The sequence below is a fragment of the Streptomyces sp. NPDC103540 genome (assembly GCF_055584445.1).
Genome location: NZ_JBVJMA010000016.1, coordinates 113,612 through 224,820, shown reverse-complemented (window position 1 = coordinate 224,820; position 111,209 = coordinate 113,612). Strand labels below are relative to the sequence as shown.

General features: G+C 73.1%; 103 protein-coding genes (1 of these 103 cut by a window edge). 39 read left to right on the top strand and 64 right to left on the bottom strand.

Annotated features, from left to right (window positions below; all coding sequences use genetic code 11):
- From ACZ6ZI_RS32510 to ACZ6ZI_RS32485, 6 genes are all read right to left on the bottom strand, one after another.
- On the bottom strand, nt 1-217 hold the 5' portion of the coding sequence (locus ACZ6ZI_RS32510; RefSeq protein ID WP_469526919.1) for a hypothetical protein. Its footprint begins 59 nt before the window's first position; 217 of the gene's 276 nt are visible here — the first part of the coding sequence; it begins with the start codon at nt 215-217; its stop codon lies off the left edge, out of view.
- A 195-nt stretch (nt 218-412) separates the two neighbouring features.
- The gene (locus tag ACZ6ZI_RS32505; RefSeq protein WP_469526916.1) at nt 413-1,738 is read right to left on the bottom strand and encodes a hypothetical protein; all 1,326 of its coding nucleotides are present in this window, start codon (nt 1,736-1,738) and stop codon (nt 413-415) included.
- A complete protein-coding gene (locus tag ACZ6ZI_RS32500) occupies nt 1,735-2,331 on the bottom strand; it encodes an RNA polymerase sigma factor (RefSeq protein ID WP_469526914.1) in 597 nt (198 codons plus the stop codon). The genes ACZ6ZI_RS32505 and ACZ6ZI_RS32500 overlap by 4 nt, the downstream gene beginning before the upstream one ends.
- A 198-nt stretch (nt 2,332-2,529) precedes the next feature.
- Nucleotides 2,530-3,756, bottom strand: a complete 1,227-nt coding sequence (locus ACZ6ZI_RS32495) for a hypothetical protein (RefSeq protein WP_469526912.1) — start codon at nt 3,754-3,756, stop codon at nt 2,530-2,532.
- Between the two features lies 1 nt (nt 3,757).
- A complete protein-coding gene (locus tag ACZ6ZI_RS32490; protein ID WP_469526909.1) occupies nt 3,758-4,540 on the bottom strand; it encodes an AAA family ATPase in 783 nt (260 codons plus the stop codon).
- Nucleotides 4,541-4,543: 3 nt separating this feature from the next.
- On the bottom strand, nt 4,544-6,118 hold the full coding sequence (locus tag ACZ6ZI_RS32485; protein ID WP_469526930.1) for a Mu transposase C-terminal domain-containing protein: 1,575 nt from the start codon (nt 6,116-6,118) through the stop codon (nt 4,544-4,546).
- Between the two features lie 306 nt (nt 6,119-6,424).
- Here ACZ6ZI_RS32485 and ACZ6ZI_RS32480 point away from each other — a divergent pair, with 306 nt between their 5' ends.
- Nucleotides 6,425-7,144, top strand: a complete 720-nt coding sequence (locus ACZ6ZI_RS32480) for an adenylate/guanylate cyclase domain-containing protein (RefSeq protein WP_469526907.1) — start codon at nt 6,425-6,427, stop codon at nt 7,142-7,144.
- Nucleotides 7,141-7,641: a Pycsar system effector family protein gene (locus ACZ6ZI_RS32475; protein WP_469526905.1), complete on the top strand. Its 501-nt coding sequence runs from the start codon at nt 7,141-7,143 to the stop codon at nt 7,639-7,641. The genes ACZ6ZI_RS32480 and ACZ6ZI_RS32475 overlap by 4 nt, the downstream gene beginning before the upstream one ends.
- 202 nt (nt 7,642-7,843) lie before the next feature.
- On the opposite strand, the gene ACZ6ZI_RS32470 is transcribed toward ACZ6ZI_RS32475, so the two are convergent.
- Both ACZ6ZI_RS32470 and ACZ6ZI_RS32465 read right to left on the bottom strand, forming a co-directional pair.
- Nucleotides 7,844-8,086 carry a hypothetical protein gene (locus tag ACZ6ZI_RS32470; protein WP_363062782.1) on the bottom strand — a complete coding sequence of 81 codons (243 nt, stop codon included), beginning with the start codon at nt 8,084-8,086 and terminating at the stop codon, nt 7,844-7,846.
- Between the two features lie 153 nt (nt 8,087-8,239).
- Complete coding sequence (locus ACZ6ZI_RS32465) at nt 8,240-8,677, bottom strand: ankyrin repeat domain-containing protein (protein ID WP_469526901.1); 438 nt, start codon at nt 8,675-8,677, stop codon at nt 8,240-8,242.
- A 434-nt stretch (nt 8,678-9,111) separates the two neighbouring features.
- On the opposite strand from ACZ6ZI_RS32465, the gene ACZ6ZI_RS32460 reads away from it, so the two are divergent.
- Nucleotides 9,112-10,527, top strand: a complete 1,416-nt coding sequence (locus ACZ6ZI_RS32460) for a phospholipase A2 (protein WP_469526898.1) — start codon at nt 9,112-9,114, stop codon at nt 10,525-10,527.
- A gap of 79 nt (nt 10,528-10,606) precedes the next feature.
- Here ACZ6ZI_RS32460 and ACZ6ZI_RS32455 read toward each other — a convergent pair whose 3' ends face one another.
- From ACZ6ZI_RS32455 to ACZ6ZI_RS32390, 14 genes are all read right to left on the bottom strand, one after another.
- Nucleotides 10,607-10,948 carry a hypothetical protein gene (locus ACZ6ZI_RS32455; RefSeq protein WP_469526897.1) on the bottom strand — a complete coding sequence of 114 codons (342 nt, stop codon included), beginning with the start codon at nt 10,946-10,948 and terminating at the stop codon, nt 10,607-10,609.
- 24 nt (nt 10,949-10,972) lie between these two features.
- The gene (locus tag ACZ6ZI_RS32450) at nt 10,973-11,155 is read right to left on the bottom strand and encodes a hypothetical protein (RefSeq protein ID WP_469526896.1); all 183 of its coding nucleotides are present in this window, start codon (nt 11,153-11,155) and stop codon (nt 10,973-10,975) included.
- Between the two features lie 60 nt (nt 11,156-11,215).
- The gene (locus ACZ6ZI_RS32445; RefSeq protein ID WP_469526893.1) at nt 11,216-11,449 is read right to left on the bottom strand and encodes a hypothetical protein; all 234 of its coding nucleotides are present in this window, start codon (nt 11,447-11,449) and stop codon (nt 11,216-11,218) included.
- Between the two features lie 117 nt (nt 11,450-11,566).
- Nucleotides 11,567-11,770: a cold-shock protein gene (locus ACZ6ZI_RS32440; protein WP_356883022.1), complete on the bottom strand. Its 204-nt coding sequence runs from the start codon at nt 11,768-11,770 to the stop codon at nt 11,567-11,569.
- 16 nt (nt 11,771-11,786) lie between these two features.
- Nucleotides 11,787-12,356 (bottom strand): hypothetical protein, encoded by a 570-nt coding sequence (locus ACZ6ZI_RS32435; protein WP_469526890.1) that lies wholly within the window; start codon nt 12,354-12,356, stop codon nt 11,787-11,789.
- A gap of 18 nt (nt 12,357-12,374) precedes the next feature.
- Nucleotides 12,375-12,848: a MarR family transcriptional regulator gene (locus ACZ6ZI_RS32430; RefSeq protein ID WP_469526885.1), complete on the bottom strand. Its 474-nt coding sequence runs from the start codon at nt 12,846-12,848 to the stop codon at nt 12,375-12,377.
- Nucleotides 12,849-12,941: 93 nt separating this feature from the next.
- Nucleotides 12,942-14,282: a sensor histidine kinase gene (locus ACZ6ZI_RS32425; RefSeq protein ID WP_469526884.1), complete on the bottom strand. Its 1,341-nt coding sequence runs from the start codon at nt 14,280-14,282 to the stop codon at nt 12,942-12,944.
- Nucleotides 14,279-15,619, bottom strand: coding sequence for an FtsX-like permease family protein (locus tag ACZ6ZI_RS32420; RefSeq protein ID WP_469526883.1), 1,341 nt, complete (start codon nt 15,617-15,619; stop codon nt 14,279-14,281). The genes ACZ6ZI_RS32425 and ACZ6ZI_RS32420 overlap by 4 nt, the downstream gene beginning before the upstream one ends.
- A complete protein-coding gene (locus tag ACZ6ZI_RS32415) occupies nt 15,613-16,419 on the bottom strand; it encodes an ABC transporter ATP-binding protein (RefSeq protein WP_469526881.1) in 807 nt (268 codons plus the stop codon). The genes ACZ6ZI_RS32420 and ACZ6ZI_RS32415 overlap by 7 nt, the downstream gene beginning before the upstream one ends.
- Nucleotides 16,420-16,508: 89 nt before the next feature.
- Nucleotides 16,509-17,150 (bottom strand): response regulator transcription factor, encoded by a 642-nt coding sequence (locus ACZ6ZI_RS32410; RefSeq protein ID WP_363062858.1) that lies wholly within the window; start codon nt 17,148-17,150, stop codon nt 16,509-16,511.
- A 41-nt stretch (nt 17,151-17,191) separates the two neighbouring features.
- Nucleotides 17,192-18,973, bottom strand: a complete 1,782-nt coding sequence (locus ACZ6ZI_RS32405; RefSeq protein WP_469526879.1) for an alpha/beta fold hydrolase — start codon at nt 18,971-18,973, stop codon at nt 17,192-17,194.
- Nucleotides 18,974-19,107: 134 nt separating this feature from the next.
- Nucleotides 19,108-19,830: a CE1759 family FMN reductase gene (locus ACZ6ZI_RS32400; RefSeq protein ID WP_469526876.1), complete on the bottom strand. Its 723-nt coding sequence runs from the start codon at nt 19,828-19,830 to the stop codon at nt 19,108-19,110.
- Nucleotides 19,827-20,927 carry an LLM class flavin-dependent oxidoreductase gene (locus ACZ6ZI_RS32395; RefSeq protein WP_363062806.1) on the bottom strand — a complete coding sequence of 367 codons (1,101 nt, stop codon included), beginning with the start codon at nt 20,925-20,927 and terminating at the stop codon, nt 19,827-19,829. Before ACZ6ZI_RS32395 ends, ACZ6ZI_RS32400 begins: the two co-directional genes overlap by 4 nt.
- Before the next feature lie 164 nt (nt 20,928-21,091).
- Complete coding sequence (locus ACZ6ZI_RS32390) at nt 21,092-21,571, bottom strand: MarR family winged helix-turn-helix transcriptional regulator (protein WP_469526873.1); 480 nt, start codon at nt 21,569-21,571, stop codon at nt 21,092-21,094.
- A 356-nt stretch (nt 21,572-21,927) separates the two neighbouring features.
- Here ACZ6ZI_RS32390 and ACZ6ZI_RS32385 point away from each other — a divergent pair, with 356 nt between their 5' ends.
- A complete protein-coding gene (locus ACZ6ZI_RS32385; protein ID WP_469526925.1) occupies nt 21,928-23,283 on the top strand; it encodes an MFS transporter in 1,356 nt (451 codons plus the stop codon).
- Between the two features lie 103 nt (nt 23,284-23,386).
- Here the strand turns inward: ACZ6ZI_RS32385 and ACZ6ZI_RS32380 are convergent, their stop codons facing one another.
- On the bottom strand, nt 23,387-24,082 hold the full coding sequence (locus ACZ6ZI_RS32380; protein ID WP_469526870.1) for a DUF4097 family beta strand repeat-containing protein: 696 nt from the start codon (nt 24,080-24,082) through the stop codon (nt 23,387-23,389).
- Nucleotides 24,083-24,239: 157 nt separating this feature from the next.
- On the bottom strand, nt 24,240-25,820 hold the full coding sequence (locus tag ACZ6ZI_RS32375; RefSeq protein WP_469526868.1) for an MDR family MFS transporter: 1,581 nt from the start codon (nt 25,818-25,820) through the stop codon (nt 24,240-24,242).
- Nucleotides 25,821-25,966: 146 nt separating this feature from the next.
- Here ACZ6ZI_RS32375 and ACZ6ZI_RS32370 point away from each other — a divergent pair, with 146 nt between their 5' ends.
- A complete protein-coding gene (locus ACZ6ZI_RS32370) occupies nt 25,967-26,542 on the top strand; it encodes a TetR/AcrR family transcriptional regulator (protein WP_469526865.1) in 576 nt (191 codons plus the stop codon).
- Between the two features lie 362 nt (nt 26,543-26,904).
- Entirely contained in the window at nt 26,905-27,525 is a 621-nt protein-coding gene (locus ACZ6ZI_RS32365) for a ScbR family autoregulator-binding transcription factor (protein WP_469526862.1), read from the top strand.
- Between the two features lie 42 nt (nt 27,526-27,567).
- Here ACZ6ZI_RS32365 and ACZ6ZI_RS32360 read toward each other — a convergent pair whose 3' ends face one another.
- From ACZ6ZI_RS32360 to ACZ6ZI_RS32330, 7 genes are all read right to left on the bottom strand, one after another.
- Nucleotides 27,568-28,149: a TetR family transcriptional regulator gene (locus tag ACZ6ZI_RS32360; protein ID WP_469526860.1), complete on the bottom strand. Its 582-nt coding sequence runs from the start codon at nt 28,147-28,149 to the stop codon at nt 27,568-27,570.
- 294 nt (nt 28,150-28,443) lie between these two features.
- Nucleotides 28,444-30,021, bottom strand: a complete 1,578-nt coding sequence (locus ACZ6ZI_RS32355) for an ATP-binding protein (protein ID WP_469526858.1) — start codon at nt 30,019-30,021, stop codon at nt 28,444-28,446.
- 66 nt (nt 30,022-30,087) lie between these two features.
- Nucleotides 30,088-31,542 (bottom strand): SCO6880 family protein, encoded by a 1,455-nt coding sequence (locus tag ACZ6ZI_RS32350; protein ID WP_469526856.1) that lies wholly within the window; start codon nt 31,540-31,542, stop codon nt 30,088-30,090.
- Complete coding sequence (locus ACZ6ZI_RS32345; RefSeq protein WP_469526854.1) at nt 31,539-32,684, bottom strand: hypothetical protein; 1,146 nt, start codon at nt 32,682-32,684, stop codon at nt 31,539-31,541. Before ACZ6ZI_RS32345 ends, ACZ6ZI_RS32350 begins: the two co-directional genes overlap by 4 nt.
- A 185-nt stretch (nt 32,685-32,869) precedes the next feature.
- Nucleotides 32,870-33,361 carry a hypothetical protein gene (locus ACZ6ZI_RS32340; protein WP_469526851.1) on the bottom strand — a complete coding sequence of 164 codons (492 nt, stop codon included), beginning with the start codon at nt 33,359-33,361 and terminating at the stop codon, nt 32,870-32,872.
- Between the two features lie 278 nt (nt 33,362-33,639).
- Nucleotides 33,640-33,924, bottom strand: coding sequence for a hypothetical protein (locus ACZ6ZI_RS32335; protein WP_469526849.1), 285 nt, complete (start codon nt 33,922-33,924; stop codon nt 33,640-33,642).
- Nucleotides 33,921-34,376: a hypothetical protein gene (locus ACZ6ZI_RS32330; RefSeq protein WP_363062826.1), complete on the bottom strand. Its 456-nt coding sequence runs from the start codon at nt 34,374-34,376 to the stop codon at nt 33,921-33,923. Before ACZ6ZI_RS32330 ends, ACZ6ZI_RS32335 begins: the two co-directional genes overlap by 4 nt.
- 133 nt (nt 34,377-34,509) lie before the next feature.
- On the opposite strand from ACZ6ZI_RS32330, the gene ACZ6ZI_RS32325 reads away from it, so the two are divergent.
- The 3 genes from ACZ6ZI_RS32325 (at nt 34,510) to ACZ6ZI_RS32315 (ending at nt 37,970) form a co-directional block, all read left to right on the top strand.
- On the top strand, nt 34,510-35,610 hold the full coding sequence (locus ACZ6ZI_RS32325; protein WP_469526847.1) for a C40 family peptidase: 1,101 nt from the start codon (nt 34,510-34,512) through the stop codon (nt 35,608-35,610).
- Nucleotides 35,611-35,720: 110 nt separating this feature from the next.
- On the top strand, nt 35,721-36,926 hold the full coding sequence (locus ACZ6ZI_RS32320; protein WP_469526845.1) for an NAD(P)/FAD-dependent oxidoreductase: 1,206 nt from the start codon (nt 35,721-35,723) through the stop codon (nt 36,924-36,926).
- Between the two features lie 144 nt (nt 36,927-37,070).
- Nucleotides 37,071-37,970 carry an RNA polymerase sigma-70 factor gene (locus ACZ6ZI_RS32315; protein WP_469526843.1) on the top strand — a complete coding sequence of 300 codons (900 nt, stop codon included), beginning with the start codon at nt 37,071-37,073 and terminating at the stop codon, nt 37,968-37,970.
- A gap of 56 nt (nt 37,971-38,026) precedes the next feature.
- Here ACZ6ZI_RS32315 and ACZ6ZI_RS32310 read toward each other — a convergent pair whose 3' ends face one another.
- The 3 genes from ACZ6ZI_RS32310 to ACZ6ZI_RS32300 are packed head-to-tail and all read right to left on the bottom strand — an operon-like array spanning nt 38,027 to nt 40,694.
- Nucleotides 38,027-38,737, bottom strand: coding sequence for a 4'-phosphopantetheinyl transferase family protein (locus ACZ6ZI_RS32310; RefSeq protein WP_469526842.1), 711 nt, complete (start codon nt 38,735-38,737; stop codon nt 38,027-38,029).
- Nucleotides 38,734-39,030, bottom strand: a complete 297-nt coding sequence (locus tag ACZ6ZI_RS32305) for an antibiotic biosynthesis monooxygenase family protein (RefSeq protein WP_363062835.1) — start codon at nt 39,028-39,030, stop codon at nt 38,734-38,736. Before ACZ6ZI_RS32305 ends, ACZ6ZI_RS32310 begins: the two co-directional genes overlap by 4 nt.
- Before the next feature lie 47 nt (nt 39,031-39,077).
- Nucleotides 39,078-40,694, bottom strand: coding sequence for a class I adenylate-forming enzyme family protein (locus ACZ6ZI_RS32300; RefSeq protein ID WP_469526840.1), 1,617 nt, complete (start codon nt 40,692-40,694; stop codon nt 39,078-39,080).
- A 160-nt stretch (nt 40,695-40,854) separates the two neighbouring features.
- Between ACZ6ZI_RS32300 and ACZ6ZI_RS32295 the strand changes: the two genes are divergently transcribed.
- Together ACZ6ZI_RS32295 and ACZ6ZI_RS32290 are read left to right on the top strand one after the other, a co-directional pair.
- A complete protein-coding gene (locus tag ACZ6ZI_RS32295) occupies nt 40,855-42,540 on the top strand; it encodes an FAD-dependent oxidoreductase (protein WP_469526837.1) in 1,686 nt (561 codons plus the stop codon).
- 9 nt (nt 42,541-42,549) lie between these two features.
- Nucleotides 42,550-43,320, top strand: a complete 771-nt coding sequence (locus tag ACZ6ZI_RS32290; RefSeq protein WP_469526835.1) for a cyclase family protein — start codon at nt 42,550-42,552, stop codon at nt 43,318-43,320.
- 124 nt (nt 43,321-43,444) lie between these two features.
- Here ACZ6ZI_RS32290 and ACZ6ZI_RS32285 read toward each other — a convergent pair whose 3' ends face one another.
- From ACZ6ZI_RS32285 to ACZ6ZI_RS32275, 3 genes are all read right to left on the bottom strand, one after another.
- Nucleotides 43,445-43,765 (bottom strand): DMT family transporter, encoded by a 321-nt coding sequence (locus tag ACZ6ZI_RS32285; protein ID WP_363062843.1) that lies wholly within the window; start codon nt 43,763-43,765, stop codon nt 43,445-43,447.
- 50 nt (nt 43,766-43,815) lie between these two features.
- The gene (locus ACZ6ZI_RS32280; protein WP_469526831.1) at nt 43,816-44,178 is read right to left on the bottom strand and encodes a DMT family transporter; all 363 of its coding nucleotides are present in this window, start codon (nt 44,176-44,178) and stop codon (nt 43,816-43,818) included.
- A gap of 425 nt (nt 44,179-44,603) precedes the next feature.
- Nucleotides 44,604-45,047, bottom strand: a complete 444-nt coding sequence (locus ACZ6ZI_RS32275; protein WP_469526828.1) for a nuclear transport factor 2 family protein — start codon at nt 45,045-45,047, stop codon at nt 44,604-44,606.
- A 170-nt stretch (nt 45,048-45,217) separates the two neighbouring features.
- Between ACZ6ZI_RS32275 and ACZ6ZI_RS32270 the strand changes: the two genes are divergently transcribed.
- From ACZ6ZI_RS32270 to ACZ6ZI_RS32240, 7 genes are all read left to right on the top strand, one after another.
- Complete coding sequence (locus tag ACZ6ZI_RS32270; RefSeq protein WP_363062848.1) at nt 45,218-46,165, top strand: SRPBCC family protein; 948 nt, start codon at nt 45,218-45,220, stop codon at nt 46,163-46,165.
- Nucleotides 46,152-47,216 (top strand): acyltransferase domain-containing protein, encoded by a 1,065-nt coding sequence (locus ACZ6ZI_RS32265; protein WP_469526826.1) that lies wholly within the window; start codon nt 46,152-46,154, stop codon nt 47,214-47,216. The genes ACZ6ZI_RS32270 and ACZ6ZI_RS32265 overlap by 14 nt, the downstream gene beginning before the upstream one ends.
- 56 nt (nt 47,217-47,272) lie before the next feature.
- A complete protein-coding gene (rfbB, locus tag ACZ6ZI_RS32260) occupies nt 47,273-48,271 on the top strand; it encodes a dTDP-glucose 4,6-dehydratase (protein ID WP_469526824.1) in 999 nt (332 codons plus the stop codon).
- The gene (locus tag ACZ6ZI_RS32255; RefSeq protein ID WP_469526822.1) at nt 48,268-49,737 is read left to right on the top strand and encodes an NDP-hexose 2,3-dehydratase family protein; all 1,470 of its coding nucleotides are present in this window, start codon (nt 48,268-48,270) and stop codon (nt 49,735-49,737) included. Before rfbB ends, ACZ6ZI_RS32255 begins: the two co-directional genes overlap by 4 nt.
- A complete protein-coding gene (locus ACZ6ZI_RS32250) occupies nt 49,734-50,723 on the top strand; it encodes a Gfo/Idh/MocA family protein (RefSeq protein WP_469526821.1) in 990 nt (329 codons plus the stop codon). The genes ACZ6ZI_RS32255 and ACZ6ZI_RS32250 overlap by 4 nt, the downstream gene beginning before the upstream one ends.
- Nucleotides 50,724-50,992: 269 nt before the next feature.
- On the top strand, nt 50,993-51,763 hold the full coding sequence (locus ACZ6ZI_RS32245; protein WP_469526819.1) for an AfsR/SARP family transcriptional regulator: 771 nt from the start codon (nt 50,993-50,995) through the stop codon (nt 51,761-51,763).
- Nucleotides 51,764-51,891: 128 nt separating this feature from the next.
- Nucleotides 51,892-52,575 (top strand): response regulator transcription factor, encoded by a 684-nt coding sequence (locus ACZ6ZI_RS32240; RefSeq protein WP_469526816.1) that lies wholly within the window; start codon nt 51,892-51,894, stop codon nt 52,573-52,575.
- Here the strand turns inward: ACZ6ZI_RS32240 and rfbA are convergent.
- A complete protein-coding gene (gene rfbA, locus ACZ6ZI_RS32235) occupies nt 52,568-53,470 on the bottom strand; it encodes a glucose-1-phosphate thymidylyltransferase RfbA (RefSeq protein WP_469526815.1) in 903 nt (300 codons plus the stop codon). The two genes, ACZ6ZI_RS32240 and rfbA, sit on opposite strands and share 8 nt — an antisense overlap.
- A 193-nt stretch (nt 53,471-53,663) precedes the next feature.
- On the opposite strand from rfbA, the gene ACZ6ZI_RS32230 reads away from it, so the two are divergent.
- Nucleotides 53,664-54,800 (top strand): glycosyltransferase, encoded by a 1,137-nt coding sequence (locus tag ACZ6ZI_RS32230; protein ID WP_469526813.1) that lies wholly within the window; start codon nt 53,664-53,666, stop codon nt 54,798-54,800.
- A 155-nt stretch (nt 54,801-54,955) separates the two neighbouring features.
- Here the strand turns inward: ACZ6ZI_RS32230 and ACZ6ZI_RS32225 are convergent, their stop codons facing one another.
- Entirely contained in the window at nt 54,956-56,548 is a 1,593-nt protein-coding gene (locus ACZ6ZI_RS32225) for an MFS transporter (RefSeq protein WP_469526811.1), read from the bottom strand.
- Between the two features lie 202 nt (nt 56,549-56,750).
- On the opposite strand from ACZ6ZI_RS32225, the gene ACZ6ZI_RS32220 reads away from it, so the two are divergent.
- From ACZ6ZI_RS32220 to ACZ6ZI_RS32210, 3 genes are all read left to right on the top strand, one after another.
- Complete coding sequence (locus ACZ6ZI_RS32220) at nt 56,751-57,515, top strand: PadR family transcriptional regulator (RefSeq protein WP_469526809.1); 765 nt, start codon at nt 56,751-56,753, stop codon at nt 57,513-57,515.
- Nucleotides 57,516-57,659: 144 nt separating this feature from the next.
- Complete coding sequence (locus ACZ6ZI_RS32215; protein ID WP_469526806.1) at nt 57,660-58,823, top strand: nucleotide disphospho-sugar-binding domain-containing protein; 1,164 nt, start codon at nt 57,660-57,662, stop codon at nt 58,821-58,823.
- Nucleotides 58,824-58,826: 3 nt separating this feature from the next.
- On the top strand, nt 58,827-60,005 hold the full coding sequence (locus ACZ6ZI_RS32210) for a nucleotide disphospho-sugar-binding domain-containing protein (protein WP_469526802.1): 1,179 nt from the start codon (nt 58,827-58,829) through the stop codon (nt 60,003-60,005).
- Between the two features lie 53 nt (nt 60,006-60,058).
- Here ACZ6ZI_RS32210 and ACZ6ZI_RS32205 read toward each other — a convergent pair whose 3' ends face one another.
- The gene (locus ACZ6ZI_RS32205; RefSeq protein WP_469526800.1) at nt 60,059-63,319 is read right to left on the bottom strand and encodes an AfsR/SARP family transcriptional regulator; all 3,261 of its coding nucleotides are present in this window, start codon (nt 63,317-63,319) and stop codon (nt 60,059-60,061) included.
- Nucleotides 63,320-63,339: 20 nt separating this feature from the next.
- On the bottom strand, nt 63,340-63,945 hold the full coding sequence (locus ACZ6ZI_RS32200; RefSeq protein WP_469526797.1) for a dTDP-4-dehydrorhamnose 3,5-epimerase family protein: 606 nt from the start codon (nt 63,943-63,945) through the stop codon (nt 63,340-63,342).
- Between the two features lie 210 nt (nt 63,946-64,155).
- On the opposite strand from ACZ6ZI_RS32200, the gene ACZ6ZI_RS32195 reads away from it, so the two are divergent.
- Both ACZ6ZI_RS32195 and ACZ6ZI_RS32190 read left to right on the top strand, forming a co-directional pair.
- A complete protein-coding gene (locus ACZ6ZI_RS32195) occupies nt 64,156-65,136 on the top strand; it encodes an NAD-dependent epimerase/dehydratase family protein (RefSeq protein ID WP_469526795.1) in 981 nt (326 codons plus the stop codon).
- 158 nt (nt 65,137-65,294) lie between these two features.
- Nucleotides 65,295-66,512, top strand: a complete 1,218-nt coding sequence (locus ACZ6ZI_RS32190; protein WP_469526792.1) for a nucleotide disphospho-sugar-binding domain-containing protein — start codon at nt 65,295-65,297, stop codon at nt 66,510-66,512.
- 62 nt (nt 66,513-66,574) lie between these two features.
- Here the strand turns inward: ACZ6ZI_RS32190 and ACZ6ZI_RS32185 are convergent, their stop codons facing one another.
- From ACZ6ZI_RS32185 to ACZ6ZI_RS32175, 3 genes are read right to left on the bottom strand one after another with little or no spacing between them, the layout of a single operon-like run.
- Nucleotides 66,575-67,660, bottom strand: a complete 1,086-nt coding sequence (locus ACZ6ZI_RS32185) for a methyltransferase (RefSeq protein ID WP_469526789.1) — start codon at nt 67,658-67,660, stop codon at nt 66,575-66,577.
- Nucleotides 67,653-68,810, bottom strand: a complete 1,158-nt coding sequence (locus ACZ6ZI_RS32180; protein WP_469526788.1) for an acyl-CoA dehydrogenase family protein — start codon at nt 68,808-68,810, stop codon at nt 67,653-67,655. The genes ACZ6ZI_RS32185 and ACZ6ZI_RS32180 overlap by 8 nt, the downstream gene beginning before the upstream one ends.
- Entirely contained in the window at nt 68,807-70,081 is a 1,275-nt protein-coding gene (locus ACZ6ZI_RS32175) for a nucleotide disphospho-sugar-binding domain-containing protein (RefSeq protein WP_469526785.1), read from the bottom strand. The genes ACZ6ZI_RS32180 and ACZ6ZI_RS32175 overlap by 4 nt, the downstream gene beginning before the upstream one ends.
- Before the next feature lie 204 nt (nt 70,082-70,285).
- Here ACZ6ZI_RS32175 and ACZ6ZI_RS32170 point away from each other — a divergent pair, with 204 nt between their 5' ends.
- Nucleotides 70,286-71,047: an SDR family NAD(P)-dependent oxidoreductase gene (locus ACZ6ZI_RS32170; RefSeq protein WP_469526784.1), complete on the top strand. Its 762-nt coding sequence runs from the start codon at nt 70,286-70,288 to the stop codon at nt 71,045-71,047.
- 35 nt (nt 71,048-71,082) lie between these two features.
- Here ACZ6ZI_RS32170 and ACZ6ZI_RS32165 read toward each other — a convergent pair whose 3' ends face one another.
- A complete protein-coding gene (locus ACZ6ZI_RS32165; RefSeq protein WP_469526782.1) occupies nt 71,083-72,117 on the bottom strand; it encodes a ketoacyl-ACP synthase III family protein in 1,035 nt (344 codons plus the stop codon).
- Nucleotides 72,118-72,288: 171 nt separating this feature from the next.
- Here ACZ6ZI_RS32165 and rfbH point away from each other — a divergent pair, with 171 nt between their 5' ends.
- Entirely contained in the window at nt 72,289-73,596 is a 1,308-nt protein-coding gene (gene rfbH, locus ACZ6ZI_RS32160; RefSeq protein ID WP_363056287.1) for a lipopolysaccharide biosynthesis protein RfbH, read from the top strand.
- Nucleotides 73,597-73,710: 114 nt separating this feature from the next.
- Here rfbH and asnB read toward each other — a convergent pair whose 3' ends face one another.
- From asnB to ACZ6ZI_RS32140, 4 genes are all read right to left on the bottom strand, one after another.
- Nucleotides 73,711-75,570, bottom strand: coding sequence for an asparagine synthase (glutamine-hydrolyzing) (asnB, locus tag ACZ6ZI_RS32155; RefSeq protein WP_469526780.1), 1,860 nt, complete (start codon nt 75,568-75,570; stop codon nt 73,711-73,713).
- Nucleotides 75,571-75,618: 48 nt separating this feature from the next.
- Entirely contained in the window at nt 75,619-75,876 is a 258-nt protein-coding gene (locus ACZ6ZI_RS32150; protein ID WP_469526778.1) for an acyl carrier protein, read from the bottom strand.
- Between the two features lie 88 nt (nt 75,877-75,964).
- On the bottom strand, nt 75,965-77,188 hold the full coding sequence (locus ACZ6ZI_RS32145) for a ketosynthase chain-length factor (RefSeq protein WP_469526776.1): 1,224 nt from the start codon (nt 77,186-77,188) through the stop codon (nt 75,965-75,967).
- Nucleotides 77,185-78,465: a beta-ketoacyl-[acyl-carrier-protein] synthase family protein gene (locus ACZ6ZI_RS32140; RefSeq protein WP_469526773.1), complete on the bottom strand. Its 1,281-nt coding sequence runs from the start codon at nt 78,463-78,465 to the stop codon at nt 77,185-77,187. Before ACZ6ZI_RS32140 ends, ACZ6ZI_RS32145 begins: the two co-directional genes overlap by 4 nt.
- A gap of 406 nt (nt 78,466-78,871) precedes the next feature.
- On the opposite strand from ACZ6ZI_RS32140, the gene ACZ6ZI_RS32135 reads away from it, so the two are divergent.
- Nucleotides 78,872-79,582 (top strand): hypothetical protein, encoded by a 711-nt coding sequence (locus tag ACZ6ZI_RS32135; RefSeq protein ID WP_469526771.1) that lies wholly within the window; start codon nt 78,872-78,874, stop codon nt 79,580-79,582.
- Nucleotides 79,583-79,660: 78 nt separating this feature from the next.
- On the opposite strand, the gene ACZ6ZI_RS32130 is transcribed toward ACZ6ZI_RS32135, so the two are convergent.
- The 4 genes from ACZ6ZI_RS32130 to ACZ6ZI_RS32115 all read right to left on the bottom strand — a co-directional run bounded on the left by ACZ6ZI_RS32130 (nt 79,661) and on the right by ACZ6ZI_RS32115 (nt 81,471).
- The gene (locus tag ACZ6ZI_RS32130; RefSeq protein ID WP_469526768.1) at nt 79,661-80,194 is read right to left on the bottom strand and encodes a stress protein; all 534 of its coding nucleotides are present in this window, start codon (nt 80,192-80,194) and stop codon (nt 79,661-79,663) included.
- A 79-nt stretch (nt 80,195-80,273) separates the two neighbouring features.
- Nucleotides 80,274-80,798 carry a stress protein gene (locus tag ACZ6ZI_RS32125; RefSeq protein ID WP_469526767.1) on the bottom strand — a complete coding sequence of 175 codons (525 nt, stop codon included), beginning with the start codon at nt 80,796-80,798 and terminating at the stop codon, nt 80,274-80,276.
- Nucleotides 80,799-81,049: 251 nt separating this feature from the next.
- The gene (locus tag ACZ6ZI_RS32120; RefSeq protein WP_469526764.1) at nt 81,050-81,244 is read right to left on the bottom strand and encodes a hypothetical protein; all 195 of its coding nucleotides are present in this window, start codon (nt 81,242-81,244) and stop codon (nt 81,050-81,052) included.
- 41 nt (nt 81,245-81,285) lie between these two features.
- The gene (locus ACZ6ZI_RS32115; RefSeq protein ID WP_469526761.1) at nt 81,286-81,471 is read right to left on the bottom strand and encodes a hypothetical protein; all 186 of its coding nucleotides are present in this window, start codon (nt 81,469-81,471) and stop codon (nt 81,286-81,288) included.
- A gap of 208 nt (nt 81,472-81,679) precedes the next feature.
- Here ACZ6ZI_RS32115 and ACZ6ZI_RS32110 point away from each other — a divergent pair, with 208 nt between their 5' ends.
- Nucleotides 81,680-82,681, top strand: a complete 1,002-nt coding sequence (locus ACZ6ZI_RS32110; RefSeq protein ID WP_469526759.1) for a LuxR C-terminal-related transcriptional regulator — start codon at nt 81,680-81,682, stop codon at nt 82,679-82,681.
- A 26-nt stretch (nt 82,682-82,707) separates the two neighbouring features.
- On the opposite strand, the gene ACZ6ZI_RS32105 is transcribed toward ACZ6ZI_RS32110, so the two are convergent.
- Nucleotides 82,708-86,187: an AfsR/SARP family transcriptional regulator gene (locus ACZ6ZI_RS32105; protein WP_469526756.1), complete on the bottom strand. Its 3,480-nt coding sequence runs from the start codon at nt 86,185-86,187 to the stop codon at nt 82,708-82,710.
- Between the two features lie 154 nt (nt 86,188-86,341).
- Between ACZ6ZI_RS32105 and ACZ6ZI_RS32100 the strand changes: the two genes are divergently transcribed.
- The 5 genes from ACZ6ZI_RS32100 (at nt 86,342) to ACZ6ZI_RS32080 (ending at nt 90,218) form a co-directional block, all read left to right on the top strand.
- A complete protein-coding gene (locus ACZ6ZI_RS32100; protein ID WP_363056311.1) occupies nt 86,342-87,091 on the top strand; it encodes an SDR family oxidoreductase in 750 nt (249 codons plus the stop codon).
- Between the two features lie 223 nt (nt 87,092-87,314).
- A complete protein-coding gene (locus ACZ6ZI_RS32095; RefSeq protein WP_469526754.1) occupies nt 87,315-87,947 on the top strand; it encodes an NAD(P)H oxidoreductase in 633 nt (210 codons plus the stop codon).
- A gap of 300 nt (nt 87,948-88,247) precedes the next feature.
- The gene (locus ACZ6ZI_RS32090) at nt 88,248-88,865 is read left to right on the top strand and encodes a TetR/AcrR family transcriptional regulator (protein WP_469526752.1); all 618 of its coding nucleotides are present in this window, start codon (nt 88,248-88,250) and stop codon (nt 88,863-88,865) included.
- Nucleotides 88,862-89,785 carry an alpha/beta fold hydrolase gene (locus ACZ6ZI_RS32085; RefSeq protein WP_469526749.1) on the top strand — a complete coding sequence of 308 codons (924 nt, stop codon included), beginning with the start codon at nt 88,862-88,864 and terminating at the stop codon, nt 89,783-89,785. Before ACZ6ZI_RS32090 ends, ACZ6ZI_RS32085 begins: the two co-directional genes overlap by 4 nt.
- A gap of 94 nt (nt 89,786-89,879) precedes the next feature.
- Nucleotides 89,880-90,218, top strand: a complete 339-nt coding sequence (locus ACZ6ZI_RS32080; RefSeq protein WP_469526747.1) for a DoxX family protein — start codon at nt 89,880-89,882, stop codon at nt 90,216-90,218.
- Between the two features lie 90 nt (nt 90,219-90,308).
- Here the strand turns inward: ACZ6ZI_RS32080 and ACZ6ZI_RS32075 are convergent, their stop codons facing one another.
- The 3 genes from ACZ6ZI_RS32075 to ACZ6ZI_RS32065 form a co-directional block, all read right to left on the bottom strand.
- Nucleotides 90,309-91,853, bottom strand: a complete 1,545-nt coding sequence (locus ACZ6ZI_RS32075) for an MFS transporter (protein ID WP_363056317.1) — start codon at nt 91,851-91,853, stop codon at nt 90,309-90,311.
- Nucleotides 91,854-92,015: 162 nt separating this feature from the next.
- A complete protein-coding gene (locus tag ACZ6ZI_RS32070) occupies nt 92,016-92,996 on the bottom strand; it encodes a hypothetical protein (RefSeq protein ID WP_469526745.1) in 981 nt (326 codons plus the stop codon).
- Between the two features lie 313 nt (nt 92,997-93,309).
- Entirely contained in the window at nt 93,310-94,644 is a 1,335-nt protein-coding gene (locus ACZ6ZI_RS32065) for an MFS transporter (RefSeq protein ID WP_469526741.1), read from the bottom strand.
- A 234-nt stretch (nt 94,645-94,878) separates the two neighbouring features.
- Between ACZ6ZI_RS32065 and ACZ6ZI_RS32060 the strand changes: the two genes are divergently transcribed.
- Nucleotides 94,879-96,291, top strand: a complete 1,413-nt coding sequence (locus tag ACZ6ZI_RS32060) for a cation:proton antiporter (protein WP_469526739.1) — start codon at nt 94,879-94,881, stop codon at nt 96,289-96,291.
- 96 nt (nt 96,292-96,387) lie between these two features.
- Here ACZ6ZI_RS32060 and desII read toward each other — a convergent pair whose 3' ends face one another.
- From desII to ACZ6ZI_RS32045, 3 genes are read right to left on the bottom strand one after another with little or no spacing between them, the layout of a single operon-like run.
- Entirely contained in the window at nt 96,388-97,896 is a 1,509-nt protein-coding gene (gene desII / locus ACZ6ZI_RS32055) for a dTDP-4-amino-4,6-dideoxy-D-glucose ammonia-lyase (RefSeq protein WP_469526736.1), read from the bottom strand.
- Nucleotides 97,893-99,155 carry an aminotransferase class I/II-fold pyridoxal phosphate-dependent enzyme gene (locus tag ACZ6ZI_RS32050; protein ID WP_469526733.1) on the bottom strand — a complete coding sequence of 421 codons (1,263 nt, stop codon included), beginning with the start codon at nt 99,153-99,155 and terminating at the stop codon, nt 97,893-97,895. Before ACZ6ZI_RS32050 ends, desII begins: the two co-directional genes overlap by 4 nt.
- Nucleotides 99,152-99,868, bottom strand: coding sequence for a class I SAM-dependent methyltransferase (locus ACZ6ZI_RS32045; protein WP_469526731.1), 717 nt, complete (start codon nt 99,866-99,868; stop codon nt 99,152-99,154). The genes ACZ6ZI_RS32050 and ACZ6ZI_RS32045 overlap by 4 nt, the downstream gene beginning before the upstream one ends.
- Nucleotides 99,869-100,081: 213 nt before the next feature.
- Here ACZ6ZI_RS32045 and ACZ6ZI_RS32040 point away from each other — a divergent pair, with 213 nt between their 5' ends.
- The 3 genes from ACZ6ZI_RS32040 to ACZ6ZI_RS32030 all read left to right on the top strand — a co-directional run bounded on the left by ACZ6ZI_RS32040 (nt 100,082) and on the right by ACZ6ZI_RS32030 (nt 104,041).
- Nucleotides 100,082-100,606: a YybH family protein gene (locus ACZ6ZI_RS32040; protein ID WP_469526729.1), complete on the top strand. Its 525-nt coding sequence runs from the start codon at nt 100,082-100,084 to the stop codon at nt 100,604-100,606.
- A gap of 203 nt (nt 100,607-100,809) precedes the next feature.
- Nucleotides 100,810-103,185: a 5-histidylcysteine sulfoxide synthase gene (gene ovoA / locus ACZ6ZI_RS32035; RefSeq protein ID WP_469526727.1), complete on the top strand. Its 2,376-nt coding sequence runs from the start codon at nt 100,810-100,812 to the stop codon at nt 103,183-103,185.
- A gap of 121 nt (nt 103,186-103,306) precedes the next feature.
- Entirely contained in the window at nt 103,307-104,041 is a 735-nt protein-coding gene (locus ACZ6ZI_RS32030; RefSeq protein ID WP_469526726.1) for a class I SAM-dependent DNA methyltransferase, read from the top strand.
- 156 nt (nt 104,042-104,197) lie between these two features.
- Here the strand turns inward: ACZ6ZI_RS32030 and ACZ6ZI_RS32025 are convergent, their stop codons facing one another.
- Both ACZ6ZI_RS32025 and ACZ6ZI_RS32020 read right to left on the bottom strand, forming a co-directional pair.
- Nucleotides 104,198-105,295 carry a carboxymuconolactone decarboxylase family protein gene (locus tag ACZ6ZI_RS32025; protein WP_469526723.1) on the bottom strand — a complete coding sequence of 366 codons (1,098 nt, stop codon included), beginning with the start codon at nt 105,293-105,295 and terminating at the stop codon, nt 104,198-104,200.
- Between the two features lie 4 nt (nt 105,296-105,299).
- Nucleotides 105,300-105,686 carry a hypothetical protein gene (locus tag ACZ6ZI_RS32020; protein WP_469526721.1) on the bottom strand — a complete coding sequence of 129 codons (387 nt, stop codon included), beginning with the start codon at nt 105,684-105,686 and terminating at the stop codon, nt 105,300-105,302.
- Between the two features lie 652 nt (nt 105,687-106,338).
- On the opposite strand from ACZ6ZI_RS32020, the gene ACZ6ZI_RS32015 reads away from it, so the two are divergent.
- Entirely contained in the window at nt 106,339-107,142 is an 804-nt protein-coding gene (locus tag ACZ6ZI_RS32015; RefSeq protein ID WP_469526719.1) for a 4'-phosphopantetheinyl transferase family protein, read from the top strand.
- Here ACZ6ZI_RS32015 and ACZ6ZI_RS32010 read toward each other — a convergent pair.
- Both ACZ6ZI_RS32010 and ACZ6ZI_RS32005 read right to left on the bottom strand, forming a co-directional pair.
- Nucleotides 107,084-108,049 (bottom strand): proline dehydrogenase family protein, encoded by a 966-nt coding sequence (locus tag ACZ6ZI_RS32010; protein WP_469526716.1) that lies wholly within the window; start codon nt 108,047-108,049, stop codon nt 107,084-107,086. The two genes, ACZ6ZI_RS32015 and ACZ6ZI_RS32010, sit on opposite strands and share 59 nt — an antisense overlap.
- A 206-nt stretch (nt 108,050-108,255) precedes the next feature.
- Nucleotides 108,256-109,497, bottom strand: a complete 1,242-nt coding sequence (locus ACZ6ZI_RS32005) for a helix-turn-helix domain-containing protein (protein ID WP_469526713.1) — start codon at nt 109,495-109,497, stop codon at nt 108,256-108,258.
- A 332-nt stretch (nt 109,498-109,829) separates the two neighbouring features.
- On the opposite strand from ACZ6ZI_RS32005, the gene ACZ6ZI_RS32000 reads away from it, so the two are divergent.
- The gene (locus ACZ6ZI_RS32000) at nt 109,830-110,882 is read left to right on the top strand and encodes an acyl carrier protein (RefSeq protein ID WP_469526711.1); all 1,053 of its coding nucleotides are present in this window, start codon (nt 109,830-109,832) and stop codon (nt 110,880-110,882) included.
- The last annotated feature ends 327 nt before the right edge of the window (nt 110,883-111,209 follow it).

The following is a 111,209-nucleotide window of genomic DNA, read 5'->3' as shown; positions in this document are numbered from 1 at the left end:
ACCCTACCTGCAGGGGGTCGGCCCAGCTCGGGTCCATCCGAGCGAGGGCCACGGTGGCCGGCACGAACACCAATCCGACGGCCCCCAGCGCGGCCACCCGCCCTCGCTTCACCTGCAGCCGCCGCGGCGTCATCGGGAGCTCCGCCGAAACAGCCTCGGTGGGCTCGGCGGAAACCAGAGCCGGTCCGCCGGTGTGTTCCGGCATCTCAACAGCCATCAGAATTACCTCAGTTCATATGCGAGGCGCCCTCACCCCGTCGTAGGTAGTACGCAGACTTAGCCGCTCCCGTTACATCTCGATTCACATTGGCCCACGGCGATGTCACCACGCCGTGGCAGTCCAGTGGGCCGCGCCGGGACCGCGCATGGGGCCGCCGTCGCGCACCTTCGGTACGAACGCTACGGCGGCCCATCAGGCGGACGGCTCTTTCTGAGGCGATGCGGCAAAGCCGCTTCTGAGCACGCCACGGACGAAGCTCCGGATGCTGGTGAGGTCGCATTCCACTCCCAGGTCCCCCGGAAGCGCCAGCATCATCGCGGTGACTTGGTCAGGCCTGCCGACAGGCACCGCTCCTAGTCGGGAAATAGGCGGCGATGACGCAGGCTCGGCACCGGACATGACGACTGCGGCAACTACCTCAGGAGCCTGCTGCGCTTCAGTGAGGTGCCACCACAGCTGCAGTTCGTCCATTCGATCCACCACAAGCTGGTCACGTCCTTCCGCCCTTTCAACGCGTTCGGGCAGCACCAGCATCACCACGTGCAGACCAGCTTCATCAGTGAATGCCAGCCGATGGTCATCCATGCTTGGTGGATCGTGCACAGGTGATAGCCCGCGATTGCTTACGCGAGGCAACCCTCGTGGAACTGCCGCATGCCGCAACCAAACTCCCGTTCTCTCAGGTGCTGCCTCCCGCAGAACTCTCCGAGAGGGCGGTGCTGCCAATGGTGTTGCCTCTACCGAGAAGAGTCGACGCCCTGTCAGCTCATAGCCAGATGGAAGCGCCTCTGGCCCACTCCGTAGGTGTACTGGCGTGGGCACTGAGTCGTTGGCGGCCACGAACCAATGCTCTGTTGTTCTCTCCCCGTCCAATGCCATCGAGTCACGAATTAGCTCAAGCTCTCTCGACGACATCTCGACAGCCCGAAGCAACATCTCTGTTCGCGTCCCCTCGAACAGAGATGCCGCCAGAAGCAACCGAGCCGTCCTGGTCGCAGTGCTGGCTTCCCTTCCGCCTGCCTCGCGCAAGTCAAGCCTCCGATGCACCCACGCCCCCGCCGTGGTCGACTGGCGGTTCCGCTCCGCGGCCTGTCCGGAGAACCACTTCAGCAGCCGCGCCCACTGCCTCTGCCGTGCCTCGTCGCATGGCAGAGGCTGTCGCTCGCCCGCGTGGACCTGATCAAGAATGTCGTCTTGAACCACAAGCGGGAGAGCGGCAAACGCCGTCTCAGTCGTCTCTTCGCTGTCGTGAGGCTTAAAGTCCTCCGCCCGGAGCGCACCCTCGGAAGCGGTCACAGAGCAATCGGTGATCCGATCGAACCGCTCGCTCAGTTCCCCGTCCGTGTAGGTAGGAACCTCACCCCGTGCCACGAGCATGTCGTACTGAGCGAGGAACCCCTCGAAGGCATCATCGTGGTCTTCGACAAAATCGTCTGCGATCATCAGGATCTCGTTTTCTCCGGCCCGCTCCGGCATTGCGTCAACAGTGGTGTCGTAGTACTCCTCACCCGGCTTCATTCGATTCCCTCCGCACTCGCCATGGGGAACTGCGTCTCGTACCGTGCTCTGGCCCGGTGGCCCGCCGTCCGGGCCGCCCCGGGCTTCACCCCCAGGTACGCGGCCTGCTCAGTCGGGCTGAAGCCCAGGCCCTCCAGGGCCAGAACGATCCGATCCCGCGGGCTCATCTGCTGAAGGTTCACCCGTACCTCATCCGAGGTCTCGTTCCTCACCACGACATCGGCCGGATCGAGCGAGGCGCTGGTCCGGTCCCTCTCCTCCGGGATCTCGGCGCCCATCACCTCATGCTCGGCTACCTTGCGGTCATCGCCCCGCCGCCAGAGCACCTGCCGCCGCACGTAGGTCGTCCGCTCCGCCTCGGTCGCGTCCTGCCAACGCTGCGCCTCGACCGGCGTTCCGGACAGCTTCTGCCACACCGCCTCGTAAGCCGAGTGCACGATGTCCTCGGCCTTCGCCTGCGGAACATGGCAGTGCGTGGTCAAAAACCCGACGAGCTTGGGGAACCACTGCCGATAGTGCGCGCCAAGCGAGGTACGCAGCGCCGGGCACGGGCCACCCTGCTCCCCGGCCGACGCCACCAGGTCATCGCTCACAGATCCTCGGCTCCCCGCATCCATCCCGGCACCAGCCGGATCCCTACGCCCTCGAGCACCACCCACACGGCAGCCTCATCACGTAGTACGCAGAACCAGCCCCACCGTTACACCCCACCCATAGCTTTCTTCACCACCGAGAGCAGGTCCCGCAAGTGACGGCTCCCCAGTGACAACCGGCGGCGGAATCGTGGGCCTTCAGCGCAGATGCCGAAGCCCACGCAGTCCGTAGTCCGGCGGCAGCCACCCCTTCTTCCGCCTCTCGATGGTCTTTCGGGTATGGGGAGGCGGGTACGGGCAGCCCTGCATCCGATCAGGCTCATCCTGCACCCACCTGAGCCTGTGATGGGCGGTGCACACGGGCCAGATGGTCTTCGCCGGCTCCGCGGCGCCCGGTGGGGCCGCTCGCCGACTCCGGCGCAGCTTGGGGCGCGGTGGCTGGGGCGGGCGCAGTCTGCATTCCTCGGCGAATGCCATCAGGGACGGCAGCCCCAGAGTTCCCAGCGGATCGGTGAAGAGCGGACCGTTGGTCTTGGGCCCGGTCTGCCGCAGGAGAGCCGCCGCCCTCAGCAACGGGCGGGCCCACTCGGGAACAGGGTGGGCCATGCAGCCCTGGCGCAGTCCTTGGTCGTGCAGCGTGATGGTCGTGGCGTCTGCGGCGAGGTCGCGGACGTGGGCGGTGGCGAGCTGGGTGGTGGAGGCCGCGGTGAACGTGGCTGTGGCGAGCTGAGCCGCCAGGTACGGGTGTGCCGTCGCACGGTGAAGGCGCCACGCCACCTCCGCCTCGGTAGCCGGCGGCATCACCGGCGGGAAGAAGTCCCGGTCCGCTGCCAACGGCGCGGCACACCGGCACATGCCGGTCAGCTCGTCGAAGGCCTTGAGGGTGGTCAAGGCCGGCAGGCAGATCCAGCGGTTCGCCAACGGCCGCGCAGCTTGCGGGACCTGGCGGTCCAAGACGGCCTGCTCGGCCTCGGACAGCAGAGCCGAGGCATCTGCTACGACGTGGTCCACCTGGAGCAGTTCGCGCTCCAGGAACGCCCTCATCGACCGGCGGTGGCATACCAGGACCAGGCGGATGCCCGTGCGCCGGCGCAGGGTCATGAGGCCTTTGAAGCGGTGCGGGGTGAGCAGGTGGGCGCGCAGCAGGGTCAGGTGCGTGATGGGGGTCGCAAGAATCCAGGCCGCGGCGATCGACCAAACCGGGGCCGGGTCGAGATGGCGGTAGCCACCCAGAGGGACGGGCTTGCCCAAGGCGGCGAGGACGTCGTAGGCAAGCGCGACCGCGGCGTCGGTCCCCGGAGTCGGATGAACGGTGAGGCGACCGTGCTGCGGAGCATGGGAGGCCAGGGCCGCCCGGGTGTGGACCACGTCGTCGTACGGGTCCAGGACCACCGTGACCGGCGGCGGGTTCGGGCAGCTCAGCACCTCAGGCCACCACCGGACGCTTGGGCAGCTTGCTGTAGGCCCAGCGCAGCAGGTCCTCGTCCAGGATCCGCCCGGACTCCTTCATCCCGACGGTCAGGTGATGGGTGATCTTCGCCCAGGCCCGGAGGTTCCCGTGCGCGGCCTCGTCATCGCACATCGCGATCAGGTCCAGGTCCGCGTCCGCCCACACGGGATGGAAGGCCGGAATGACGGTGAGGACCTCCTCCAGCGGCATCGGCTCGATCTCCTGCCACGCGTACACCCGGGACTCCAGCATCGGCTCGCTCTGCAGCATCTCGAAACAGCCGTCGCCGCCCGTGAACACGATCGTCAGGTCCGAGCCGATGTCATCCCACAAATAGCGCAAGTACTCGAAACACATCTTCGACAGCCACTGCGCCTCGTCACAGACCAGGACGTGCGTCTCCTCCAGGGCGCCGCGCAGCATCCGGTCGAACTCAATCGGCTGCCCTGGCGGGCGGCCCTGCAGGCCGAGCGCGTGGAACAGCTCGTGGCGCAGGTCGCGGGTCGAGGGGCGGGAGCGGAACTGGATCCGGCGTGTCAGCTTCGGCGCGAGCTCGCGCAGCGAGGTGTTCACCGCCAGCGACTTACCCCGGCCCGCTTGGCCGTAGATGCAGATCATGGCTCTGGCCTCGATCGCGGCACGGATGTTCTCCCGGACCATGAGCAGCGCGCGCGTGGAGACGACCTGGGCGCCCGGCAGGCGCATGAAGTGGTCCTCCCGCTCACGCGGCAGCCGGCCCTGTCGCTCAGCAGTCACCATCGCTCAACGCTCCCCGCTGTCGTCACGGGCACCAGCCGCTCCAGGCGGCGCGCCGTCGGCTGCCTGCTCGACATCTGTTTGCGAGTCGGCCGCACGGCGCGGGCGGACAACCGGCCGGGCCCAGGAAGCCGGGGGCTCGCGGGGAGGAATCAGGTCCGGCAGCGCCCGGGCCGCCAGATCCGCGCCCCTGGCCCGGGCGATCTCCGCCTTGGCCTGAGAGGAAGTGACCGTGTGCCGCGGACGGGGCACGGCAGCCGTCGTCGTCGCCGTGTAGCGGACCTTGCGCAGCTTCTCCGCCGCCTTCAGATCCGCTTTCAGAGCGCGGGCCTTCTTCTCCCTGACCGAACTCAGCGCACGACGCTGCTCCAGCGTCGCCGCCTCCGCGAGATAGGCGCTGCCCAGGTGACGGCCCCACTCCTCGGTGGAGAACACCTCGATCCGCCCGTCGTAGTGCGGCAGATACCGCAGACGGACCCGCATGCCGACGTGCCCGGCCATCCACGGCGCGATGTAGGCACGGCGCCGCCAGCTGATCCCGTTCGTGGTGATCTTCCGCAGCCGGCCGTCGTCCTCCAACGCGAAAAACGCCAGCCGCTCCTCCGCGACGTCCTCGACCGGAGTGGGATCCGCCTCCCACGCCGCCAACGGCGTCAGGTTGGCATCCAAACCCGCAGGGTGGTGCTCGGTGTTCCACCACGCCACCCAGTCCAAGAGGACCTTCACGAAGTCCGGGTACGAGAGGAGATCCACCACAGGGTCCGGGTGGTACGCCTCCGCGGGGCGAGCACGGTGCGTATAGCCCGGCAGCGAGACCAGCAGCATCGCCTCGACCGCGCCGTTCAACGCCTCAATGGTGCCTTTCCGGTACGGCTTGTACGCCGGCAGATCATCCACGGGGACCGCGAAGGTGCCCAGAGCGCGCTCCACCGTCCGACACAGGAACTCCTTGCCCCGGTCGACGCGCACCACCCCGGGCAGACCACCGAACGGGCCGTACGGATCCTGCCGGCTGATCCCAGTGCGCAACGCGGCCAGAACCGCGTCCCGTGCTGGCTGATGCGGGGTAACCGCCACCCCCACGATCGCCTTCGTCGCGACATCGATGAACCACGTCACCCACGGACACACCGCAGAACCCTCAAGGTCCACCCGGACCGGAATCCGCTTGTGATCACCCTCCCAACACGCGTTCCGGTGCGTCCGCGGGCGCTTGCCATACACGTCATACCGGCGACGAGCAGCCTCACCGCCCTTCAGGCCCGCCCGCTCCCCCACCGACAAATCCCGCACGATCGCGCGCTGCAGCGTTGCCAGGGACGGCACCTGCTGCTCATCCCCGGCCTGGCGGACCTGGGTCAGGAGCTCGCGGTGCACGGCAGCCGCGTTCCCTCCCCACAAGGCCAAAAGCCCCCGCACGCGAGGAGTGAGCGTGAAATGCGGACGCGGCAAAGGCCCCGTCCGGCCCTCCCTACGGGCCGCCTCAACCCAACGGCGCACCGTACGGACCGAAACCCCGAGCCCCAACGCCACCAAACGCACATGAGCCGACGTCAGCTCGCCCCGGACATCCAACGCCATGAGACGGGCAACCGCACCCTCACGCCCCGCCCCGGATGGAAGCACCCCGCCCACCAGCACGTCGTCTTCCGGCAGCACAGCCACCGCACACCACCACCCCGACCCAACCCCGGCCAACAAAACGGCTCATCCCCATGACACCGCCGGAAAACGGGCCATAGACCCAAAAGGCGCGAACCGGAGACAACGGCCGGTGGCCTGCGGTACAAGCACCGCACGCAGAGATCGACCCGCACAAACCCCTGAGCGTTGTCAGTGCCCGCTGATAGGTTGCAGCCCCCAATTCATATGGAGATCGGATGACTTATGGGGCTTGCAGATGAGATCGAAGCAGCTGTCACGAGCGTGGTCTGCTCCGACTGGGATACCCGCAAGGGAACGGTCGTCCCTGCCACTGAGGACGTGAAGCTCAGCAACGGAGCCGTAGAAATCGACGCCGTCTACCTCTACGCAGACCTGGCCGACTCCACCGGCCTCGCCCGCGAATTCACCCGCACCACGGCCGCCAAAGTCATCCGCGCCTACCTGGACGCCACCTGCCGTGTCATCAAGGCGAAGGGCGGCCAGATCCGAAGCTTTGACGGCGATCGAGTCATGGCGATCTTCATGGGGGACAACAAGAACACCGATGCCGCACGATGCGCGCTGCAGATCAACCACGTTGTCCAAAAGATCGTGACCCCCAAAGTGGAGGCCAACCTGTCCTCCATCAGGAGCAAAGGCTTCGAGATCAAGCACTGTGTCGGGATCGACACAGGTACCGCCCTCGTCGTCCGTGGCGGCGTGCGAGGCAGCAACGACCTCGTCTCCATCGGCCGAGCCCCCAACGTGGCGGCCAAGCTCAGCGACATCAGAAACGGCAACTACCGCACGTACGTCACAGAAGCCGTATTCAAACGGATCGCCGAGCACACGAAATACAGCAGCGGCCAGGACAAGCCCCTCATGTGGGAAGGCCCCTACACGCGCGAGGTCGGTGGCGAAACCATCACCATCTACAAGTCCTCGTGGATGTCGAAGCCATGACCACCCAAGACCCTCGCGACACCGCATGGCGGATCCACCAGGCACTTGGTGAATGGACAGCACGGGTCGACGCCAAGGCATCGTTCGCACTCACCCTGGAGTCAGCCGCCCTCGCTGGCATCGTCGCGCTCTCCGACAAGGGCCACCTCTTCGACAACCTCACCGGCCTCCGCGTACGCGCCCCACTATGGATCGGCATCATCCTCATCATGGCCGGCGCCCTCTGCGCAATCACCGTCGTCGCTCCCCGCCTACGCAGCCGAAAGCAACTACAAGCCGAGGCAACCGACCACTTCATCTACTTCGGCCACCTGCAGTTCTGGGAACCGACAGCCCTCACCCAAAAGCTCGAACAACAGGACATGCTGCCGATCCTCAGCAACCAGCTCATCAACATGAGCAAGATCGCGTGGAAAAAGCACCGCCATGTCCAGCTCTCCTTCATTCTCGCTGGCCTCGGCGGGGCCCTCGTCCTCATCGCCGGATACCTGGCCTGAAGCCCCCGCAAGGCCATAGACACCGCACGTCGCTGTCCACCAGCAACGCACGCCGATGACACCCCACAGACCGCATCAAAATGTCACCGGAAGCCGACCAGAATCCCCTCACCAGCAACAACGCCACCAACCACCCCTGACAACACCCGCGGCACCCCGGTGACACTCACACGCGGCATCGCAAGCAGCCGGGTGGGGCAGGTCAGTAGCGGACCCAGAGGGTGGTGAGGTCCGGGCGGGCGGGGCCGAAGGGCTCGCAGAAGAAGACGGGGCCCCAGATGTTGTAGCCGGCCCGGCCGGCGGCCACGCATTCGGTGTACGAGGCGTGGTTGCTGCGCGCGTAGAAGCCGGTGCCGGGGACGGCCTCGGCGGTGCCCGCGGCGCCGAGCGCGAGGGCGCCGGCCGTGAGGGCGGTGGCGAGGGCGGCTGCTGTGCGGCGGTACATTGCATGTCCTCCTGAAAAATGCCGGGATGCCCGGCAGCGTGCCTGACGATGCGATGTGGTGCGGTAAGTGCGGGCTGCGCAGCCGGACATGAACGTACCGTCACGGACGAGGGCACACAATAGGTCTAGGCCAATCTGTCCCCCATCGCCACGTCAGCGTGGCGCTGCCCGAGTGGAGACCTGTGCGCCCGCGGCGCGGAGTGCGGCGATCGTTTCGGGGTGGGGGCCGGTCATCGCCCATTCGAGCGGGGTTCGGCCCGTGCCGTGGTCTTCGCGGAGGTTGGGGTCGGCGCCGTGGGCGAGCAGGGCCCGGACGGTCTCGGTGTGGCCCCAGCAGGCGGCCGCGCACAGGGGTGTGCCTTCCGTGCCGCGTCCGCTCTCGGTGTCGGGCGGGGCTCCGGCCGCCAGCAGGCGCAGGACGTTGTCGGTCGCTCCGTTGACCGATGCCGCGTAGAGGGGTGTGGTGCCTTCGGCGTCGGTGGTCCGCGGGCAGGCTCCGGACCGCAGCAGCTCGGTGACGCGGGTGGGATCGCCGAACATCGCCGCCTCGACGAGGCGCTTGGACAGTCTCTTCTGCCGTCGTCTGTTCACGGGCGCTCAGGCTAGTCGACGGGTGCCGGGCGCCGGTTCGGTCACGTGCCGGCCGTCGAGCGTGTGGGGGAGGCGCGATCGGGTCGGGTGTCCGCTGCGCCTGGTGGTGGTTGGCGATCAGCGTCAGCGCGACCAGGGCCGCGACCGCCACCCAGCAGGCGGGGGCGCTCCAGCGTCCGTGCGGACCGGGGCGGCGTACGAGGCCCGTGCGCGGTTCCGTGTGCCGTTCCGTGTGCATCCTGGCCTCCGTCCAGCGCCTACGCGTCTTCCGATCAGGTTCCCGGGGGCGCGGGAAGTTCGCTTACGTTCGCGGAAATTCGGCGTCTTTGATGCTCTGACCTGCATGGATGTGGAGGTGTCCCGGCGAACGAACGGTTCGGGGCGCAGCGTCTTCTCCGACCCGTACCGCCCTGACGTTCCGGAAAGGGATCACCATGAACACCCGTGCCACGCATCGGGCCGCCGCGTTCTGGAGGAGGCTGCACGGCGGCGTCCGCCTGTTGTGCCTGCTCATGATCGGTGTCCTCGCCCTCGGGGTCGCCGCCAACGCCGCACCCGCCTCCGGCTCCAGGCGGTCGGCCCATGACGCCTCGCCCGACCGCGTGGGGTCGCTGGTCTCGGCGGGGACCGAGGTGTACGCCCTGGCCCGCAACGGGACGGAGGTGTACAAGGCCACCCGGCAGGACTCCTGGGTGAAGATCAACGACGGTGTCCGGGAGATCCACGGCGGGCGCGCGGGGTTGTTCGCCGTACTGACCGGCAAGGGTGACGTCGCCCGGTACGACGGAGGCAAGTGGGAAACGATCGGCGCTGCGGGGGCCGACTTCGCCGTCACCGACGACGCGTTGTACGGGCTGTCCCTCGACCGGACCTCCCTGCACCGGTGGACCCCGCAAGGCGGCTGGTCGACCGTCCGGCTTCCCGTCGAGGGTCGTGTCGAGCGCATCCACGGCGGTGGGGCCGGGCTGTTCGCCGTGCTGCCGGGCGGGAAGGAGGTCGCCCGGTACGCGGACGGCGCCTGGCGGACGGTCGGCGGCAACGGGGTCGAGCTCGCCGTCACCGGCGGCGCGCTGTACCGGCTCTGGGCGGACGGGTCCGTCGCCGAGTGGACGCCCCGGGGCGGCTGGCAGAACATCGCCGACCGGATGCAGCACATCCACGGCGGTGGCGAGGCGTTGTTGGCGACCGCCCCGGGGAGCGGCGTCGTGAGCCGGTTCGACGCGGGCACGCGGAAGTGGAGTGTGGTCGGTGGAGCCGGCGAGTCCTTCGCCGGCACGTCCGACGGGTGGGTGTACGGAGTCTGGCCCGGTGGCGCCGGGGTGTCGCGCCGTGGCCTGCTCGGCGACTGGTTCGCCATGCCCAGGCTCACCGATCCCGCTCCGGCGCTGCCCGCCGAGCAGAAGGTGCGGCGGCTGAACGAGCTGACGGAGCCGGGTGACAAGGCCACGGCCGCCTGGATCTGGGCGCGGAGCAGTCACCTCGCCGGCGAGCCCGACCCGTACGCCTTCCGCTGGGAGAAGACCGAGTGCAATGTGATCGGGAACTCCCTGCATAGGTTCGGGATCGAGTTCGAGTCCGCGTGTGCCCGCCACGACATCGGCTACCGGGGCTACCGCGACGCACTGGGTGAGGAGGGCTTCCGCAACGGTGTCGCGGGGGTCACCGGGGTCGGCATCGCCGGCCCGAAGAACCGGGTGGACGAGGTGTTCAAGCAGGACCTGTACCGGGCGTGCGCCTACGGGCCCGAGCGCGGCGGTCGGTACGGCGGTCCGCCGAAGCCTCCGGGCTACGACTTCGCGTGCCGGCAGGCGGCCGACAAGGTGTGGTTCGCCGTGGTGGCCCTCGGCTGACCGACGGCGGGGGTGGGGGGCGGGGGTGGGGCGGACACGGGTCCGTCGCGCCCCCGCCGGCCGGTGTCGCGGGGGGGGGTCAGGGGGTGTTCCAGACGGTGGCCTCGAAGCGGACGGGGACCTTGGTGGTGCCGGGGGTGGCCGTGAGCACCCGGAGGTGGACGGTGCGGCCTTCGGTGGTCCTCAGGCAGAACCGGGCTCCCGTGACGGCCTCCGCCGTGTCCGTGCCGTTGCGTTCGAGGGCTTCCGCGCAGGATGCGGCGGTGGCGTCGGGGGCGCCGGCGGCCAGGGGGGCGATGGCCCCGGCCCAGAGGAGCGGTTTGCCCGTGGTCGCTCCGACCTTGAGGTCGGATCCCTTGAGGGTGCCGGCGACCAGGGGTGCGGTCGCGTCGAACTCCACGACCTGGCCGCCGCCGATCATGTCGCTCTCGAAGACGACGGGGCCTTAGCGGATGCCGGCGGAGGAGGGAGAGGGGGAGACGGCGCCGGGGCGGGGGTCCGGCGGGGGGTTCGCGTCCGGCCGGCTGTCGGGGGCCATCGAGACGGTCACCATGATGCCGACCAGGGGGATCACGATGCCGATCACCCACCACGCCCAGCGGGGTGCGGAGTGGTCGTCGGAACCCATGGGTGCCCCCTCGGTCGCCCGGTCGTCAACAGTGCCGATCGCCCGTGGGCCTTGGGGAGCCTACGGAGCGGGGGACTCCTCGATGTGTCGTTCCGGGCGCTCCTTCGCGGGGCGCGGATCGGCGAGGAGCCTGTGCGTGGTGCGGGCGACTTCCGCCGGCGCCGACGTGGCGATCAGCGCCGCGAGGATCCTGAGCGGCCGCCCTCCCTGCTCCGACGCCCCTGTGCCGCCGAGGGCGACCAACAGCCACCAGAGCGCGGTCTTCCTGACCCACAGCTCGATCCGGTCCCCCACGACGCGCCTTTCCACCACCCCGTCGTCCCGGTCTCGACGGGCACGGGAGCAACTCCAGGCCGCGGTTCGGCGGGGGTCGGACCGCCCCGGGTGGGCCGGGGCGGTCCTCGTGCGGTGTCAGAGGGGGCGGACCTGTTCGGCCTGCGGGCCCTTGGGGCCCTGCGAGGTGGAGAACTCCACCCGCTGGTTCTCGTCCAACGACCGGTAGCCGGTGGAGTCGATCGCGGAGAAGTGGACGAAGACGTCCGGTGTGCCGTCGTCCGGGGCGATGAATCCGAAGCCCTTCTCCGCGTTGAACCACTTCACAGTTCCCTGAGCCATACCCGGGCCTTCCCCGTCAGGAGCCGGCGTCTGCTCGCGCCGGTTCGCAGCGCTGATCCTCCCCCGCCCCCTCGGGGCCGAAACGGGCGGGCGGTGCGAGGGTCGTCGTGCCCCTGCCGGTGTCGTGGTCGCCCGTGCGCGCGTACGCGATGTCGGTGCGGGCGTTGTCCACGTGGAGGTGGAGGCGTCCGTCGTCCGGGCAGCGCAGGGCGACGGTGAGGGTCCGGGTGCGGTGGTCCTCGGTGAGGAGGCGGGCGATGGCGACCTCGAACACGCGGTGACCGTCGGGGCAGTGGGTGGAACCCGCGGGCCCGGTGGAGGGGTGGAGGGTCCAGGGGAACTGGCCCGGGAAGCCTTCCTGGACGCCGTCCGGTACGCCCATGGGGAGGCAGCAGCCGAAGCAGAAGACCTCGCCGTACGCCGCCTCGAACTCGTCGGCGTCACACCAGCGGCACACGAGGCGCAGGACGTCGAACGGGGCGTGGGGGGCGTCGGTGCGGGCCGCGCGTTCGGCCAGCGTCAGGAGGGCGGCCTGGCCCTCGGGCCCGGTCCGCGGTCCCGTGCTCCATGTGCCCGTGTCCCCCACGGTGCCGATCCTCGCACGTCAGGCCCGGACGTTGCGCATCATCCGTCGCAGGACCTTCAGGGTGGTGACGTAGTCGGCGTCGTCGATGCCCTCGTGGATGGCCTCGCGGATAGCGGGGCTGTGCCGGGAGAGGTCGACGCGGGCGCTCTCGCCCCGCTCGGTGATCGACAGCCTGCCTTCGGCGTCCCGGGTGAGCCAGCCGCGCTCCACGAGCGGCCCGGCCTCCGCCTCCAGGTCGTCCTCGGCCCTGAGGTAGGAGCTCATCGCCTCGTGGAGTTCGGCGACCGTCCTGCCCGCGCCGTGGGGGTGGAGGTCGTTCGGGGAGAGGTTGCGCAGCAGCCAGAACTGGGGCTGGGTGAAGCCGTGTTCGGCCTGGCGGGCTCGGGTGAAGGCGATCAGGGCCTCGTAGGCCATGCCGGTCCAGTAGGCGGCGGGCTGGGCGGCGAGCTGCGCGTCGGTCAGGGGCGCTTCGGTCAGGTGCGTGTTCGTCATGTGAGGTCTTCTCCCCCGGGCCGTTCTTCGTTGGTGGGATGAACGTATGACCTGGAGTTCGGTTGAGGTCAAGGGGGTGGGGCGGGGGCGGGGTCAGATGTGGGCGGGGAGTTCGATCAGCGCGGTGGTCGGGCCCGCGGGCGGGCTGTCGAGGGTCAGGGTGCCGTCGACGGCGGTGAGGCGTTCGCGCAGGCCCGCGAGGCCGGTGCCGGCTCCGACGCGGGCGCCGCCGACTCCGTCGTCGTGGACGCGCAGGCGCAGCCGGCCCGCGTCGAGTTCCGCGTGGACCGAGGCCCGGGTCGCGCCGCTGTGCTTGCTGATGTTCGTGAGGAGTTCGGCCACGCAGAAGTACGCCACGCGCTCGATCACCGCGTCGGGTCGTTCGGCGACGTCCACCTTCAGCGTGACCGGTACGCCGGCCTGGGACGTCAGGCGGGGCAGGGCGTCGGCGAGGCCCAGGTCGAGGGCGGCGGGGCTGATGCCGTCGATGAGGCGGCGCAGTTCGGCGATGGCCGCGTCGGTCTGGGTGCGGGCGCGGGCGACGAGTGCGCGGGTGCGGTCGGTGGGCGGGGCGTCGCCTTCGAGGGTGTCGGCGTCGAGGGTGTCGGCGGTCAGCGACAGGGTGATGGCGATGGCGACGAGTTGTGCCTGCGTGCCGTCGTGCAGGTCCCGTTCGACCTGGCGCAGGCTGCGGGCGCCTTCGGTGAGGGCGGTGCTGCGGGCCCGTTCGAGGGTGTGGACGCGTCGTTGGGCGGTGGTGGGGCCCAGCAGGGTGCGGGCGAGCCGGCGGTGGGCGTGCAGGACGACGCGGGCCGCGAACGGGGTGACGGGCAGGGCGATCAGGGCGGCCAGGATGCCGGCCGCGGCGGGACGGGGCCCGGGGTGGGTGGTCAGGACCCACACGAGGGACCAGACGGCGGCCACCGGCAGGCCGACGGTGGCGGCGAGGGCGAGGACGTCGAGCGGGAAGCGGAGCGTCAGGTACAGCACGGCGCGCCAGGCGGTCGCGTCGGTCAGGCTGTCGCGGATCCAGCGGATCCGGCGGTTCCCGCCCGGGACGGCCGGTGGGAGCGCGGGGGCTTCGACCGGCTCGTCGAGGAGGGCGCGGATCAGTCGGGCGTGGGCGCGGCCGAGGTGGCGGGCGCCCCGGAGGCCGACGGCGAGGAGGGGCAGTCCGATCAGGGTCAGCGAGAGCAGGCCGCCGACGTAGAGGACGGCCAGGACGTAGACGAGGCCGAGGAGGGACAGGGGCAGGCCGGCGAGGGCGTAGGCGAGCGTGGCGCGGCGCGGCGTGCGCCGGGCGGGGGTGGGTGAGGGGGCGGTGGCGGTGGCGGGTGGGGGTGCGAGGTCGGGTGCGGCCGCGGGGGCGGGCGCGGCGGCGAGGTCGGGTGCGGCGGCGGGTGGGGGTGCGGCGGCGGGTGGGGGTGTCGTCATGCGGCGGCCGCGGCCGAGACGGGGGGTGCGGAGGTGGCCTTCAGGCCGGTGAGGAGGATCGTGGCGGCGGTCAGCGCCATCACGCCCAGGACCAGGGTGGCGGAGGTTCCGGGGGCGACCGTGGGGAGGGCGCCGTCGGTGGCGGCCACCGCGAAGGCGACGGCGGGGGGTGCGGCGACCAGGAGCCCGAGGAGCACTCCCGCCAGGGCGGTCAGGGTGGCTTCCGCGCCGAGCATGCGCAGCAGTTGGCGTCGGGTGGCTCCGGTCAGGGTGAGCAGCGCGTACTCGCGGCGCCTGGCGGCGGTCAGCGAGACGAGGGTGTTGACGGTGGCGACGGTGCCGAAGCCGGCGAGCATGGCGAGTTCCACTCCGCGCAGCCAGACGTCGCTCTCGGCGTACGCCCCCGGCGGGGCGACCTCGCGCAGGGTTCCCGTGATGGCGGCGAACGTCGTCGAGAGCCCGACCAGCAGGGTGATCGGTACCACGGCGGAGGACAGCCGGTGGGCGTGGCCGCGCAGGTTGTCGGCGGCGAGCCGGCCACCGGCGTCGCCGCGGTGGCGGCTGCCCGTCAGCCGGAACGGCAGGCCGAGCAGGACCATCGCGAAGCGGGCCAGGAAGGGGCCGAGGAGTCCGACGGCGACCAGGAGGAGCAGCGAGGTGAGGAGGGCGGCCTGGGCGGCCTTGTCCAGGGGCTGTCGGGCGGTGAACGCGCACAGGAAGCCGGCGCCGGCGAGGACGAGCGCTCCCGCGACGGCGCGGAGCGGGCCCGATCGGCCCTGTTCGGCGGCCGTTTCGGCGGCGGCCTCGGAGGGCCTGCCGCGGACCGCGCGCCGGGCGGCGAGGCTCGCGGCGCCGACGGCGACGAGGAGGGTGGCCGCGGTGGCGATCAGCGCGGGGAGCGGCGAGGAGGGCAGGGCGGCGGTGGCGGGGGCCAGGCCGCGGACGGCGAGGGCGGTGAGGAAGGCGTCCGCTCCCTGGACGCCGAGGGCCCAGGCCGGTGGTGAGACGAGCAGGGTCATCAGGAGCACCTGGCACCTGACGAGCCGTTTGACCTGGGCAGGGGTGGCTCCGGTGGTCCGCAGGAGGGTCATGTCGCGGGCTTGCCGGCGCAGGGAGAAGCCGAGGGTGTTCACGACGACGAACAGGGTCATCAGCATCGCGATCTCGCCGAACGCCCCGCCGATCATCGCGAGGCGGGAGTCGCCGCCGCCGGCGATGGCCGTGGCGATGAGGGAGGCGAACAGGGTGATGACGGTGACGGAGAGCAGGAGGGCGGTGGCGGGGCCGGCGAACGACGCGGGCCGGGCGCGCAGGGTTCCCAGGGCGAGCCTCAGCATGCGAGCCCGCTCAGCTTGTCGGCGACCTGTGCGGCGGTGGGGCGCAGGAGTTCGTCGACGAGGAGGCCGTCGGCGAGGACGACGACGCGGTCGGCGAAGCTCGCCGCGAAGGGGTCGTGCGTCACCATCACGCAGGTACGGCCCTCGGCGTCCACGCGCTCGCGCAGCAGGCGCAGGACGTCCCTGCCGGTGGAGCGGTCGAGGGCGCCGGTCGGTTCGTCGGCGAAGAGGACGGGCGGACGGGCGTACAGGGCGCGGGCGACGGCCACGCGTTGTTGTTGCCCGCCGGAGAGGCGGCCGGGGCGCTCCCCGCCCCGGTCGGCCAGGCCGACCTGTGCGAGGGCGGCGGTGACGGCGGCCCGGTCGACGCGGGTGCCGGCGAGGCGGGCGGGGAGGGCGACGTTCTGCTCGACGGTCATGGCAGGCATCAGGTTGTACGACTGGAAGATGAACCCCGCTTCGGTACGCCGCAGGCGCGCGAGGCGTCGTTCGGGCAGGGCGGTGATGTCCGTCGTGCCCCAGTGGACGGTGCCGGTCGTGGGGCGGTCCATGCCGGCGACGCAGTGCAGCAGGGTCGACTTGCCCGAGCCGGAGGGGCCCATCACCGCGGTGAACGTGCCGGGGGCGAAGGTGATGTCCACGCCGCGCAGGGCGTGGACCGCGTCGCGGCCGCGGCCGTGGGTGCGGTGCAGGTTCCGGGCGTGGATGGCGGGGCCGGGTCGCGGGGCGCCGGCGTGGGGGGTGGTGCGGGGGGCCGCGTGGGGGGTGGTGCGGGTGGTGGCTTCGGTGCTCGGTGACATGCTTCGATTCTCGAAGGCGCGGTGGCGGCGGACCATCGTGCCACCGCCCGTCTTCGGGGTTCGGATATCCGCCCCCCTGGGGCTGGACGTCAGGGCCCGACCTCGCGCAGGTAGGCGACGACGGCCTTGACGCGGCGGTTGTCCGCGTCGGTCGGCGGCAGGTCGAACTTGGTGAACACGGACGCCGCGTGCTTCTCCACGGACCGCTCGGAGACGACGAGGAGCGCCGCGATGGAGCGGTTGGAGTGGCCCTGGGCCATCAGGTCCAGGACCTCGCGTTCGCGGGCGGTCAGTCGGTCGAGCGGGCGCGTACCGCTGTTCAGCATGCGGCTGACGATCTCCGGGTCGAGGGCCACGCCTCCGGCGGCCACCCGGCGCAGTGCGTCGAGGAAGTCGGCGGTGGCGGCGACGCGTTCCTTCAGGAGGTAGCCGATCCCGGAGGCGTCGCCGGCCAGGAGGCGGGCCGCCCAGGACGGTTCGGCGTGTTGGGAGAAGACGAGGACGCCCACGTCGGGTTGGTCGGCGCGGAGCCGGACCGCGGCGCGGATGCCCTCGTCGGTGTGGGTCGGCGGCATGCGGATGTCGACGACGGCGACGTCGGGGCGGTGTTCGGCGGCGGCGGCGAGCAGTTCGTCCGCGTCGCCCGCGGTGGCGAGGACCTCGCAGCCGCGGGCGGTCAGCAACTCCACCATGCCTTCACGGAGGATCACCGAATCCTCGGCGATGATCACTCTCACGACACGCTCCCCTGGTCACCGAACAGGTGATCCATTCAATCAGAGCGCGGAGCGGGGTTCGGGCTCGGGTTCAGGGTCGGGTTCAGGGTCGGGGTCGGGTTCCGGTTGGGGTTCGGGTTCGGGTTCGGGTTCGGCAGGGGATTGCCCGCGCAGGAGGCGTCGGCCGCGGGCAGGCGGCCCCGCAGGAGGTGGTCCTCGACGTACGCGTCCACGCACGCGTTGCCGTTCTGGTGGTTGCCGTGGTCGCCGCCTTCGACGGTGATCAGCCGCGACCCCGGCAGGGCGCGGTGCGCGCCCAGGGCGCTCTCGTAGTGGGTCGCGGGGTCGCGTCGGGAGTTCAGCAGGAGGACGGGCGGTGCTCCCGCGGGGCCGCGGCCGCCGGGCCCGGTGGCGGGGCGGGGCCGGGTGGGGTGGTGGTCGGCGGGGCGGGGCCAGGCGGCGCAGATCGACGCGAACGTCAGCTCGCGCGCCCCGACCAGGGGATGCGTACGGGTGTCGGCGGCGCTCTTGTCGATCCAGTGGCGGGTGTCTCGCGTCCAGGGGTCGTCCGCGCAGACGAAGGAGAAGAAGGCCGCGGCGAAGTCGGCCGCCATCGGGTGGCGGAGCTTGCCGGCGAGGGCCTTGCGGACGCCGGGGTCGGCGGTGTCCGGGTCCCTCAGGACGCCGAGGAGGAGGGCCAGGTCGGGGAAGCCCGCGCCGTTGTAGACGAGGCTCGCGGCCGCCGCGTCGAGGTGGTTGGCGGTGACGACGGTGCCGTCGAGGTCGAGCGGGTGGGCGCTGAGCGCCGCGCGGATCCGCTCGAAGGAGGCGCCCGTCTCGGCGGGGGTGCGGCCGTGGTGGTACGTGGCGTCGTGGGCGGCCAGCCACGGCAGGAAGTCCTGGTCGAAGCGGCGTTGGAAGCTGAGGGGCTGCCCCGGCTGTCCCGGCTGTCCCCCCGTCATGAACCGTTCCCAGGTGCCGGAGGGATCGATGACGCTGTCGAGGACGACGCGGTCCACGCGGTGCGGGAAGCGGTCGGCGTAGCGGGCGCCGAGCAGGCTCGCGTACGAGGGTCCGTAGTAGGAGATCCGGTCGACGCCGAGGAGGGAGCGGTAGAGGTCCAGGTCGCGCGCGGCCTGGTCGGTGGTGAGGTACGGCAGGAGTGCGCCGGAGGCGCGCCGGCAGTCCCGTACGAAGGCGTGGGCGCGGGCGACGGTGTCGCGTACGGCCCTCGGCGAGCGGTCGCGCAGGTCGCCGCTGGTGAACAGGGCGTCCACGGCGGCCTGGTCGGCGCAGGCCACGCGGGTGCTCGCGCCGATGCCGCGCTGGTCGAAGCCCGCGATGTCGTAGGCGGCGGCCAGGTGGGGTGCGTACGAGGCCAGGCCGGTGGGGCGGGCGAGGCCGGAGGCGCCGGGGCCGCCGGCCGCCACGACGAGGACGCCGCGTCGTGCGGCCGGGTCGGGGGCGCGCAGGCGGGACACGGCGAGGGTGAGGGAGGGACCGGAGGCGGGCCGGTTCCAGTCGCGGGGCACCGCCATGTCGGCGCATTCCAAGGCGGTGGTGGGTGGGGTGGTGGGTGGGGTGGTGGTGGGTGTGGTGGTGGGTGGGGCGGTGGTGGGCGGGCCGGGGGCGCAGGGGGCCCAGTGGAGGCGTTGGTGGGCGTAGCGGGCGGGGACGGGGTGCGCGGCGGCGGCCGGGTGCGTGGGGGTGGCGCTCGCGGGTGGGGTGGGGAGGGTGAGCAGGCCGATGAGGGCGAGCAGGGTGAGACGGGCGCGGAGGGTGAGACGGGCGGGCGGGGCGGGCGGGGTCGGTCGTGCGGGTTTGCTGAGGGCGTGCATGCGGAGTCGGCCTCCCCGTGGGAGCGGATGCGGTCGCTCCCAGCCTGTCGGCCGCGCCGGCCGACCACGATCCCCCTGGGGCCCGTCCGCGGGGTGGTGCCGGTGCCACCCCGGGGGCCCCGAGGGGGGTGCGGTCACTCCGTGCGCAGGGCGGCCAGGCGCTGCTCGAAGGGCACGATCTTAAAGCCGGCCGACGCGTCCACCGAGGTGATCGCGCCGGTCGTCGAGCGAGGGGCGATCGCGGCGGTGGTGTCCACGTCCGGGACGGTGTCCCGGGGGGTGGGGACCGCGACCGGGGTCGGGGTGGGCGCGGAGGCGGGGGCGGGGGCGGGGGCCGCGGGAGCGAGGAGGCGTGCCAGTTCCGCGCCCGCGCGGGAGATCCGTCGGTCCAGGCCCTCGTCGCCCCAGTCCTCCGAGGCCGCGTAGACGGCGGTCGGCGGTACGACCGCGCGCAGGTAGGTGAACAGCGGGCGCAGGGCGTGTTCGGTGACCAGGGAGTGGCGGGCCGTTCCGCCGGTCGCGCCGAGGAGCACCGGCTTGCCGGTGAGGGCGTCCTTGTCGATGACGTCGAAGAACGACTTGAACAGGCCGCTGTAGGACCCCGCGAACACCGGTGTCACGGCGATCAGGCCGTCCGCGGCGGCCACCGCGTCGAGCGCGGCGGCCAGCCGGTCGGAGGGGAATCCGGTGACGAAGTGCCGGGCGATCTCCGTGGCGAGGTCGCGCAGTTCGATCACCTCGGGCTCGGCGTCAGCGTCGACGTCGACGTGGTCGAGGGTCGCGGCGGCGAGGCGGTCGGCGAGCAGTCGGGTGGAGGAGGGCGAGCTCAGGCCCGCCGAGACGATGACGAGCTTCATGCCCGCGGCTCCCGCTTCGTGGTCTCCCGGGCCGCTTCCACGCGGGCCGAGTGGGTGGGCGCGTCCGGTACGCCGGCCGGGCGCAGGTTCGCGAACTCCTTGCGCAGGACCGGTACGACCTCTTCGCCGAGGAGGTCGAGCTGCTCCAGGACGGTCTTCAGGGGCAGGCCGGCGTGGTCGACGAGGAACAGCTGGCGCTGGTAGTCGCCTGCGTAGTCCCGGAAGGACAGGGTGCGCTCGATGACCTCCTGGGGCGAGCCGACGGTCAGGGGCGTCTGGGAGGTGAACTCCTCCAGGGAGGGGCCGTGCCCGTACACCGGCGCGTTGTCGAAGTAGGGGCGGAACTCGCGCACCGCGTCCTGGGAGTTGCGGCGCATGAACACCTGGCCGCCGAGGCCGACGATGGCCTGCTCGGGGGTGCCGTGTCCGTAGTGGGCGTAGCGCTCCCGGTAGAGGTTGACCATCTGTCGGGTGTGGGAGGCCGGCCAGAAGATGTTGTTGTGGAAGAAGCCGTCGCCGTAGTACGCGGCCTGCTCGGCGATCTCGGGGGAGCGGATGGAGCCGTGCCACACGAAGGGCGCGACGCCGTCCAGCGGGCGCGGGGTGGAGGTGAAGGACTGCAGCGGCGTGCGGAACTTGCCCTTCCAGCTGACGACGTCCTCGTCCCACAGGCGGCGCAGGAGGGCGTAGTTCTCGATGGCGAGGTCGATGCCGTCGCGGATGTCCTTGCCGAACCAGGGGTAGACCGGGCCGGTGTTGCCGCGGCCCATCATGACGTCGACGCGGCCGTCCGCGATGTGCTGGAGCATCGCGAAGTCCTCGGCGATCTTCACCGGGTCGTTGGTGGTGATCAGGGTGGTCGAGGTGGAGAGGATCAGCTTCTCGGTGCGGGCGGCGATGTAGCCGAGCATCGTGGTCGGCGAGGAGGGGACGAACGGCGGGTTGTGGTGCTCGCCGGTGGCGAAGACGTCGAGGCCGACCTCCTCGGCCTTCTGCGCGATGGCGAGCATCGCCTTGATGCGCTCGTGCTCGCCGGGTGTGCGTCCGGTCGTCGGATCGGGTGTGACGTCGCCGACGGTGAAGATTCCGAACTGCATGGCTCCCCATTCCCAAGATTGTTTACGATTCAACTATACCCCGGAACAGAAGAGCCGGACGACGTATTCCCCGCGCCGGGCCTGGAGGGGGGACGCGGCAGGCCCCCGTCCGGTCGGACGGGGGCCTGTCGGTCGAACGGGGGCCCGACACGGGCGGACGGGTCTCACTGGCGGGCGCGGCGGGCCGGGCGGGGGGCTTCGGCCGGTGCGTCCAGGGGGCCCTCGGCGAGGGAGGCCAGCACGCGCAGGAGGGTCTCGCGGTCGGCGGGGGCGAGGGAGGCCAGCGCCTCGGCGTGCACCTCATCGACGATGCGCCGGCTCGTGACGCTGAGGGCCGCCCCCTTCTCGGTGACCGAGATGATGCGGGCGCGGCGGTCCTTGGTGGAGGGGCGCCGTTCGGCCAGGCCCGCCTTCTCCAGGGCGTCGACCGTGACGACCATCGTCGTCTTGTCCATGTCGCCGATCTCGGCCAGTTGGATCTGGGTCCGCTCCTCCTCCTGCGCGTGAACGAGGACGCAGTGCATGCGGGCGGTGAGTCCGATCTCCCCCAGGGCCGCCGCCATGCGGGTGCGCAGGGCGCGGCTGGTGTGGTCCAGGAGGAAGGAGAGGTCGGGCTGGGTTCGGGTGGACGCCATAGCGGTCATGCGTCGAGTCTAACAATTCGATCCGTTGAATATCGTCTGCAACGAAACCATCTGCTACGGTCTCACTCAGTTGCCCGCCGACCGCTCTGGCGATGCCTCGAACGGAGAGTCCTGTGCCCGCTGTTGCCCCCACCTCCCCCGCGACCGGGGAAGTCCCCGCGACCGGGGAAGTCCCCGCGTCCTCACCCGCGCCCTCACCTGCGTCCTCATCCGCGTCCTCACCTGCGTCCTCACCTGCGTCCTCATCCGCGTCCTCGGCGATCCCTGTTGACGCCCGCGTCACAGCTCCCGGGGCCGGGGCCGGGGCCCGCGGGCTGCGCTCGCGCTGGACCGCCCTCGGCGTGCTCTCCACCGGCATGCTGATGACGGTCCTCGACGGCAGCATCGTCACCGTCGCGATGCCCGCCATGCAGGACGACCTCGGGTTCACGCCCGCCGGGTTGAGCTGGGTCGTCAACGCCTACCTGATCGCCTTCGGGAGCCTGTTGCTGCTGGCCGGCCGGCTGGGCGACCTCATCGGACGCAAGCGCGTGTTCCTGGCGGGGACGGTGGTGTTCACGGCCGCCTCGGTGCTCGCCGGGTTCGCCGGCTCCCCCGCCCTGCTGATCGCCGCCCGGTTCCTCCAGGGCATCGGCAGCGCGATGGCCTCCGCGGTCGGACTGGGCATCCTGATCACCCTGTTCACCGAAGCCCGCGAACGCGCCAGGGCCATCGCCGTCTTCTCCTTCACCGGCGCGGCCGGGGCCTCCCTGGGCCAGGTGTTCGGCGGTGTCCTCACCGACGGGCTCGGCTGGCACTGGATCTTCTTCATCAACCTCCCCATCGGGCTCGCCGCCCTGCTCCTCGCCCTGCCCGCGCTCCCCGCCGACCGGGGCCCGGCGAAGGGCGCCGGGGCCGACGTACTCGGTGCGCTGCTGGTCACCGCGGGGCTGATGCTCGGCATCTACACGGTGGTCGAGGTGGAGCGGTACGGCTGGGCCTCCGCGCACACCCTCGGCCTCGGGGTGCTCACCCTGGCCCTGCTGGCCGGCTTCGTCCTGCGCCAATCCCGGGCGCGCACCCCGCTGATGCCGCTGCGGATCCTGCGTTCGCGCACCGTCGTCGGCGCGAACCTGGTCCAGATGCTGATGGTGGCCGCGCTGTTCTCCTTCCAGGTGCTCGTGGCGCTCTACCTCCAGAAGGTCCTGGGCTACGGGGCCGCCGCGACGGGCCTGGCGATGCTGCCGGCCGCCGTGGTGATCGGCACGGTCTCGCTGGGCCTCTCCGCCCGCCTGGGCGCGCGGTTCGGTGACCGCAGGCTGCTCGTCGTCGGCCTCGCCCTGCTCGTCCTGGCACTCGGCCTGCTGACCCGGCTGCCGGTGCACGCCTCCTACGTCTCCGACCTGCTGCCGGTGATGCTGCTCGCCGCGGGCTTCGGCCTGGCCACGCCCGCGCTCACGAACCTGGCCATGTCCGACGCCGGGGAGGAGGACGCGGGGCTCGCCTCGGGCCTGTTCAACACCACCCAGCAGATCGGCATGGCGCTCGGCGTGGCCGTACTGTCCACCCTCGCCGCCTCCCGTACGCGGACCCTGGCCGCCACGGGCCGCGACGCGGCCGAGGCCCTCACCGGCGGCTACCACCTGGCGTTCGCCACGGGTACCGGCCTGCTGGTCGCCGCGATCGCCCTGACCGGGATCCTGCTGCGGGATCGGGGGCCGCGCGGTGCCTGACGGTGCGGGGCCGAGGTCGGGGCCCGGGTCGACCCGGGCCCGGGCCCGCGGCCCGCACCGTCGTTCCCGGGCCGTGGTCGATCCCGGGGTGGTGCCTGCGGGGTCACAGGGTGTGGGCGGTGATGTCGCCGTAGGCGGTGGTGGCGTGGATGTTCAGGGCCGCGCCGGAACCGGCGGTGTTGGTCAGGGCGTTGTGGACGCGGCCGTAGGAGGTGCCGGCGTCGAGGGTGGCCGAGACGCCCGCCGCGGCGCCGACGGTGATCGCACCGTGCTCGGTGCGCAGGTTGACCGTCCCGCGCACGGCCTCGGCGACGTGGAGGTCGCCGTGGCGGGTGGTGAGGGTGGCCGGGCCGTCGAGGCGACCGATCCGGATGTCACCGGCCTCCAGGCCCACCCGGGCCCCCGCCGTCTCTTCCAGGTCGACGCGGCCGTGGGCGGACTCCACGACGACCTCGCCGAGCCGGCCCACACCGCGCACCTCGGCGCTCGCCGTGCGGGCCTCGACGCGGGAGCCGGCCGGCAGGTGCACGGTCACCTCGACCTCGCCCGCCTCCTCGCCGAAGAGGCCCTTGCCCGACCTCTCGGCCCGGACGCTCAGGATCCCGTCCGCGTACTCGACGCCCACCCGCTCGGCCGCCTTCACGTCGCGCCCCTTCGACGCGTCGGCCGGCAGTACCTCGACCGAGACCTCGTCCCGCCCGACGGCCACGAACCGCACCCGACCCGCCGGAACCTCCAACACGGCGGTCACAACAGCGGCGGCAGCATCAGCGTCGACGGTGGTGGTGGTGAACTGCATGGTGACTTCCCCTTCTCCCGCGGCGGACACTCTCCGGCCCGCCGCTTTCCGATGAAGGAAAAGCTACGTTGCATTCAGAGATCCAGCAACACATTCATTGCGTTCGATCTAGATCGGCGCAGTTCAAAGCAGGTATTTTGTTGCAATCGGCCGAGAGCTAACGCAATGCACTTGCGTCAGTAGATTGCAATGAACTGCCAGTGAACGCTATCCGGTCGCTGCGAGGAGGTGGGGTTTCGGCGGCCGGCCGGGGCCGCGCCCTGATGAACCAGGCGCCGAGGAAGGCGGCTGCCGCGAGCGCCGTGGCGATCAGGAAGGCGGCGTGGGTTCCCTCGGCGACGGCTTCCTCGTAGGCGGAGCGGACCTGTTCGGGCAGGGCGGCCAGGCTTTCGGCGGACAGTTGCGCATGGCCTTCGCCGCCGGCGGCGCTCGGGGCCGCGCCCTGTACCCGGTCGGTGAAGACGATCCCGGCGAGGGAGACGCCGAAGGAGCCGCCGATGGTCCGGCTCAGGGTGACGGTCGAGGAGGCCACGCCCAGGTTCCTCATCTCCACGCTCTCCATCGCGACCGAGAGGGTGACCTGCATGAGCAGGCCCAGTCCGGCTCCGAAGACGGCCATGGAGAGGCCGGTGGTCAGGCGGCTCGTGGTGGTGTCCATCAGCGAGAGGAGGAAGGCCCCGGCGAGCAGGAGCGCGCCACCGATGACGGCGTACAGCCTGAAGTCGCCGCGTTCTGCGATGAGTCGGCCGGCGAAGGTGTTGACGCCGACCATGGCGAGCAGCAGGGGCAGCATCAGGATGCCGGCGCCGGCGGCGGACGCGCCCTGGACGGTCTGCTGGTAGATGGGCAGGAAGGTCATCGCGGCGACCATCACGAAGCCGAAGAGGAAGGCGACGACGTTGGCCCAGCTGAAGTTGGCGCTGCGGAAGACGTCCAGGGGCAGGATGGGCGCGGCGGCCTTGCGCTCCACGGCGAGGAAGGCGGCGGTGCCCGCCACGGCGACGACCGCCAACCCGATGACGACGGGCGAGGTCCGGTCGTAGCGGGTGCCGGCCCATGTGGTGATGAGGACCAGGGCGGTGATCACGGCGGTGAGCAGGGTCGCGCCGAGGTAGTCGACGGGGGCCTGTGAGCGCTTCTTCGGCAGGTGCAGACCCGTGGCGATGGAGAGGAAGGCGATCAGTCCGAGGGGCACGTTGAGGTAGAAGCACCAGCGCCAGCCGAAGTGGTCGGTGAGGAAGCCGCCCGCGAGCGGGCCGCCGACCATGGCGGCGCCCATGACCGTGGAGGCCATGGCCTGGAACCTGCCCCGCTCGGCCGGGGTGATCAGCTCGCCGATGAGGGCGAGCGCGCCGACCATGAGGCCGCCTCCGCCCAGGCCCTGGAGCACGCGGAAGCCGATGAGTTGTCCCATCGACTGGGCCAGGCCGGCGACCACGGAGCCGGCCAGGAAGAGGCCGATCGAGGTGAGGAAGACGGTCTTGCGACCGTACATGTCACCGAGCTTGCCCCAGACGGGGGTGGAGGCGGCGGTCGCGAGCATGTAGGCGGAGGCCACCCAGGAGAGGTGTTCCAGGCCGCCCAGCTCGGCGACGATCGTCGGCATCGCGGTGCCGAGGATGAGGCTGTCGAGTGCCGCGAGGAGCATCGCCACCACCACGGCGCTCATCACGAGCAGGTGGCGGGGACGCGGGGGCGTGCCGGCGGGCGGTCCGCCCCGGGCGGGGTCGTGCGCCATGGTGGGTTCCTTTCGGACGGGATCAGTGCCGCGCCACCCCTACTTACTGACCGGACGGTAAGTTGGGCAGGCGACTGGGAAGCTAGAACATTTACTGACCGGCCGTCAAGTAGAATCGCGACCCGGAGCCCGCACAGGAGGACCCCATGCCCGGCAGACCGACCGCCAGGACGAACACCCGCGAGAGGATCCAGGAGGTCGCCCTGGCGCTGTTCGTCGAGCGGGGTTACGAGAAGACCTCGATGCGCGAGATCGCGGAGGGCCTCGACATCACCAAGGCCGCCCTCTACTACCACTTCAAGGCCAAGGAGGAGATCCTGCTGTCGATCTCCCAGGGGCTGGGCGCGCCCGTGGACGAACTGATCGCGTGGGCCAGGACCCGCCCCCGGACCCTGGAGACCAAGCGCGAGGTCCTGCGCCGCTACAGCGAGGTGCTCAAGGACGCCACCCCGCTCTTTCGCATCATGCAGGAGAACCAGGCGGCGCTGCGGGCCCTGGGCATCGGGCAGACCCTCAACGACCGGGTGGCCGCGGTCGCGGAGCTGCTGTACGAGCACGGGGCGTCCGTACGCACCCAGGTGCGGCTCTCGGACGCCCTCGTGAGCGTCCACTTCGGCGCCTTCTCCCTGCACGCCCTGGCCGGCAGCCCCGAGGAGAAGCGCCTGGCCCTCCTGGAGTCGGCCCTGGAGACGCTGGAGTCGGTGTCGGAGGAGTGCGGCTGAGTCGGCGGCCCGCCCAGGCGCGCATCGACCGGCAACCGACGGGTTCCTCAAGGTCCGCCGCGATCCGCACGGACGCCGACAAGCACCCCGCCGTCGACGATCCGCAAGCGCAAAATACAGACAGGTCAGTTCGTTAAATTCCCCCCGATCACCACCGCCACAACACGTTGCGCGGCAGGCCCGGCTCCAACAAGTGGATCACGACGGCGCGGGGGCGGCTTCCGTCTCGGGCGCGCCTGACCTCGTACGGGGCGACGGTCCCTGCATCGGCGGCACCGGTTCCGGAACTCGTTTCGGTACAGACAAGTCTGTTAAATTTCGGGCTCACGATTCGGGCAAGAGAGTTAAGGGTCTGGTCTGCCATGGCTCAACAGGAGCGCGGGAAGCGTTCGAGGCGGTCGATCCTGGAAGCCGCCGCCCAGGTGTTCGACGAGTGCGGGTACGAAGCGGCCAGCACCAACGAGATCCTGTCGCGGACGGGCCTGACCCGCGGATCGCTGTACCACCACTTCCCTTCCAAGGAAGCGATCGCCATGGCGCTGGTGGAGGCCCACGGCCAGGCGCTCCAGCTGCCCGACCGACCCGTGAAGTTGCAGGCACTCATCGACCTGACCCTGAACTTCGCGCAGCAGCTCCAGCGCGACCCCGTCCTGCGGGCCGGCGTGCGCCTGGCCATGGAGCAGACGTCGCTGCCCTGTCCGCCGGAGACCGCCTTCGAGCAGTCGATGACCGCGGCCGTCGAGCTGCTGCGCCAAGGCGCGGAGCAGGGGGAGATCCTCCCGGGGGTGGACATCGAGGAGGCGGCTGCGACCATCGTCGGTTCGTTCGCCGGCCTCCAGACGATGTCCCAGGCGTACACGGGCCGAACGGATGTCCTCGAACGAATCGCGACCTTCTGGCGGTTCCTGCTGCCGGGCCTGGCCACACCGGGTTTGATCGGACGGCTGCGCCTGGAGCTGCCGCCCGAGCCCGCCAAGGCCTGATCCGCCCGGGGCCGTCACCGCGCGGGCTCAGGTCGGGTCGGGTCAGGCCAGTCGCGGATCCGGTTCCACCGACTCGAAGAGCGGACGCATGACCTCCCACAGCCGGGTCGAGGTCTTGCCCTCCCACCAGGCCGGGTCCGACCTGCCGAGGGACTCGATCCCCGCGGCCACCACCACGGCGAGGTCCGCCAGGTCACCCGCGTCACCCGTGGAGGCGTTCGCGTTCGCGTGCGTGGCGACGACGCGCTGACGCACCATGGCGAGCAGTTCGTCACGCAGGCACGGCCTGGCGTCCGAACCGTCGGACGCCAGCTGCATGCCCGCGCGCACCACCTTCTCGTTCCCCATGGCCGCGCCCAGGGCAGTGAAGAAGCGCTTCGGCGCGTCCGGCTCGGCGCCGTCGAAAGCCTCCTCCGTCAACGACCAGGCCCGAGTGCGGGCCTCTTCGTAGACGGCTGCCGCCAACGACGCGGTGGAGGGGAAGTGGTGGTAGAGGGCACCTCGGGTCACGCCCGCCCGGTCACAGATGTTCACCAGACCCGCGTCGGCGACCCGACCGTCGGCGATCAGTTCCGCCGTCGCACGCACGAGGGCCTGACGGGTCTGATGGGACCGTTGCGTCATGGGGTTGCACCCGCCGTCTCTCGCTCGATGTGTCGACTCTCCGACAACCCCACTACACGCCTCGGTTGACGGTGCAATTAAAATCATACAGGCATGCCTGTTTCGCTCTACCCCTTCAGGTGGCACTTCTCACTTTTTTCGCACCTAGCTTTCTGAATGGCGGGACATAGGTGGGTAGTTGGCTCATATCGAACCCTTCGCTCATCCTGCGAGACGGGTTTTGAATCAGACCGATCTGTTTGGTAGTGCCGGTCTCGGCCCTTCACCCCCGCATTCCCCGTCGAGGAGCCCGGCTCAGCGGCGGGTGCGGCGGCGGTGGTTGGCGTCGGTGCGGTAGAGGCGCTGTTCGGTGGCGGTCAGTTCCAGCGCCGCCGCGATGCCCGGCCGCGCACCGACCTTGATCAGGTACTTCCCCCGGCCCGGGTGGTGGCGGGCGCCGGCGCCTTCGGTGTCGATGGCTTCGGTGTCGGCGTCGGTCGGGGCGATGTCGAGGCCGGTGGAGGTGGCCGAGGACCAGGAGCCGATCATCATGCGCTCCTGCTCGGTGAGGGAGCGCTTGCCGGTGACGCGGCGCAGTTCCTCCTCCGAGGAGGCCCCGATGACCCAGGTGTCGCAGCGGTCCATCAGGCCGCGGGCCTTGGCCCGGTCGGCCTCGGTGGGCAGGGCCTCGACGTCGAGGAGCGAGTGGGTGACGTAGATCGTGACGTCGTCGGTGGTGCGGTTGAGGCGCGAGATCGCGTCCATCGCGTCGACCAGGCCCGGACCGGAGCGCAGGGCCCGCCACATCTCGTCCATGGGCAGGACGAGTTTGCGGTCCATCAGCCCGATGGAGCGGGCCGAGTCGATGGAACTGTACGTGTACGCCCAGGTGGCGATCATCCCGGCGGAGACCACGTCGTTGCCGCGGGCGCGCAGCGCGGAGATGTCCACGGACACGGCGGGCGCGTCGATGTCGAGGGGCGTGGTGGTCGGGCCGTCGAAGAGGCCCTTGAGCGGGCCGCCGATCAGGTTGTCGAGGCCCGCGACGACGGAGCGGGTCAGATCGCGGTAGCGCTCCCCGTCGGCGGCGAGTTTGCCGCGCAGTTCCTCGGGGGCGGCGCGCAGGACCTTGACGACGTCGGCGACCACGGGATCACTGCCGGGAGGTTGCGCGGCGGAGGCGACCTGCACGGCGGTGTCGAGGGCGGAGCGTTCGACCTCGTCGGGGGTGCGGCCGAGGCCGTGCTTGGTGGACAGGAGCGCGACGAGGGTCTCCAGGCGGCGGCCGTTGAGGACGTCGAGGAGGGCCCGGCGGCGGTCGGCGGGCAGGGTCCGGGCGCGGTCCTTGAGGGGGCCGGAGTCCAGGGGGTTGAGGCGGCCGATGCCGTCGCCGATCCGTACGACGGAGCCGCCGAGCTCGGCGATCAGGGTGGAGTACTCGCCCTTGACGTCGCCGGGGACGCACACCATGTGCCCGTACGCCGAGTAGACCAGGCAGACGCGTTTGACCAGCGCGGACTTCCCCGCGCCCGGCTGCGACATGACCCACATGCCGGGGTTGGTGGTCAGCTTGCCGGTCCAGCCCGACGGGTCGACGCAGACGAGTTCGCCCGTCAGGACGTCCCGGCCGACCGGGACCCCGCGCGGCGGCAGGCCCGAGCCGAGGAGGAACGGGTAGAGGCCGCCGGCCTGGGTGGTGGGACCGGTGTGGACGGTGCCGGCGTCCTCGACGGGAGCGCGCCCCCCGAACCGGCCGCCCCAGCCGAGGCGGGGCGCGAAGCGGCCCCGGAGCCTGCGCCGGTGGCGGCGTTCGTCTCGGCTCGGGAGGGTGTCGGCGGGCAGGAGCAGGCGCCGGGGGGTGCGCAGGACCGGCGGCTTCGGCTTGCGGGTCATCGGGGGGACAGAGGGAGTTGGGGGGACAGGGGGAATCGGGGTTCTTCGGCCTCGGTGTTCAGGGGGTCACCGGTCCTTGACGAGGGGGTGGTAGCCCAGGGGGATGCCGGCCGCGAAGACGGCGGCCTGGGCTCCGTACGCGGGGCGCATGCGGATGCCGCGCATCGCCTTCACCGCGCGTTCGAGTTCCTGGCGGGCGGCGGGCAGGTCGGCGGCGGCGCGTGCGGTGACGGTGACCATGAGGGTCCAGTCGACGACCTGCGCGCCGCCCGCCATCTGCGCGGCCGCCTGCTCGGCCCGCCGGGTGTCGGCCCGCTGCGTCCACTTCGCCCGACCCTTCACCTCCGCGGTCGCCTGGGCGCGTTGGTGGGCGTTGCTGATCTCCCGTTCGAGTACGGCCTCCCCCTCGTACGGGTCGAGAACCCGGTAGGCGAGGGTGACGCGGCGCTGGAAGCGGCCGGGGGCGAGGAGGGGGAGGAGGACGCTGTAGGCGAGGGGGCGGCGCGGCATCTCGCGCAGAACCCAGGAGGTGGAGACGGCGCCGTCGTGGGCGTACTCCTCCCAGCCGTCGTCGGCGGCCTGCGGACCGCACTCGCCCCAGGAAAGTCCCTCGAAGTCGGCGTCGCGGGCGTTGAAGACGGCGGGGTCGTAGGCGCTGCGCACCAGGCGTCGCAGGTCGATGTCGGTGGCGCGGCGTTCGATGTCGGTGCCCGTGCCGGACAGGTCGAGGGAATCGACGACCTTCAGCGCCTCGGCGACCTGTTCGGCGAGGTCGGTGGGCGGGTTCGCGGACGCGGTCGGGTCGACCGTGACCGACATCCAGGGCGCCACGGAGGCGGTGGCGTGCGGGGTGGTGCGGACGAGTTCGTCGATGATCCGCCGCGCGAGGAGGGGCGCGCCCGGGTCCTGACGGATCTTCACGTCGTCGGCCAGGGCCTCGCCGGCGCCGGGGGTGATCTGGATGGTGACCGAGGCGCCCTTGATCTGCTCGTCCGTGCTCATGGCGTCCAGGACGGACGCCCAGGTGCGCAGGTTTCCGCGGACGGTGGAGGTCGGGGCCATCAGGCTGCCGCCGGGTGCGAGGAGCGTGCTGACGGTCATCCGTCCGGTCGCCCGGTCGTGGACGACGCCGACCTTCCTGCCGGTCGTCGGGTCGTGCGCGCGGATGAGGGTGGAGGAGGCGCCGACGCCGGGCAGGTCCAGGGCGTAGGGGTGCGGCAGGAGGAGCCGCCGGTAGGCGGTGACGTCGAAGCGGGCGGCGCGGCGCCAGGCGAGGCGCGCCCAGTAGTAGGACAGCGCGGGCATGCCGTGGCGGCGGGCGGCCGCCAGCGCGAAGGCGGTCAGCGTGACCGGGAGGGTGAGCAGGAGGGTTGCCGGGGCGCGGGTGGCGATCAGCCCGTCCAGCAGCAGGACCAGGGCGGCGGTGATCGTCGCGCCCTTGGAGAGCCCGCCGAGGCCGAAGGAGCGGCGGGCGCGGAAGCCCTCGACCATGAGGGTGTCGGGCACCTCGTGGGTGGTCACCGGCGGAACCCTCCGATCGGTTCGTGGGCGGTGTCGTTGACGCCGTCCATCACCTCGATGCCGACCTGGTCGGGGATCCGGGCGGCGGCTTCGGTGCGGGAGGTCCGCGTGGGCGTCGTCGCGCCTTCCGGTGCGGGGGTCCGGGCGGTCCCGGTGGGCCGGTCGGCCATGCTCTGCTCGACGTAGCGGGCGTGCTGCACGGCGGTCGAGGGGGCGGCGCCCTCCGCGTCGGGTGCGGTGTCGACGCCCTTGCGGCGGGTGAGGTGGTCGGCGACCGCACCGAGCGCCCCGCCCGCGCCGCCGGTGGCCATGCCCTCGCCGACGGCGGTACCGAGCGGCGCGAACAGCCGCATGAGGGGGCCGGGCGCGAGGACCCCGAGGACGAGGGTGGCGCAGCCGCGGAGCCACTGCGCCAGGGTCTGGGCCGTGCCGAACTCGGTGAAGCCGATGCAGATGAGGACGGCCAGCAGGGGTTTGTAGGCGATGACGGCGAGGCCGGTCGTGACGAGGTTGGGCAGCCACCTGCGGGTGGCCGCGCCACCGGTGCGGCCGCCGCTCGCGAGGGGGAGCAGCAGGCAGATGACGGGGATGGCGCTCTGGCGCAGGTATACGAGGACGAGTTGGACGAAGCCGACGACGAGGATCACCTGGAGCAGGCCGAGGACGAGGACGGGGTTCACGACCCGGGCGGGGACCATCGTGGTCAGGACCCGGTCGAAGAGGTTCTCGCCCTTGAAGGCGGCGTTCACGAGGCCGACGGTGAGGGCGTCGCTGGCCTCGAGGAGCAGCCCGAACAGGCCGACGCCGCAGGCGGCCACGACGAGGTTCTCCACCCAGCCGAACAGGGACCGCCCGGCGTGGCGGGCCTGCCCGGTGAGCGCGGATCTGGCGAACTGCCAGACGACCCCGGCGGCGGCGAAGAGGAGCCCGAGCCAGGTCAACATGCCAGCGAGGGTGGCTCGCGGCCCGAAGAGGCCGGTCGCTTCGAGGTCGAGGGAGGGGCCGAAGAGGGTGAGGAAGAGCACCTTCTGGAGCATCCAGCGGGTTGCGTCCTGGGCGGACTCGATGATGTCGCCCAGGAGGGAGTTCTTGATGTTTTCCCAGCCTTTGTCCAACGGGGTTCCGACGACGTTGCCCACCAAGTCGCACGCCTGTGTCACATGTCCCCGGGTCGTGCTTGGGAGGACCTTCAGAACTGGCGCGACGGACAGTGTGCAGGCTGTCTCGAAACCGTTGGCAACGGTTCCGCCGTCATCGACTGCCATGGCGGGGTGCGGTGCAGAGAAGGTCAGCACCAGTGCCATGAGAAGCCCCGAAAGAAGCCACCTCATGAGGCCGTCCTGATCGCTGTCCAGCCAGCCGCATTGAACGCCGCGTCACCCGGGGCTCCCAGTCCGGGAGCAATTTGAGCCTCTGTGTCCTGCTGCGCCTGAACAGTGACGTCGCCCGACAACTTCCAGTCTTCTTCGTGCCAGTGGAGGCCCACGATGGTGCGGGTGTAAGTGCCCTCCTCCGTTGCCACCTCGCCGGACTTCTGGACCACGTGGGTCAGCACCCAAAGGCTGACGTCATCAATCGACTTGTTGACGATCTTGTATCCGACCACATGGCTACGCGAGTACGCGCCGCTCGGCAGAGGCTGGCCAGGGCTTACTCCGGCCCGGCGGGCAAGCGTCTCATCGGTCCGGGAAACGTCATCCCGTAGCCTGTCGACGCCTTCTGGCGACTGATCCCTCTTCGCAAGATACGAGTGATAGAGGCGTAACTGCTCATCCACCGCAGACCTTTCGCCTTCGACAGCAAGGCTGCTGGCGGCCACAGCTGCGGCCACCGCGCCTTCAGTCGTGTGGGGGAAGCCCACCTCGCTGCCTTGTTCATCCTTGTGAGTGCCGCGGGGTAGGGAGGCCCAGCGGGTGGGTTCGGTCCAGTCGGGGGGTGGGGTGTACGTCGGGACCGGGGTGGGGGGTGGGGCGGTGGCGGTGGCCGTGGGGGTGTGCTCGGCGGGGGTGAGCAGGGCGTAGGCCGTGAAGGCGAGGAGGGCCGCCAGGGCGGCGAGCGCCGGCCAGGTTCGCCTGGTCCGTGGCATCTTCGGTCCCCCTAGCCGCTGATGCCGTTGAGGATGCTGATCAGGGAGCCCGCCAGGAGGATCGCGAGGACGCCCCCGCCCATCCACTTGAACGCCTCCGATCCGGCGCCGCCGCGGCTCTTGTCGACGACCGCGAGCTTGTAGACGCCGAAGCCCGTGCCGCCCACGCCGGAGAGGACCAGCAGCCACAGCCCGTAGCCGAAGATCCGGCTCACGGTCGTGTCCAGGTGGGGGATCGCGGTCGGCTTCGCGCCCGGGATCAGGTCCCCCGCGAGCGTCAAGAGGTCCGTGCTCATCGCTTGTTTCCTTCCATCGCGTGCCGCAGCCTCTCGGCGGCGGCCCGTACGTCCTTGTGTTCCAGGGCCTCCGCGGGCCCCCGCACCGTTCGCAGGACCGGCAGGTACGGCACCCTCGCCACCCCGGCCAGGCGTCCCTCCAGGGCGCGGACCAGGTAGCGCGCGTCCGCGACGGGGCGGGCCGGGGCGTCGGCCACCAGCACCAGCCAGGGTTTGGGCAGGGAGCCCCAGCGCAGCAGGAGTTCCTCGACGCGGGTCGCGCCGTAGACGGTCGTCTCCGCGACCAGGACGGGCTGGGCTCCGTACGGGAGCGGTTCCGGTCCGGTGAGGACGCGGGCGCGGGCGCCGCCCGCGTCCCCGTCGAGCATCCGCGCGACGGTCACCACGGCGATCCCGTGGCCCTCCACTGGGATCAGCGCATACCGCAACGGTGCCTGCGAGTGCGTGGACACGCCCCAACTCCCCTCTACCCCCGGCGTTCGGTCACGCATTTGGCCTCACGCGATCACGAAGGGTAGCGTGCGGGGCCGGTCGGTCGACGCGGTCGTCACCCCATCGGGGAACGGGTCGAGGGAGGGGAACGGGATGAGGGCGCTCGTCGGAGCCGCGGTCGTGGCGCTGGGAGGTCTGCTGCTGCCCCTCGCGCTGTGCGTCGGGGTCGGCCTCCTGGACTCCGACGCCAGGGCGGCCGGCGCGGCGGGCGGGTCCGGCGGGTCCGGCGCGACGGGGTTGCGGAACGTGCCCGCCGCGTTCCGGTCGTGGATCCTGGCGGCCGACGCGGACTGTCCGCGGCCCGAGTTGACGCCGGCCCTGCTGGCCTCGCAGCTGTGGCGGGAGTCCCGCTTCGAGACGGGTCGGGCGCGGGCGACCTCGCGCGCCGGGGCGCAGGGGCCGGCCCAGTTCATGCCGGGTACGTGGAGCACGTGGGGCCGTGACGCCGATGGCAACGGGCGCGCTTCGCCCTGGGACGTGGGCGACGCCGTCACGGCGCAGGGGCGGATGATGTGTTCGCTGCTCGGGGACGCGAGGTCGAGCGGGTTCGGGGGTGATCCGCGGGCGTTGGCGTTGGCCGGGTACAACGCGGGGTGGGGGCGGGTCGTGGAGTTCCGCGGGGTTCCGCCGCGGTCGTTCGCGGGCGGTGAGACGTACGCGTACGTACGGGCGGTCCTCGCCGGCACCGTCCGGTTCGGGTTCGAGGGGCCGCGGGTGGCGAGGGTGTCCCGGGAGGCCGGGGCCGGGGCCGGGGCGGGTGTCGCGGCGCTGCGGCGGGCGGAGGCGTGGCGGGGGACGCCGTACGCGTGGGGCGGCGGCTCGCCGGCGGGTCCTTCGACGGGTTTCTGCGACGGGGTCAACGGATATCTGCGCGGCGCGTGTGTCGCGCGGTCGACGGTCGGCTTCGACTGTTCGAGCCTCGTGCAGTACGCGTACTGGCCGTCCCGGCGGCTGCCGCGGGTGGCCTCGGCGCAGTACGCGGCCACGTCCGGGCGGACGGTGTCGCGCGGGGAACTGCGTCCGGGTGACCTGGTGTTCTGGTCCAGGGGCGGGGCCGACGACATCTACCACGTGGCCTTGTACGCGGGGGACGGGAACGTGTTGCACGCGCCGCGTACGGGGCGCGAGGTCGACGTGGAGCCGCTGGCCTCCGCGATGCCGTCGGGCGACTGGTTCGGGGCCACCCGTCCCTGATGTCCGACACCGGCTCGAAGTGACCCGCGTCACATCGTGTCACGGTGCCGGGACGCGCGGTGTCTTGTGGCCGAACCCCCTTTGGAGGGGGTCGGAGCCGAGGAGACACCATGACTGAGAAGACGACCGTCGTAGTGATCGGTGGCGGGTACGCCGGGGTCATGGCGGCGAACCGGCTGACGGCGCGCGACGACGTGAGCGTGACGCTGGTCAACCCCCGCGCGGACTTCGTCCACCGCATCCGTCTGCACCAGCTCGCGGCCGGCAACGACGACGCGGTCGTCGCGTACCGGGACGTGCTGGCCGAGGGCGTACGGCTGGTCTTCGACCGCGTGACCCGGATCGACGCGGCCGGACGCGCCGTGGCCCTGGCGGGCGGTGACACGGTGGGCTACGACTACCTCGTCTACGCGGTGGGCAGCGGCAGCGCCGATCCGGGTGTGCCGGGGGCGGCGGAGTTCGCGTACCCGATCGCCGATCTGGAGGAGACGCTGCGGCTGCGGCCGGCCCTGGACGCGGCGCCCGCGACGGCCCCGATCACGGTGGTGGGGGCGGGTCCGACGGGTATCGAGACGGCCGCCGAGCTGGCGGAGGCGGGGCGTCGGGTGACGCTGGTGTGCGGTGGGGTGCTCGGGCCGTACCTGCACGCGCGGGGTCGGCGTTCGGTCGCCCGGCGGTTCGCGGCGCTCGGGGTGACCGTGCTGGAGGGCCCGGGGACGAAGGTGACGGCGGTGCGGCGCGAGGCCGTGGAGCTGGCCGACGGTCGTGAGGTGGAGAGCGCGCTGACGATCTGGACCGCCGGGTTCGGGGTGCCGGACCTGGCGGTGCGCAGCGGGCTGCGCACGGACGCCCTGGGCCGGCTGCTGACGGACGAGACGCTGACGAGCGTGGACGACGTACGCATCGTGGCGGCGGGCGACTCGGCGGCGCCGTCGGGGATGGCTCTGCGGATGAGCTGCCAGGCGGCGGTGCCGCTCGGCGCGCGGGCGGCCGACACGGTGGCCGACCGGATCGACGGGAAGGTGCCCGGGGAGCTGAACGAGAAGTTCGCCGGGCAGTGCATCAGCCTGGGTCGGGAGGCGGGCATCTTCCAGTTCGCCAAGCACGACGTCGCGGTGTGGTTCCACGTCGGGGGTCGCCCGGGGGCGAAGCTGAAGGAGAAGGTGTGCTCGGGGGTCGTGAAGCACCTGGCCGACGAGGCCGGCAAGCCCGGTTCGTACGGGCTGCACCGCATCAAGGGCAGCGCCCGGCGGCGGGAGCTGCTGGCCGCCCGCGGCGAGGGGGTCCCGGCCGGGAACGCCGAGCGGGTCGCGTAGGCGGGAGGGGCGACCGCCCCGGGGTGCCCGTAGTGGATCTTGCACGGGCACAATGGGCGGTCGCCAACGAGAGGGGATTGCCGTGGACGGGCGTTCGAGGGCCGTCGGAGACCGGGGCAGGGCACGGAGGGGGATGGTCGGGAGATGAACGACCACGTCACCTCCGATGCGGCGACCGAGGCGTTCGTCGCGCACCGGAACCTGTTGTTCACCGTCGCCTACGAGATGCTGGGATCGGCGGCGGACGCCGAGGACGTCCTCCAGGAGACCTGGCTGCGCTGGGCCGACGTCGATCAGGAGAAGGTGGAGGACCAGCGCGCCTACCTGGTGCGGATCACCACCCGGCAGTCCCTGAACCGGCTGCGCACGATGACGCGCCGCAAGGAGTCCTACGTCGGCCCCTGGCTGCCCGAGCCGCTGCTGACCACGCCTGACGTGGCCGAGGACTTCGAGCTCGCCGAGAGCGTGTCGATGGCGATGATGCTCGTCCTGGAGACGCTGTCGCCGACCGAACGCGCCGTCTTCGTGCTGCGCGAGGCGTTCGACGTCGGTTACGAGGACATCGCGGCCGCCGTCGACAAGACCCCGGCGGCCGTGCGGCAGATCGCGATGCGCGCCCGCCGGCACGTCGACGCCCGTCGCCCCCGGCAGGTGGTACCGCCGAGCGTGACCTCGGCGGCGATGGAGTCGTTCCGCCTCGCGATCGAGACGGGCGATCCGCAGGGGCTGTTGGACGTGCTGGCCCCGCAGGTGGTGCTGGTGAGCGACGGCGGGGGCGTCAAGCAGGCGGCGCTGCGGCCGATCTCCGGAGCCGACAAGGTGACCCGCTTCATGCTCGGTGGCCTGGGCAAGCACGAGAACGCGGTCACTTTCTCCCCCACCGAGGTCAACGGCGGTCCGGCGTTCCTGGTGCACGTGGACGGCGCGTTCGACGGGGTGCTGGCGGTCCGTCTGGAGGACGGGCTGATCAACGGCCTCTACTACGTGCGCAATCCCGAGAAGTTGGGCCGCGTCGCCTCGGGGGTCCCGCTCACCCGGCGGTGAGCGGTGCCCGACGCCCGCCGGGGCCGCCTTCGCCCGACCGGTTGCGTCGTCGGCCCTCACCCCGGTGGGAGGGTGCCTGCGGGCAGGGTCCGTACGGTCGGGCGGGGCGGGGTGGTGGAGCGCAGGGCGAGGGCGGTCGGCGCTCCCAGGCCCGGGAGGTCGTGGATGTGCCAGCCAGGGGGGTGGCCGGCGGGGTCGGCTCCGAGGTAGTCCGCGGCCGTTCCGCGCGCGAGACCGGTGCCGATGCCCTTGAGGTAGGCCTCCTTGCGCGCCCACAGGCGGGCGAAGGCCTCGGCGCGTCCGGGGTCGGGCACGGCGGCCAGTTCGTCGCGTTCCCCGGGGTGGAGCGCCGGGGCGCAGTGTGCGACCGTCCGGGCGGGCGGGACGTGCTGGACGTCTACGCCCACCGGGGCTCCGGCGACCGCGACGACGGCCAGGCCGCGGCTGTGCGAGAGGGAGAAGTGCGGTGCGCCGTCGACGCCGGTCAGGACGGGGCGGCCGTGCGGCCCGCCGCAGCCGGGGCAGGGGGCGCGGCCGAAGGTCAACGCCGCGGCGGGCAGGTCGACGTAAGCGGACAGGACGCGTCGTAGGGCGATGTGGGCCGCGACGTAGCGCGCGCGGTGGCGGGGATCGACGAACCGGGCGGCCCGGGCCCGCTCGGTGGCGTCGAGGGCCCGGGTGTCGTCGAGGACGTCGTCCCGGTCGGACGGGCGCGGTTCCCACACGTCGACCGCGCCGTCCCCGGGTGTGGGGTGCGCCCGGGTCACGGGGCCGCGGGATACGTGGAGAGCAGCTCGAAGGGGGCGGGGTCGGCGGTGGCGAGCTTGCGGAGCTCGGCCACCGGGCCCTGGAAGCCCTCGCCGGCGAGGGCCTGGCGGTGGGAGTCGGGGTCGGTCCATTCGGCGAGCTCGACGAACGTCCGCTCGTCGCGGCGGGAGCGGTAGAGGCGGTGGGAGTGGAAGCCGGGCTGGGCGCGCATGTGCGCGGAGAGCCGTCCGAGCAGGGTGCGGAACTCCTCAAGGTCGCCGGTGACGGTGTAGCGGTTGATGAAGACGTGCACGGTGGTGGCTCCTTAGATCGGTGAGGGTGGTGGGGTGGATGGGGTGGTCAGGGGCGATGGGTGGCGAGGTGGGCGAGGTGGGCGTCGCGCAGGGCTCGGCGTTGGACCTTGCCCGTGGCCGAGCGGGCGATGGCCTCGACGAGGGAGACGTGGTGCAGGTGCTCGTAGTAGGGCAGCCGGGAGTTGACGTGCTCGACGAGGTCCGCGACCGGGTGGTCGGGGTCGGTGGCGACGACGAGGGCGTGGGCGACGGCGCCCCTGGACTCGTGGGGGGCGTCGACGACGACGCAGTCGGCGACGGCGGGGTGGCGCAGCAGGACGCGTTCGATCTCCGTGGGTGACACCAGCCAGTTGTCGCACTTGAAGACGTCCTTGATCCGGTCCACGACGAAGAGGCTGCCGTCCGGGTCGGTGTAGCCGATGTCGCCGGTGGAGAACCAGCCGTCGGGGTCCACGTCGAGGGCGAGGTCGCGGCCGAGGTAGCCGAGCATCAGCTGGGGACCTCGAACCTGGATCTCCCCGCGTTCGCCGACGGGCAGGGTGGCTCGGGTCGTGGGGTCGACGACCCTGCTCTCGGCGCCGGGGACCAGGACGCCGGAGGATCCCGCGCGGGGTCGGTCGAGGTCGGACAGGTGGGTGGTGGGGGAGGTCTCGGCGAGTCCGTAGCCCTGGACGACGGGGACGCCGAAGTGTTGGCCGAGGACGCCGGCGGCGTCCGGGGAGAGGGCGGAGCCGCCGGACAGGACGGCCCGTAGGGCCGGGGCCTCCAGCTCGCCCAGGCGCGGGTCCGCCGCGAGTGCGGCCAGGCGTACGGGCAGGCTGTAGTAGTGCGTCGCCCGGTGGGCGTCGGCGGCGGTGACGGCGGCGGCGACGTCCGCGCCGCGCCACAGGACGTGGGTGGCGCCGGCGGTGGCGGCGACGGTGACGTGCATCAGGTGCAGGGTCGGCAGGTGGTTGAAGAGCACGGAGTGCTCGTCGACCTGGTGCATGTGGGCGGTCTGGGCGGCGTTGACGGTGAGGTTGCGGTGGCTGAGCCGGACGGCCTTGGGTGCTCCGGTGGTACCGCTGGTGAACTGGAGGCAGGCCACGTCGTCGGGGGCGGGCGGCGGGAGTTCGGTGAAGGCCGGTGCGTTCGCGGCGAGTTCCTCGACGGTCATGAGGTCGGCGGCGTCCGCGGGCATGTCGGGCTCGCGGTGGGTCAGCAGGATGTGTTCGAGGTCCGCCAGACGGTCTCGGACCGCCGTGATGACGGGCAGCATCGAGGGGCTGACGATCGCGACGCGGGCCCGGCAGGAACGCAGGACGTGGGTGATGCGCTCCTGCGGGAGCAGCGGGTTGACCAGGGCGCTGGTGTCGCCGGCGCGGGAGATTCCGAAGAAGGCCGTGACGAAGACCGGGTCGAGTACGGAGGCGAGGGCGACGACCTCGCCGGGGCCGCCGGTCAGGGCCCGCAGGGCCGCGGCGAAGGCGTCGACCTGGGCGTCCAGTTCGGCGTAGCCGATCTCGCCGGCCGGTGAGCGCAGGGCGGTGCGGGCGGGCCGTCGGGCGGCGGCGCGGCGCAGGACGTCGTCCACGCGAGGGCCCGCGATGAGGTGGGCGATGGTCGCGAGCGGCGGTCCGGCCATCTCCGAGCTGGTGGTGGTGACGGGATCGGTGGTCGTCATGGGCGCACTGTGCCGCCGGGGGTTCGAAGGCGGTTCGACACGGGTCGGAAGCGGCGCGCCGCGGGCGACGTGCCGCGTGTGGGGGCCTTGAACGAGGTTCCGAACAGCGTCCAAACGGGGCGGGCAGGGTGGCCCGGATCGCAGGGCGAAAGGAGAGCTGATGAGCGCGGGAACAACCGCTGGCGCCGAGGTGCTGATCGCCGGGGCCGGTCCGGTCGGGCTGACGACGGCCCATGAACTGGTCCGCAGGGGCGTACGGGTGCGGGTCGTGGACCGGGCCGCGGGGCCGGCGACGACGAGCCGTGCCACGGCGACGCACGCCCGGACGCTGGAGGTGTACCACCAGATGGGCGTCCTGCCCGATCTGCTGGCACTGGGGCAGAAGGTGGACAACTTCACGGTGCACCGGGCCGGGCGGGCGTTGACCACGCTGGGCACGGACTACTCGCGGCTCGTGACCCGCTTCCCGTTCACGTTGCAGGTCGACCAGGTGTTGACGGAGCGGGTCCTGCGCGAGCGTCTGCGGGCGGCCGGCGTGGACGTGGAGTGGGGGGTGGAGCTGGAGGGCCTGGACAACGGGGCCGACCGGGTCACGGCGCACCTGCGGCACGCCGACGGTCGGGTCGAGGAGTACGGGACGGACTGGCTGGTCGGCGCCGACGGGGCGCACAGTACGGTGCGCAAGCGGATCGGGGTCGAGCTCCTGGGCGATTCCTCGGAGCGCTGGATGGTGGCGGACGCCTTCATCGACACGGAGCTGCCGCGCGACAGCCTGCACTGGATGCACCTGTCGCGCGGGACGATCCTCATGGTGCCGTTCCCCGAGTCGGGCAAGTGGCGGCTGCTGGACACCGACGACGTCGGCGATGAGGACCCGCCGGAGGTGGTGCGGGCCCGTTTCGAGGCGAAGATGTCGGAGGGGCTCGGCAAGCCGGTGACGGTCAAGGAGCTGACCTGGACGTCGGTGTTCACGATCCGTCAGCGGATGGTGGAGAACATGCGCTCGGGCCGATGCTTCCTGGCCGGTGACGCGGCCCACGTGCACAGTCCGGCTTCCGGACAGGGCATGAACACGGGCATCCAGGACGGCCACAACCTGGCGTGGAAGCTGGCGGCCGTGGTGCGCGGGCAGGCCGACGAGGGTCTGCTGGACACGTACGGCGCGGAGCGGGTGCCGGTCGGGGAGATCCTGCTCGGTTCGACGCGGACCGCGACGAAGCTGATCGCGTTGCGCAACGCGGCGGCCCCGGTGGTGCTTCCGGTGGGGACGGCCCTGCTGAACCTGGTCGGGCCGCTCAAGCGGCGGCTCGAGCGGAAGATCCTGCGGGGGATGTCGGGGCTGGCGTTGCACTACCGGTCCAGTCCGCTGACCGTCGCGCCGTCGGCGGCCGCGGTCGCGGCGATGGGGTCCGGGTCCGGTTCCGGTTCCGAGGGAGTCCGGGCGGGCGACCGCGTGGCCTGTTCGGACCTGGAGCTGGGTCGCAGCGCGGGATGGCGGGCGGTGTGCGAGGAGCTGACCGACCCCCGGTGGACGCTGCTGGTCTTCCCCGGCGCCCAGGCCGTGCCGGACGTGGTGGGGCGGGTGTACGGCGCCTACGGCGCGGCCGTGTCCGTACGGGTGGTGCGCGGGGAGGAGTCGCCCGCGCCGGACGGGTCGCCCGCGCCCTTGCACGACCCGCGGGACCGGGTGCGGCGGGTGCTGGGACAGGGCGCGGGCCCGTCCTTCGCGCTGGTGCGGCCCGACGGATATCTGGCGGCCCTGGGTCCGCTCGACGAGGGTGCCGGGCTGGAGAACCTGCTTCGGCGTGTCCATGTGCTGCCCGCCCGTTCGGGCGCGGCGATCTGAGAGGGAGTCATGCGCATCATCGACCTGTCCACCCCCATCGATGCCGGGGTGTGGGAACCCAATCCCGTCGAGCACGTGGTCATGTCACCGGCCGAGGGCGGCCGGCACATGGCCGAGGGCATGCGGGAGAGGTACGGCCTGGAGTTCGACCCGGACGATCTGCCGGGCGGTGAACTCCTGTCGCTGGACACGGTGAAACTGACCACGCACACGGGGACGCACGTCGACGCGCCCTCGCACTACGGGTCCTCGGCGGCGTACGGGGAACCGCGCCACATCGACGCGATGCCCCTCGACTGGTTCGTGCGGCCCGGGATGGTGCTGGACCTGACGGACCAGCCGGTCGGCGCGGCGGGGGCCGACGTGCTGCGCCGCGAGTTCGAGCGGATCGGGCGCGAGCCGCGCCCGATGGACATCGTCATGCTGAACACGGGGGCGGACCGGATCGCGGGGACTCCGAAGTACTTCACCGACTTCGTGGGACTCAACGCGTCGGCGACGCACCTGCTGCTCGATCTGGGGGTGAAGGTGATCGGTACCGACGCCTTCAGTCTGGACGCGCCCTTCACCCACATGATCGAGGAGTTCCGGCGGACCCGTGACCGGTCCGTCCTGTGGCCCGCGCACTTCGTGGGGCGCGAGCGCGAGTACTGCCAGATCGAGCGGCTCGCGAACCTGGACGCGTTGCCCGCGGGCGGGGAGTTCACGGTGTCGTGCCTGCCGGTGAAGCTGGTGGGAGCGGGCGCGGGTTGGGCGCGGGCGGTCGCGTTCGTCGACTGACCGCGCGCGCGGGTGGCGCGTCCCCGAGGGCCGGGGCGGGCCGGCCGGCGCGCGGTCCGGCCGGCCGGCCGTCGGTGACGCGGGTGGTGGCGCGGGGCCGCGGCCGCTTCGCGGCGGCCGTCGGTCACATGGCGGCGGAGAACTTCAGCAACACCGCGCCGGCGATGATCGCGGCGAAGGCCGCGATCTTGGGCAGGGTGATCTTCTCCTTGTAGAGGACGGACGCCAGCACGACGGTGCCGACGGCCCCGACTCCGGTCCAGATGGTGTAGCCGACGGCGACGTCCAGGGTCCGTAGGGCGAGGCTCAGCGCGTACACGCCGCAGGCCGCCGCGAGGACGGTGAAGACGGAGGGCCAGAGTTTGGTGAAGCCCTGGGTGGCGTTCGTGCCGAGGGCGAAGGCGATCTCGAAGACGATCGCGATCGCGAGGAAGAGCCAGGCCATGATGGTGCTCCTTCGGGTCGGTGGCGCGAGGGGTTCGTGGTGAGCAGTCGTCAGACCGCCACCGGCTCGGGCTCGGCCGCCTTGCTCTCACCGGACTTCCGGTCGGCCAGCTTGAGCCCCAGGACACCGCCGATGATCAGGACGAAGGCGATGATCTTGCCCGCGTTCAGTTGCTCGTCGAAGATGATCGTGCCGAGCGTGACCGTGCCGACCGACCCGACTCCGGTCCAGATGGTGTAGCCGACGCTGACGTCCAGGGTGCGTAACGCCAGGCTCAGGAAGTAGACGCCGGCCGCGGCGGAGACGAGGGTGACGACCGACGGCCAGAATTTGGTGAAGCCCTCGGTGGCGTTCGTACCGAGGGCGAAGACCACCTCGAAGACCGAGGCGATGAGCAGGTGGATCCAGGCCATGGCGGGCCCTCCGTTGGGTGTGCGACGGTGTGCGGTGTCGATCCCCCGAAGAGGGCCCGTTCGGGCTCCGGGTGTGGGCGGCGCCGGTGCCCGGGGTGCGGGGCCGCGGCGTGTGGGTCCGACGCGTGTGCGCCCGGTTCCCGCACGCGCGCGGGTGGTCTTCGCCCCGTGCCGGCTTCGCGCGGCGGGGTGCGCGTCGGCCGCGCGGTGGTCCTTCCCGCGCGGCGGACGGGCGCTTCGTCACGCCGTCCCGGGCGCACGTCTCGTCCGGGCACGGCCCGTCATCCCGCCCTGGCTCCATGGGCCCTCCTCGTCGGGATCGGCTCATGGTAGGGAGCGGCTCGGGGGCCTGCCAATCACGTCCGGCGACTCAGCCAAGTCCGTTCTGTAGGAGGGGTGTTCGGCCGCCCGTGCCGCGCCGGCCCTCAGGCGGGCAGGTCGTCGCGGGTGACCTTGCGGGTACGGACCAGGAGGCGGCCGTCCTCACGCACCAGGACGTCCTCGCAGACGCAGACCCGGTGCAGCTCGGGCTGCCGTCCCAGGGTGGTGGAGAAGACCAGCGCGTAGCAGCGCACCCGCAGGGTGTCGTCCTCCTGCGGGAAGACGGCGACCATGCCGTGCCAGTGCCTGCGCCGGATCCCGGCTTCGGCCAGTTCCCTCGCGGTGCGGCGCAGCGACTCGCGCAGGGCCTCGCGCCCGCGCAGCGGTTCGGGAAGCGTCGGTACGTCGAAGACCGCGTCCTCGGTGAACGTCGCGGCCCAGGCGTCGACGGATCCGGCGTCGAGCAGTTGCATGTGCTCGGCGTAGAACTGCTGGACCCGGGCGTGGTCCTCGGCGGACACGTGCCCGCCCTCCTGCTGGATGGTCACTTCGGTCTCCTGTGCGTCGGCTGGCGTGAACGGTCACCGGCACCGTCCCCGACCGTTTTCGAGCGTGCTTGGAGCCCTCTCGTTTTGACGTGGCCTCGAAGGCGTCTCCAAGTCCGGCGGGCATCGTGCCGGCACAGATGACCTTCGGAACACGGATCAGAGGACGCCTCATGTCAGCAGGGAAGACGTACCAGGTCGAAGAGAAGGCGCTCGTGACCGCGCCCGTGGACGTCGTGCGCCGGATCGTCGTCGACGTGGAGGCCTGGACGCAGTTGCACGGCCCCGCGGTGCACGCCGAGGTGCTGGAGAGCGACGGGCGCGGCGAGTTGATCCGCCACTGGTCGGTGGTCGACGAGCACACGGTGCGCACGTGGGACGCTCGCCGCGAGGTGACCGACTCCGGTGACGTCCGGTTCGCGCACGAGCCGGCGAACGCCCCGTTCGCGGCGGTGAGCGGCGGCTTCGACTTCGAGGAGCAGCCGGGCGGCCGGACGCTGGTGCGCATGCACCACCGGTTCGAGCTGCTGGAGGACGACGAGTCCGTGGCGGCGGAGCGGGCGGAGTCGATGCGGCTCGGCAGCCGCGCGTACCTGAACACGCTGCAGTACGCGGCGGAGAACGCCGACGAGCTGGAGGAGCTGATCATCTCCTTCGAGGACCCGCTGTTCGTGGCCGGGTCGGTGGAGGACGCGTACGCGTACCTCTACGAGGCCGACAAGTGGCCCGAGCGCATTCCGCACGTGCTGGCGCTGGACCTGGAGGAGAACACGCCGAACATCCAGTTCTTCGACATGGACACGCGGTCCTCGGACGGATCGGAGCACACGACGCGTTCGGTGCGCATCTGCCTGCCGAACCACAAGATCGTGTACAAGCAGACGCGTCCGCCGAAGACGATGTTCGCGCACACGGGCCACTGGCTGTTCACCGAGACGCCCGAGGGCGTCGTCGTCAGCTCCCGTCACACCGCGACGATCCGTCCCGAGGGTCTGCACCTGCTGGGCGAGGGCATGACGGTGCAGGGCGCCCGCAAGTACCTGCGGCGCATCCTGAGCGCCAACAGCATGGGCAACCTGCGGCTGTCCAAGGAGTACGCGGAAGAGCGTGCCGGGCACTGAAGCCCCGGACGGGGCACGAACGGGCGCCCTCGTCCGGGCGGGCGCTCCTGTCAGGGTGGCGTTGCTGCTGCCCGGGCAGGGCGCCCAGTACCGGCGGATGGCGGTGGGCCTGTACGACGCCGAGCCGGTCTTCGCCGCGGCGATGGACGAGGTGTTCGAGGCCTTCGGCCCGGCGGGGCCGGGGCTGCGCGCGGCGTGGACGGACGACGACGCGCCGACGGAGACGGCCGCGTGGGCGCAGCCCCTGCTGTTCGCGGTGGACTACGCGCTGGGACGGCTCGTGGCGGGCTGGGGCGTCGCCCCGTCGGCGCTGCTGGGCCACAGCGTCGGAGAGATGGCGGCGGCGGCGCTCGCGGGGGTCTTCTCCGTGGGGGACGCCGCGCGGCTCGTGCTCGACCGGGTCGAACGGATCGCCGCCGCCCCCGCCGGGGGCATGCTCGCGGTGGCGGCAGGCGTCGCGGAGGTCGGACCGTACCTGGAGCCGGAGGTGGTCGTCGGGGCGGTGAACGCCCCGCGGCACACCGTGCTGGCCGGGCCGCGGGAGGCCCTCGGGCGGGTGGCGGAGCGGCTGGAGGCGGCGGGCCTGGTCACGCTGCCCGTCCCCTCGGACACCGCGTTCCACAGTCCGGTGCTCGCGCCCGCCCTGGCGGGTTCGCGGGCGGTGTTCGCGCGGGTGGCGCCGCTGCCCGCGGCGGTTCCGTTGTACTCGGGCGTCACGGCGGCGGTACTGGCCCCGCACGAGGCCGTGGACCCGGGGTTCTGGGCCGATCAGCCGGTGCGGCCGGTGCTGTTCCGGGCCGCGTTGGACGCCCTGTTGTCCGACGGCCCGTACCTGCTGGTGGAGGCGGGCCCGGGCGGCGGGCTCGCCGGCATCGCCCGCCGGCACCCCGCGGTGCGGCGTGCGGGCGGTGCGGTCGTCCCGCTGCTTCCGTCACGGCCCGGTGGCGACGCGGCGGACCGTACGGCGCTGGCGCGCGCGGCCGAGGTCCTGCGGTCGCGGGGGCTGCCCGTGCCGCCCTCCGGTGCGGCGGTCCGCGCCGGAGGTTCCTGAATTTCGTTTCCGTGGCGCGCCAGGGGCGGGCCACCGACTGCTCTGGGGGTTTCACCTTGCGGATCCTGGTCACGGGCGGGGCCGGTTTCATCGGCTCCTGCTACGTCCGCGGACTGCTCGACGGCGTCCATCCCGGCTACGAGGACGCGCGGGTGACCGTCGTCGACAAGCTCACCTACGCGGGCAACCGCGCCAACCTGCCGGAGCGCCACGAGCGGATGCGGTTCGTGCGGGGGGACATCACCGACGCGGAGTTCATGCGCGAACAGGTCGCGGGCCACGACGAGGTGGTGCACTTCGCCGCCGAGTCCCACGTGGACCGGTCGCTGCACGCGGCGTCCGAGTTCGTCCGCACCAATGTGGAGGGCACGCAGAGCCTCCTGGAGGCCTGTCTGCGAGCGGAGGTGGGCCGGGTGGTCCACGTGTCCACCGACGAGGTGTACGGCTCGATCGACGAGGGCTCGTGGTCGGAGACCCGGCCGCTGCTGCCCAACTCCCCGTACTCCGCCTCCAAGGCGGGGGGCGACCTGATCGCCCGCGCGTACTGGCGCAGCCACGGGTTGGACGTGCGCGTGACGCGGTGCAGCAACAACTACGGGCCGTACCAGCACGTCGAGAAGCTGATCCCGCTGTTCGTCACGAACCTGCTGAACGGGCTGGACGTGCCGTTGTACGGGGACGGGCTCAACGTGCGGGAGTGGGTGCACGTCGAGGACCACTGCCGGGCGGTCCAGGCGGTGCTCACCGGCGGTGAGGCGGGCGGGATCTACAACATCGGCGGTACGGCCCTGTCCAACCGGGACATCACCGACCGGCTGCTGGACCTGTGCGGGGCCGATCGCGGCCGGGTGCGTCACGTCGAGGACCGCAAGGGCCACGACCTGCGGTACGCGGTCGACGACTCGAAGATCCGGACCCTGCTCGGCTACCGTCCGCGGATCTCCTTCGAGGAGGGCCTGGCCTCCGTCGTGGACTGGTACCGGGACAACCCGGGGTGGTGGAAGCCTCTGCTGCCGGCCCCGTCGGCTCCCGGCGGGGAAGGGGCGGGCGCGTGACGGCCGGCCTGGAGACGCCGCCCGTCGGCGCGTCCGTGGGCGCGTCGGTCCTGGCACTGCGGCTCACCGAATCCGCGGCGGCGACCGACAGCCCCGTCTGTCCGAACGCCTCCTTCGACACCTGGTTCGCCCGGCACCGCGAGGCCAACCGCTTCACGGTCACCCGGATCCCGTTCGCGGAGCTGTCGGGCTGGTCCTTCCGGGAGTCCGACGGAAATCTGGTGCACACGAGCGGAGGGTTCTTCTCGGTCGTGGGGCTGGAGGTGAATACCGACTGGCAGGGCCGGGGCACGTGGGCCCAACCGATTCTCGACCAGCCGGAAGTCGGCGTTCTGGGCATCCTCGTCAAGGAGTTCGACGGGGTATTGCACTGCCTGATGCAAGCCAAGATGGAACCCGGAAACCCCGATACCGTCCAGCTGTCACCGACCGTACAAGCGACCCGGAGCAACTACACGGGGGTGCACGGCGGACGTCGGACGACCTTTCTCGAGTACTTCACCGACCCCGACCGCAGCACCCTCGTCGATTCCCTCCAGTCGGAACAGGGCTCGTGGTTTCTGCGGAAGCGGAACCGGAACATGGTCGTCGAAGTGACGGGTGAGGTACCGGACCACGAGAATTTCCGCTGGCTCACTCTCGGGCAGATACACCGCCTCCTCGGCGATGACAACGTAGTCAACATGGATACCCGTTCTGTTGTCGCGTGCATGCCCTTCACGGCGCCCGCCGGGCCCCGCCGCCTCGACGCGGGCGCCGACTCCGGACCCGCGGCCGCCTCGCGGTACCGCGAGGCACTGGGGCTCTCCCTTTCGGGGCGCGGCGGGGCCCTGCACGACATGGAGGGGATCCTGGGGTGGCTGACCGAGGCGAAGGCCCGCCGGGAGTTCTCCCGGCGCCTGCTGCCGCTGTCGGGGGTGTACGGCTGGCACCGCTCCGATACGGAGATCTCCCATGCGGAGGGCAGGCACTTCACGGTGGTGGCCGTCGACGTACGGGCCGAGACGCGTGAGGTCACCGACTGGAGCCAGCCCCTGATCGCCCCGGTGGAACAGGGGGTGGCGGCCTTCGTGGTCCGCCCGATCGACGGGGTGCTGCACGTCCTGATGCACGCCAAGGTCGAGGCGGGGCTGCTGGACGTGTGCGAGCTGGCGCCGACCGTCCAGTGCCTGCCCGTCAACTACGCGGACCTGCCGCCGGAGCGCAGGCCCGCGCACCTGGAGACCGTCCTGCGGGCGCCGGCCGAGGCGGTGCGCTTCGACGCGGTGCTCTCGGAGGAGGGGGGCCGCTTCCACCACGCCGACAACCGCTACCTGGTGGTCGAGGTGGGCGAGGACTTCCCGGTGGAGCAGGGTCCCGACCACCGCTGGATGACGGTCCACCAGCTCATGGACCTGGTCCGGCACAGCCGCTACCTGAACGTGCAGGCCCGGAGTCTGCTGGCCTGCCTGCGGACGACGTGGTGAGTGGCGCCGCGACATCGGGGCCGCTGCGCCTGGGGGTGTTGGGCTGCGCGGACATCGCCGCCCGCCGGACGCTGCCCGCCGTGGTGCGCCGGCCCTCGGTGGAGCTGGTGGCGGTCGCCGGACGCGACGGCGACCGGACGCGCGCCTTCGCCGAGCGCTTCGGCTGCGAGGCGGTGGTGGGCTACGACCGGCTGCTGGCCCGACCGGACATCGACGCGGTGTACATCCCCCTGCCCACCCGGATACATGCCGAATGGTCGGTACGGGCCCTGCACGCGGGCAAGCACGTCCTGTGCGAGAAGCCGGCAGCGACCGGCTCGCGGGAGGCGGCGCGGATGGTGGCGGCGGCCCGCGCCGGGGGGCTGTTGTTGATGGAGAACTTCATGTTCCTGCGCCACGGGCAGCACACCCGGGTGCGGGAGCTGTTGCGGGAGGGGGCCATCGGGCGGCTGCGCGAGGTGTCGGCCGACTTCGGCATCCCGGCCCCTCCGGCGGGCGCCGCCGAAGGGGCCCTGAGCAGCCTCTCGGAGACGGGCGTCTACACCCTCCGGGCGGCGCGCCTGTTCGCCGGGGAGGACCTGGCCGTCGTGGGGGCCACCCTCACGACGGCGTCCGCGGGCGGACCCGACACCGCCGGCGCGGTGCTCCTGCGTTCCCCCTCGGGGGTCACCGCTCGGCTCGGATTCGGCTGGGACCGCGCCTACCGCTGCGCGTACGAGCTGTGGGGCAGCGAGGGTCGACTGTCCCTGGACCGGGCCTTCACCACCCCCGACGACCACTCGCCGGTCCTGCGCCTGGAACGGCCCGAAGGTACAAGGGAGTTGACCCTACCGGCGGAGGCCCACTTCGAGAACGCCGTCGACGCGTTCGCCGCGACGGTGCTGCGCCGGGCGGACTTCGAGCCGCACCACGAGGACGTGTTGCGCCAGGCGGCGCTCGTCGACGCCGTCCGCGCGAGCGCCGTGACCGCGCGGGAACGGGCCTGACGGACACCCGCCCGGGGACGCGGACCCGCCTCCCGTACGGGGGGCGGGTCCGCGGCGTACCCGGGGACGCGCCGCGGACGGGGTGACATGCCGGTGGCGGGACATGCCACTTGCGACGTATCACCCTTGAGGACCGCTCGAATGCCGGGCTAGGGTTTTGGCATTGCACGACGGAGTGGATCGGCTCGGGGGTCCGGCAAGAGGCCGGAAAATGCGCCGTCCCTCCCGGAAAGGACATCAGGAAAATGCGGTTCAATATCCTTGGCCCGATGGAAGTCCTGCACGAAGACGGACACCACACACCGACCGCGCCCAAGGCCCGAAACACCCTGGCTTTGCTTCTTTCGCGAGCCAATCAAGTGGTGGAAATTCCGGCATTGATCGATGAATTGTGGATCGATCACCCGCCGCGGAGTGCCGTCACCACCGCGCAGACTTACATCTACCAATTGCGGAAGATGTTCCAGACGGCGGTCGGAAGCGAAGCCGCCGGCAAAATGCTCGTCACCAAGGCACCCGGATACAGCCTGCGGGTCGACGCCCGGGAGATCGACGCCCAGCTTTTCGAACAGCGAGCGGCCGAAGGCAAGAGGCTGCTGGCCGCGGGGCGCGCGGAGGAGGCCTCGCGGCGGCTGCGGGAGGCTCTGGCGCTGTGGCGCGGACCCGCTCTGGCGGACGTCAACGCAGGTAGGATCCTTGAAGCCCATGTCGTACAGCTGGAGGAGAGCCGACTGGGGGCGCTTCAGCTGCGCGTCGAGGCGGACCTGCGGCTGCGCCGGTACCGGGAGCTCGTGCCCGAGCTGCGCTCGCTCGTCGCGACGCACCCGCTCAACGAATGGCTGCACGCCCAACTCATTACGTGCCTGAGGTATTCCGGGCGCCGCGGAGAAGCACTCCAGGCCTACCAGGCACTTCGGCGCCTGCTCGACGACGAGCTGGGGCTGCGGCCTTCGCTCCCCCTCCAGCGACTGGAGCAATACCTGTTGACGGATCCCGTACGGGAGGACGTGGCCCCGGTCACGCTGCCCGTTTCGGCCTGAAAACCAAACGAAGGGAAACCCTTTAGTAGCCCTTTGCCAGGGCCCCGTACCCCCCGGTTGCCTGCCGTCGATCTTGATGCTAGCGTCGAAGGCTGATTCAGCCTACATCTACACGGGGGAGACGGTAGATGAAATCGAGAGGCGATCTCGATCGACCAATGGTCGGAATAAAGCCGATCAGTGTATTCATCGCCGATGTGAACACGATTTTCCGTGAGGGCCTGCGCACCATCGTCGACCGCGACGAGGGGCTTTCGGTGGTCGGCCACAGCCCGAGCGGGACGGATGACCTCCTGGAGAGGGTCATCGCGGCACGGCCGGATGTCGTCCTGTTGGGGCTCGACCACATCACCGCGGACCACGTGGACCACGTCGCCGGCATCGTCCGGGCCGCACCGCACGCGGACACCATCGTCCTCGCCTGGTCGGTGGACGGCGGATTACTCCAGCGACTGATGGCCTTGGGGGTGCGGGCGTACCTCCCCAAGGACGCACCGCACCGCTACCTTCTCTCGGCCATCTACATGAGCCGCTTCGACGTCAGCGGGCACGGGGAAAGTCGCATGGCCTTCCTCCAGCCCCGGGGGGACAAGACACACAGACCACCGACCAATGTGCTGTCCACCCGGGAGCGGGAAGTCGTCGAACTGGTCGGCAAGGCGATGACCAACGCCCAGATCGGCCGTCAGCTCAGCATCTCCGAAGGAACGGTGAAACGGCACCTGCACAACGTCTTCGTGAAACTGCAGGCGGTGTCGCGGCTGGACGCGGTCAACAAGGCCGTCGCCCTCTGCCTGATCATGATCAACTGACCGCCCCGGCGACGACGGGGGCCGGAGCCCAGGCGCGGGCCACCTCCATCACGTAGCGCCCGTAGTCCGAATTGGCCAGGCGCGCCCCGAGTCGGTGGCACGCGTCCGCGTCGATGAAGCCCATGCGCAGGGCGATCTCCTCCAGGCAGGCGATCCTGACGCGCTGTCGGCTCTCCATGATCCCGACGAACTGGCTCGCGGCCAGGAGCGCCTGCGGCGTGCCGGTGTCCAGCCAGGTGTACCCGCGGCGCAGGTCGACGAGGCGGGCGCGGCCCTCGGCCAGGTAGGCGAGGTTCACATCGGTGATCTCCAGCTCGCCCCGCGACGACGGGCGGACGTTCCCCGCGACGTCGACCACGTCGTTGCTGTAGAAGTACAGGCCGGTGACGGCCCGGTTCGACCGGGGCGTCACCGGCTTCTCCTCTATGGACAGCAGCCGGCCGCTGCCGTCGACCTCGCCGACTCCGTAGCGCTCGGGGTCGCTGACCTGGTAGCCGAACAGGACGCAGCCGTCGACGTCGCGGGCGTTCTTCTGCAGCAGCGGCGAGAGGCCGGGGCCGTGGAAGACGTTGTCGCCGAGGACGAGGGCCACCGAGTCGTCGCCGATGTGGTCGGCGCCGATGAGGAAGGCCTCGGCGAGACCCTTGGGCTCCGGCTGTTCGGCGTAGGTGAAGCGCACGCCCAACTCGGCTCCGTCGCCGAGCAGTCTGCGGAACTGCGGCAGGTCGGCGGGTGAGGAGATGATGAGGATGTCGGTGATGCCGGAGAGCATGAGCACCGAGATCGGGTAGTACACCGTCGGTTTGTCGTAGATCGGCATGAGCTGCTTGGACACCGCGAGCGTCGTGGGGTGGAGGCGGGTCCCGCTGCCTCCCGCGAGCACGATCCCTTTCACGTCCTGTGTTCTCCGTCCGTGGCCTGGGGCCCGTTCCCGGAAGGTGGGTGGCCCGGATCCGAGCACACCACCGGGGTTTCGCGGCGTTGTGGTGCCCCGATCCAGCCCGCGGCGGGCGGTTCGAGCCGTCGTCGAAGGTCCGTTGCGAGGGTGTGCCCCTTCCCCCCTTCGACGCGCGGCGACAGGAGAACCCATGCGCGTACTCGTCATGACCAGCCCCGTTCCGACCCATCTGACGCCCGTCGTACCGCTCGCCTGGGCGCTGCTCGCGGCGGGTCACGAGGTGCTCGTGGCCGGCGGGCCCGAGGTGGAGGCGACCGCCCGGCGGGCCGGCTTGTCCGTCGCGGTCGTGGTGGCGACGCGGGAGGCCCCGGCGGATCCGCCGGGGCCCGGGCCGCTGCCGACGGCCGGTGACGACGGCCCGCCCTGGGCGAGGCTGGGGGCCGGGTGGCGCCGTAGGACGGCGCGGGTGCTGGGGCCCGCCGCGGCCGTGGCGAAGCGGTGGCGTCCGGACCTGATCGTGGCGGATCCGCTGGAGTTCGCGGCGCCGTTCGTCGCCGCCGAGTCGCGGGTCCCCTACGTCCACCATCGTTGGGGGGTGGACCGGTTCGGCGACGAGCGGTGGCTACAGGCGGCGCACGCGCTGTCGTACCAGGCGGCGGAGCGGGGGCTCGGGCGGCTTCCGGAGCCGGCTCTGGTCCTCGACCCGTGTCCGCCCCGCCTCCAGGAGCCGGGGCTGAGCGCCGGCGGCGGGATCCGTTTCGGCGCGTACAACGGGAGCGGCGGGCTGCCCCGGCGGGGGCCGGAGCGCGGCGCGCCCGTCTGCGTCACCTTCGGCACCCGGACGGTGGCCCTCGACGGGGCCGATCCGCTTCGGCGGGCGCTGTGGGCGCTCGACGGCGCCGGGCCCGTCGTGGTGGCCGCGGCGGGCGGGACGCGCGCGTTGCTCGGGGAGCTGCCGGCGGACGTGGAGCTGCTGGAGGAGGTGCCGTTGAACCTGATCCTCGGGCGCTGCCGGATGGTGGTGCACCACGGCGGTGGCGGCACGGCGCTCACGGCGGCCTCGTTCGGGCTGCCCCAGCTGGTGTTGCCGCAGGCCCCGTACCTGGTGGAGCACGGCGAACGACTGGCTGCCCGCGGGGCGGGCACGGTGCTGACGGGCGCGGACCAGGACGTGGCGGGGATCCGGGAGGCGACCCGGCGGCTCTCGGCTTCGGCGTCGGCCGCGCGGGCGGCGCGGGAACTGGCGGCGGAGATGGCCACGATGACGGCGCCGGCCGGCTGGGTGGCACCCCTGGAGGAACTGGCGGGGCACGGCCGGGGCCGATGAACGCGGACGGCCGGGCGGAGCGGCCCGTGCTCTCACACGGGGCGCGCTCCGCCCGGCCTGGGATGCGGGACGACACCGTTCGGGGGTTGCCGGTGCCGGACCGCGGTCTGTGGGCCCGGTGGGGGCCTGTGGGCCCGGTGGGGCCGGATGGGACGCTATTCCCGCCCCGGGGTGCCCGCCGAGGGCGGCGCCCCGGCGGGGGCGGTCTCGACCCAGCCGGGCCGGGCGCTGTCCATGTTCTCCTTGACGAGGAAGGACAGCGCGACCGCGACCAGCGAGACGGCCGCGGCGGTGAGGTAGAGGACGTGGTTGGCGGAGACGAAGGCGTCGACGACGCTCTCGCGCACCGCGGCCGGCAGGTGTTCGACGGAGCCGAGGTTGGCCACGTTGCCGTCGATCTGCGCCCGGACCTCCGGCGGCAGCCCGGACTCGAAGGACGCGTTGAGCAGGACGCCGAGCAGGGCGGTGCCCAGTGCCTGACCCATGCGGCCGAGGAAGCGGACGGAGGTCGTGGCCACGCCGAGTTGGTGGGGGGCGACGGCGTTCTGCACGGCCAGGACCGAGACCTGCATCAGGCCGCCGAGCCCCGAGCCCAGGACGAAGAGGTCGACGGCGATCACCCACGGGGGTGTGTCCGCGCCGAGCAGTCCCAGCAGGACCAGGGCGGCGGTGCACAGCAGGTTGCCGAGGATCAGGACCATCCGGAAGCGGCCGGAGCGCGAGATCCACAGGCCTCCGGAGGTGGAGAACAGCACCAGTCCGGCGGCGAGGGGGACGGTGAACAGGGCGGAGCTGGTGGGGGTCTGGGACCGCGCGATCTGCATGTACGTGGCCAGGTAGACGGGCGCCGACATGACCGCGAGGCCGGTGACGATCTGGAGCGGGGTGACCGTGCGGTACACCGGGTTGCGGAACAGCGTCAGGGGCAGGATGGGGGCGGTCACCCGCAGCTCCCACCGGATGAAGAAGGCGATGACGAGGACCGCGCTCGCGCCCATCGCGAGGATCACCGGGGAGGTCCAGTCGTAGCGCGTGCCGCCCCAGTCGGTAACCAGCAGGACCAGGCTCGCGCCGGCGGCGATCAGGACCGCGCCGAGGATGTCGACGGGTTCGCGGCGGCGGGTTCCGACGGGCAGGCGCAGCGCGTACAGCATGATCGCGAGGGCGGCGATGCCGAGGGGGACGTTGATGAAGAACAGCCAGCGCCAGCCGAGGTGTTCGCTGACGACGCCGCCGAGGAGCGGGCCGGCGACGCTGCCGCCTCCGATGATGGCGCCGCCGAGCCCGGAGCGCCGGGCCCGGTCCTTGGGCGGTGAGATCATCGCGACGATCACCAGGGTGACGCCGACGAGGCCGCCGGCGCCGAGGCCCTGGAGGGTGCGGTAGGCAATGAGCTCCGGCATGCTGCCGGCCGTTCCGCAGAGCATCGAGCCGATCAGGAACAGGCTGATGGCGGCGAGGAAGACCTTCTTGGGGCCGAAGATGTCGCTGAGCTTGCCGTACAGCGGCTGGGTGGCGGTGGACGCCAGCAGGTAGACCGTGAAGAGCCAGGGCAGCAGGCCGAGTCCGTCGCGGGGGGCGAGGTCCCTGGCGATGGTCCACGCGGCGCTGCCGACGATGGTCTGGTCGAGGCTGGCGAGCAGCAGGGTGCCCAGGGCGCTCACCGAGATCCACTTGATCATGTTCGGCGACATGGGTTTCGGCCCCTCGGGCGCGGGCTTCGCCGCGGTGGCGGTCGCTTCGCTCATTTCCGTGTGACTCCTGTCCGGTGGTCGCGGCACCGGTGGGGCCGCTCGTACGGAGTCACGTTGAGCGGTGGTGCTGAGCGCGACCTGTCAGCGGCCTGAGCCGGCAGAACACCGCCTTGTTCTCCGGAAGTTCTGGTTATAGCGTGATCACCACGAGCTTTGCTCTATAGAAGTTCTACAGAACTCAAGGGATGGAGACCCCATGTCCGAAGCAGAGATCCCGCCCGCCGTCGAGCCGTTCTCCGTACGCGCCGTCCCGCCGGTGATCCCCCGGGCGGAAGCGGCACTGGCCCCCGCGACCGCGCCGGGCGAAGCGGCCGTCACTCCCTTCGCCGCCCAGGGCGAAGCGGCCCGGGCCCCCTTCACCGCCCAGGGCGAAGCGGCTCTGGCCCCCTTCACCGCACCGGGTGAGCCGGGGTTCGCGCCCGCCGCCGCACGGCCGGGGGCTTCCACGGCCCTCCCCGCCTCCCGGCCCCCCGCGGAGGTGACGGCGCAGGGCCACCGGCCCGGTCGCGGGGACATCCGGACGGCGGCCCTGTCCCTGCTGTCCGAAACGGACCGACTGGGCGGATACCGGATCGTCCAGCTCATCGCGGAACGCAGCTCCGGCGTGTGGCAGCCCAGCGCCGGCGCCGTCTACCCCGCCCTGCGGGCGCTGGAGGCGGAGGCACTGGTCGAACAGGTCGAGGGCGGCGCCCGCAAGGGCTACCGGCTCACCGACGCCGGCCGGGCGCACGCGGCCGAACACCGGACGGAGGCCGAGGCCCTGTGGCAGGGCGTGGCATCGGCCGTCGACCCGCGCGCGCGGGAGATCGACGTCCTGTGCGACCAGGTGGTGGCCGCCGTACGGCTCGCCCTGCACGACGCCGACGACGAGCGCTACGCCGGCACCCGCCGGGTGCTGTCGGACGCGCGCCGCTCCCTGTACCGGATGCTCGCCGAGGAGCCGGACCACAGCCGCGGGTGACGACGCCGTGGCGGCGGCACTGACATGACCGGGGGCGGACCGTGCGGGCGGTCCGCCTCCAACGCGTTCCGAAGCGCTCTGGACGGGCCCCGCCCACCATGGGCGCCGCCAACGCCCCACGTCAGTCGGTCAGGGAGAGCCTCGATGCGCGTGCTGTTCATGAGTACCCCGGTGTCCACCCACTTCGCCCCCTCCATACCGTTGGGATGGGCGCTGCGGGCGGCGGGACACGAGGTGCTGGTCGCCGGGCAGCCGGACATCATCGGCACGGCCCACGGCGCGGGCCTCAACACAGCCGTGGTGGGCGAGTACTTCGACGCCCTGGAACCCCTGACCTCCGGGCTGCCCGACGGCAAGCGACCCATCGAGGTGGGCCACACCCGAGTCAAGGACGGCCACTGGGAGGCCGTCAACAAGATCTGGCTCATCCACTGCCGCTACATGGTCTCCCAGTACCTCGCCCTCGCCCGCGAGTGGAAGCCCGACCTGATCGTCGCCGACCCCCTGGAGTTCAGCTCCCTGATCGTCGGCGGCATGCTCGGCATCCCGACGGTCAACCGCCGGTGGGGCGTGGACCCCGCGGGCTTCCCCGGCCAGGAGATGGCCCGCCGCACCATGGGCACCATGCTCGGCCGGCTCGGCCTCGACGGACTGCCCGAGCCGGCGCTCGTCCTGGACCCCTGCCCGCCGAGCCTCCAGGTGCCGGAGGCGCCGCCGAGCCGGAGCATGCGCTACGTGCCGTTCAACGGCTCCGGATCGTTGCCGGACTGGGTCGACGACAAGCCCCGGGGCAGGCGCCGGGTGTGCGTGACCTTCGGCCGGCTCACCGCCGCGCTCAACGGGCTCCCGCTCATCCGCACGGTCGCCGAGGCCGCGGGCGCGCTGGAGGACGTGGAAACGGTCCTGACCCTGGAGCCCGAGTTCCACGACGCGCTGGGCCCCGTGGCGGCGAACGTCCGGGTCGTCGAGCCGGCCCCGCTCAACCTGTTCCTCGACACCTGCGACGCCGTCGTCCACCACGGCGGTGCCGGATCCACCCTCACCACCGCCGCGTTCGGGCTGCCGCAGCTCGTCCTGCCCGGCATCACCGACACCTTCGTCGTCGCCGACCGCGTCGAGGCCGTCGGCGCGGGCCGCAAGCTGGACGAGGCCGACACGCAGAACGACCCGGCGCGGGTCCGCGACGCGCTGCGCGCCGTCCTCGACGACCCGGCCCTCGCCGAGGGGGCGGCCCGGCTGCGCGCGGAGATGGCCGGCATGCCGACGCCCGCGCAGCTGGTCCCCGTACTCGAAGAGCTGGTGGGCTGAGCCGTGCGGGTCCTGTTCACGTCCATCTCCGTACCCAGCCACCTGCTGCCGATGGTCCCGCTCGCGGGCGCCCTGCGCGCGGCCGGTCACGAGGTGCTGCTGGCCGGGGCACCGGACCTGGTGCCGCACGCCGAGGCGGCCGGGTTGGTCACCGCCCGCGTCGGCACCGAGGCCTTCGAGGCCGACCGGCGCCGCCGGATGGCGCAGGTGGCGCGGCAGCAGGCGGCGGCGCCCGGCGGGACCTGGCGCCCGACGTGGGAGCAACTCGCCGCCCGGTGGCGCGAGCGGGTCGACGCCGTCATCGACGACCTGATCTCGCTGGGGCGGTGGTGGCGGCCCGATCTGATCGTGGCCGACCCCCTGGAGTTCGGGGCCCGGGTGTTGGGCGGTGTCCTCGACGTCCCCGTCGTCGTGCACCGCTTCGGCCCCGAGACCCTTTCGACGGAGTCCGCCGCGCACGTACGCGAGGCCCTCGCCGGGGTGTGCGCCCGCGTCGACGCGCCGGCGGGGCTGCCCGAGCCGGCGCTGGTCCTCGATCCGTGCCCCCCGGGCCTGCAGTTCCCCTCCGCTTCGCCGGCGCTGCCCGTACGGCACGTCCCCTTCAACGGATCGGGCTCGGTGCCGGCGTGGGCCCGCGAGGACACCGGGGGGCGGCGGGTGTGCGTCTCGCTCGGAAGCGTGCCGGGTGACCTCGGCGGCGAGGGCCTGCTGCGTTCGCTCGTGGCGGCGCTCTCGGACCGCGACGGCGTCGAACTCCTCGTCCCCCTCGACGCGAAGCTGCGCGGGACGATCGACGCACCGCCCGACTTCGTACGGGTGGTCGAGCCCGCGCCGCTGGGCCTGTTCCTCGACACCTGCGCCGCCGTCGTGCACCACGGGGGTTCGGGGACGGCGCTGACCGCGATCGGCCACGGGCTGCCGCAGCTGGTGCTCCCCCAATTCAACCCGGCGCTGGCGATGTGCGCCGAACGGGTGGCGGCCGTCGGGGCCGGGGTGCAGGTCCCCGCCGCCGAACAGGGCGACGCGGGGCGGATCGCCGAGGGTCTGCGGACCGTGCTGCGCGACCCGCGCCCGCGCGAGCGCGCCGAAGCCCTGCGTGCCGCGATGGCGGGCCAACCCACCCCGGCGGACCTCGTCGCCCGGCTGGAGTCGCTCGCCCTCACCGGGGCGCGGGCCGCGTAGCGCCGGCCCGACCGGCGGACCGCCCGCTCCCGACGCCCCGCGCCCCGTGCCCGTCAGGGTGCGGGGCGCCCGGTCGTCTCGGCCCGCAGCAGCGCGACGGCGGCGCGGTGACCCGTACCGGTTCCCCTGCGGTACGCGGCGAGGCGCTCCTCACGCGGCAGCGCGGCCCGGACGGCCGCTGCGACGCGGGCCGAGTCCGGACCGGACGCCGCGTCGTGCGGGGTGCCGCGCAGGGCGTCCGCCGCGCCCAGGAAACGGGCCGCGCGCAGCGGGCGACCCCCGGCGGCCTCCATGTCGGCGAGGAGTTCGAGGAGTCGGGCGACGATGCCGGGCTCGGGGGTGGGCGGCAGTTGCCCGACCGCCTCGACGAACCGTTCGCGGGCCGTGTCGGGGTGTCCGTCGGCGAGCTCGACCGAGCCGAGGGAGGCCAACAGCAGGGCGTGCACCTGGTCGATGCCCTGCCCGGTGGCCTCGAATTCGCCGCGTGCCCGCTCCAGCCACCCACGGGCCCGGTCGGTGGATCCGGCCCAGCGCGCGACGTCCCCCATGGCCTGGAGGGCCGGCACGCGCTGATCGCGCGCGCCCAGTTCGTCGGCGAGTTCCAGGGCGGCGCGCAGCTCGTCCTGGGCCCGCGCCAGGTCCCCGTCGTAGGCCCGCTCGGTGGCCAGCCGCACCCTGAGCAGGGGCTGGTCCTCCCGGTCGCCGAGTTCGTCGATGAGCCGCAGGGCCTCTTCGAGCGCCCCGATGGCCGCTCGTCGTTCCCCGCGCGAACTCTGTGCCTCCGCGCCGGCGACGAGCACCTGCGCGGTGCCCCAGCGTTCGCCGATGCCCCGGAAGAGCTCCGCCGCGAGGTCGTAGTCCGCCGCTCCCCTGCGCGTCTCGCCGAGCGTCGTCTCGATCTGGCCCCGGTGCAGGTGGGCGAGGCCGCGCACCCAGGGGTCGGCGTCGCGGGAGCGGCGGCGGATCGACTCCAGCAGGAAGCCGTCGCCGCTGAGCATGTTCGCGATGGGTTCGAACAGGCCGAGCGCCGGGTGGGAGAACGGTTCACCGTCGCGCTCCATCCCGTCGAGCAGCGCCCGGACCTCGGCGATCCGCGCCCGGTAGCCCTCGGGGTCCGATCCCTCGCCGACGAGTCGGGGCAGGGCCGTGACCAGGGCGAGGGCCCGCGCGGCGGGCGGTACGGGCTTCTGGTCGAGGGACAGGGCGCGTTCGGCCCACTGGGCGGCCTCCTGACGGAAGCCCCGCAGGAACCAGTACCAGCCCAGGGCGGCGACCAGCCGGACCGCGATCGCGCTCTCGCCGTGTTCGGTGGCCCAGGCGAGCGCGGCCGTGAACTCGTCGTGCTCCAGGGTCAGTCGCCTCAGCCAGGTGAGCTGGTCGTGGCGGCGCAGCCGGGGTTCGGCGCGTTCGGCGAGGTCCAGGAAGTACCGGGCGTGCCGGCGCCGCGGGTGTTCGCCCCCGCCGCCCGCGTCCAGTTTGGCCAGCGCGAAGGCGCGTACCGTCTGGAGCATGTGGTAGCGGGTCTCGCCGTCGCTTTCCGTGACGGTGAGGAAGGACTTGTCGACGAGTCCCGAGAGCAGGCCGAGGACCTCCTCGCGGCGCAACGGCCCGTCCTCCGATCCGGTGGCGCCGGCGGTGACGCGCTCGACCGCGTCGAGGAAGGCGCCGCTGCGGAACACGCAGAATCGGACGGCGAGTTCGCGTTCGTCGGCGCTGAGGAGCTCCCAGCTCCAGTCGACGACGGCGTGCAGGGTCTGTTGGCGCGGCAGCGCGGTGCGGCTGCCCGCGGTGAGCAGGGCGAAGCGGTCGTCGAGCCGCGCGCGGACCTGTTCGGGGGACATGGAGCGCAGCCGGGTCGCGGCGAGTTCGATGGCCAGGGGCAGGCCGTCGAGGGCGCGGCAGATGTCCAGGACGACGGCCACGTTCGCGGGGGTGACGCGGAAGGAGGGCCGGGCGGCCGTGGCCCGTTCGCTGAAGAGGCGTACGACGGGACTGCGGAGCGCGAGTTCGGCGGGGGTCACCGCCTCCGGTACGGGCAGCGGATCGACGTGGATCAGCCGCTCGCCGGTGATGCCGAGGGGTTCCCGGCTGGTCGCGAGGACCCGCAGCTGTGGGCAGTGGGCGAGCAGGTGGTCGACGAGCGCGGCGGCCGCGTCGACGACCTGCTCGCAGTTGTCGACGACCAGCAGGAGCCGCTTGTCGCGCAGGGCCTGGGTCAGTCGTTCCCGGGGGCCGGGGGTGTTGGCGGCCTGCGCGATCAGGCCGTCGGCGCGCAGGCCCAGCACGGAGACCAGGGCCCGGGGTACGTCGGCGGGGTCGGTGACGGAGGCGAGCTCGACCATCCACACGCCGTCGGGCAGTGCGTCGACCAGGCGGGCGCCGCACTCCGAGGCGAGCCGGGTCTTGCCGGCGCCCCCCGGGCCGACGAGGGTCAGCAGGCGGGCCTCCTCCAGCAGTCGTTCGACCTCGGCGACCTCCCGCTCGCGTCCGACGAAGTGGGTGAGCTGGGCCCGCACGTTGGTCCGGGGGCGGGGCGCGGTACCGGCCGGCCCGCGGGCCGGTCGTGGTGCGGCCTCTCCGCGCAGGACGGCCATCTGGGCACGGGCCAGTTCGGGCCCGGGGTCGACGCCGAGCTCGTGCGCGAGCCGGCGGCGGGCGTCCTCGTAGGCGGCGAGGGCGTCGGCCCGGCGGCCGGCGGCGGACAGGGCGCGCACCAGTTGGGCACGCGGTCGTTCGCGCAGCGGGTGCGCGGCGACGAGCGCCTCCAGCTCGGGGACGAGGTCGGCCCCGCCGCCCAGGGCGAGGTCGGCCCCGACGCGGTCCTCCACGGCGGCGAGCCGCAGTTCTTCCAGGCGGTCGCGTTGCGCGCGCACGAACCCGGCGTCGTCGAGGTCCGCGAGGGCGGGCCCGCGCCACAGGGCGAGGGCGGCACGCAGAGCGTCGGCGGCGGCGGCGTCGTCGGTGCCGGCCAGGGCGCGGCCTCGGCTCACGAGCCCCTCGAAGCGGACGGCGTCGACGGATTCGGGATCCAGGGCGAGGCGGTAGGCGCGCGGCCTTGATTCGACGAGGCCCGGGGGCAGGGTGCGGCGCAGGCGGGAGACGAGCACCTGGAGGGCGTTGACGGCCCCGGCGGGGCGTTCGTCCTCGTCCCACAGCTCCTCGACGATCCGTTCGCTGGGAACGGGCCGGCCTCCTGCCAGCGCGAGGAGGGCGACGAGTGCGCGCAGCCGGCTCCCGGGTACGGCGACGGGGGTGTCGTCCTCGGTGCGGACTTCGAGCTCACCCAGTATGTCGACGCGTACGGCACTCACCACCCGTCCATTGTGCCGGGCGTTCACCCGGCGGCGCGCAGTCGCTCCTCCATGGCCAGGCATTCCTCGTACGAGGGGAGCAGCCCGGCCGCGGCGGCCTCGGCGAGGGTCATGGCGGCGGCGTCCTTCTCGGACATCAGGGGCGTGCCGGTGAGGCCCCAGTCGATGCCGAGGGCCGGGTCGAGGGCGTTGATGTCGACCTGGCTGCCGGGGACGAACTCGGAGGTGCACAGGTAACAGACGGTCGCGTCGTCGGTCAGGGCGAGGAAGCCGTGTCCGAGGCCTTCGGAGAGGTAGACGGCGGTGCCCGACTCGGCGTCCAGGCGCGTCGTGTCGTACCGGCCGAAGGTCGGGGACCCGAGGCGCGTGTCGACGACCACGTCGAGCACGGCGCCGCGCACGCAGGTGACCACCTTCGCCTGGCCCGGCGGGGTGAGGGTGCCGTGGATGCCGCGCAGGGTCCCGCGCCGCGAGCTGGAGAAGTTCACCTGCGCCACCTGGAAGGGGCGGCCGGTCGCCTCGATCACCTGGCTGTGCCGGTGCAGCTCGAAGAAGGTCCCACGGGGGTCGGAGTGCTGTTCCGGGGTGAGCCGCCAGGCGCGCGGCACCGCAAGTTCTGAGACGTCCATAGTGCGCGCACCGTAGGGCGCACGCTTCGATTCTCGTTCCAGGGGGCGTGGGGCGCGCGGCCGTGCGCGGCTCGGTCCGGGCGGTGCGGGGGCCTACCACCGAGCGTGGACGGAGGCTTGAAGCGGGGGCTGAACCATGTCGGCCGTGCCGCCGCCGGCCGCCGCTCGGCGGGCGGGCGGCGGCGTACTGACAGCGGGTGCGGAGGTCCCATGTTCGGCAGCGCCAAAGAGAAGTACGTCATCCCCGACGGCGGATCCACCAGGGTGGTCGTACTGGGCGGGACCGGGTTCGTCGGACGGCACGTGTGTGCCGCGTTCGTCGCGGAGGGCCGGGAGGTGGTCTCCGTGTCGCGGCGGGCCGAACCCGCCGGTCCGGGGGTGCGCCCCCTCGCGCTCGACCTGTGCGCGGCGGAACCCGCCGCGTTGGCCCGGACCCTGACGGACGGCCGTCCGACGCTGGTGGTCAACGCCGCCGGGGCGGTGTGGGCCGCCTCCGAGCAGGCGATGGAAACGGCCAATACCGAGCTGGTGCGGCGGTTGGTCGACGGTCTGCGCCGGGCACGGCCGCGCGTGCGGCTGATCCACCTGGGTTCGGTCAACGAGTACGCGCCCACCCCGCGCGGCCTGCCGGTCGACGAGTCGGCTCCGACGCTCCCCACGACGGCGTACGGGCGCACCAAACTGCGCGGCACCGAACTGGTCCTGGAAGCGGCGCGGCGCGGCGACCTGAACGCGCTCGTGCTGCGCATGGCGAACGTCGCCGGGCCGGGGTCGCCGCCCGCGAGCCTGCTGGGGCGGGTGGCGCACGAACTGCGCCTGGCGCGGGGCCGGGGCGGGACGGCGGAGATCCGGCTGGCGCCACTGCGCGCGGAGCGGGACTTCGTGGACGCCTCGGACGCGGTGGACGCGGTGACCTCGGCGGCCCGGTCCTCGGTCGGCGGGCGGGTGCTGAACATCGGCAGCGGGGAGGCGGTGTCCGTACGGGCCCTGGTCGACCTGCTGATCCGGGTCAGCGGGGTGCCCGCGCGGATCGTCGAGTCGCCGGCGCCCGCGGGTCCGTCCGCGGCGCGGCCCGAGTGGCTGGAGGTGGACATCCGCTCGGCCCGGGAGCTGTTGGGGTGGGCGCCGCGACGCCGACTGGCGGACGCGGTGGCCGACCTGTGGCGGGAGCAGGCGGACCCCGTCGCATGAGCCCGCACGGGCCGGCCCGTACCGGCGGGTTCCCCGTCGGCGGGCGCCGCCCGCACCGCACCGGGTTCACCCCGACCGACGTTCGGCGCCGACCGACGTTCCGCACCGAGTTCCGCACCGACCGGTGCCCCGCACCGGACCGACACGAAAGAGGGCACATGCGCGTACTGTTCGCGACCTGGACGGGATCCTCCCACCTGTTCCCCATGGTTCCGCTCGCCTGGGCCGCCCGGGCGGCCGGGCACGAGGTCCGGGTGGCGGTGCCGCCGTCGCACGCCGGGGCCGTGACCGGCGCCGGTCTCGCGGTGGTGCCGGTGGGCCGGGACGTGTCGCGCGAGGAGATGGCCCGGCGCACCGAGGGTCTCGGGGCCTGGCTGGGCGAGGGCACTCCCTGGCCCCGGGACTGGGCGCGTTCGCCGGAGACCCTGGGCGGTGACGTGCGGGGGGTGTACCGGATGCTGGCGGAGAAGCAGTTCGTGGTGGCGGACGCGATGGTCGACGACCTGCTCGCCTTCGCCCGGGTCTGGCGTCCCGACGTGATCGTCCACGACACCGTCTGTTACGCGGCGACGGTGGTCGGGGCCGTTCTGGGTGTCCCGGCCTTCAGCCACATGTTCGGCTCGCCGATGATCACCCGCAACGAGCTGGAGGACATGACGGGTGACCCGCTGCCGGGCTACAGCGCCCTGTTCGAGCGGTTCGGGGCCAGGCCCCCGCGAGGGCCGGCCGGGTGGATCGACCCGTGCCCGCCGGAGCTGCGCTGGCCGGCCCGGGTGGAGCGCACGGACGTGCGCTTCGTGCCGTACAACGGCGCCGGCGGGGTGGAACCCGACTGGCTGCACGCCCCCCGCGAGCGGCCCAGGGTCTGTCTGACCTGGGGGGTGACGGCGGCCGAGGTGCGGCCGGAGCGGATGCCGGAGGCCTTCGAGCGGTCGCTGAAGGTGTTGACGGCGCTGGACGTGGACGTGGTGCTGGCGGTGACGGCGGCCCACCGCGGACTGCTGGGCGATCTGCCGCCCCGGGTGCGGGTGGTGGAATCGGTGCCGTTCACCCAGCTGTTGCCGGCCTGCGACGCCCTGGTCCACCACGGCGGTACGGGGACGGGCCTGACCGCCGTGTCGGCCGGTGTGCCGCAGCTGATGTTCCCGCTGGCGCCGGTGCTCGCCGCGTTCGCGGAACGGGTGGACGCGGCGGGCGCGGGCGTGATGCTCGACCCGAGGGAGAGCAGCGACGTGCCGCGCATCGAGGCGGCCCTGCGCACCCTGCTCGACCGGCCGGGGCGGGCCCGTACCTCGGCGGTGCGCACCGCGATGAACGCGCTCCCGGCGCCCTCCGAGGTGTTGACGCTGCTGCGGGCGGCGGCCGACGCCCGCTGAACCGCGCGCGCGGCCCGGCCGTTTCCCGGTGGTGTCCGGGGCGGCCGGGCCGCGCCGCGTCGTCACACCGGGCGGCATTCCAGTACGGTCCACTCCCCCGCCGGCGGTTCGCCGACGAGGCGGAAGCCCGACGCCCCCAGCAGGGCGTGCCATTCGGCCAGGTTGCGTTCGCGGCCGCCCATCACGACCATCATGTCGAGGTCGAGGAGCTTCGCCGGGTCCCAGACGTTCAGGGGTGCCACGACCTGTTCGAGGATCAGGACGCGCGCCGCGGTGTCGTCGCCGATGGCGGTGCGGATCCGGCGCAGGATGGTCCTCGCCTGCTCGTCGGGCCAGTCGTGCAGGACGGTCTTGAGGACGTACGTGTCGCACCCGGTGGGGAGTTCGTCGGTGAGGAAGTCGCCGCCGACGGTCTCGGCCCGGTCGGCGACGCCCCGCTCCGCCAACAGCCTCCGTGCCTCGGCCGCGACGGGGGGCCGGTCGAAGAGGACGCCGGTGGCCTCGGGGTGGCGTTCGAGGAGCGAGGCGAGGAACCAGCCGCGTCCGCCGCCGATGTCGGCGATGCGCGCCGGACTCCCGAAGTCGTGGCGCTCCAGGTAGAGGGTTCCCAGTCGGCGGCTGATGCCGGTCATGGCCGCGTCGAAGGTGTCCCCGGCCTCCTTGTCGCGGGTCAGGTGGTCCCAGAACGACAGCCCGTGGACGTGGTCGAAGCCCGGCTGCCCGGTGCGGACGCTGTGGGCGAGACCGGTGAAGGCCCGGTTGAAGCGCTCCGAACCGTCGAGGAGCACGGCGTCGCGCACGTTGTCGGGGAGGTCGGCGCGCAGGCCCTCGGCCAGTTCGGTCAGCGCGAAGACCTCCGGCTCCACCTCGGTGAACAGGCCGATCAGGGCCGCGAAGCGCAGCACCCGATAGAGCCGGCCGGCGTCGCACCCCGCCCGCTCGGCGATCACGTCCACCGGGAGCGGTCCTTCGGCAAGCAGGCCGGCGACGTCGAGTTCGGCCAGGGTGTGGACGACGGCGGTGAAGCGCTGTCCGTTGGCGAGGAGCATCAGCTTCAGGCGTGGGGACAGTGGGCCGTCCGGGGTGACGAGGTCCAGCGGGGCCTGCGCGGCCTGCGCGGCACCGGCCGCGGGAATCGGTTCAGGCATGGTGGTGCGCTCCGTCCATGAGGTGGGTGCTGTAGGTCGCGACGGTCGATCCGAACTGCAGGACGGCGTGTCCCGCGGCGCAGTGGACGTCCCGCCAGGCCCGCTGGACCGGGTCGGCCACGTGCTGGCCCCGGGCGCCGCCGGTGCGGAAGAGCAGGTTGACGGCGTCGGCGAGGAGTTCGGCCGCGTAGGCGAAGTCCCGGGGCGCCCTGGCGCGGGCCGTCGCGTCCGGCGCGCCGGCGTCGGCGACGGCCGCCGCCCGCTCCAGGAGGAGCTGCGCGGCGTCGATCCGCGCGCCGGCGCGGGTCAGGGCGTCCTGCACGACGGGGTTGGCGCGGGCCCGTCCTCCGGTGACCTCGGTCCTGTTCGCGGCGCGCTCCGCGCAGGCGCGCAGCGCGGAGCGGGCCGCGCCGAGTACGGGGGCGACGAAGGTGAGGCCGTTGACGGTCTTGAACGGGACCCGGTCCGGGCCCGCCCCGACGGTTCCGCGCATCAGGTCCGCCTGGGCACAGGTGCGGTGGTCGGGGACGGCCACGTCGTCGAGGGTGACGGAGTGGCTGCCGGTGCCGGCGAGACCGACGTTGTCCCAGGTGTCCCCGATCCGGTAGTGGTCTCGGGGGACCAGGAAGAAGCGGTACTCGCGTTCGGGGGTCAGGGCCCCGAGCAGGGTCCAGGCCGCGTGGTCCACTCCGCTGGCGAAGGGCCAGGTTCCGGAGAGCCGGTAACCGTCCCGGGTGCGACCGACCTGCCCGGAGGGGGCTATGGACGCGGCGAGCAGTTCGTCCGCGCCGGCCGCGCCGCCCCAGAGCTCCGCGAGCCCCCGCTCGGGCAGGTGGGAGACCATGCGGCCGACGATGGCGTACACGGCGGCGTTCCACGCGGTGGAGGCGCAGCTCTCGCCGATCTCGGCGACCGCGTGCAGGAGCGCGGTGTGGGAGCCGTCGGCGCCACCCCAGCGGGTGGGCACCAGGTGACGGGCGAAGCCAGCGTCCCGCAGGGCGTCGACGACGGGGTCGGGCAGCCGGCGGGCGGCCTCGGTGCGTCCGGCGTGTTCGGCCGCGACCGCGCCCAGGACGGTGGTGCGGGGCCCGTCGACGGGCGGGGTGCGCGGTGCGGTGCCGGACGTGGTGCCGGGTGCTTCGGTGTTCAACTCGCCACCTTCGCAAGCGGGCGCGGGCCCTGGGGCGGACGGGGGGTGCCGGAGGCGGCGAGGGCCTCCAGGTGGGGCAGGAGCGCGACCGGGTCGGGCAGGTCGAGCACGTCGGCGCGCAGCAGGGCCGCGGCCCGGGCGTGGGACTCGTCGTCGAGGAGGTCGCGCAGGGCCGCGCGCAGGCGCTCGGTCGCCCCCTCGGGGTCGGCGGCCAGTTCTCCGCGTACGAGGTGGCGGGCCGCGCCGAGGCCCTCCAGGCGGTCGCCGGTCATCATCTGCTCGGGTCGCGGCGAGACGATCAGCTGCGGGGTGCCGGCGTGGAGGGCGGTCATCGTCGTTCCGCCGCCGCCCTGGTGGACGACGGCGGCGCAGGACGGCAGCAAGAGGTGCAGCGGGAGGGACTCGGCGACGCGGATCCGCTCGGGCAGGGCGCCGAGGGCGGTGCGTCCCTCCGTGGAGACGGCGAGGACGACCTCGACGTCGAGTCCGTCCACGGCTTCGAGGACCCGGTCGAGGACGTCGGGTGTGCCCGCCTTCCCGATGCGGCCGGAGGTGATCCCCCAGGTGACGCAGACCCGCGGCAGATCGGTGGGTTCGCGCAGCCAGTCCGGGGCGCCGCCGGGACCGTTGTAGGGGATGTAGCGGTGGGAGAGGCGGGGTTCGGGCGAGGGCAGGCCCATCCGCGGCGGGCAGGGGTCCAGCCACAGGTCGGGCCCGGGTTTGGGGGGGACGCCGAAGCGCGCGAAGAGGGCCGTGAAGTCGGGCGCGAGTTCGCCGGTGAGCAGGTCCCGCTGGTGTCGCGGGAACGCGATGGCGCCCCAGAGGGTGGCGACGGTCGGTACGCCGAGCACCGCGCCGGCCACCAGACCGGCGAAGGTCACGGCGTCGTGCACGACCAGGTCGGGACGCCAATCGCGGGCGAAGTCCACCACGCCGTCGACCATCGAGGCGGCCATGGCGGTCTGTTTGTGCCCGAGCGCGGCGTACATCCGGCGTTGGTCGACGCTGAGCCGTTCGGGCCGTCCGTACCAGTCGGCGGGCCACCGTTCCTGACGGTGCCAGGACTTGAGCGCGGGCGCCGTGGACAGGCCCACGAGGTCGACGTCGTCCCTGACGACCACCGGGGTCAGTCCGGAGGCGGTCACGGCGTCGGCCAGGGAGGGGCCGACGGCGACGCGCACCTCGTGGCCGGCGGCCTGGAGGGCCCAGCCGAGCGGGACCATCGGGTACAGGTGCGACGGCCATGCCCACGTGGTGAGCAGTACTCGCAAGATCATCACCTCGAGAGGGGTCGGACGGTGTTGTCGGCGATGTTCCGGCCGCGGCTTCGACGCGGGGCCGAGGAGCCGTCGAAGCCAGCCCCCGGCCGACGGTCCGCGGGGCCCCGTCTTCGAAACGTCCTCGATCCCCGGTGGCGATGCTGCGCGCACACGCGCCGCGCCGCGGGGCGGGACGACACGGGAGGAACGGGCGCCATGGACATGGGACTGCGCGATCGGACAGTGCTGGTGACCGGCGGGAGCAGGGGGATCGGGCTCGCCGTGGCGAGGGCGTTCTCCGCCGAGGGGGCCCGGGTGGCGCTCACCTACCGCTCGGACGCGGCCGCGGCCGAGCGGGCCGCCGCGGAACTGGGCGCCGACGAGGACCGGGCCTGCCACGTGCGCTACGCCCTGGACGAGCCCGGCTCGCCGGAGGCGGCACTGGCACGGGTTCGGGAGCGGTGGGGCGGGATCGACGTGCTGGTGGCCAACGCCCTGGTGCGACCGCGCCGCCGGGGACCGGACGAGCGGTTCGAGGACCTGCCGCCCGAGGAGTGGGAGCCGCTGCTCCACGGCAACGTCGGCGGTACCGTGCGCACGGCCCAGTTGGCGCTGGCCGACATGCGCGAACGGGGTTGGGGCCGGGTGGTGTTCGTCTCCTCGCACGTGGCGGTGGACGGCAAGCCGCGTCAGGAGATCTACGGTGCCGCGAAGATGGCGCTGCACGGGCTGACCCGCAGCCTGGCCTGGGACGCGGGCTCCGACGGGGTCCTGGTGAACGTCGTCAGTCCCGGCCTGACGCTGACCGACGGGGTGCGTACGATGCTGCCCGAACGGGTCCGGACGGAGGAGCTCGCCCTGACGCCGACGGGCCGGCTCAGCCTGCCCGAGGAGGTGGCGAACGCGGTGCTCTTCCTCGGTTCGGCCGCCAACGGCAACGTCTCCGGCCAGGTCCTCACGGTGGCGGGCGGCCGGTAGGCCGGCGGGCGGCGGGCGGGCCGCCGCCCGTGGGGTCAAAGGGCGGGAGGCTCCAGGATCTCCACGACCGCCGCGGTGCAGGTGTACCCCGCGCCGCCGCCGAAGAGCAGCACCCGGTCGCCGGGGCGGGCCCGCTCGGTGCGGGTGAGGTGGGCCAGGCCGGCGAACTGGTCGCCCGCGCCGAGGTGGCCGGTGGTGCGTCCGTACGCCCAGGAGGTCCGCTCGTCGGGGACGCCCAGCAGGTCGTGGAGTTCGTGGCCGCTCCCGCGCCGCGACACGGGTATGACGGCCCAGGCCAGGTCGTCGACGGAGGTGTCGGAGTCGTCCAGTACCCGGGTCTTGGCCGCGACGAGCAGGTCGATGTAGCGGTGGGCGAGGTCGGGGAAGCCGGCGGCCGTCGCACCGCGCACGGTGCGCTCCCCGAGGTCGGCCGTGGTCGAGGGCTCGACGGGGTGCGCCGTGAAGGGCTCGTCGCCGCGGGCGAGCACCTCCAGCGAGTTGTCGGCCGCCGTGGCGGTCGCCAGGACGCGGGCGAAGCCGCCCCGGGTGGACAGTACGAGGGCGGTGGCACCGTCGCCGTACATGGTGACGTCGACGCTGTTCCAGCGGTCGATGCGGGGCTCGGCGAAGCGGTCGGCGGTCGTCAGGAGGGCCGCGTGGCCGACGCCGGCACCGGCCGTCAGGTAGGAGGCGGCGAGTTCGACGGAGCCCATGCCGCCGTTGCAGCGCTGGGCGAGCCCGAAGGCGGGAACGTCGCGCCCGACGGCCTCGTGGGCGATGTGGCTGGCGGCGGGCCACAGGTCGATGCCCTGGAACCACAGCGAGCTGTGCAGCACCAGCGCCACGTCGGCGGGGTCGGTGGCGCCGCGGGCCAGGGCCTCCCGGGCGGCGCGGACCGCCATCCGCGGGGGCGCGTCCTCCTCGTGCGGGGAGGCGACCGTGACGGATTCGATGCCGCGCAGCCGCCCGCGTTCGGCGGTCACGACGCCCGACGAGACGACGTCCTCGGTCGCGACCACGGGCGGCAGCCAGGTGGCCACACCGGACACGAAGAGTTGTTCCCAGCGCATGGCGGATCTTCTCCCTTTCGGGGCAGGGGGTCGGGGACTGGTCCGCACCCTGCCGGCCGTGTTTGGAGCGTGCTTCGAGCACGGGACCCGGGGTGCCCTCTGATGCGGCTTGAAGCGGCATCGAAGCGCGTCGGTGAGGGTGGCACCCATCCTGACCTGGAGGTTGTGACCATGGCCGGCGAATCCAAGCGGCTCATTCTCGAATCCGTTGCGAAGTATCACCAGGAGGTCGCCGGGGAGCGGGAGTTCGTCCCCGGGATCACTCCCGTCCTGCCGTCCGGGGCGGTGCTCACCGCGGAGGACCGGGTGGCCCTGGTCGAGGCTTCCCTGGACATGCGGATCGCGGCGGGACACAGCTCCCGCACGTTCGAGCGGAGGTTCGCGAAGACACTGGGCCTGCGCAAGGCCCACCTGACGAACTCGGGTTCGTCGGCGAACCTGCTGGCGCTGTCGTCGCTGACCTCCCCGCAGCTGGGCGACCGCCGCCTGAGGCCGGGCGACGAGGTCATCACCGTCGCCGCCGGCTTCCCCACCACCGTCAACCCGATCTACCAGAACGGCATGACACCGGTCTACGTCGACGTGGAGCTGGGCACCTACAACGCCTCCGCGGAGCGGGTGGCGGCGGCGATCGGGCCGAAGACCAAGGCCATCATGCTGGCCCACGCGCTCGGCAACCCGTACGAGGTCGCCGAGCTGGCCGCCCTCGCCGAGGAGCACGGGCTGTTCCTGATCGAGGACAACTGCGACGCCGTGGGCTCCCTCTACCGGGGCAAGCCGACGGGCACCTTCGGCGATCTGGCCACCACGAGCTTCTACCCGGCCCACCACATCACCACGGGTGAGGGCGGCTGCGTGCTCACCGACAACCTGATCCTCGCCCGGATCGTCGAGTCGATGCGGGACTGGGGCCGGGACTGCTGGTGCGAGCCGGGCGAGGACGACACCTGCCACAAGCGGTTCCTCTACCGGCTGGGCGACCTGCCGGAGAGCTACGACCACAAGTACACGTTCTCCCACGTCGGCTACAACCTGAAGGCCACCGACATCCAGGCGGCGCTGGGCCTGAGCCAGCTGGAACGGCTGGAGGAGTTCGGCGCGGCGCGGCGCCGCAACTGGCAGCGGCTGCGCGACGGCCTGGAGGGCCTGCCGCAGTACCTCCTGCCCCGGGCCACCGCGGACAGCGACCCCAGCTGGTTCGGCTTCGCGATCACGTTGACCGACGGGGCGGGCTTCGACCGCTACGAACTGCTGCGCTTCCTCGGCGACCGCAACATCGGCACCCGGCTGCTGTTCGCCGGGAACCTGACCCGTCACCCCGGCTACCTGGACCGCGACTACCGGGTGGTGGGCGACCTCGCCAACAGCGACGTCATCCTGGAGCGCACCTTCTGGGTGGGTGTGTACCCGGGCCTGACCACGGAGATGATCGACTACGTGGCGGCCTCCCTGAGGGAGTTCGCGGAGAAGCCCCGCTGATCGGGCCGCCCGGCGACCCCGCCGGGCGGCGTACGACTCCGGCCTCCGGGACCTTCATGGTCCCGGAGGCCGGAGTCGTCGGGGGTGGGGCGAAGGGGGATCCGCCCCACCGGCTCAGATGTCGACGGTGACGTCGTAGGAGCGCAGCCAAGCGTCGAGCCACAGGGCCATCTCGATGCCGCCCCGGGAGTAGGAGCGGCTGACGTCGCCGGGCCGGCGGCCGAGGGTCCCGCGTACCCGTTCGAGGTCGAGGAAGGGTCGTACGGGCGCGTTCGGATCGGAGAGCAGGGTGTCGAGGCGCCCGCGCAGGGCCCGTTCGTAGCCGGGGTCCTGCGTCGCCGGGTAGGGGGTCTTGACGCGTTGGACCACCGAGGCGGGCAGCAGGTCCGCCGTGGCGGCGCGCAGCAGGCTCTTCTCCCGCCCGTCGAAGGTCTTCATGGCCCAAGGGACGTTGAAGACGTACTCGACGAGCCGGTGGTCGCAGAACGGCACCCGGACCTCCAGGCCGACGGCCATGCTCATGCGGTCCTTGCGGTCCAGGAGGGTCTGGACGAAGCGGGTGAGGTTGAGGTGGGTGATCTCGCGCATGCGGCGTTCGCCGGCCTCCTCCCCCGCGAGGACCGGGACCTCGGCGAGGGCCTCGCGGTAGCGGCCGGCGCGGTAGCCGGGGATGTCCAGCTTGTCGAGCAGACCGCGGTCCAGCAGACCGAGCCCGCCGAAGTAGCGGGCGGATCCGGAGGTGAGCCAGGGGAAGGTGTCGGCGGCGATGGCGTTGGGGTTGCGGAACCACATGTAGCCGCCGAACAGCTCGTCGGCCGACTCGCCCGACAGCGCGACCGTCGAGCTCTGCCGGACGGCCCGGAACAGCAGGTAGAGGGAGGGCCACATGTCCCCCCAGAAGGCCGGGGGCAGGTCCGTGGCCCGTAGTACGGCCTCCCGTACGCGCGGGTCGACGAGTTCGGCGCTGTCCAGCAGCACCTCCGTGTGCTCGGCACCGACGTGCCTGGCCACCTCGCGGGCGAAGGGGGTGTCCGCGGCCTCCCGTACGGCGTCGGGGGAGAAGCCCGCCGCCGGGTTCGCGAAGTCCACGGAGAAGGACCGCACCGGCCCCTCGCCGCGTTCGGCCATGGTCCGTGCGGCCAGGGCCGTCACCGCCGAGGAGTCCAGTCCGCCCGACAGCAGGGAGCACAAGGGGACGTCGGCGACCATCTGGCGCGAGACGATGTCCTCCAGCAGGCCCCGTACGGTGGCGATGGTGGTGGGCAGGTCGTCGGTGTGCTCGCGGGCCTCCAGCCGCCAGTAGCGGCGGCGGGTGACGCCTTGGCGGCGCACGCGCAGGAGCTGGCCGGGGCGGACCTCGCGCAGGCCCGTGAAGACCGCGTGCTCCGGGGTCTTCACCATGTCCAGTGCCTCGCACAGCCCTTCGGCGTCCACCCGGCGCGGGACGCCCGGGTGAGCGAAGAGGGCCTTGGGTTCCGAGCCGAAGACGACGCCGTGCGGGGTCTCGAACCAGTACAGGGGCTTGACGCCCATGCGGTCGCGCACCAGGAGGAGTTCCTCGGTGCGGGCGTCCCACACGGCGAAGGCGTACATGCCGTTGAGGCGGTCGACGAGGCCCTCGCCCCACTCCAGGTAGGCGTGCAGGACGACTTCGGTGTCGCTGCGGGTGCGGAAGGTGTGGCCACGCGAGATCAGCTCCGCGCGCAGTTCCCGGTGGTTGTAGACCTCGCCGCAGAAGGTCAGCGTGGCGACGGCGGATCCCCCCTCCGCGTACCGCATGGGCTGGACGCCGCCCTCCAGGTCGATGATGGACAGCCTTCGGTGTCCGAGCACGGCCCGGCGGGCGGCGAGGACACCCTCGGCGTCGGGCCCCCGGCAGGCGAGGGTGTCCGTCATCGCCCGGGCGACGGAGAGAGCGGAGGGGTCGGTGTCGAGGTCGCGCTCGTAGTCGACCCACCCGACGATTCCACACATCTGCTGTGAACCTTGCCTTCCCTGTCGCTGTTCGAATCGCCGTGACGGTCAGGCGGCCTGGGCGACGGCCTTGCCGACCTCGTCGAGGAGGCCCCGCGGGGTGGCGGTGACGCTGATCGCTTCGTCGGGCAGTTCGATGCCCAGTTCGCGTTCGATGGTGCGGACGGTGTTGAAGAGGGCGAGCGAGTCGTATCCGAGCGACTCGAAGTCGACGTCGAGGATGTCGCCCTCCAGGTTGATCTCCTCGTCCTCGCCGGCGCTCTCGCGCAGCGCGTCCACCAGTTCCTTGACGCCGAAGGCGCTCATGTCCACTCCTGTTTGTTCGTCGGTTGTCGTGTGCGTACGCCGTGTGCGTACGTGTGTGGGACGGACGCGCGGGGGCGCGCTCGTCGGGTCAGCGCGCGTCCGCGCGGCTGACGACCATCGCGGAGTTGAAGCCCCCGTACCCCCGGGCCAGGACCAGCGCATGGTCGAGCGGGGTCTCGCGGGCTTCGTCGAGGACCAGGTCGAGGAGGTCCGCGTGGGCCGGGCGGGTGACGCCCACCGTGGGGGGTAGCACCCGGTCGCGCAGGGACAGCAGGGCCGTCGCCAGGTCGAGGGAGGCTCCTCCGGCGAGCAGCCGGCCCGTCATGCTCTTCGGTGCGGTGACGGGGACACCGCGCGGGCCGAACACCTCCGCCAGGACCCGCGCCTCCACCCGGTCGAGTTCCGGTACTCCGCAGGCGTCGGCGAAGACCACGCCGACCTGCTCGGGGGTGAGGTGCGCCTGGTCCAGCGCCGCCTCGACGGCGCGGCGCAGGCCGGGCGGTCGCCCGGATCCGGGCCTGGGGTCGAACGTGGAGGCGTGACCGGTGATCCGGCCGTAGCGCTTTCGCGCGCCGCGCCGGTCGGCGACCCGGGGGTCCTCCATGACGAGGAGGGCGCCGCCCTCGCCCGGTACGTACCCGGAGGCCTCGGTGTCGAAGGGCAGGTAGGCACGCGTCGGGTCGTCGACGGTGGAGACGCGGCCCGAGCGGGACATGCACAGCCAGCCCCAGGGGCACAGGGCGCTGTCGACGCCGCCCGCCAACATCTGGGGGGTGCCCTGGTGGATGTGGCGGCGGGCCTTGGCGACGGCGTCGAGGCCGCCGGCCTGTTCGGTGACGAGGGCGGAGGCGGCGCCGCGCATGCCGTGCCGGATGGAGATCTGGCCGGTGTTGACGGGATAGAACCAGGCGAAGGCCTGGTAGGAGCTGACGTAGGCGCCGCCCTTGCTCCACAGCGCCTGCATCTCCCGCTGCCCGAACTCCATGCCGCCGCCCGAGGCGGCGGTGACCACGCCGACCGAGAAGTCCGGCATGGCGCGCGGGTCGAGGTCGGCGTCGGCCAACGCGTGTTCGGCCGCGACGAGCGCGAGGCGGGTCATGTGGTCGGTCTGGGGCAGGAGCCGACTCGGCAGGTGCCGCGCCGCGTCGAAGTCCTTGACCTCGCCGCCCACTCCCGAGCGATGGCCGTCGGTCTCGAAGCGGGTGATCGCGGCGATACCGCTCTCGCCACGCAGCGTCGCCTCCCAGTAGGGCTCGGTTCCCAGGCCGTTGGGCGCGACGATGCCCAGACCGGTCACGACGGGGGCGTTCATGCCGCCACCCGGTGCGGTGCGGTGAGCACGATCGCGCTCTGGAAGCCGCCGAAGCCGCTGGCCACGCTGAGGACGGCGTCGGACTTCCGCTCCCGGGCCGTCAGCGGTACGTAGTCCAGGTCGCATTCGGGGTCGGGCTCGTTCAGGTTGGCCGTCGGGGGGATGAGCCGGTGCTCGATCGCGAGGATGGAGGCGGCCACCTCCAGCGAGCAGATCGCCCCGAGGGAGTGCCCGATCATCGACTTGATGGAGCTGATGGGGGTCGTGTAGGCGTGGCGGCCGAGGCTGTGCTTGTAGGCCATGGTCTCGTGCAGGTCGTTCTGCTTCGTCGACGAACCATGGGCGTTGACGTAGTCGATGTCCTGCGGGTTCAGGCGGGCGCGGTCGAGGGCGTTGGTGATGGCCTCGGACAGTTCCCGTCCGTCGGGGCGCAGCCCGGTCATGCTGAAGGCGTTGGCGCGGGTGGCGTGTCCGGCGATCTCCGCGTAGACGTGGGCGCCGCGCCGCACGGCGTGCTCGTACTCCTCCAGGACGAGGATGGCCGAGCCCTCGCCGAGGGCGAAGCCGTTGCGGGTGCGGTCGAAGGGCCGCGAGGCGGTCGCCGGATCGTCGTTGCGCGGCGTGGTCGCCCGGATGGCGTCGAAGCAGGCGACGGTGATGGGCGAGATGGCCGCGTCGGAGGCGCCGCTGATCATGACGTCGGCGGAGCCCTCCGCGATCAGGTCGGCGGCGTGGCCCAGGACGTCGATCCCCGAGGTGCAGCCGGTCGACAGGACCCCGACGGGGCCTTCGGCCTCGGCGATCCAGGCGAGTTCGGCGGCCATGGAGGAGGGCGTGAAGTAGTCGTAGAGGTAGGGCGATCCGTGGGCCTCGTCGACCTGCGGGCCACGGCCTTCGTCGCTGACGATGGAGTACTCGTGGTCCAGGCTCTGGGTCATGCCGCAGGCGGTGCCGACCATGACGCCGGTGCGGTGCGGCTGCGCCGTGTCGAGGACCCCGCTGTCGGCGAGGGCCTCGCGCGCGGCGACCACCGCGAACTGCGTGGTGCGGTCCCAGGCCCGTATCTGACGCCGGCTGAGCCCCGAGGCGACGGGGTCGAAATCGCATTCCGCCGCGACGCGGGAGCGGAAGGCGCTCGCGTCGAACTGGGTGATCGTGCGCGTGGCGGTCCGGCCCTCGCTGAGCAGTTCCCAGAACTGCTTCGTCCCGATACCTCCGGGAGCGATCACACCGATCCCGGTCACCACGACGCGCCGGGCACCGTGTGGTCCTGGCATCGTTTCCCCTCTCCGCACCCGCTGTGCGACCCGCTTCGAATCCAGGGCGACAGTGTCGACCGGTGTCTTCAAGCCGGTTTGGAGGTGGGGCCGAGGCGGTCGTGCCCGGGACGGACTCGGTGCCGCGTCCCGGGCCCGGGCATGCGGAAGGCCCCGGTCTCCTTGAGGAGGCCGGGGCCTTCGATCGAGCGCTGGGCAGGCCTTGCACCTGCATCCCCCCACAGGAAGTGGGGTGCCTTTCCTTGGACCACCAACGCGCGGCCCGCTTCGTCGCTTGCGCGGGGCGGCGGGCTCAAGATCGACTATAGCACGGCTCGAACGCGGTCCCCAAGCCCGGCGGTGGGGTGCGCGGAGGCGCGTGTGACCATGGCCCCTTCGTGTTTCCGCACTTCACGGGGGATCCACCATGCGCGCCCGCACCACCTCCGCCGCGACCGCAGCGTGTTCCGCGCTCGTGGCGCTGCTCGTCCTGACCGGCTGCACCGGTGCGCCGGACGAGGGGCGGCCCGCCGCGTCCGCCGCGGCTCCCGCCGCCCCGGGCCCCGGGTCGGCCGGGGGCTTCGAGGGGCCGCGGCCCCAGGACCAGAACCTGTTGGCGTGGACGGGCGACCCGAACGACGCCGGGCACGTGACGGCCCAGTCGGCCGCGGGGGTGGGCGGACGGGTGACCCTGGTGCGGATCGTCCTGCGCGAGCGGATCACCTGGTCGAACATCTGGCTGGGCCTGGCCGGGATCGACCCGGCCGCCCAGCTGTCGAACTGCTACCTCGGGGTGTACGACGAGCGCGGGGCGCTGGTGGCCTCCACCGCGGACGTCTCGCCGATGCTGATGACGGACCCGATCGCGAAGCCGTTCCCGCTGGCGAAGCCCTTCACCGCCGAGCCCGGCACGTACTTCATCGCCCTGCTGCTGAACGGGAACTGGGCGACCAACGCCCTGACGCTGAAGTCCACCGGCGCCGGGATCTCCGTCAACGCCGGTCTGACGCCGCCGAAGCTGCGCTACAGCACCCTGCTGACGGGGCAGACCTCGTTGCCGGCCTCGGTGAACCTGGCGGAGCAGTCCACGTCGACCATCAACACCGGCTGGGCCAGCCAGTGGTACGCCGTCTCGTAGGCCACGCGCGGGGCCACGCGCGGCGGGCCCGCCTCGGGGAAGAGTCCGAAGCGGGCCCGGCCGGGATGCGCGCGGGGGTTACCAGGAGCGGTGGAACTTGACGTCGCCGCCGTTGCGGTCGAACCAGCCCATCATCCCCCAGTTGATCCAGCCGCCGTCGCCGCCGTTGTTGAAGGTGCCGGACTCGAAGATCCACAGGCCGTAGTGGACGTTGCCCCACTTGACGTTGGCGTAGACGCGGGTGCCCTGGAAGCGGTCGTCGTAGTTCTGGGACAGGTTGAACAGCATCACGTTGTGCCGGCCGCCGGAGGCGTTGAAGGCGGCCTCGACGGCCTGCTCGACGAACTTGCCGCGGTCGGAGGTCTTCACGCCGCGCACCGCCTCGACGAGCTTGCCGGCCACGCCGAGCTGGTCCATGGAGACGGTGACGACGGGGGTCTTCTCGTCGGCGGTGGCCCCGAGGTCACCGGCCTCGGCGGTGGTCGAGGCGGGCGTGGTGACGGCGTGGGCGGGGCGTTCCGCGGCCTGGGCGGGGGCGACGGCCCCCACGGTGACGGCGGCGGCGAGGGCGAGGCCCGCGAGGGCGGTGGTGCGGATCGGCTTGCGGTTCATGACGGTGCTCCCGGTACGTCGAGGAAGGGCGATGGGGGAAGGGGGAGGGGGAGGGGCGTGGGCGTGGCGGCGGGCGGGGTCAGGAGAACTTGCGGAAGGTGACGTGACCGCCGTCGCGGTCGAAGACCCCGCGGAAGGCCCAGTTGATCCAGCCGCCGTCGCCCTTGTTCCAGAACTGGCCGGAGTCGAAGACCAGGACGCGGTAGCGGCCGTGGATGCCGCTGACCTTGGCGTCGTAGACGATGTTGTGGAGCTCGCCGTAGTACTCGATCTCGTCGTTGATGACCATGACGTTGTAGCGCTGGCCGGACTCGTAGAAGGAGCCCTCCATCAGGCTCTTGACGTAGCCCGAGCGGTTCTGGCCGCGCTCGATGGCGTCGTTGACGATGTTGATGATCTTGTTCGTGATGTCGAGGGCCGCGGAGGCCACGTCGACCTTGGCGCCCATCGCGCCGACCTCGCCGGCCGGCTGGTGCGCCGCGGAGGAGGAGACGGGGACCGGCTGCGAGGGCGCGGCCTGGGCGGCGGACGCGGGGAGGGCGACCGCCGCGAGGGCGGCGGTGGTGGCGATCAGCAGGGCGGCGCGGTTGCGGAAGACGCTCATGTTCGTTTCTCCTTTTCGGGTGCACGGAAATTCGATCCGGGGGGTTTTCGGGCACACGGGTCCCCGGAGTCGTTGTTTCGAGGAAGTTCACGGTGGAATACGCGAGGATGCTCGCGCCGATGTCCGCAGATGTTTCCCCGGCGATTTCCGGGGTGTTCGCGGAGGATTTCGGGGGGATTCCCCGGGGATTCACACGGGTCGTACGGGGCCCGCGGGCCGCGCGGACGGCGCCTCGGGCCGGCGCCCCACCCTCACCAGGAGGTGACGAGGTGGTCGGCCAGGGCCTCCTCCGCGCGGGGGGCGACCGGCGGGGCGGCCGGCGCGGCCCCGCGCGGTCGGGCGGCGCGGGGGCGGCCGGTCGACAGCCGCCGTACGGCGAGGAACAGCAGGATCAGCAGGGCGGGCAGTGCCAGGGCCGCCGCGCGGCGGCGCCTTCGACTCCTCACGTCTCACCTCTCGTGTCGGGCGTCTCGCCCCGCCCGGTGGTTCAGCGGGGCGGTTCGCAGTCGGGGGTCTCGCAACCCCATTCAGTGTCACGGGACCCGTCGACGGTGGTCGAGTGGGCCGGCGGGGCGGACCGGTCGGGGCCGGGAGCGGCGGAGGCCACATTGACCCCCAGGCCGAAGGTCGCGGCGGTGAAGACCACGGCGGTGATGACCTTGGACAGTTTCATCGAATTCTCCCGGCGCTCGTTTTCCCCTGGTTTCGCTTCGCTTTCGCGAGGCCTTCCGGGCGGTTTCTCTTCCTCCCCCCGGCTCTCCTCAAGCATCAGGCGGAACCTCGACCCCGGTCCAGCGGTCTTTCCTGCCAGTAAGGTGCATGTCCCCTTGATGAGGCGGGATGTTATGACCATATACGGGCAAAGAGACGCGGCCGGCCCCTTGGCGGACCTCGATATCCAGGCGTACCGCCATGTGCTGGAGCACGGCTCCACCTCGCCCGAAGCGCTCGCCCTCGCGCTCGGCGTCTCGACGGGCGAGGCCGAGACCGCCGTCGCCAACCTGCTGCGCGACCGGCTCCTCGCCCCGGTCCCGGGCAGCGACGGGCTCCTCACCGCCGTCAGCCCGCGCACGGCCGCCGCCGAGCTCGTCGGCGAGGAGGAGGACGCGCTGCGCCGCAGGTTGGCGGAACTCGACCGTACGCGGGCCCGGTTGACGGCCCTGAACCCGCTGTACGAGGCGGCCGGGCAGCGGCGCGGCGAGCTCGGCGGGATCGACGTCGTCGACTCCCGGGAGCGGGTGATGACCCTCATCTCCGACGCCGCCGGCCGCTGCGCCCACGAATGCCTGACCGTCCAGCCGGGCGGAGGGCGTCCCGCCGGGCACCTGGAGCGGGCCCTGCCCCGCGACCTCGCCCTGATCTCCCGGGGCGTGCGGATGCGCACCCTCTACCAGCACACCGCCCGCTACAGCCCGCCCACGCAGGAGTACGCGGCGAAGGTGACCGCCGCCGGCGGGGAGATCCGTACGCTGGGCGAACTGTTCGGCAAGATGGTCATCTTCGACCGCGAGACGGCCTTCCTCCCCGTGTGGGACAACCCGCACGCCGGGGTGGTGCTGCGCGAGCCCTCGGCCGTCGCCTTCCTGTGCAGCGTCTTCAACACGGCCTGGAGCCTGGCCGAACCCTTCGCCACCTCCTACAGCAGCCTCACGGCCAACGCGCTGCGCACGACGATCGCCAAGATGCTGGCGGACGGCAGCAAGGACGAGGTCATCGCCCGCAAGCTCGGCATGTCCCTGCGGACCTGCCGCCGCCACATCTCCGAGATGATGGAGGAACTCGGCGCCACCAGCCGCTTCCAGGCCGGTTACCTGCTCTCCGCCTGCTCCCCGGCCGCGGCGCCGGTCGAACCGCCGCCGACCCGGGCGGCGACGGGACCGTAGGGCGGCGGCGTACGGGGGGGTGTCCGTCAGGCCGGGGTGACCAGGTCGGGGTAGGCGCTGTGGGCGGGGACGGCGGCGCCCCGGGCGAAGGCCCGCGCGAAGGCGTCCGGGCCGAGGGCGGCGCGGGCGCCGGCGGTGATCCGGTCGACGTCGGCGCGTTCCGCCGGGGGCAGGGGTGCTCCCGCGGAACGCCGGGCGGCGTCGGCGGCGCCGAGCAGGGCGGCCGCGCCGGCGGGGTCGCCGGCCAGGGCGCGGGCGCCGGAGAGTCCTTCGAGGGCCAGGGCCAGGGCGCGCGGGTCGCCGGTGGTACGGGCCATGGCGAGCCCCTCCTCCTGGAGGGCGAGGGCGGCTTCGGCGTCGCCGCGCAGTTCGGCGGCGTAGCCGAGTTCGGCCAGGACCAGGGCGTTGGCCCCGTCGAGGCCGACGGAGCGGTGCCAGTCGAGGACCCGCCGCATGTGGGCCTCGGCCTCGTCGAGGTCGCCGGCGCGACGGGCGCCCAGTCCCAGGCCCAGGACGGCGTTGATCTCCCCGGCCTGGAAGCCCTGTTCGGCGGCGAGCCTGCGGGAGCGTTCGTGCAGGTCGCGGGCCTCCTCGAGATCGCCGGTGAGGAGGGCGCCGCGGCCCAGGCCCGACAGCAGGTCGGCGGCCTGGGTGGTCAGGCCGAGGCCCTCGGCGGTGTCGAGGCCCTCGCGGCGCAGCCGGGTGGCCCCGGGGTAGTCGCCGTGGATCTCGGCGAGCATGGCCAGGGGGTACACGGACCACAGGCGGGCGGCGCCGTCGCCGAGTTCCGCGAAGAGGGCGGCGCTGCGCTCGCCGTCGCGGGCGGCGCCGTCGAGGTCGCCGCCGAGGAGGCGCTGGGCCGAGCGGTCGGCGAGGGCGGCGGCCGTGCCCCAGTCGTCGTGGGCGGCGGCGAAACCCTCCAGGGCGCGTTCGGTGAGTTCGCGGCCGGAGGAGAGGTCGCCGGTGCCGCACAGGGCGTGGCCCAGGAACCAGCGGGCGTGGGCGAGGTCGTGGGCGGTGCCGATGCCCTGGTCCTCGTAGGGGCGCAGGGAGCGGTGGATGCGTTCGGCGCGGTCGGCGCCCTCGCCGGCCATGATGGCGAAGCCGGTGCGCAGGACCTCGACGTGGGCGCGCAGGGCGGGTGTGGCGCCGCCCGGGGCGGCGAGGGCGGCCTCCAGGGAACGGCGTCCCTCGCCGAGCCGGCCGCGCAGGACCCAGTACCAGGACAGGGCGCGGACGAGCCGCAGGGCGGCGTCCGCGGGCGGCTCGGCGGGGGGCTCCTCGAACCCGGCGGCGTTAACGGCGTTAACGCCGTTAACGGTGCCGGGGGTTGTCGGGGCGCCCGCGAGGGTGAGGGCGTGGGCGAGGGCGGCGCGCAGGTTGGCGGCCTCGGTGTCGAGGTGTTCCAGCCGGTCGCGCTGGCCGGCGGCGAGCAGGGCGGGTGCGGAGCGTTCGGCGAGGGCCAGGTGGTGGGCGAGGTGGCGGGAGCGGACGGCGCGTTCCTCGCCGGTCTCGGTGAGGCGTTCGGCGCAGTAGGCGGCCACCGATTCCAGCAGCCGGTAGCGGGGGCCGGCCGGGGTGGGCGTGAGGGCCAGCAGGGAGCGGTCCACGAGGCGGGCCAGCAGGTCGAGCACGTCCGCGGGGTCGAGGTCCTCGCCCGCGCACACCTCCTCGGCGGCCTCCAGGGTGCAGCCCTCGGCGTGTACGGCGAGGCGGCGCAGCACGGCCCGTTCGGGGGCGCCGAGCAGTTCCCAGCTCCAGTCGATGACGGCGCGCAGGGTCTGTTGGCGGGCGGGGGCGCCCCGGCGGCCCGAGTTCAGCAGGCGGAAGCGGTCGTCGAGGCGGTCCAGGACGCCGCGTACGCCGAGGGCGCGCACGCGGGTCGCGGCGAGTTCGAGGGCCAGGGGGATGCCGTCGAGGCGGGCGCAGATCGCCTCGACGCTCTCGCGGTTGTCGGCCTGGAGGGCGAAGCCGGGGGCGGTGGCGGCGGCGCGGGCGGTGAAGAGCTCGACGGCAGCCTGGAGTTCGAGGGTGGGAACCGTCCACAGGGTTTCGCCGGCGAGGGCGAGGGCTTCCTGGCTGGTGGTCAGCAGGCGCAGGCCGGGGGCGGTGCGCAGGAGGAGTTCGGCCAGTTCGGCGACCTCGTCGACGAGGTGCTCGCAGTTGTCGAGTACGAGGAGCAGTTCGCGGTCGCGCAGGGTGGCGGCCAGACGTTGCCCGGCGGTGAGGCGGCGCTGTTCGGCGGGGAGCAGGCCCCACACGGCGTCGTCGCGGATGCCGAGGGCGCCGGCGACGGCCTCGGCGACCTCGGTGGTGCGGGAGCCGGGGGCGGCGGGGGCCGCCGCCGCGGGGCCGGCGGCGGGGCGGTCGGTACCGGGACGGTCGGGGTCGTCGGGGTGGGGGCGGCGGGCGGGGCCGGCGCCGACGCCGGCGAGTTCGACGAGCCAGATCCCGTCGCGGAAGGCGGCGGGGTCGAGGCCGGCGGCCGTCTCGACGGCGAGGCGGGTCTTGCCGACGCCGCCGGGGCCGGTGAGGGTCACCAGGCGGCGGCCGGCGACGAGTTCGCGTACGGCCGCGACCGCCTGGTCGCGGCCCAGGAGCGGGGAGACGGCGGCGGGCAGGTTGGTGCGGGGCGCGCGGCCGGCGGGGTCCTCGGTCGGGGTCGCGGGACCGGTGGCGGTGCCGGTGGCGGACGGGGAGGGCAGGGCGGGGGGCGCGGTGGGGGCCGGGGAGGCGGGCGGGGCGGGGTGCGGGGCGGAGAGCTCCGGGTCCTGGGTGAGGATGGCCCGTTGGAGGGCGGTCAGGGCGGGGCTGGGGTCGAGTCCGAGGTCCTCGGCGAGGCGGGCGCGCAGGTCCTCGTAGCCGGCGAGGGCCTCGCTCTGGCGGCCCGCGCGGTACAGGGCGCGCAGTTGGGCGGCGCGCAGGCGTTCGCGCAGGGGGTGGCGGGCAACGAGCTCGGCGAGTTCCCCGACGAGCTGGGCGTGTTCGCCCAGTTCGAGGCGGGCCTCGGCGTGTTCCTCGCGGACGACGAGCCGTTCCTCCTCCAGGCGGTTGGCGGCCGCGCGGGTGAAGGGGTCCTCCTCGAAGTCGGCGAAGGCGGGGCCGCGCCAGACGGCGAGGGCGTCGGCGAACAGGGAGGCGCGTACGGCCGGCCGCCCGGCGGCGCGGGCGCGGCCGGCGAGGGCGGCGAAGGCGGCGCTGTCGAGGGTGCCGTCGGGGGTGCGCAGGACGTAGCCGGGGGCCTGGGACTCGACGAGGTCGCGGGCGCCGGGCTCGGCTTCGTCGAGGGCGCGGCGCAGTTGGGAGACCTTCGCCTGGAGGGCGCGGGTGGGGTTGCCGGGAGGCTCCTCGCCCCACAGGTCGTCGATGAGGCGGTGGGTGGCGACGGGGCGTCCGGCGTCGACGAGGAGGGAGGCGAGGAGGGTCCGCACCTTCAGTTCGGGAACCCTGACGGGGGTTCCCTCGCTCGTCCACACCGCCAGCTGGCCCAGCACCCCGAATCGCATGCGGTCACCGTAACCCGGGCCCGAACAGGGCCGTAACAGAACCCGAACCGGATCCGAGCCGCCCGACCGCACTCTGAATCACGTCGGGGCCACAAGGGAGGCGACCGGCGAGGACGAAGCGACGAAGAGCACGAGAGCAAGAGGGAGCCCCGCCATGGGAAAGCTTGACGGCAAGACTGCACTGGTGACCGGTTCGAGCCGCGGCATCGGCCGCGCGATCGCCCTGGCGCTGGCCGCCGAGGGCGCCCGGGTCGCCGTGCACTACGCCGGGAACGAGGCGGCGGCGAAGGAAACGGTGAACACGATCGAGGCGGCGGGCGGGCAGGCCTTCGCGATCCGCGCCGAACTGGGCGTGCCGGGTGACGCGGACGCCCTGTGGGCGGCGTTCGACGAGCACGCCGAGGGCCTGGACATCCTGGTCAACAACGCCGGCATCGCGGGCCCGGGTCTGATCCACGAGGTGTCGGAGGCCGACTACGACAAGGTCTTCGCGATCAACGCCAAGGCTCCCTTCTTCATCATCCAGAAGGGCCTGGACCGGCTGCGCGACGGCGGTCGCATCGTGAACGTCTCCTCGGGCGTCACCAAGGTGGCCTTCCCGGGGATGACCTCCTACGCGGCGAGCAAGGGCGCGGTCGAGGTGCTGACCCTGACGCTGGCGCAGACGTTGGGTTCGCGTCAGATCACGGTGAACGCGGTGTCCCCCGGCACGATCGAGACGGACATCCACCCGTGGATGGCCGACCCGGCCGCCAAGGCGCACGCCGCCGGGTTCTCGGTCTTCAACCGGGTCGGGCAGCCGGACGACGTGGCCGACGTGGTGGCCTTCCTGGCCTCGGACGACGCCCGCTGGGTCACCGGCCAGAACATCGACGTCTCCGGCGGCTCCGGGATGGGCGTCTGACGGCCCCCTGATCCGGTCGGGCCCGGGTACCGGCCGGGCCCGGCCGGGGTGTCCGGTCACCGCGAACCCCCGCGCCGGTGACCGGACACCCCTCCCGAACCACCGCACGAACCACCGGACGAACCGAACACCGACCCAGACACCGACCCGAACACAGACCCGAAGCCCGCACCCGCGTTCGCGCCCGATCGGAGGCCGTCCCGTGTCCAGGACCCTGCTCGTAGTGGCCCATCCCCGAGGCGACTCCCTGACCGCGCAGGTCGCGGAGCGCGCCCGCCGCCGGGCGGAGGCGGCGGGGAACTCCGTAGACCTGCTGGACCTGTACGCCGAGGGCTTCGACCCGCGGCTGACGCCGCCGGACGAACCCGACTGGCAGGACCGCGAGAAGCGCTACTCCCCCGAGGTGCACGCGCACATGCGGCGCATCGAGGAGGCCGACGACCTGGTGGTGGTCTTCCCGGTGTGGTGGTTCGCGCCGCCCGCGGTGGTCAAGGGCTGGATCGAACGGGTGTGGAACTACGGCTTCGCCTACGGGCGCAGCAAGCCGCGCCTGGCCGGGAAGCGGATGCTCTGGCTGGGCCTGGCGGGGCACGCGGAGGAGTTCTACGAGACCACCGGGCTCGGCAAGGCGTTGGAACTGCAACTGAGAGTGGGCGTCTCCGAGTTCTGCGGGGTCGGGGAGTCGGCGGTCCGGCTCCTGTACGGCACGGAGTTCTCGGGGATACCGGAGGCCTTGAGGCAGGCGCGGGCGCGGGAGGTGTTCGCGGCGGCCGACGGGATCCTGGCGGCGTTCGACGGTGTGGAGGCACCGGCGGAGCGGGCCGCGCGAGCGGCCCCCGCGGTGGTGCCGGCCTGAGACCCGCCCGAGGGGCGACGACGGAGGGAGAGCGTAGGGGCAGGAGAGCGAACGGCGCGAGGAGCGAGTGGGAGAGCGAGAGACACGCAGTGATCCGAGACGGGTCCGGTGGCACGCCTGGAGGGGGGCGCGCCACCGGGCCTTCGCCGTTTCCCGGTCGCGCGGGCCCGGTCGCGCGCGGGCCCGGTCGCGCGGGCCCGGTCGCGCGGGCCGGACCGGCGTTGCGCGTTCCCGGTGGACAGCCTCTACCTAGATCACCTAGGTTGAAACCTAGAGACCCTAGGAAACGAGGAGGCGCCCGTGGTGCGCGTGGGATTGACCGCGGCCAGGCTGACCGAGGCGGCCGCCGAGATGGCGGACGAGGTGGGCCTGGACAAGGTGAGCCTGTCGGCGCTCGCACGACGCTTCGGCGTCAAGGACGCCAGCCTGTACGCGCACGTCCGCAACCTGCGCGACCTGCGGGTGCGGGTGGCCCTGTCGGCCTCCGAGGAGATGACCGGCGAGATCGCGACCGCCGTCGCGGGCCGCTCCGGCAAGGACGCGCTGGTCGCGTTCGCCGACGCCTACCGGGCCTACGCCCTGCGCCGCCCCGGCCGGTACGCGGCCACGCAGCTGCGCCTCGAACCGGCGGAGGTCGCCGACTCGGTCGGCCTGCGCCGCAGCGTGGAGCTGACGTACGGGATGTTGCGCGCCTACGGGTTGACCGAGCCGGACCTGACCGACGCGGGGCGGCTGCTGCGCGCGACCTTCCACGGTTACGTCCACCTGGAGCTGAGCGGCGGCTTCGGACACTCCCGCGAGCCGGCCGCCTCCTGGTCCCGGGGGCTCGACGCGCTGCACGTGGCCCTGGAGAACTGGCCGGCGCGCGACGACGGGCACCCGCGATCCGACGACTCCCCCGAAGGGAACCCCCGATGAACACCCCGACGAGCACCGCGACGACCACCCCGCGGGGCGGCGCCGACCACCGCACGCCCACCGTCGGCGCGTTGGAGGTGCCCGGCGCCACCCTGCACCACGAGCGGCGCGGCTCCGGTCCCGTGCTGCTGCTGATCCCCGGCGGCGGGGCCGACGCCGGACTGTACGCCGCGGTGGCCCCGGACCTCGCGGCGGCCGGGTACACCGTCGTCTCCTACGATCCGCGCGGCCAGTCGCGCAGCCCGCTGCACGGTCCGCCGGCCGACCAGCGGGTGGAGCAGTGGGGGGACGACGCGCTGCGGATGCTGGAGGCGCACTCCCCTCACGAGCCGGCGTACGTCGTGGGGTGCAGCGCGGGGGCGATGGCCGCGCTCGACCTGCTGGCCCGCCGGCCCGACCGGGTCCGCCGGGTGGTGGCGCACGAGCCGCCGCTGGTGGAGGTGTTGGAGGATCCCGCGCCGTACCGGGAGCTGTTCGCGCGGGTGCGTACGACGCTGCGGGAGGAGGGGGTGGGCCCGGCGATGGCCCGCTTCGCCGAGGGCCTGGGCGGCGGGGACGCGGGCTCGGGCGCGGGTGCGGGCTCGGGCGACGACGCCGCGGGGCACGGGACGGGCGCGCCGCCGCCCGAGGTGGCGGAGATGGCCCCGCGCATGTACGCGAACCTGCCGGTCTTCCTGGAACACGTGCTGGTCCCCTTCACCGCGAGCCGGCCGGACGTCGCCGCGCTGCGCGGGGCGCGCGGGCGGCTGGTGCTCGCCGCCGGGCGGGATTCGCGCGGGGTGGCCGCCCTGTACGGGCCGGCCGTCCGGCTGGCGGAGCTGACCGGGGCCGCGTTCGCGGAGTTCCCGGGCGGACACGTGGCGTGCGCCGAGCGACCTCGGGAGTTCACGGACCGGCTGCTGGAGGTGCTCGCGGGATAGTGGTCGCGGCGGGCCGTCACATCCGTGGGGGCCGGCGGGTCATGGGGGTGTCGCACGCGGTACGCCGCCCCGTCCACCCGCCGAGGAGCCCCCGATGTCCACCACCGCCACGATCGTCACCCTCGTCGCCGCCCTGATGGCCGCCTTCTCCGGGTTCTCGGTCCTGCGGCGGGCCGCGTTCGTCGTGGGTCCGCTGGCCGAGTACGGGGTGCCGAGGTCCTGGTGGAACCCGCTGGGCGCCGCCAAGATCGCCGGGGGCGCCGGGCTGCTCGTCGGGTTCGCGGTGCCGGCCGTGGGCGTGGCCGCCGCGATCGGTCTGGTCGCCTACTTCGCCGGCGCCGTCGTCACCGTCCTGCGGGCCCGCGCGTACGCCCACATCGCCTTCCCGATGGTCTACGCCGCCCCGGCCGTCGCCGTCCTCGCGCTGCTCTGAGCGGACGCGCACGGCACACGGCACACGCGCCGAGGGGCCGCTCCTTCAGGAGCGGCCCCTCGGCGCGTGTGCCCGCGGGCGGTCGCCCGCCTACTCGCCGCCGCCGATCGGCGGGATGCGGCGCAGGAGCGTCGCCACCGCCACCGCCGTCAGGAGGGCGAGGCCCGCGCTGACCAGGGAGGCCGTGTGGAAGCCGGAGGAGAAGGCGTCCCGGGCGGCGGTGAGCAGGTCGGCGCCGAGGGTGTCGGACAGCCGTCCGGCCGCGTCGGTGGCGCCGCCGATGGTGTCGCGGGCCGAGGCGAGCGCCTCGGCGGGGATGCCGGCCGGGGCGGTCGCGGCGACCTCGTCGCGGTAGACGGCCACCGCGACGCTGCCGGTGCCGGCGATGCCGAGGGCCAGGCCGAGGTCGTACGCCGTCTGGCCGGTGGCCGCGGCGGAGCCGGCCTTCTCCGCCGGGGCGGAGCCCACCGCGAGGGCGGTGCCGAGGACGCTGATCGGGGCGATGCCGAACATGACGAGCGTGAGGCCCAGGGAGACGGCCACGACCCCGTCGACGGTGGAGAGCCAGAAGCCGATCAGGGTGAAGGCCAGGCCGGCGAGGATCACGTACGCCGGGCGGATCCGACGGGCGAGGACCGGGGTGAGCTGCGAGCCGAGGACCAGGCCGGCGGCTCCGGGCAGCAGCCACAGTCCGGCGGCGAGCGGGGTGAGGCCCTCGATGGCGAGCAGGTACTGCGGGACCAGGTACTCGATGCCGTTGAGGGCCATCATGCCCAGCAGCAGGGCCAGCAGGGCGCCGGTGAAGGCGCGGTGGGAGAACAGCCGCAGGTCGAGCAGCGGGGTGGCGAGCCGGTTCTGGCGGCGTACGAAGAGCAGGGCGAAGGCGGCGCCGACGGCGATGGCCGTCAGGTAGGAGCCTTCGAGGCCGTACTCGGCGAGCTTCTTGACCCCGTAGACGACGGGCAGGATCGCGAGGAGGAACAGTCCGGCGCTGGGCAGGTCGATCCGGCCGGCGGACGGGTCGCGGTACTCGGGGAGCAGCAGCGGCGCCAGGAGGACGACCGGGATCATGATCGGGACGCCGAGCAGGAAGACGGATCCCCACCAGAAGCTGTTGAGCAGGACGCCGCCGATGACGGGGCCGATGGCGATGCCGACGGAGAGGGCGGTGACCCACATGGCGATGGCGGTGGCCCGCTGGCGGGCGTCGGCGAACATGTGGGTGATCAGCGCGAGCGTCGACGGGAGGACCGCGGCGCCGGCGACGCCGAGCAGGGCCCGGGCGACGATCAGCGTGGTCGGGTTCGGGGCGTACGCGGCGAGCAGCGAGGCGGCGATGACTCCGACGGACCCGGCGAGCAGCAGTTTGCGGCGTCCGATCCGGTCCCCGAGCGTGCCCATGATGACGAGGAAGCCGGCCGTCATGAAGCCGTACATGTCGGTGGTCCAGAGCAGTTCGCTGCTGGAGGGGCGCAGGTCGGCGGTCAGGTACGGGGTGGCCAGCCAGAGCACGCCGAGGTCGGCGGTCATCAGGGTGACGGGCAGGAGCAGGACGGCGAGGCCCAGCCACTGGCGCGGGCCGGCGCGGGTGGGAAGTGCTGCGGAGGTGTCGGGGGCGGTGGTCGTCGAAGTCATGGGAACACGGTGCGGGGCGGCGTCTCGGATCCGGCTCGGATGCGGTTGCGGTGCTGTTCCGGTGCGGCTCGGGTGCGGCTCCGGCGGCGGATCGGCGCAGGTGGTAGGGGGTGCGGGCGTGCCGGGGCCGGTCCGCGGGCCCCGGCAAGCGGCGCGGGCGACTCAGCCGGCCCAGGGGGCCAGCGGGTACCAGATGAGGTCGCGGCGGGCGAGCATCCGCACGTCCCAGTAAAGGATCATGAAGACGCCCGCGGCGACGAAGGCGGCGGCCATGAGCGCGGAGACCCGGCTGGGCCGGGCGGTGAGCAGGCGGTGGAGGCGGTCGCCGAAGAGGGCGGTGACCAGCAGGAAGATCAGTCCTACGAGGACGATGTTGCCGAGGGACTGGAAAGCGAAGGCGGCGGCCCCGTAGAGCACGTTGTGGCTCTCGGCGGCGTCGCGGAAGAGCTGTCGGAACAGACCGAAGGGGCGGCCGAGGAGGAGGGCTCCGGTCATCGCGCCCATGAGGTACATGGGGGCGCCGGGGAAGCGCGCGGTGAGGCGGGCGAGGGGGTCGCGGACGAGTCCGGCGGCGGCGAGGCCGAGCCAGGTCATGGCCAGGCCCATGATCCCGTAGACCACCATGGCCTGGATGATCCGCGGGGAGAAGCCCCCGGCCGGGGAGGCCGTCTGGAACTGGGGCATGCCGGTGCCGACGACGGCGACGACCGCTCCGTAGAGGGCGGAGACCACGAGCGCGCCGACGGCGAGCCAGCCGAGGGGGCGCAGGGCGGCGACGGCGCGGCCCCGGCGGCCGGAGACCTGGCCGGCGAGCGGGGCGATGGCGCTGAAGACGGCGATGTTGCAGGCGGTGAAGGTGCCGGCCACCCCGGTGGCGAGGGCGAAGGCGATGCCGGCGAGGGCGCCGGTGAGCGGGGCGTCCTTGGCGGGGTGGCCGAGGAGGGCCTCGGAGACGTTGGCGCCGATGGTCTGGTCGACGAACTCGGCCGACCAGATGACGGTCAGGGCGAAGCCGACGAGCGCGCCGAGCCCGAGGACGAGGGCCCGGCGGCGCGGGGCGTGGCCGTTGAAGAAGAAGGAGGGGGCGCGGGTCGGGCGGTGCGAGCGGGGCGTTGCGGCGGAACGGGACGCGACCTCGGTCATGTGCTTCCTTCTCGGGAGGCGGTACGGGGACGTGCCTGCGGGAGGGCGTGCTGTGCCGTGCGAGGGGCCGGCCGTGACGGGCGCGTGAGCGGTGCGCGCGGTGTCACGGCCGGCGGGGCGCGGGGCCGGGCCGGCCCTCGGGGGTGGCGGCGGGTGCGCGGGCCGGCCCCCGAGGGGGCCGGTGGCGGACGCGGACGCCGGGGTGCTCGGGGAGCTCCGTGCCCCGCGTGGACGCCGGTGTCCTCGCGGGGCGGGTGCCGTGCGCCGGGGCCGGGGTGCTCCGGGCCGGTGACGTGCGCCGGGGCCGGTGCGCTCAGGGGCCGTTGGCGTGCGCGAGGGTGGACTTCCGGTCCGGGGCCGGTCCCGGGCCATCGGCGTCGGCGTCGGCGCCGGTGCCGAAGCGGGCGGCGGAGGCGAGCGCGGCGGCCGGGAGCGCGAGGAGGACGGCGGCCATGGCGCCCGCGACGAACCAGCCCGAGGCGCCGCGTTCGGCGAGGTAGGTCGCCAGGGCCGGGGAGACGCCGCCGAGCACCGCGTTGGTGACGGCGTGCGGGAGGCCGATGCCGAGGACGCGGACCTCGGGCGGGAAGATGCCCGAGAGGATCGCGGGCAGGGTGGTGGTGGCGCAGACGAGGAAGACGGCGCCGCTGCCGTAGGCCAGCAGCAGGCTCGGGAAGTCGCCGCTCATGGTGAGGTAGCCGTAGGAGCCGACGGCGGCGAAGAGCACGCTCGCGGCGGCCAGGAACCTGCGGGGGCCGACCTTGTCGGCGAGCAGTCCGAGGGGCACGTTGGCCACGATGACGAGGGCGGTGCCGCCGACCACCACCCAGAACATGGTGGAGGGCGAGGACAGGCGCGCGCCCATCGCCGGGACGACGCCGGTCCAGGTGCCGCCGATGGTGGCGATGCCCGCGACGAACAGGACCGAGACGAGGACCTGGCGGCGGTGGGCGCCGAGGACGCGGCGCAGCGAGCCGCGGGTGGGCAGGGTGCGGACCTCGCGGCGGAAGACGTCGGTCTCCGTCATCCGGGCGCGCATCACCATGAGGACGAGGCCGAAGACGGCGCCGAGGACGAACGGGACGCGCCAGCCCCAGGAGGCCATCGCCTCCGGGCCGAGGCCGCCGGTCAGTCCCGCGCCGAGGAGGGAGGCGAGGAGGACGCCGGAGGCGGTGGTGAGGGAGAAGAGGCTGCCGTAGAGGCAGGCGCGGCCGCGGGGGGCCTGTTCCATCAGGTAGGCGGCGGCGGTGGGCCATTCGCCGCCGGCCGATATGCCCTGCGCGATGCGGGCGAGGAGCAGCAGGAGCGGTGCGGCGAGGCCGATGGTGCCGTGGTCGGGGGTGACGGCGATGAGGAGGGATCCGCCGGTCATCAGGCCGATGGCCAGCATGAGGGCGGGTCTTCGGCCGCGCCGGTCCGCGAACCGGGCCAGGAGCACGCCTCCGACGGGCCGGGCGAGGACGCCGATGCCGAGGACGGCGAAGGCGCCGAGGAGGGAGGTGAGCGGGTGGGAGGAGGGGAAGAAGCGGGGGGCGAAGAGGGGGGCGAAGAGGGCGTACGCGAGCCAGTCGAAGGACTCGACGAAATTGCCGACGACCGTGGCGGCGACCGCCCGACGGTGGGTGGGTGCGGGCGGACTCGAACTCATGGACTCTCCCGATCGGTTCCGGCCTCGGTGGCGAGGGGGGATCATCGTGGCGGGGCGGCCGGAGGGCGGCCAACTCCCAGCGTGCCCCTCCGCGCGGTGATCGACGCCGACCTTTTCCGGCCGCACGGATCCGGCGACGGACCGCATTCCAGGAGAAGTCCCGGCGGCGGGCGGCGCCGACAATGGCGCCGGGGGGCTGGCTGGACCGGGAGGCCGATCGAATTGACGGTGATCATGTCCGCGGCGCCGATCGCGCCACTGTCCTCGCAGGCGTTGCTGTTGTTCCTGCTCCAGGCCGGGGCGTTGCTGGCGCTCGCGTCGGCCCTGGGCGCCCTGGCCGTGCGGTGGCGGATGCCGGCGCTGGTGGGCGAGCTGACGGCCGGCGTGCTGCTCGGCCCCTCCCTCCTGGGCTGGGTCGCGCCCGCGTTGTCGGACCGGCTCTTCCCCCGGGACGCCGCGCAGATGCACCTGCTCGACGCCGTGGGCCTGTTGGGTGTGCTGTTCCTGGTGGCCCTCGCGGGAACGCACGTGGACCTGGGGCTGGTGAGACGTCAGGGGGGCACGGCCTTTCGCGTGAGCCTCGGCGGGCTGGTCGTGCCCCTGGCGGGCGGGGTCGCCGTCGGGCTGCTGTTGCCGACGAGCCTCGCCGGGCCGGGCACCGATCCGGTGGTCTTCGCCCTCTTCATGGGCGTCGCGATGTGCGTGAGCGCCATTCCGGTGATCGCCAAGACCCTCACGGACATGAACCTGATGCACCGCAAGGTGGGTCAGCTGACGATGGCCGCCGCGGTCTTCGACGACGTCTGCGGGTGGGTGATGCTCTCCCTGCTGTCCGCCATGGCCGTCTCGGGGATCCACGCGGGTGACGTGGCGCGGTCGGTGGCCGCGGTCGCCGTGGCGGGCGCGGCCGCGGTGTGGGTCGTGCGGCCGGCGGCGCGACAGGTCCTGCGCCGGGCAGGCGGCTCGGGGGCGGTGTTGTCCTGTCTGGTGGTGCTGATCCTCGTCTCGGCCGCCGGCAGTCAGGCGCTGGGGTTGGAGGCGATCGTCGGCGCGTTCGCCTGCGGGCTCGCGATCCGTTCGGTCGCCTCGGAGGCGGGCGAGGGCCTGGCGGCCCTCGACCCGCTGCGCCGCGTGCTGACGGGCGTGTTGGCGCCGTTGTTCTTCGCGACGGCGGGCCTGCGGATCGACCTGACGGCCCTGGCGGACGTGCGGCTGGCGCCCCTGGCCCTGCTGGTGCTGGTGATCGCCGTCGTCGGGAAGTTCGCGGGGGTGCTGCTGGGCGCGATGGCCGGCGGGGTCGGGCGTTGGGAGGGGCTGGCGCTCGGCGCCGCGCTCAACGCGCGCGGGGTCATCGAGGTGGTGATCGCCACCGCCGGACTGCGGATGGGGGTGCTCACCACGGCCTCCTACACGATGGTGGTGCTGGTGGCCGTGGTCACCTCGCTGATGGCGCCGCCGATGCTGCGCTGGACGATGCGCCGGGTGAGGACGACCGAGGAGGAGACCTCTCGGCTGGCGGCGTACCAGAGGCTGTGGGAGCCCCGGGGGGTGCCGTGCCCGGAGGAGTCCGGGGCGCGGCCGGAGCGGGTCGAGCGGGTCGAGCGGGTCGAGCACGTCGAGCACGTCGAGCACGTCGAGCGGACATGAGCGCGGCGCCCCCGCCCCGGTGACGGGGTGGGGGCGCCGGCGGTTCGGATCGGGCGCGCGGGCCGATGGCGGTCGGCCGTCGGCGGTCGGCGGGGGTCAGCGCAGGAAGCCGCGGGCCTCGCCCCAGCCCGCGGCGAGGTCGGCCTCGGTCTGGTTCAGGCGGGCGGTGACCACCTGGTCGAAGCCGTCCAGGAAGTACTGGTCGCCGGGGGCCGGTTCGACGCGGGCGCCACCGTTGACGAAGGTCTCGACGACCTGGGCGAGGGAGGTGTCCGGGCCCACCCGGCCCAGGACGTAGCGGGGGGCGCCGGCCAGGCCCGGGAAACCCGATTCCCGGTACGGGTACACGTCGCCCAACAGGTCGACCTGGACGGAGGCCTGCGGGTGCAGGGTGGGGCGCATGTCCTCGGGCAGGACGCGGATGAGTTCGGCGTCGGCCCCGGCGCGCAGGCTGTGCAGCGCGTAGCCGTAGTCCACGTCGAGGGTGGGCACGCGGGCGGCGACGCGTTCCTCGAAGGCGCGCAGGGCGTCCTGGAGTTCGGTGCGCTCGGCGAGGGTGAGCTTGCCGTCGGGCCGGCCGCTGTAGTCCTCGCGGAGCTTCAGGAAGTCGACGGGGCGGCCGGGGGCGGCGGCGTCGAGTTCGGCGATGAAGTCGACGAGGTCGAGCAGCCGGTGGGCGCGGCCGGGCAGCACGATGTAGCTGAAGCCGAGGCGCATCGGGCTGTCGAGGGCGGCCCGCAGTTGCTGGAAGCGGGCCAGGTTGGCCCGTACGCGGGAGAAGGCGCCGCTCTTGCCGGTGGTGGCCCGGTACTCCTCGTCGTCCAGGCCGTACAGGGAGGTGCGGATGGCGTGCAGGTCCCACAGGCCGGGCTGGCGCTGCCAGGTGCGGTCGGTGAGGGCGAACGCGTTGGTGTACAGGGTCAGGCGCAGGCCGCGGGCGGCGGCGCGGGCGACGAGGGTGCCGAGCCCCGGGTTGGTGAGGGGCTCCAGGCCGCCGGAGACGTACATGCGGTACGGGTCGTCGGTGGGCACCTCGTCGATGACGGAGGCGAACATCTCGTTGCCGGCGGCGATGCGGTCGCCCTCGTAGCGGGCGCCGGTGACGCGGACGCAGAAGTGGCAGCGGAACATGCAGGTCGGACCGGGGTAGAGGGCGACGATGTCGGGGACGGTGGGTCGGCCGGCGAGGACGGCGTCGAACACGCCCTTGGCCTCCAGGGGCAGGACGGTGTTGGACCAGTACTTGCCCGCGGGTCCGTCGGTGACGGCGCTGCGCAGGGCCGGTACGCGGGCGAACTCCGCGAGGAGGGCGGTGAAGGACTCCCGGTCCACGCCCAGGCGCCGCCGGGCGGTCTCCAGGGGGGTGAAGGGGTGGTTCCCGTAGAGGCGGGCCAGCTCGACGAGGCGGCGGGGCGTGTCCGGGTGGGGCGGGGAGCCGGCCGGGCCGGTGGGGTCGGTGTACGGGTCGGGTGTGGACAGCAGGCGCCCGACGGCCTCGCGGGCGGCGCGGACGTCGGCTCCGGGGGATGCGCAGCGCGCGACGGTGCGGGCCGCGGCGGCGTAGGCGGCGAGGGGGGCCGCGTCCCGGGCGGTGGTGGTGTTCATGCGGGACCCTTCCTGTCGGTGCGCCGGTGGCGGGCGGTCAGCTCGGCGCCGTGGGCCACGGCGAAGCGGATGGTCTCGCACAGCCGGCGGACGCTCTCCGGTCCCACTCCGGGGCCGGTGGGCAGGGAGATGGTCCTGGCGGCGAGGGCCTCGGTGTGCGGGAGGGCGTACGACTGGCGTGAGCGGTAGGGCTCCAGGAGGTGGCAGGGGGGCGAGCCGATGGGGGGCAGGACGAGGACGTTCTCGGCGCGCAGCAGTTCCATGAGCAGGTCGCGGTCGAGGCCGGTGGTCCGTTCGTCGACCTCCAGGACGGTGTACTGGTGGTTGTGGCGCTCGGTCGGGTCGGGGAGGGGCAGGGTGAGGCCGGGGACGGCGGCGAGCCCCTCCCGGTAGCCCTCCAGGCAGGCCCGGTTGGCCTCGACGTAGGAGGGGAGGGCGTCGAGGGAGGTCAGGCCCATCGCGGCGGCGGCCTCGCTCATCTTGGCGTTGGTGCCGCCGGCCGGGGAGACCTCGTCGAGGCCCTTGCCGAAGTTGGCCAGGGCGCGGACGCGGGCGGCGAGCGCGTCGTCGTCGGTGACGACCGCGCCGCCCTCGAAGGCGCCGACGACCTTGGTGGCGTGGAAGCTGAAGACCTCGGCGGATCCGGCTCCGCCGACGGGTCGGCCCTCACGGGTGCAGCCCAGCGCGTGGGCGGCGTCGAGGAACAGGTGCAGGCCGTGGTCGGCGGCGAGCTTCTCCAGGGCCGTGGTGTCGCAGGGCCGGCCCCACAGGTGGACGCCGACGACGGCGCTGGTGCGGGGGGTGACGGCGGCCCGGGCGCGGTCGGGGTCGATGAGTCCGGTGCGGGGGTCGACGTCGCAGAAGACGGGGGTCAGGCCGAGCCACTGGACGGCGTGCGCGGTGGCCGCGAAGGTCAGCGACGGCATGATCACCTCGCCGGTCAGGCCGGCGGCGCGGACCAGGAGTTGCAGGGCGCTGGTGGCGTTGCAGGTGGAGACGGCGTGTCGGGTGCCGGCGAGGTCGGCGACCCTGGCCTCGAACTCCAGGGAGAGGGGGCCGCCGTTGGACAACCACTGGTTGTCCAGGGCCCAGTCGAGGCGTTCGTGGAGACGGCGGCGGTCGACGGGGTTGGGGCGTCCGACGGAGAGCGGCCGCAGGAAGGCGGCGCGGCCGCCGAACAGGGCGAGGTCGTCCACGGTGCGCTTGAGCCCCCCGCGCGGGGCGGGTCGGGCGGGCCCCGCGGTGGGCGCGGCGCTCACGCGCGGCGGCCGACGAACAGGCCGCGGCCGAGCGCGCCGCTTTCCGCGAGGTATTCCACGGTGCAGCCGGCGGAGCGGAACGCGGCCTCGTATTCGGCGCGGTCGAAAAGGCGGAGGGGGTAGTCGTCGGTGAAATGGTGGATTCCGGTGTCCGGGTCGGCGACGGCGAAATGGACGGTCACCCGGGTTTCCCGGCCGTTTCGGGTGGTGCGGGACAGACGGGCGACGGCGCGGCCGGAATCGGTGATCGTGGCGCCGGCGACGTGGCCGTCGAGGAAGGTCTCGGGGAACCACCACGGCTCGATCACGATCACCCCGCCGGGTTCCAGGTGGGCCGCGAACCGCTCCAGGGTCGCCTCCAGCCCGGCCACCGAGTCGACGTGCCCGATGGAACTGAACATGCAGGTCACCACGTCGAAGGTGCGGCCCAGGTCGAAGTCGCGCATGTCGCCCTGGTGGACGGGGACCTCGGGCAGCTTCTCGCGGGCCACCTCGACCATGCCGTCGGCCAGCTCGACGCCCTCCACGTGGGAGAAGAGGTCGCGGAAGGCGCGCAGGTGGGGTCCGGTGCCGCAGGCGACGTCGAGCAGGGAAGCGGCGTCGGGAAAGCGTTCGGTGACCAGTCGGCGGACTTCTTTCGCCTCGGCCGCGTAATCCTTGCCGGTGCCTTCGTAGAACGAGACGTAGATGTCAGCGAATTCTTTGCCGTACATGTATTCCCCAATGGCGTCGTTGTCCGTCTACTCTCGGGCCCCGGGGAAAAGCGGCGCAGCGCCCTGTCCCGTCCTCCCCGCATCCGACCGTCCCATCAGGCATCGCGGTGGGCATCTCCTGGATTGCCGAATCACCGGCACGGGGCGCGGACGTCGAACACCAACGGAGGGAACGCCATGGGGAAGTACGCGACGGTGGCGAGGGTCAGGTCGATGGCGCTGGTCACGGCGCTGTTGTGGGGGGTCTCGGCCCCGGCGCAGGCGAGCGGTCCGGCGGGCGGCGCGGCGGGTGCCTCCGGTGGGGCGGCCGCCGACGCGGCGGGGCGTCAGCGGGCGGGCTGCCGGGCGGCGTTCGAGCGGGACTGGAGGAGCTACAACCGGGCCTTCGACGGCCGGGACGTGGGCCGGTTGATGGGCCACTACCTGCCGGACGCCTCGAAGGTCGACCCCGACGGCAGCTACCACCAGGGCCGTCCGGCGGTCGAGGGTCTCTTCCGCGAGCTGTTCGCGATGGAGTTCACCAGCGACTTCCGGGAGCTGCGCCGCACGGTCGTGGAGTGCAGGACGGCGCTGATGGTCGTGGACTCGACGCTGGTGTTCCCGCAGTGGGGGCACACCGAGCGGTTCACGTCGGTGCTGTCCTTCACCTACGAGCGCGGCCAGTGGAAGGTGATCGCCAACGTCAGCTCGCCGTCGGCGGCGGCACCGGCGTCGGCGGCGGCACCCACGGCGGGCTGAGGACGGGGCTGAGGACGGGGGCGGGGGTCGGGACGGGAGCCGGCGGGGGCGGGACAGGGCCGGGACGGGCCGGGGCGCAATCCTGAAGATGCCGGGCGGGTCCGCCAGGTGGCACGGTCTGGCGAGGGGGCCGGACAGGGCAAGGGCGTTCGGTGTTCCGCCGTCTTCGCATTGTTTCCGACCTGCGAGAAAGGCCAGCGCTCATGACGACCGTCGTTGCAGAGCAGTGGGAGATCAACGTCTCCAAGCATGGGGACGAGCGGCTGAGCGGGCCCCGCGGCCCGTGGTGGTTCACCGGCAGGCAGCCGGTGGCCCACGAGTGTCCGGGAGTCGAGGCCGACGGGCGCATCACCTCGCTGCCGCTGCCCGACCTCTCCTCCTGTGACCGCGCCGCGGTGCTGGACTACTTCGACAACTCGTGGGCGCTGACGGAATCGCTGTTCGCGGGGCTCCAGACGGCGGAGGCCTTCTACCGGCCGCCGGCCCACAACCTGCGCCACCCGATGATCTTCTACTACGGGCACCCGGCCACCCTCTACGTCAACAAGTTGCGCGTCGGCGGTCTCCTGGGCGAGGCCGTCGACGGATACCTGGAGCAGGTCCTGGAGACCGGCGTCGACGAGATGTCGTGGGACGACCTGTCGAAGAACGAGATGCTGTGGCCCTCCGTCGCCGAGGTGCACGCCTACCGGGCGACGGTCTACCGGTTGGTCCGCGCGGTCATCGAGGCCACCGACTTCGCCCCCGACCTCGGTCGCCCGGTCACGATGCGGGACCCGGCCTGGGCCCTGTTCCTCGCCTTCGAGCACGAGCGGATCCACCTGGAGACCAGTTCCGTGCTCATCCGGGAGCTGCCGCTGCGGCTGGTGGCGGCGCACCCGTCCTGGCCGGCGCCCGCCCCCATGCGGCGTACGGGCGTCGCCGGCAAGCCCACCGCGCGGGCGGTGCCGGAGAACGCCATGGTGGCGATACCCGGTGGTCGGGCGCACCTGGGCAAGCCGGAGTCCTTCCCGTCGTTCGGCTGGGACAACGAGTACGGCGGCCGTGACGTCGACGTCGAGGCGTTCGAGACCTCGCGGTACATGATCAGCAACGGCGAGTACCACCGGTTCGTCACGGACGGCGGCTACCGCCGGCCCGAGCTGTGGTCGCGGGAGGGCTGGGACTGGCGGGCCTTCCGCAACGCCAAGTGGCCGCAGTTCTGGGTGCCGGACGGTCCCAGCGGGCTGCACGCCTACCGGCTGCGCACCACCTTCGACGAGATCGACATGCCGTGGGACTGGCCGGTGTGCGTCAACTACCACGAGGCGAAGGCGTTCTGTGCCTGGCGCGGCGCCCAGGACGGGCGCGACTACCGGCTGCCGACCGAGGCGGAGCACCGTCTGGTGTGCGACCTGCCGGCGGAGCCCGGCCCGGCCGACGACCCGGTGATGCGCGAGGACGGCGTCGCGCTGCGCGAGCGCGGGGTCAACCTGAACCTCGCGTGGGGCTCGGAGTCGCCCGTCGACCACTCCCCCGCCACCTCCCACGGGGTGCACGACGCGGCGGGCAACCTGTGGACGCTGGTCGAGGACACCCTGAACCCGTTGGAGGGCTTCGAGGTCCACCCGTACTACGAGGACTTCAGCACCCCCTGCTTCGACGGCCGGCACCACATGATCCTCGGTGGTGCCTTCATCAGCACCGGTGACGAGGCGAGCGTCTGGGCCCGCTTCCACTTCCGGCCGCACTTCCTCCAGCAGTGCGGCATCCGCCTGGTCGCCTCCGCGACGCCCGGGCGCGAGGAGGAGCCGGCGGCGACCGCGGCCGCCGAGGCGTCCTACGAGGGGCGGGACATGCTCGACCGCTACCTGCTGATGCACCTCGGCGACGCCGAGGAGACCCTGGGTCGGGCGGACCACCCGCTGGCCTCCGCGCACGGCTTCCCGCAGCGCCTGGCGGCCCTGGTCCTGCGCGAGGCCAAGCGTTCGGGCACGCCGCTGCGCCGGGTCCTGGACGTGGGCTGCGCGGTGGGCGGCACTTCCTTCGCCCTCGCCCAGGGCGGGGTGGCGGACGTGGTCGGCATCGACCTGAGCCGCAGTTTCGTCGAGGTCGCCACGGAGCTGGCGTCCGGTGCGGCCGTCTCGTACGAGCGGGTCGACCAGGGCGAGAACCGTACGCGCCTGCGGGCGCGGGCGCCCCGCCCGGCGGCCGGCTGCGCCGCTTCCTTCGAGGTCGCGGACGGGTGCGCGCTGCCCGCTTCGCTCGGCCGTTTCGACGCGGTGGTGGTGGCCAACGTCCTGGACCGGGTCCCGGATCCGGAGGCGCTGCTGCGGCAGTTCACCGAGTCCGACGCCTTCCTGGCCGCCGGCGGGTTGCTGCTCGTCGCCAGCCCGTGGACCTGGTCGGGCGACCACGCGGACCGGGAGCGCTGGCTCGGCGCCCGGCGCGGGGCGCCGACCAGCGAGGTGGAGGTGCGCCGGCTGCTCGGCTACGCCTTCGACCAGGTCGCGGAGTCGGACGAGCCGGCGGTCCTGCGCGACCACTCCCGCCACTTCGAGGTGCTCAACGCCGACGTCTCGGTGTGGCGCAAGCGCTGACGGCACACGGCACACGGCGCGCGGCACACGGCCCGAGAGCCGCGCGCCGCGCGCCGCTCCCCCGGCGGGGCTCCCCCGCCGGGCGGGCGTCCCTCCCCTTCGATCCCCCTGGAGCGAGCACATGTACGAGCAGCCGGTCGCCGAGGTCTACGACGAGGTCTACCGGGGACGCGGCCGCGACTACGCGGGCGAGGCGAAGGAGGTGCGCGACCTGGTCCTGGAGCGGCACCCCGCGGCCTCGTCGCTGTTGGACGTGGCCTGTGGGACGGGAGCGCACCTGACGGCGTTCCGGGACCTGTTCGGCGAGGTCGAGGGCGTGGAGCTGTCCGCCGGGATGCTGGAGGTGGCGCGCGGGCAGCTGCCCGGGGTCGCGGTGCACCAGGGGGACATGCGCACGTTCGCGCTGGGGCGCACCTTCTCTGTGGTGACCTGCATGTTCAGCTCCATCGGGCACGTGACCTCGGTGGCCGAGCTGGAGGCGACGCTCGGCCGCTTCGCGGCCCATCTGGAGCCCGGCGGGGTGATCGTGGTCGAGCCGTGGTGGTTCCCCGGCACCTTCCTGGACGGGTACGTGACGGGCGCGGTGGTGCGCGAGAGCGAGCGCACCGTCGCCCGGCTGTCGCACTCCGCCCGGGTGGGCGGGCGCTCGCGGGTGACGGTGCACTTCGTGGTGGCCGATCCGGTGGCGGGGCTCAGCCACTCCACGGAGGAGTACCTGGTGTCGCTGTTCGAACAGGCCGAGTACGAGGCGGCGTTCCGCGCGGCCGGCTGCCGGGTGGAGTACGTCGAGGGCGGACCGCACGGTCGGGGCTGGTTCGTGGGCGTCCGCGAGGGGTCCCCGGCCGCCGCCGGCTGAGGCACCCGCCCCGTGGGGCACCCCGTACGAGCGCCGGTGGGCCGGAGGACCGAAGTCCTCCGGCCCACCGGCGCGTTCGGCCGCGGGACGCGGATGTGGATACGGGTGCGGGTGCGGATACGGGTACGGGTACGGGTCCGGGCGGGCCTCGCGGGGTCAGGCCGGGGCGGGCACGGCGAGCCGGCTGCCCTGGTGCACGGCGGTGGCCAGGGCCGCCCAGGAGGTCAGCTCGACCAGGGCCCGGTCGGTGGGGTGGTGGCGGCGGAACGCGGCGACGTCCGCCTCGGTGACCCGGTACGGGGCGAAGGCGGTCAGCAGCGCGAGGCGGGAGGCGGCCGCGGCGGCCGGGTCGGGTGTGCCCGGGGTGCCGGTTCCGTCCCCGGGGGTCCCCTCGCCGGGGAGGGGGTCGAGCCAGGCGCGGTCCGGGCCGGGCGGGCTGCCGTCCCAGCGGGCGAGGCGGGCGCGCAGCCCGTCGCGTACGGGCGCGGGGACCCAGCGGGCCCCGTGCTCGGTCGCGGCCACCGCGCGGGCGAGGGCCTGCGCCACCTCGGGGCGGCCGGCGGCCCAGTCCAGGCCCGGCACGGGCGGGGCGGGCGGCAGCAGGTCCAGGGACAGGCCCGGGCGCAGGGGGCCGGGGTCGTCGGCGTGCATGCCCCGGGCGACCGTGCGCATCAGGGGTTCGCGCAGGAAGCCGGGGGCCACGTCGGGGACGGGCGAGTCGGCGAGGAAGACGCTGACCATGCGGTTGAGGTAGTGGAAGGTGACGGCCACCCCGGCCAGTTCGGGGGTCCGGGCGGCGGGGAAGGGCGGTGCCTGCGCGGCCGGACCGTCTCCGTCGTCGGCCCGGCCGGGCCGGTCCGGCCGGTCCGCCCGCGGGTCGGCGCCGGCCCAGGCGGACAGGGCGGCGCTCTCCCCGGGCGGCTGCCGGCGCAGCACGGAGGCCTTGGCCCGGTGCACCTCGACGCAGTACGGGCAGGAGTTGGCCCGGGACACGGCGGTGGCCACGGTCTCCTTCTCGGCGCGGTCGGCCTCCACGTCGACGAGGAGCGTCTCGCGCAGCAGGAGCCAGCTCGCGGCGAGGGCGTCGGGGGCCGGCGAGTGCAGGGCGAGGGGCGGGGCGAGGACGCCGAAGTCCCGCCGGGCCTGGGCGTAGACGCGGGCCACGAGGCCGTTCGCCCGGCCGGGCGGGACGGCCTTGACGTGGCGGATGTCGCGCAGCGCGCCGCGCAGGACCGCCCGTACGAGGGGTCTCATCGGTTCATCGGCCCTTTCGCCGTTCGGGGGTGGATGGGGTGGCGCGCGCGGGTCGGGAGGGGGCGGGCCGGGCCGCCACGCGGCCGATGATCTCGTTCACCATCAGGCTGCTGGTGTGGAGCTGACGCGGGATCGGCTCGCTCTCGGCGGCACGGCGCAGGGCCCAGCGGTCGCGCTGGGCGGCGTACTGGTCCATGAGCAGGCGGACCAGCGCGGTGGCGGCGCCCTGGGCGGCCTCCGCGCTGTAGACGGGGGAGAAGGCGGATCCGAAGACGTCGACGGCCGGGGCGGTGCCGGCCGCGGGCGGTGGGGCGGGCGGTCCGGCCCCCTCGTGGTCGGGGCCCTGGGGATCCTCGTCTGTTCCCGGGGGTGGCTGCTGCGTGTCGCGCATGCTCTGACTCCCTCCGTGCGCCGGGCGTCGCTGTGAGTCCATGGTTGGGGCGCGGCGCCGCGGCCGGCGTCTTTCTGCGTGCGCAGCTGCGGCGGGGGCCGCGGCGGGGGCTCACGACGGGGCGCGCCGCCGTACGGGGCCCGGCGGTCGGCGGGGGGGTCGGGTGCGCGGCGTCTTCCGGAGTGCTCGATCGGTCGGGTGGTCGGGCCACTTGGCCACGTCTCCTTGCGGCCCGCGGGGAGGGTCACTTTGATGCCCTCATGACTGGGAGACCGTTCACCGCGGAGTCCGTGTCCGAAGGCCGCCCCGACGCGTGCGCCGACCGGGCCGGGGCCCCGCGCCGCGCGGTGGCGCGGAACGCCTGACCGGGGCGCCCGGCCCAGGTCGCGCCCGCGTCGCGCCCCGTCCGGCCCGGGCCGGCCCGGACGGGGTCACCCTTCCAGGAGGAACCCGATGCCGATCAGTTCCGCACGTCGCGCGGACCGTCCCGCTCCCTCGCGTCCTTCTCCCTCGCGTCCTTTTCCCTCCCGCCCGACGGGCACCCGTCCCGCTCCCTGTCGGCCGGCGGCACCGCGTCCGGCGGGCCGGGGCCATGTCCCGCGCTGAGCGGGGGGCTCGACGGGGAGCGGCGTCGGGGCGTCCGCGCCGGCCGGTGCTCCTCGCGCCGGGTCAGGCCGTCGGCCCGTTGGAGCGGCCGACGGGCGGCGCGCACGTGTGGTTGGCCGACGCCTCGCGCCCGCCGCGCGCGGACCACGCGCCGGCGCGGGTGCTGGACGCGCGGGAGCGCCGGCGGGCGGCCTCGCTGCACCGGTACGCCGACCGGCGGTGCTACATCGCCGCGCACGTGGCGCTGCGCGTGCTGCTCGGCGCGTACCTGGGGCTGGCGCCGGAGCGGGTGCGCCTGGTGCGCGAGCCGTGCCCGTGCTGCGGGGAACCGCACGGCCGGCCCGCGGTGGCGGGCGCCGGGCTGCACTTCTCCCTGTCGCACAGCGGAGACCTGGCTCTGTTGGCGTTCGCCGCCTCGCCGGTCGGGGTGGACGTGCAGGCCACGGGCAGTGGCGCGGAGGTCGCCGAGGAGGTGCGGGGGGTCCTGCACCCGCGCGAGGAGGCGGAGCTCGCGCGCTGTGACGCGGCCTCGCGGATGGACGCGTTCGCCCGGGCCTGGGTGCGCAAGGAGGCCTACCTCAAGGGGCTGGGCACCGGTCTGGCCCGTTCGACCGCGTTGGACTACCTCGGTACGGGTCCCGTTCCGGCGGCCGGGCCGACGGGTTGGCGGGTCGAGGACGTCATCGTCCCGGCGGGGTACGCGGCGGCGCTCGCGGTGCGGGAGCCGGCCGGCCCGGGGGCGGGCGGCCCCGGGGAGCGCGGCCCCGGGGCGGTGGCGGGGCGGGCGGGGGTCAGTAGCCCGTCCCGGCGGGCTGCGCGCGCCGGGAGCCCAGGTCGGACAGGGCGGTGAGCACCATCGGCGGGTGTTCGGCGAGGCGGCGCAGCAGGTGGGGCAGCCAGTCGGTGCCGTAGGCGGCGTGGATGCGGCAGGGGCGGCCCGCCTCGCGGTGGTGGCGCAGCAGTTCCGGCCGGACGCCGTGCAGCATCTCGATCTCGGTGTCCCGTCCGACGAGGCCGGCGCGGACCGCCTCGGCGAGCAGGTCGGGGTCCTGCGTGGCCAGGCTGAGGCGCACGCCCCGGTCGACGAGGCGGCGGGCGAGGTCGAGGTAGCGGTCGTCCAGGGCGGGGCCCCGTCCGAGCGCCACCTCGGGGGGCTCGCGGAACTCTCCCTTGACCAGGCGGATCATCCGGCCGGGTCGGGCCACGCGTCGGATGTCCTCCTCGGTGCGGTGCAGGTGGGCCTGGAGGGTGAGGCCCAGGTTGGCGTACCGGTCGGCGAGTTGGCGGTGGACGCCGAGGACGGCGTCGACGCTGGGTGAGCGGTCCATGCCGAGGACGACCTCGCCGCCCCGCTCCTCGGCGGCGGCGAGGATGCGGGCGGCGCGGCGTACGGCGCCGGCGCGGGAGGTGGCCAGGCCGAGTCGGAAGAGGTCGACGCCGAGGCGTTCGGGGGCGGGTTGCCGGCCGAGGAGGGCGAGGTACTCCTCGGCGGTCCTCTCGCCGTGCGCGGCGCCGGCGCCGGCCTCCCCGACGAACTCGGCGGTGACGGCGTACCCCTTGGCGCGCAGTACGGACAGGGCCTGGAGGAACTCCTCGCGGCCGGGTGCCAGCACGTAGCGCAGGGCGGCGGGGGCGAGGATCTCGCGCAGGGCCGAGCCCGGGTTGCCGGCCGCAGCGAGGCAGCGGGGGTCGGCGGCGAGCACGCGCAGGCCCTCGGCCGCCGCCTCGTACAGTGCGCGCTGGGAGAGCTCCTGCATCACGGCGGCACCTCGGCCTTCTCGTGTGTGACCCCGGGCGGACACGGTTCCGACCCTCAAGGCAATTCGTTGCCATAGCCTGGCAACATCTTGCCTCATACGTCATCGCGTTGGCAATGTCGACAACGTGAAACCGCCGCCCCCGGGGGCCTGTTCGGCTCCCCCGCGAACGGCGGTGGTGGACGGCGCTGCGGTGTCCGGGCCGCTCAGGCCCCCCGGGCCCCCGCCGATCCGGTGGCGGCGCGCGCCCGGACCAGGGATTCGGCGGTGAGGCGCCAGATGTCGGCCGCGAGGTCGACGCTGCCGGCCTCCTGCGCCCGCGCGGCGAGGTCCTGAAGCCCCGTCAGGCCCTCCTCCTCGGCCCCCTCCAGCATGAGCAGCCGGCAGCCGAGGACCTCCACGCGCACCCGGTCCCGGTAGGTCATGCGCGACTCGGCGCGGCCCAGTCGGTCCAGCAGGGCCCGGGCGTCCAGGACCCGGCCCTCCAGGAAGGCCAGTTCGGCGCCGAGGGCCATGAGTTCCTGTTCCAGGGCGGGCGTGCCGGCGAAGGGCAGCCCGCTCTGGGCGGCCTCGACGTACTGCTGGGCCACGTCCGGCTCCGGCGGGAACTTCTGCAGGTGCAGCCGGGCGGCGGCGACCCGCAGCCGCAGCCACAGGGTCAGGTTCTCCCGGCCGCTGTAGCCCTGGAGGGCGCTCTCCAGGAGGTCCTGCGCGGCGGTGAACTCCCCCTGGCGGACCCGGACCGCGGCGGCGGTCCACATCGCCTCGGCCCACTGGGCGTCGGACTGGCCCTCGACCAGGGCGGTCAGCTCGTCGGCGTGCGCGCGGGCCTCGGGCAGCCGGCCCGCCTCGGCCTCGACCGACACGAGGACCAGCAGGGCCGTCGCCATGTCCTGGCGGGACAGCCCGCCGTCCCGGGCGAGCCGGTGGGCGGTGGCGGAGGCCTCGATGGCCGCGGTGATCTCGCCCGAGGCGCGCATGCACCGGGCGAGCTGGGTCAGGCCGCGCGCGCGCAGCTCGGTGAGCCCGGTCTCGTCGCCGAGGCCGACGAGTTCGTCGAGGTAGGCGCGCTCCCGGTCCAGTTCGCCGCGGCGGCGCTTCCACTGGGCCAGCAACCACAGGCTCTGCCAGCGCAGCAGGGGATCCTGTTCCTGCGCGGACTTGAGGGCCTCGGCGAGCAGTTCGCCGGTCTCGTCGGAGTCGAGGGAGGCGGCGATGGTCAGGCTCTGGACCAGCGATCCGGCCCTGGACTCCTCGAATTCGGCCGGGCTGACGCCGAGCCGCTCGGCCAGGTAGGCCACGGCGCGCTCCGTCGGCTGCCGGGCCCCCGATTCCAGGCGGGACAGGTAGCCCGCCGACATTCCCTCCCCGGCCACGGCGGACTGCGCGAGGCCGCGCTCGGTCCGCAGTTGCCTGAGACGGCGCCCGAAGGCTGGCTGCTCCAACACGTGTTTGCCCTCAACGGTCTCGACGAACGGCTGGGATCGGCGTACCGGGGTGTTCAGAGTCTCACCATCTTGCCGCATCTGTGCCACAGGCTTCCACCCACATGTGCCAAAGGGTAGCGAAGCCCGTTGGATTCTGGCAAGGAATTCCCTCCGCCACTCCGCCTTCGAGCTGGCACGATCGGTCAGAACGGGCCTGCCTGGGTGGCGAGTTGACAGGCAGCATCCTTGGCAACTCATTGCCATGTCGGCTGCGGTTGTCCTACTTTTGCTTGACAGACCAGAGCCGGCGCCGCGGGACCGCCCGTCGCCGATGCCAACAGGAGGCGGCGTACATGACCCGCGACCGTTCCCAGGACATCGCCGTCACCGGCATGGCCGCCCGGTTGCCCGGCAGCGGCGACTTCCCCGTCCGCTGGCGGGCCCCGCACACGGCCGGCCCGCGCCACCGCCTGATGCTGGAGGCCGTGCGCCGGGCGCTGGGCGACACCGGCCCCGAGCCGTACGCGGAGGCCGCCTCCACGGGGGTGTACGCGGCGGGCGCCGTCGGCCCCGGGCACGCGGCCCGACGGATCGCCCACCGGCTCGGACTGACCGGCCCCGTGCGGGACTTCCCCGCCGCCCACGGCTCGGCGCTGGTCACCGTACGGGCCGCGGTCGAGGCGCTGCGGGCCGGGGAGTGCGACCTGTGCGTGGTCGTCGCGGGGCACGGCGCCGGCGGACGGGACGCCGGGCGGGGCCCGTCGGAATCGGGGGCCGCCTGCCTGGTGCTGCGCCGGCTGGACGAGCTGCCGGCCCGCGCCCCGCGCCCGTACGGGCTGATCCTCGACGCGGCCGTGGCCCCGGGCGCGGACCGCGCCGGCGGGCCGGGCGCGGACACCGTCGGGCTGGCCCCGCTGGTCGACGCCCTGTTGCTGATGCGCGGGCCGGGGGCCGGGCGACCGGCGCCCGCGCGGGTGGGGGACGCCCGCGCCCACGTCGTCCTGGCCCCCGCGCCCCGGCCGTCGCACCACCGGGTCGACGGCACGCCCTGGACGGCGGCCCGGCCGGTGGACCTCGCTCCGCTGCGCGCGGCGGCCCGTACCCGGGCCGAGGCCCGCGTACGGGAGCTGCCGCCGCAGGAGCCGGACGGGTGCGGGGTGCGCGCGTTCGTGGTCGGCGCCTGGTGCGAACTGCTGCGCCTTCAGGGCGGGCTCACCGACCACTCCGACTTCTTCGCGCGCGGTGGGGACTCCCTGCTCGTGACGCGGCTGGCCCGCCGGATCTCCCGCGAGTTCGGGGTGGAGGTGACGGCGCCCGAGCTGTCCCGCCGCAACCTCGGCGACCAGGTCGCGCTCGTACGGGCCCTGCGCGCCCGCCGTCCGGGACGGGTGGAGGGCGCCGCCTGACCCGGGCCGCCGCCGCGCCGCCGGCCGTGACGCGCCCCTGACGCCGGCTCACCTTGCCGGGGCCGCCCGACCGGGCCGCCCGACCGGGGTCGCCCGACCGGGGTCGCCCGCCCGCCCCGACATCCGGCACGCCCCGCCCGGCTCCACCCGCTCCACCCGCCCGGTCGCGCCCCGCCGCGTCCGGGCTCCGCCATGCCCGCCGCGCCCGCCGCGCACCCACCGCGCCCCCCGCCCGACGGCCCGCACGGTCCGCACGGCCCGCCCCGCACGGCCCACCCCGCCCGGTCGCGCCCGCCGCGTCCGGGCTTCGCCCGTGCCCCGCCGCGC

Bases quoted from the DNA above. Each gene is read 5' to 3' on its own strand.
- ACZ6ZI_RS32405 (WP_469526879.1), bottom strand. From the start codon at position 18,973: ATGCACGCCCTCAGCAAACCCGCACGACCGACCCCGCCCGCCCCGCCC.
- ACZ6ZI_RS32335 (WP_469526849.1), bottom strand. From the start codon at position 33,924: ATGAGCACGGACCTCTTGACGCTCGCGGGGGACCTGATCCCGGGCGCG.
- ACZ6ZI_RS32145 (WP_469526776.1), bottom strand. From the start codon at position 77,188: ATGAACGCCCCCGTCGTGACCGGTCTGGGCATCGTCGCGCCCAACGGC.
- ACZ6ZI_RS32000 (WP_469526711.1), top strand. From the start codon at position 109,830: ATGACCCGCGACCGTTCCCAGGACATCGCCGTCACCGGCATGGCCGCC.
- ACZ6ZI_RS32430 (WP_469526885.1), bottom strand. From the start codon at position 12,848: ATGACGAACACGCACCTGACCGAAGCGCCCCTGACCGACGCGCAGCTC.
- ACZ6ZI_RS32025 (WP_469526723.1), bottom strand. From the start codon at position 105,295: ATGAGACCCCTCGTACGGGCGGTCCTGCGCGGCGCGCTGCGCGACATC.
- ACZ6ZI_RS32485 (WP_469526930.1), bottom strand. From the start codon at position 6,118: ATGGCGTTGGATGTCCGGGGCGAGCTGACGTCGGCTCATGTGCGTTTG.
- ACZ6ZI_RS32070 (WP_469526745.1), bottom strand. From the start codon at position 92,996: ATGACCGAGGTCGCGTCCCGTTCCGCCGCAACGCCCCGCTCGCACCGC.
- ACZ6ZI_RS32230 (WP_469526813.1), top strand. From the start codon at position 53,664: ATGCGCGTACTCGTCATGACCAGCCCCGTTCCGACCCATCTGACGCCC.
- ACZ6ZI_RS32385 (WP_469526925.1), top strand. From the start codon at position 21,928: ATGCTGATGACGGTCCTCGACGGCAGCATCGTCACCGTCGCGATGCCC.
- ACZ6ZI_RS32480 (WP_469526907.1), top strand. From the start codon at position 6,425: ATGGGGCTTGCAGATGAGATCGAAGCAGCTGTCACGAGCGTGGTCTGC.
- ACZ6ZI_RS32280 (WP_469526831.1), bottom strand. From the start codon at position 44,178: ATGGCCTGGATCCACCTGCTCATCGCCTCGGTCTTCGAGGTGGTCTTC.
- ACZ6ZI_RS32040 (WP_469526729.1), top strand. From the start codon at position 100,082: ATGGCGCTGGTCACGGCGCTGTTGTGGGGGGTCTCGGCCCCGGCGCAG.
- ACZ6ZI_RS32360 (WP_469526860.1), bottom strand. From the start codon at position 28,149: ATGACGCAACGGTCCCATCAGACCCGTCAGGCCCTCGTGCGTGCGACG.
- ovoA (WP_469526727.1), top strand. From the start codon at position 100,810: ATGACGACCGTCGTTGCAGAGCAGTGGGAGATCAACGTCTCCAAGCAT.
- ACZ6ZI_RS32185 (WP_469526789.1), bottom strand. From the start codon at position 67,660: ATGCCTGAACCGATTCCCGCGGCCGGTGCCGCGCAGGCCGCGCAGGCC.
- ACZ6ZI_RS32440 (WP_356883022.1), bottom strand. From the start codon at position 11,770: ATGGCTCAGGGAACTGTGAAGTGGTTCAACGCGGAGAAGGGCTTCGGA.
- ACZ6ZI_RS32100 (WP_363056311.1), top strand. From the start codon at position 86,342: ATGGGAAAGCTTGACGGCAAGACTGCACTGGTGACCGGTTCGAGCCGC.
- ACZ6ZI_RS32065 (WP_469526741.1), bottom strand. From the start codon at position 94,644: ATGAGTTCGAGTCCGCCCGCACCCACCCACCGTCGGGCGGTCGCCGCC.
- ACZ6ZI_RS32290 (WP_469526835.1), top strand. From the start codon at position 42,550: ATGCGCATCATCGACCTGTCCACCCCCATCGATGCCGGGGTGTGGGAA.
- ACZ6ZI_RS32415 (WP_469526881.1), bottom strand. From the start codon at position 16,419: ATGTCACCGAGCACCGAAGCCACCACCCGCACCACCCCCCACGCGGCC.
- desII (WP_469526736.1), bottom strand. From the start codon at position 97,896: ATGAACACCACCACCGCCCGGGACGCGGCCCCCCTCGCCGCCTACGCC.
- ACZ6ZI_RS32130 (WP_469526768.1), bottom strand. From the start codon at position 80,194: ATGAACCGCAAGCCGATCCGCACCACCGCCCTCGCGGGCCTCGCCCTC.
- rfbH (WP_363056287.1), top strand. From the start codon at position 72,289: ATGGCCGGCGAATCCAAGCGGCTCATTCTCGAATCCGTTGCGAAGTAT.
- ACZ6ZI_RS32505 (WP_469526916.1), bottom strand. From the start codon at position 1,738: ATGAAGCCGGGTGAGGAGTACTACGACACCACTGTTGACGCAATGCCG.
- ACZ6ZI_RS32165 (WP_469526782.1), bottom strand. From the start codon at position 72,117: ATGCGCTGGGAACAACTCTTCGTGTCCGGTGTGGCCACCTGGCTGCCG.
- ACZ6ZI_RS32450 (WP_469526896.1), bottom strand. From the start codon at position 11,155: ATGGGTTCCGACGACCACTCCGCACCCCGCTGGGCGTGGTGGGTGATC.
- ACZ6ZI_RS32395 (WP_363062806.1), bottom strand. From the start codon at position 20,927: ATGCAGTTCGGAATCTTCACCGTCGGCGACGTCACACCCGATCCGACG.
- ACZ6ZI_RS32490 (WP_469526909.1), bottom strand. From the start codon at position 4,540: ATGGTGACTGCTGAGCGACAGGGCCGGCTGCCGCGTGAGCGGGAGGAC.
- ACZ6ZI_RS32420 (WP_469526883.1), bottom strand. From the start codon at position 15,619: ATGCTGAGGCTCGCCCTGGGAACCCTGCGCGCCCGGCCCGCGTCGTTC.
- ACZ6ZI_RS32300 (WP_469526840.1), bottom strand. From the start codon at position 40,694: ATGACGACCACCGATCCCGTCACCACCACCAGCTCGGAGATGGCCGGA.
- ACZ6ZI_RS32080 (WP_469526747.1), top strand. From the start codon at position 89,880: ATGTCCACCACCGCCACGATCGTCACCCTCGTCGCCGCCCTGATGGCC.
- ACZ6ZI_RS32315 (WP_469526843.1), top strand. From the start codon at position 37,071: ATGAACGACCACGTCACCTCCGATGCGGCGACCGAGGCGTTCGTCGCG.
- ACZ6ZI_RS32285 (WP_363062843.1), bottom strand. From the start codon at position 43,765: ATGGCCTGGCTCTTCCTCGCGATCGCGATCGTCTTCGAGATCGCCTTC.
- ACZ6ZI_RS32470 (WP_363062782.1), bottom strand. From the start codon at position 8,086: ATGTACCGCCGCACAGCAGCCGCCCTCGCCACCGCCCTCACGGCCGGC.
- ACZ6ZI_RS32380 (WP_469526870.1), bottom strand. From the start codon at position 24,082: ATGCAGTTCACCACCACCACCGTCGACGCTGATGCTGCCGCCGCTGTT.
- ACZ6ZI_RS32200 (WP_469526797.1), bottom strand. From the start codon at position 63,945: ATGGACGTCTCAGAACTTGCGGTGCCGCGCGCCTGGCGGCTCACCCCG.
- ACZ6ZI_RS32320 (WP_469526845.1), top strand. From the start codon at position 35,721: ATGACTGAGAAGACGACCGTCGTAGTGATCGGTGGCGGGTACGCCGGG.
- ACZ6ZI_RS32425 (WP_469526884.1), bottom strand. From the start codon at position 14,282: ATGACGACACCCCCACCCGCCGCCGCACCCCCACCCGCCGCCGCACCC.
- ACZ6ZI_RS32190 (WP_469526792.1), top strand. From the start codon at position 65,295: ATGCGCGTACTGTTCGCGACCTGGACGGGATCCTCCCACCTGTTCCCC.
- ACZ6ZI_RS32195 (WP_469526795.1), top strand. From the start codon at position 64,156: ATGTTCGGCAGCGCCAAAGAGAAGTACGTCATCCCCGACGGCGGATCC.
- ACZ6ZI_RS32045 (WP_469526731.1), bottom strand. From the start codon at position 99,868: ATGTACGGCAAAGAATTCGCTGACATCTACGTCTCGTTCTACGAAGGC.
- ACZ6ZI_RS32125 (WP_469526767.1), bottom strand. From the start codon at position 80,798: ATGAGCGTCTTCCGCAACCGCGCCGCCCTGCTGATCGCCACCACCGCC.
- ACZ6ZI_RS32365 (WP_469526862.1), top strand. From the start codon at position 26,905: ATGGCTCAACAGGAGCGCGGGAAGCGTTCGAGGCGGTCGATCCTGGAA.
- ACZ6ZI_RS32460 (WP_469526898.1), top strand. From the start codon at position 9,112: ATGAACACCCGTGCCACGCATCGGGCCGCCGCGTTCTGGAGGAGGCTG.
- ACZ6ZI_RS32325 (WP_469526847.1), top strand. From the start codon at position 34,510: ATGAGGGCGCTCGTCGGAGCCGCGGTCGTGGCGCTGGGAGGTCTGCTG.
- ACZ6ZI_RS32115 (WP_469526761.1), bottom strand. From the start codon at position 81,471: ATGAAACTGTCCAAGGTCATCACCGCCGTGGTCTTCACCGCCGCGACC.
- ACZ6ZI_RS32020 (WP_469526721.1), bottom strand. From the start codon at position 105,686: ATGCGCGACACGCAGCAGCCACCCCCGGGAACAGACGAGGATCCCCAG.
- ACZ6ZI_RS32475 (WP_469526905.1), top strand. From the start codon at position 7,141: ATGACCACCCAAGACCCTCGCGACACCGCATGGCGGATCCACCAGGCA.
- ACZ6ZI_RS32060 (WP_469526739.1), top strand. From the start codon at position 94,879: ATGTCCGCGGCGCCGATCGCGCCACTGTCCTCGCAGGCGTTGCTGTTG.
- ACZ6ZI_RS32455 (WP_469526897.1), bottom strand. From the start codon at position 10,948: ATGATCGGCGGCGGCCAGGTCGTGGAGTTCGACGCGACCGCACCCCTG.
- ACZ6ZI_RS32225 (WP_469526811.1), bottom strand. From the start codon at position 56,548: ATGAGCGAAGCGACCGCCACCGCGGCGAAGCCCGCGCCCGAGGGGCCG.
- ACZ6ZI_RS32390 (WP_469526873.1), bottom strand. From the start codon at position 21,571: ATGACCGCTATGGCGTCCACCCGAACCCAGCCCGACCTCTCCTTCCTC.
- ACZ6ZI_RS32215 (WP_469526806.1), top strand. From the start codon at position 57,660: ATGCGCGTGCTGTTCATGAGTACCCCGGTGTCCACCCACTTCGCCCCC.
- ACZ6ZI_RS32370 (WP_469526865.1), top strand. From the start codon at position 25,967: ATGCCCGGCAGACCGACCGCCAGGACGAACACCCGCGAGAGGATCCAG.
- ACZ6ZI_RS32400 (WP_469526876.1), bottom strand. From the start codon at position 19,830: ATGAAGCTCGTCATCGTCTCGGCGGGCCTGAGCTCGCCCTCCTCCACC.
- ACZ6ZI_RS32030 (WP_469526726.1), top strand. From the start codon at position 103,307: ATGTACGAGCAGCCGGTCGCCGAGGTCTACGACGAGGTCTACCGGGGA.
- ACZ6ZI_RS32270 (WP_363062848.1), top strand. From the start codon at position 45,218: ATGTCAGCAGGGAAGACGTACCAGGTCGAAGAGAAGGCGCTCGTGACC.
- ACZ6ZI_RS32075 (WP_363056317.1), bottom strand. From the start codon at position 91,853: ATGACTTCGACGACCACCGCCCCCGACACCTCCGCAGCACTTCCCACC.
- ACZ6ZI_RS32140 (WP_469526773.1), bottom strand. From the start codon at position 78,465: ATGCCAGGACCACACGGTGCCCGGCGCGTCGTGGTGACCGGGATCGGT.
- asnB (WP_469526780.1), bottom strand. From the start codon at position 75,570: ATGTGTGGAATCGTCGGGTGGGTCGACTACGAGCGCGACCTCGACACC.
- ACZ6ZI_RS32010 (WP_469526716.1), bottom strand. From the start codon at position 108,049: ATGCAGGAGCTCTCCCAGCGCGCACTGTACGAGGCGGCGGCCGAGGGC.
- ACZ6ZI_RS32220 (WP_469526809.1), top strand. From the start codon at position 56,751: ATGTCCGAAGCAGAGATCCCGCCCGCCGTCGAGCCGTTCTCCGTACGC.
- ACZ6ZI_RS32240 (WP_469526816.1), top strand. From the start codon at position 51,892: ATGAAATCGAGAGGCGATCTCGATCGACCAATGGTCGGAATAAAGCCG.
- ACZ6ZI_RS32085 (WP_469526749.1), top strand. From the start codon at position 88,862: ATGAACACCCCGACGAGCACCGCGACGACCACCCCGCGGGGCGGCGCC.
- ACZ6ZI_RS32170 (WP_469526784.1), top strand. From the start codon at position 70,286: ATGGACATGGGACTGCGCGATCGGACAGTGCTGGTGACCGGCGGGAGC.
- ACZ6ZI_RS32245 (WP_469526819.1), top strand. From the start codon at position 50,993: ATGGAAGTCCTGCACGAAGACGGACACCACACACCGACCGCGCCCAAG.
- ACZ6ZI_RS32375 (WP_469526868.1), bottom strand. From the start codon at position 25,820: ATGGCGCACGACCCCGCCCGGGGCGGACCGCCCGCCGGCACGCCCCCG.
- ACZ6ZI_RS32150 (WP_469526778.1), bottom strand. From the start codon at position 75,876: ATGAGCGCCTTCGGCGTCAAGGAACTGGTGGACGCGCTGCGCGAGAGC.
- ACZ6ZI_RS32135 (WP_469526771.1), top strand. From the start codon at position 78,872: ATGCGCGCCCGCACCACCTCCGCCGCGACCGCAGCGTGTTCCGCGCTC.
- ACZ6ZI_RS32295 (WP_469526837.1), top strand. From the start codon at position 40,855: ATGAGCGCGGGAACAACCGCTGGCGCCGAGGTGCTGATCGCCGGGGCC.
- ACZ6ZI_RS32355 (WP_469526858.1), bottom strand. From the start codon at position 30,021: ATGACCCGCAAGCCGAAGCCGCCGGTCCTGCGCACCCCCCGGCGCCTG.
- ACZ6ZI_RS32105 (WP_469526756.1), bottom strand. From the start codon at position 86,187: ATGCGATTCGGGGTGCTGGGCCAGCTGGCGGTGTGGACGAGCGAGGGA.